This window comes from Pseudorhizobium endolithicum (assembly GCF_902153245.2).
Lineage (GTDB): Bacteria > Pseudomonadota > Alphaproteobacteria > Rhizobiales > Rhizobiaceae > Neorhizobium > Neorhizobium endolithicum.
Map to the genome: position 1 here is coordinate 523,833 of NZ_CABFWF030000012.1, position 112,245 is coordinate 636,077.

At 64.0% G+C, this 112,245-nt stretch carries 107 protein-coding genes, 1 tRNA gene and 3 pseudogenes (1 of these 111 cut by a window edge); 39 read left to right on the forward strand and 72 right to left on the reverse strand.

Features of this window, described 5'->3' with window-relative positions; translation table 11 throughout:
• Nucleotides 1-172: pseudogene (locus tag RTCK_RS12410) on the forward strand (diaminopimelate decarboxylase); the annotation flags it as partial.
• 161 nt (nucleotides 173-333) lie between these two features.
• The gene (locus RTCK_RS12415) at nucleotides 334-3,027 is read left to right on the forward strand and encodes a TIGR02302 family protein (protein WP_235988678.1); all 2,694 of its coding nucleotides are present in this window, start codon (nucleotides 334-336) and stop codon (nucleotides 3,025-3,027) included.
• Between the two features lie 6 nt (nucleotides 3,028-3,033).
• Here RTCK_RS12415 and RTCK_RS12420 read toward each other — a convergent pair whose 3' ends face one another.
• The 3 genes from RTCK_RS12420 to RTCK_RS12430 form a co-directional block, all read right to left on the reverse strand.
• The gene (locus tag RTCK_RS12420) at nucleotides 3,034-3,408 is read right to left on the reverse strand and encodes a response regulator (protein WP_142522739.1); all 375 of its coding nucleotides are present in this window, start codon (nucleotides 3,406-3,408) and stop codon (nucleotides 3,034-3,036) included.
• Nucleotides 3,409-3,530: 122 nt separating this feature from the next.
• Nucleotides 3,531-4,085: a hypoxanthine phosphoribosyltransferase gene (hpt, locus tag RTCK_RS12425; RefSeq protein WP_142522738.1), complete on the reverse strand. Its 555-nt coding sequence runs from the start codon at nucleotides 4,083-4,085 to the stop codon at nucleotides 3,531-3,533.
• Between the two features lie 42 nt (nucleotides 4,086-4,127).
• Nucleotides 4,128-4,769: a DUF3426 domain-containing protein gene (locus tag RTCK_RS12430; protein ID WP_142593013.1), complete on the reverse strand. Its 642-nt coding sequence runs from the start codon at nucleotides 4,767-4,769 to the stop codon at nucleotides 4,128-4,130.
• A 210-nt stretch (nucleotides 4,770-4,979) separates the two neighbouring features.
• On the opposite strand from RTCK_RS12430, the gene ftsE reads away from it, so the two are divergent.
• The 4 genes from ftsE (at nucleotide 4,980) to RTCK_RS12450 (ending at nucleotide 8,326) form a co-directional block, all read left to right on the forward strand.
• Nucleotides 4,980-5,639 (forward strand): cell division ATP-binding protein FtsE, encoded by a 660-nt coding sequence (ftsE, locus tag RTCK_RS12435; protein WP_142522736.1) that lies wholly within the window; start codon nucleotides 4,980-4,982, stop codon nucleotides 5,637-5,639.
• Nucleotides 5,632-6,639 (forward strand): cell division protein FtsX, encoded by a 1,008-nt coding sequence (locus tag RTCK_RS12440; protein WP_142593014.1) that lies wholly within the window; start codon nucleotides 5,632-5,634, stop codon nucleotides 6,637-6,639. The genes ftsE and RTCK_RS12440 overlap by 8 nt, the downstream gene beginning before the upstream one ends.
• A 123-nt stretch (nucleotides 6,640-6,762) precedes the next feature.
• On the forward strand, nucleotides 6,763-7,443 hold the full coding sequence (locus RTCK_RS12445; protein ID WP_142522734.1) for a YdcF family protein: 681 nt from the start codon (nucleotides 6,763-6,765) through the stop codon (nucleotides 7,441-7,443).
• A 79-nt stretch (nucleotides 7,444-7,522) separates the two neighbouring features.
• Nucleotides 7,523-8,326 (forward strand): lysophospholipid acyltransferase family protein, encoded by an 804-nt coding sequence (locus RTCK_RS12450; protein WP_142593015.1) that lies wholly within the window; start codon nucleotides 7,523-7,525, stop codon nucleotides 8,324-8,326.
• Nucleotides 8,327-8,333: 7 nt separating this feature from the next.
• Here RTCK_RS12450 and RTCK_RS12455 read toward each other — a convergent pair whose 3' ends face one another.
• On the reverse strand, nucleotides 8,334-8,867 hold the full coding sequence (locus tag RTCK_RS12455; protein WP_142522732.1) for a gamma-glutamylcyclotransferase: 534 nt from the start codon (nucleotides 8,865-8,867) through the stop codon (nucleotides 8,334-8,336).
• A gap of 57 nt (nucleotides 8,868-8,924) precedes the next feature.
• On the opposite strand from RTCK_RS12455, the gene RTCK_RS12460 reads away from it, so the two are divergent.
• The gene (locus RTCK_RS12460) at nucleotides 8,925-9,932 is read left to right on the forward strand and encodes a DUF2125 domain-containing protein (RefSeq protein WP_142593016.1); all 1,008 of its coding nucleotides are present in this window, start codon (nucleotides 8,925-8,927) and stop codon (nucleotides 9,930-9,932) included.
• A gap of 3 nt (nucleotides 9,933-9,935) precedes the next feature.
• On the opposite strand, the gene RTCK_RS12465 is transcribed toward RTCK_RS12460, so the two are convergent.
• From RTCK_RS12465 to RTCK_RS12475, 3 genes are all read right to left on the reverse strand, one after another.
• Complete coding sequence (locus RTCK_RS12465; RefSeq protein ID WP_142593017.1) at nucleotides 9,936-10,865, reverse strand: prephenate/arogenate dehydrogenase family protein; 930 nt, start codon at nucleotides 10,863-10,865, stop codon at nucleotides 9,936-9,938.
• The gene (gene hisC, locus RTCK_RS12470; RefSeq protein WP_142593018.1) at nucleotides 10,862-11,971 is read right to left on the reverse strand and encodes a histidinol-phosphate transaminase; all 1,110 of its coding nucleotides are present in this window, start codon (nucleotides 11,969-11,971) and stop codon (nucleotides 10,862-10,864) included. The genes RTCK_RS12465 and hisC overlap by 4 nt, the downstream gene beginning before the upstream one ends.
• An 81-nt stretch (nucleotides 11,972-12,052) precedes the next feature.
• The gene (locus RTCK_RS12475) at nucleotides 12,053-12,817 is read right to left on the reverse strand and encodes a class I SAM-dependent methyltransferase (RefSeq protein ID WP_142522728.1); all 765 of its coding nucleotides are present in this window, start codon (nucleotides 12,815-12,817) and stop codon (nucleotides 12,053-12,055) included.
• Between the two features lie 89 nt (nucleotides 12,818-12,906).
• Here RTCK_RS12475 and gloB point away from each other — a divergent pair, with 89 nt between their 5' ends.
• Nucleotides 12,907-13,677: a hydroxyacylglutathione hydrolase gene (gene gloB, locus RTCK_RS12480; RefSeq protein ID WP_142522727.1), complete on the forward strand. Its 771-nt coding sequence runs from the start codon at nucleotides 12,907-12,909 to the stop codon at nucleotides 13,675-13,677.
• 12 nt (nucleotides 13,678-13,689) lie between these two features.
• Nucleotides 13,690-14,124 (forward strand): annotated as a pseudogene (locus RTCK_RS12485) (cupin domain-containing protein).
• Here RTCK_RS12485 and RTCK_RS12490 read toward each other — a convergent pair.
• Genes RTCK_RS12490 through RTCK_RS12500 form a run of 3 tightly spaced genes read right to left on the reverse strand, consistent with a single transcriptional unit; the run spans nucleotide 14,116 to nucleotide 16,464 of the window.
• The gene (locus RTCK_RS12490; RefSeq protein WP_142593019.1) at nucleotides 14,116-14,763 is read right to left on the reverse strand and encodes a lysoplasmalogenase; all 648 of its coding nucleotides are present in this window, start codon (nucleotides 14,761-14,763) and stop codon (nucleotides 14,116-14,118) included. The pseudogene RTCK_RS12485 and the gene RTCK_RS12490 sit on opposite strands and share 9 nt — an antisense overlap.
• 9 nt (nucleotides 14,764-14,772) lie before the next feature.
• On the reverse strand, nucleotides 14,773-15,663 hold the full coding sequence (gene yddG, locus RTCK_RS12495) for an aromatic amino acid exporter YddG (RefSeq protein WP_142593020.1): 891 nt from the start codon (nucleotides 15,661-15,663) through the stop codon (nucleotides 14,773-14,775).
• 27 nt (nucleotides 15,664-15,690) lie between these two features.
• Complete coding sequence (locus RTCK_RS12500; RefSeq protein ID WP_142593021.1) at nucleotides 15,691-16,464, reverse strand: DUF3108 domain-containing protein; 774 nt, start codon at nucleotides 16,462-16,464, stop codon at nucleotides 15,691-15,693.
• Between the two features lie 256 nt (nucleotides 16,465-16,720).
• On the opposite strand from RTCK_RS12500, the gene rpmB reads away from it, so the two are divergent.
• Nucleotides 16,721-17,020, forward strand: coding sequence for a 50S ribosomal protein L28 (gene rpmB / locus RTCK_RS12505; RefSeq protein WP_142522722.1), 300 nt, complete (start codon nucleotides 16,721-16,723; stop codon nucleotides 17,018-17,020).
• A 106-nt stretch (nucleotides 17,021-17,126) separates the two neighbouring features.
• Entirely contained in the window at nucleotides 17,127-17,765 is a 639-nt protein-coding gene (locus RTCK_RS12510; protein ID WP_142593022.1) for a VUT family protein, read from the forward strand.
• Between the two features lie 15 nt (nucleotides 17,766-17,780).
• Here the strand turns inward: RTCK_RS12510 and RTCK_RS12515 are convergent, their stop codons facing one another.
• The 4 genes from RTCK_RS12515 to RTCK_RS12530 form a co-directional block, all read right to left on the reverse strand.
• Nucleotides 17,781-18,764: an esterase-like activity of phytase family protein gene (locus RTCK_RS12515; protein WP_142593023.1), complete on the reverse strand. Its 984-nt coding sequence runs from the start codon at nucleotides 18,762-18,764 to the stop codon at nucleotides 17,781-17,783.
• 14 nt (nucleotides 18,765-18,778) lie between these two features.
• The gene (gene cobT, locus RTCK_RS12520) at nucleotides 18,779-20,677 is read right to left on the reverse strand and encodes a cobaltochelatase subunit CobT (protein WP_142522719.1); all 1,899 of its coding nucleotides are present in this window, start codon (nucleotides 20,675-20,677) and stop codon (nucleotides 18,779-18,781) included.
• 13 nt (nucleotides 20,678-20,690) lie between these two features.
• Entirely contained in the window at nucleotides 20,691-21,683 is a 993-nt protein-coding gene (gene cobS / locus RTCK_RS12525; protein WP_142593024.1) for a cobaltochelatase subunit CobS, read from the reverse strand.
• Nucleotides 21,684-21,744: 61 nt separating this feature from the next.
• On the reverse strand, nucleotides 21,745-22,368 hold the full coding sequence (locus tag RTCK_RS12530; RefSeq protein ID WP_142593025.1) for a J domain-containing protein: 624 nt from the start codon (nucleotides 22,366-22,368) through the stop codon (nucleotides 21,745-21,747).
• A 99-nt stretch (nucleotides 22,369-22,467) separates the two neighbouring features.
• Here RTCK_RS12530 and RTCK_RS12535 point away from each other — a divergent pair, with 99 nt between their 5' ends.
• Nucleotides 22,468-22,749 carry a BolA family protein gene (locus tag RTCK_RS12535; protein ID WP_142593026.1) on the forward strand — a complete coding sequence of 94 codons (282 nt, stop codon included), beginning with the start codon at nucleotides 22,468-22,470 and terminating at the stop codon, nucleotides 22,747-22,749.
• A 3-nt stretch (nucleotides 22,750-22,752) separates the two neighbouring features.
• On the opposite strand, the pseudogene RTCK_RS12540 reads toward RTCK_RS12535, so the two are convergent.
• The 3 genes and pseudogenes from RTCK_RS12540 to RTCK_RS12550 all read right to left on the reverse strand — a co-directional run.
• Nucleotides 22,753-23,622: pseudogene (locus tag RTCK_RS12540) on the reverse strand (HlyC/CorC family transporter); the annotation flags it as partial.
• A 14-nt stretch (nucleotides 23,623-23,636) separates the two neighbouring features.
• Nucleotides 23,637-24,770: a 3-dehydroquinate synthase gene (aroB, locus tag RTCK_RS12545; protein ID WP_142593028.1), complete on the reverse strand. Its 1,134-nt coding sequence runs from the start codon at nucleotides 24,768-24,770 to the stop codon at nucleotides 23,637-23,639.
• Nucleotides 24,767-25,360 carry a shikimate kinase gene (locus tag RTCK_RS12550; RefSeq protein WP_142593029.1) on the reverse strand — a complete coding sequence of 198 codons (594 nt, stop codon included), beginning with the start codon at nucleotides 25,358-25,360 and terminating at the stop codon, nucleotides 24,767-24,769. The genes aroB and RTCK_RS12550 overlap by 4 nt, the downstream gene beginning before the upstream one ends.
• A gap of 160 nt (nucleotides 25,361-25,520) precedes the next feature.
• On the opposite strand from RTCK_RS12550, the gene RTCK_RS12555 reads away from it, so the two are divergent.
• The 5 genes from RTCK_RS12555 (at nucleotide 25,521) to RTCK_RS12575 (ending at nucleotide 29,310) form a co-directional block, all read left to right on the forward strand.
• Entirely contained in the window at nucleotides 25,521-25,676 is a 156-nt protein-coding gene (locus tag RTCK_RS12555; RefSeq protein ID WP_185928002.1) for a hypothetical protein, read from the forward strand.
• 6 nt (nucleotides 25,677-25,682) lie between these two features.
• Nucleotides 25,683-26,627, forward strand: coding sequence for a site-specific tyrosine recombinase XerD (xerD, locus tag RTCK_RS12560; protein ID WP_142593030.1), 945 nt, complete (start codon nucleotides 25,683-25,685; stop codon nucleotides 26,625-26,627).
• Nucleotides 26,628-26,668: 41 nt separating this feature from the next.
• Nucleotides 26,669-27,622 carry an acetyl-CoA carboxylase carboxyltransferase subunit alpha gene (locus RTCK_RS12565; protein WP_142522711.1) on the forward strand — a complete coding sequence of 318 codons (954 nt, stop codon included), beginning with the start codon at nucleotides 26,669-26,671 and terminating at the stop codon, nucleotides 27,620-27,622.
• Between the two features lie 171 nt (nucleotides 27,623-27,793).
• On the forward strand, nucleotides 27,794-29,077 hold the full coding sequence (locus tag RTCK_RS12570; protein WP_142593031.1) for a L,D-transpeptidase family protein: 1,284 nt from the start codon (nucleotides 27,794-27,796) through the stop codon (nucleotides 29,075-29,077).
• Entirely contained in the window at nucleotides 29,074-29,310 is a 237-nt protein-coding gene (locus RTCK_RS12575; protein WP_142593032.1) for a sulfurtransferase TusA family protein, read from the forward strand. Before RTCK_RS12570 ends, RTCK_RS12575 begins: the two co-directional genes overlap by 4 nt.
• A 17-nt stretch (nucleotides 29,311-29,327) precedes the next feature.
• On the opposite strand, the gene RTCK_RS12580 is transcribed toward RTCK_RS12575, so the two are convergent.
• Together RTCK_RS12580 and RTCK_RS12585 are read right to left on the reverse strand one after the other, a co-directional pair.
• On the reverse strand, nucleotides 29,328-30,446 hold the full coding sequence (locus RTCK_RS12580) for a CobW family GTP-binding protein (protein ID WP_142593033.1): 1,119 nt from the start codon (nucleotides 30,444-30,446) through the stop codon (nucleotides 29,328-29,330).
• Between the two features lie 8 nt (nucleotides 30,447-30,454).
• Nucleotides 30,455-31,552: a D-alanyl-D-alanine carboxypeptidase family protein gene (locus tag RTCK_RS12585; RefSeq protein WP_408004536.1), complete on the reverse strand. Its 1,098-nt coding sequence runs from the start codon at nucleotides 31,550-31,552 to the stop codon at nucleotides 30,455-30,457.
• 148 nt (nucleotides 31,553-31,700) lie between these two features.
• Here RTCK_RS12585 and RTCK_RS12590 point away from each other — a divergent pair, with 148 nt between their 5' ends.
• From RTCK_RS12590 to RTCK_RS12600, 3 genes are all read left to right on the forward strand, one after another.
• Nucleotides 31,701-32,864 carry a M20 aminoacylase family protein gene (locus RTCK_RS12590; RefSeq protein WP_142593034.1) on the forward strand — a complete coding sequence of 388 codons (1,164 nt, stop codon included), beginning with the start codon at nucleotides 31,701-31,703 and terminating at the stop codon, nucleotides 32,862-32,864.
• A gap of 82 nt (nucleotides 32,865-32,946) precedes the next feature.
• Nucleotides 32,947-33,023, forward strand: a tRNA-Arg gene (locus RTCK_RS12595).
• A 128-nt stretch (nucleotides 33,024-33,151) separates the two neighbouring features.
• On the forward strand, nucleotides 33,152-34,936 hold the full coding sequence (locus RTCK_RS12600; protein ID WP_142593035.1) for a gamma-glutamyltransferase family protein: 1,785 nt from the start codon (nucleotides 33,152-33,154) through the stop codon (nucleotides 34,934-34,936).
• Nucleotides 34,937-34,964: 28 nt separating this feature from the next.
• Here RTCK_RS12600 and RTCK_RS12605 read toward each other — a convergent pair whose 3' ends face one another.
• The 3 genes from RTCK_RS12605 to RTCK_RS12615 form a co-directional block, all read right to left on the reverse strand.
• Entirely contained in the window at nucleotides 34,965-35,672 is a 708-nt protein-coding gene (locus tag RTCK_RS12605; protein WP_142593036.1) for a fumarylacetoacetate hydrolase family protein, read from the reverse strand.
• Between the two features lie 135 nt (nucleotides 35,673-35,807).
• Nucleotides 35,808-36,908, reverse strand: coding sequence for a methyl-accepting chemotaxis protein (locus RTCK_RS21025; RefSeq protein WP_142593037.1), 1,101 nt, complete (start codon nucleotides 36,906-36,908; stop codon nucleotides 35,808-35,810).
• A 186-nt stretch (nucleotides 36,909-37,094) separates the two neighbouring features.
• Complete coding sequence (locus tag RTCK_RS12615) at nucleotides 37,095-38,312, reverse strand: FAD-dependent oxidoreductase (protein ID WP_142593038.1); 1,218 nt, start codon at nucleotides 38,310-38,312, stop codon at nucleotides 37,095-37,097.
• A gap of 133 nt (nucleotides 38,313-38,445) precedes the next feature.
• On the opposite strand from RTCK_RS12615, the gene dxr reads away from it, so the two are divergent.
• Entirely contained in the window at nucleotides 38,446-39,639 is a 1,194-nt protein-coding gene (gene dxr / locus RTCK_RS12620; RefSeq protein ID WP_142593039.1) for a 1-deoxy-D-xylulose-5-phosphate reductoisomerase, read from the forward strand.
• A 32-nt stretch (nucleotides 39,640-39,671) separates the two neighbouring features.
• Here dxr and hemA read toward each other — a convergent pair whose 3' ends face one another.
• The 4 genes from hemA to RTCK_RS12640 all read right to left on the reverse strand — a co-directional run bounded on the left by hemA (nucleotide 39,672) and on the right by RTCK_RS12640 (nucleotide 44,826).
• Entirely contained in the window at nucleotides 39,672-40,886 is a 1,215-nt protein-coding gene (gene hemA / locus RTCK_RS12625; RefSeq protein WP_142593040.1) for a 5-aminolevulinate synthase, read from the reverse strand.
• 191 nt (nucleotides 40,887-41,077) lie between these two features.
• A complete protein-coding gene (locus tag RTCK_RS12630; RefSeq protein ID WP_142593041.1) occupies nucleotides 41,078-41,875 on the reverse strand; it encodes an FAD binding domain-containing protein in 798 nt (265 codons plus the stop codon).
• A gap of 12 nt (nucleotides 41,876-41,887) precedes the next feature.
• Entirely contained in the window at nucleotides 41,888-44,236 is a 2,349-nt protein-coding gene (locus RTCK_RS12635; RefSeq protein WP_142593042.1) for a xanthine dehydrogenase family protein molybdopterin-binding subunit, read from the reverse strand.
• Between the two features lie 101 nt (nucleotides 44,237-44,337).
• The gene (locus RTCK_RS12640) at nucleotides 44,338-44,826 is read right to left on the reverse strand and encodes a (2Fe-2S)-binding protein (protein ID WP_142522697.1); all 489 of its coding nucleotides are present in this window, start codon (nucleotides 44,824-44,826) and stop codon (nucleotides 44,338-44,340) included.
• 285 nt (nucleotides 44,827-45,111) lie between these two features.
• On the opposite strand from RTCK_RS12640, the gene RTCK_RS12645 reads away from it, so the two are divergent.
• From RTCK_RS12645 to RTCK_RS12660, 4 genes are all read left to right on the forward strand, one after another.
• Complete coding sequence (locus RTCK_RS12645; RefSeq protein ID WP_142522696.1) at nucleotides 45,112-45,375, forward strand: YMGG-like glycine zipper-containing protein; 264 nt, start codon at nucleotides 45,112-45,114, stop codon at nucleotides 45,373-45,375.
• Between the two features lie 165 nt (nucleotides 45,376-45,540).
• Nucleotides 45,541-47,466: an autotransporter assembly complex protein TamA gene (locus tag RTCK_RS12650; protein ID WP_408004541.1), complete on the forward strand. Its 1,926-nt coding sequence runs from the start codon at nucleotides 45,541-45,543 to the stop codon at nucleotides 47,464-47,466.
• 37 nt (nucleotides 47,467-47,503) lie between these two features.
• Nucleotides 47,504-51,994 carry a translocation/assembly module TamB domain-containing protein gene (locus RTCK_RS12655; protein WP_185928004.1) on the forward strand — a complete coding sequence of 1,497 codons (4,491 nt, stop codon included), beginning with the start codon at nucleotides 47,504-47,506 and terminating at the stop codon, nucleotides 51,992-51,994.
• Between the two features lie 221 nt (nucleotides 51,995-52,215).
• The gene (locus tag RTCK_RS12660; protein ID WP_142522694.1) at nucleotides 52,216-52,695 is read left to right on the forward strand and encodes a chemotaxis protein CheW; all 480 of its coding nucleotides are present in this window, start codon (nucleotides 52,216-52,218) and stop codon (nucleotides 52,693-52,695) included.
• A gap of 349 nt (nucleotides 52,696-53,044) precedes the next feature.
• Here the strand turns inward: RTCK_RS12660 and RTCK_RS12665 are convergent, their stop codons facing one another.
• The 15 genes from RTCK_RS12665 to RTCK_RS12735 all read right to left on the reverse strand — a co-directional run bounded on the left by RTCK_RS12665 (nucleotide 53,045) and on the right by RTCK_RS12735 (nucleotide 70,856).
• Nucleotides 53,045-54,700 (reverse strand): OFA family MFS transporter, encoded by a 1,656-nt coding sequence (locus RTCK_RS12665; protein WP_142522693.1) that lies wholly within the window; start codon nucleotides 54,698-54,700, stop codon nucleotides 53,045-53,047.
• A gap of 82 nt (nucleotides 54,701-54,782) precedes the next feature.
• Entirely contained in the window at nucleotides 54,783-55,121 is a 339-nt protein-coding gene (locus RTCK_RS12670) for a formate dehydrogenase subunit delta (protein WP_142522692.1), read from the reverse strand.
• Nucleotides 55,111-55,938, reverse strand: coding sequence for a formate dehydrogenase accessory sulfurtransferase FdhD (gene fdhD, locus RTCK_RS12675; RefSeq protein ID WP_142593044.1), 828 nt, complete (start codon nucleotides 55,936-55,938; stop codon nucleotides 55,111-55,113). Before fdhD ends, RTCK_RS12670 begins: the two co-directional genes overlap by 11 nt.
• Before the next feature lie 9 nt (nucleotides 55,939-55,947).
• Complete coding sequence (fdhF, locus tag RTCK_RS12680) at nucleotides 55,948-58,827, reverse strand: formate dehydrogenase subunit alpha (RefSeq protein ID WP_142522690.1); 2,880 nt, start codon at nucleotides 58,825-58,827, stop codon at nucleotides 55,948-55,950.
• A gap of 4 nt (nucleotides 58,828-58,831) precedes the next feature.
• Nucleotides 58,832-60,400, reverse strand: a complete 1,569-nt coding sequence (locus RTCK_RS12685) for a formate dehydrogenase beta subunit (protein ID WP_142593045.1) — start codon at nucleotides 60,398-60,400, stop codon at nucleotides 58,832-58,834.
• Nucleotides 60,397-60,876 (reverse strand): formate dehydrogenase subunit gamma, encoded by a 480-nt coding sequence (locus RTCK_RS12690; RefSeq protein ID WP_142593046.1) that lies wholly within the window; start codon nucleotides 60,874-60,876, stop codon nucleotides 60,397-60,399. Before RTCK_RS12690 ends, RTCK_RS12685 begins: the two co-directional genes overlap by 4 nt.
• Before the next feature lie 145 nt (nucleotides 60,877-61,021).
• Nucleotides 61,022-61,915 (reverse strand): LysR family transcriptional regulator, encoded by an 894-nt coding sequence (locus tag RTCK_RS12695; RefSeq protein ID WP_142593047.1) that lies wholly within the window; start codon nucleotides 61,913-61,915, stop codon nucleotides 61,022-61,024.
• A gap of 121 nt (nucleotides 61,916-62,036) precedes the next feature.
• Complete coding sequence (locus RTCK_RS12700) at nucleotides 62,037-62,444, reverse strand: F0F1 ATP synthase subunit epsilon (RefSeq protein WP_142522686.1); 408 nt, start codon at nucleotides 62,442-62,444, stop codon at nucleotides 62,037-62,039.
• A gap of 69 nt (nucleotides 62,445-62,513) precedes the next feature.
• Nucleotides 62,514-63,956, reverse strand: a complete 1,443-nt coding sequence (atpD, locus tag RTCK_RS12705; protein WP_142593048.1) for a F0F1 ATP synthase subunit beta — start codon at nucleotides 63,954-63,956, stop codon at nucleotides 62,514-62,516.
• A gap of 23 nt (nucleotides 63,957-63,979) precedes the next feature.
• The gene (locus RTCK_RS12710) at nucleotides 63,980-64,858 is read right to left on the reverse strand and encodes a F0F1 ATP synthase subunit gamma (RefSeq protein WP_142522684.1); all 879 of its coding nucleotides are present in this window, start codon (nucleotides 64,856-64,858) and stop codon (nucleotides 63,980-63,982) included.
• A 29-nt stretch (nucleotides 64,859-64,887) separates the two neighbouring features.
• Nucleotides 64,888-66,417: a F0F1 ATP synthase subunit alpha gene (atpA, locus tag RTCK_RS12715; protein WP_142522683.1), complete on the reverse strand. Its 1,530-nt coding sequence runs from the start codon at nucleotides 66,415-66,417 to the stop codon at nucleotides 64,888-64,890.
• A complete protein-coding gene (locus RTCK_RS12720) occupies nucleotides 66,417-66,983 on the reverse strand; it encodes a F0F1 ATP synthase subunit delta (RefSeq protein WP_142593127.1) in 567 nt (188 codons plus the stop codon). Before RTCK_RS12720 ends, atpA begins: the two co-directional genes overlap by 1 nt.
• 249 nt (nucleotides 66,984-67,232) lie before the next feature.
• Nucleotides 67,233-67,616 (reverse strand): AGROH133_08824 family phage infection protein, encoded by a 384-nt coding sequence (locus tag RTCK_RS12725; protein WP_142593049.1) that lies wholly within the window; start codon nucleotides 67,614-67,616, stop codon nucleotides 67,233-67,235.
• Between the two features lie 54 nt (nucleotides 67,617-67,670).
• A complete protein-coding gene (locus tag RTCK_RS12730; protein ID WP_142593050.1) occupies nucleotides 67,671-69,887 on the reverse strand; it encodes a primosomal protein N' in 2,217 nt (738 codons plus the stop codon).
• Between the two features lie 51 nt (nucleotides 69,888-69,938).
• Nucleotides 69,939-70,856 (reverse strand): GNAT family N-acetyltransferase, encoded by a 918-nt coding sequence (locus tag RTCK_RS12735; RefSeq protein ID WP_142593051.1) that lies wholly within the window; start codon nucleotides 70,854-70,856, stop codon nucleotides 69,939-69,941.
• A 137-nt stretch (nucleotides 70,857-70,993) separates the two neighbouring features.
• Here RTCK_RS12735 and RTCK_RS12740 point away from each other — a divergent pair, with 137 nt between their 5' ends.
• Complete coding sequence (locus RTCK_RS12740; protein ID WP_142593052.1) at nucleotides 70,994-71,929, forward strand: tyrosine recombinase XerC; 936 nt, start codon at nucleotides 70,994-70,996, stop codon at nucleotides 71,927-71,929.
• 74 nt (nucleotides 71,930-72,003) lie between these two features.
• Nucleotides 72,004-73,092, forward strand: coding sequence for a TraB/GumN family protein (locus RTCK_RS12745; RefSeq protein WP_142593053.1), 1,089 nt, complete (start codon nucleotides 72,004-72,006; stop codon nucleotides 73,090-73,092).
• Here RTCK_RS12745 and RTCK_RS12750 read toward each other — a convergent pair.
• The 15 genes from RTCK_RS12750 to sdhC form a co-directional block, all read right to left on the reverse strand.
• Entirely contained in the window at nucleotides 73,089-73,652 is a 564-nt protein-coding gene (locus RTCK_RS12750; protein WP_142593054.1) for a cytochrome b, read from the reverse strand. The genes RTCK_RS12745 and RTCK_RS12750 overlap by 4 nt on opposite strands.
• A 114-nt stretch (nucleotides 73,653-73,766) precedes the next feature.
• A complete protein-coding gene (gene lpdA / locus RTCK_RS12755) occupies nucleotides 73,767-75,173 on the reverse strand; it encodes a dihydrolipoyl dehydrogenase (protein ID WP_142593055.1) in 1,407 nt (468 codons plus the stop codon).
• A gap of 56 nt (nucleotides 75,174-75,229) precedes the next feature.
• On the reverse strand, nucleotides 75,230-75,871 hold the full coding sequence (locus RTCK_RS12760; protein ID WP_142593056.1) for a LysE family translocator: 642 nt from the start codon (nucleotides 75,869-75,871) through the stop codon (nucleotides 75,230-75,232).
• Between the two features lie 11 nt (nucleotides 75,872-75,882).
• Nucleotides 75,883-76,296 (reverse strand): MAPEG family protein, encoded by a 414-nt coding sequence (locus tag RTCK_RS12765; RefSeq protein WP_142522674.1) that lies wholly within the window; start codon nucleotides 76,294-76,296, stop codon nucleotides 75,883-75,885.
• Between the two features lie 24 nt (nucleotides 76,297-76,320).
• On the reverse strand, nucleotides 76,321-77,547 hold the full coding sequence (gene odhB, locus RTCK_RS12770) for a 2-oxoglutarate dehydrogenase complex dihydrolipoyllysine-residue succinyltransferase (RefSeq protein WP_142523023.1): 1,227 nt from the start codon (nucleotides 77,545-77,547) through the stop codon (nucleotides 76,321-76,323).
• Between the two features lie 49 nt (nucleotides 77,548-77,596).
• Nucleotides 77,597-80,593, reverse strand: a complete 2,997-nt coding sequence (locus tag RTCK_RS12775; protein ID WP_142593057.1) for a 2-oxoglutarate dehydrogenase E1 component — start codon at nucleotides 80,591-80,593, stop codon at nucleotides 77,597-77,599.
• Nucleotides 80,594-80,791: 198 nt separating this feature from the next.
• On the reverse strand, nucleotides 80,792-81,697 hold the full coding sequence (sucD, locus tag RTCK_RS12780) for a succinate--CoA ligase subunit alpha (protein ID WP_142593058.1): 906 nt from the start codon (nucleotides 81,695-81,697) through the stop codon (nucleotides 80,792-80,794).
• Nucleotides 81,698-81,715: 18 nt separating this feature from the next.
• Entirely contained in the window at nucleotides 81,716-82,909 is a 1,194-nt protein-coding gene (gene sucC / locus RTCK_RS12785; RefSeq protein WP_142522671.1) for an ADP-forming succinate--CoA ligase subunit beta, read from the reverse strand.
• Nucleotides 82,910-82,940: 31 nt separating this feature from the next.
• On the reverse strand, nucleotides 82,941-83,903 hold the full coding sequence (gene mdh, locus RTCK_RS12790) for a malate dehydrogenase (RefSeq protein ID WP_142522670.1): 963 nt from the start codon (nucleotides 83,901-83,903) through the stop codon (nucleotides 82,941-82,943).
• Between the two features lie 160 nt (nucleotides 83,904-84,063).
• Nucleotides 84,064-85,242 (reverse strand): cell division protein ZapE, encoded by a 1,179-nt coding sequence (zapE, locus tag RTCK_RS12795; RefSeq protein ID WP_142593059.1) that lies wholly within the window; start codon nucleotides 85,240-85,242, stop codon nucleotides 84,064-84,066.
• A 28-nt stretch (nucleotides 85,243-85,270) separates the two neighbouring features.
• The gene (locus tag RTCK_RS12800; protein WP_142522668.1) at nucleotides 85,271-85,795 is read right to left on the reverse strand and encodes a protease inhibitor Inh/omp19 family protein; all 525 of its coding nucleotides are present in this window, start codon (nucleotides 85,793-85,795) and stop codon (nucleotides 85,271-85,273) included.
• Nucleotides 85,796-85,972: 177 nt separating this feature from the next.
• On the reverse strand, nucleotides 85,973-86,752 hold the full coding sequence (locus RTCK_RS12805; protein WP_142522667.1) for a succinate dehydrogenase iron-sulfur subunit: 780 nt from the start codon (nucleotides 86,750-86,752) through the stop codon (nucleotides 85,973-85,975).
• A gap of 18 nt (nucleotides 86,753-86,770) precedes the next feature.
• Nucleotides 86,771-88,624, reverse strand: coding sequence for a succinate dehydrogenase flavoprotein subunit (sdhA, locus tag RTCK_RS12810; protein WP_142522666.1), 1,854 nt, complete (start codon nucleotides 88,622-88,624; stop codon nucleotides 86,771-86,773).
• Between the two features lie 7 nt (nucleotides 88,625-88,631).
• On the reverse strand, nucleotides 88,632-89,012 hold the full coding sequence (sdhD, locus tag RTCK_RS12815; protein ID WP_142522665.1) for a succinate dehydrogenase, hydrophobic membrane anchor protein: 381 nt from the start codon (nucleotides 89,010-89,012) through the stop codon (nucleotides 88,632-88,634).
• Between the two features lie 11 nt (nucleotides 89,013-89,023).
• Nucleotides 89,024-89,416, reverse strand: a complete 393-nt coding sequence (sdhC, locus tag RTCK_RS12820; RefSeq protein WP_142593060.1) for a succinate dehydrogenase, cytochrome b556 subunit — start codon at nucleotides 89,414-89,416, stop codon at nucleotides 89,024-89,026.
• Nucleotides 89,417-89,698: 282 nt separating this feature from the next.
• Between sdhC and RTCK_RS12825 the strand changes: the two genes are divergently transcribed.
• Complete coding sequence (locus tag RTCK_RS12825) at nucleotides 89,699-90,052, forward strand: hypothetical protein (RefSeq protein ID WP_142522663.1); 354 nt, start codon at nucleotides 89,699-89,701, stop codon at nucleotides 90,050-90,052.
• Here RTCK_RS12825 and RTCK_RS12830 read toward each other — a convergent pair.
• The 5 genes from RTCK_RS12830 to tsaD are packed head-to-tail and all read right to left on the reverse strand — an operon-like array spanning nucleotide 90,049 to nucleotide 93,540.
• Nucleotides 90,049-90,693, reverse strand: a complete 645-nt coding sequence (locus RTCK_RS12830) for a class I SAM-dependent methyltransferase (RefSeq protein WP_142522662.1) — start codon at nucleotides 90,691-90,693, stop codon at nucleotides 90,049-90,051. The two genes, RTCK_RS12825 and RTCK_RS12830, sit on opposite strands and share 4 nt — an antisense overlap.
• Before the next feature lie 7 nt (nucleotides 90,694-90,700).
• Nucleotides 90,701-91,141: an EVE domain-containing protein gene (locus RTCK_RS12835; protein WP_142522661.1), complete on the reverse strand. Its 441-nt coding sequence runs from the start codon at nucleotides 91,139-91,141 to the stop codon at nucleotides 90,701-90,703.
• A gap of 4 nt (nucleotides 91,142-91,145) precedes the next feature.
• Nucleotides 91,146-91,439, reverse strand: coding sequence for a YciI-like protein (locus RTCK_RS12840; RefSeq protein ID WP_142522660.1), 294 nt, complete (start codon nucleotides 91,437-91,439; stop codon nucleotides 91,146-91,148).
• 20 nt (nucleotides 91,440-91,459) lie between these two features.
• Nucleotides 91,460-92,446, reverse strand: coding sequence for an NAD(P)H-dependent glycerol-3-phosphate dehydrogenase (locus RTCK_RS12845; protein ID WP_142593061.1), 987 nt, complete (start codon nucleotides 92,444-92,446; stop codon nucleotides 91,460-91,462).
• A complete protein-coding gene (tsaD, locus tag RTCK_RS12850) occupies nucleotides 92,443-93,540 on the reverse strand; it encodes a tRNA (adenosine(37)-N6)-threonylcarbamoyltransferase complex transferase subunit TsaD (protein ID WP_142593062.1) in 1,098 nt (365 codons plus the stop codon). Before tsaD ends, RTCK_RS12845 begins: the two co-directional genes overlap by 4 nt.
• Before the next feature lie 72 nt (nucleotides 93,541-93,612).
• Here tsaD and hemC point away from each other — a divergent pair, with 72 nt between their 5' ends.
• From hemC to RTCK_RS12880, 6 genes are all read left to right on the forward strand, one after another.
• Nucleotides 93,613-94,542: a hydroxymethylbilane synthase gene (gene hemC, locus RTCK_RS12855; protein ID WP_142522657.1), complete on the forward strand. Its 930-nt coding sequence runs from the start codon at nucleotides 93,613-93,615 to the stop codon at nucleotides 94,540-94,542.
• A 4-nt stretch (nucleotides 94,543-94,546) separates the two neighbouring features.
• Nucleotides 94,547-95,260: a uroporphyrinogen-III synthase gene (locus tag RTCK_RS12860; RefSeq protein WP_142593063.1), complete on the forward strand. Its 714-nt coding sequence runs from the start codon at nucleotides 94,547-94,549 to the stop codon at nucleotides 95,258-95,260.
• A gap of 89 nt (nucleotides 95,261-95,349) precedes the next feature.
• Complete coding sequence (locus RTCK_RS12865; RefSeq protein ID WP_142522655.1) at nucleotides 95,350-96,618, forward strand: mitofilin family membrane protein; 1,269 nt, start codon at nucleotides 95,350-95,352, stop codon at nucleotides 96,616-96,618.
• 11 nt (nucleotides 96,619-96,629) lie between these two features.
• On the forward strand, nucleotides 96,630-98,255 hold the full coding sequence (locus RTCK_RS12870; protein ID WP_142522654.1) for a heme biosynthesis protein HemY: 1,626 nt from the start codon (nucleotides 96,630-96,632) through the stop codon (nucleotides 98,253-98,255).
• Nucleotides 98,256-98,266: 11 nt separating this feature from the next.
• The gene (locus RTCK_RS12875; RefSeq protein ID WP_142593064.1) at nucleotides 98,267-98,731 is read left to right on the forward strand and encodes a tellurite resistance TerB family protein; all 465 of its coding nucleotides are present in this window, start codon (nucleotides 98,267-98,269) and stop codon (nucleotides 98,729-98,731) included.
• Between the two features lie 5 nt (nucleotides 98,732-98,736).
• A complete protein-coding gene (locus RTCK_RS12880; protein ID WP_142593065.1) occupies nucleotides 98,737-99,525 on the forward strand; it encodes a glutamine amidotransferase in 789 nt (262 codons plus the stop codon).
• 34 nt (nucleotides 99,526-99,559) lie between these two features.
• Here the strand turns inward: RTCK_RS12880 and RTCK_RS12885 are convergent, their stop codons facing one another.
• Nucleotides 99,560-100,795 carry an MFS transporter gene (locus tag RTCK_RS12885; protein WP_142593066.1) on the reverse strand — a complete coding sequence of 412 codons (1,236 nt, stop codon included), beginning with the start codon at nucleotides 100,793-100,795 and terminating at the stop codon, nucleotides 99,560-99,562.
• 133 nt (nucleotides 100,796-100,928) lie between these two features.
• Between RTCK_RS12885 and RTCK_RS12890 the strand changes: the two genes are divergently transcribed.
• Both RTCK_RS12890 and RTCK_RS12895 read left to right on the forward strand, forming a co-directional pair.
• Complete coding sequence (locus tag RTCK_RS12890) at nucleotides 100,929-101,219, forward strand: YggT family protein (RefSeq protein WP_142522650.1); 291 nt, start codon at nucleotides 100,929-100,931, stop codon at nucleotides 101,217-101,219.
• Nucleotides 101,216-101,530, forward strand: coding sequence for a DUF167 domain-containing protein (locus RTCK_RS12895; protein WP_142593067.1), 315 nt, complete (start codon nucleotides 101,216-101,218; stop codon nucleotides 101,528-101,530). The genes RTCK_RS12890 and RTCK_RS12895 overlap by 4 nt, the downstream gene beginning before the upstream one ends.
• Here the strand turns inward: RTCK_RS12895 and ppa are convergent, their stop codons facing one another.
• From ppa to rplS, 4 genes are all read right to left on the reverse strand, one after another.
• Complete coding sequence (gene ppa / locus RTCK_RS12900) at nucleotides 101,531-102,064, reverse strand: inorganic diphosphatase (protein WP_142522648.1); 534 nt, start codon at nucleotides 102,062-102,064, stop codon at nucleotides 101,531-101,533.
• Nucleotides 102,065-102,168: 104 nt separating this feature from the next.
• Complete coding sequence (locus RTCK_RS12905) at nucleotides 102,169-102,678, reverse strand: GNAT family N-acetyltransferase (protein ID WP_142522647.1); 510 nt, start codon at nucleotides 102,676-102,678, stop codon at nucleotides 102,169-102,171.
• A 228-nt stretch (nucleotides 102,679-102,906) separates the two neighbouring features.
• Complete coding sequence (gene leuC, locus RTCK_RS12910; protein ID WP_142593068.1) at nucleotides 102,907-104,316, reverse strand: 3-isopropylmalate dehydratase large subunit; 1,410 nt, start codon at nucleotides 104,314-104,316, stop codon at nucleotides 102,907-102,909.
• A gap of 310 nt (nucleotides 104,317-104,626) precedes the next feature.
• Nucleotides 104,627-105,160 carry a 50S ribosomal protein L19 gene (gene rplS, locus RTCK_RS12915; protein WP_142522644.1) on the reverse strand — a complete coding sequence of 178 codons (534 nt, stop codon included), beginning with the start codon at nucleotides 105,158-105,160 and terminating at the stop codon, nucleotides 104,627-104,629.
• A gap of 328 nt (nucleotides 105,161-105,488) precedes the next feature.
• On the opposite strand from rplS, the gene RTCK_RS12920 reads away from it, so the two are divergent.
• Together RTCK_RS12920 and RTCK_RS12925 are read left to right on the forward strand one after the other, a co-directional pair.
• Nucleotides 105,489-106,937, forward strand: coding sequence for an NCS1 family nucleobase:cation symporter-1 (locus RTCK_RS12920; RefSeq protein ID WP_142593069.1), 1,449 nt, complete (start codon nucleotides 105,489-105,491; stop codon nucleotides 106,935-106,937).
• Between the two features lie 115 nt (nucleotides 106,938-107,052).
• Complete coding sequence (locus tag RTCK_RS12925) at nucleotides 107,053-107,799, forward strand: sulfite exporter TauE/SafE family protein (protein WP_142593070.1); 747 nt, start codon at nucleotides 107,053-107,055, stop codon at nucleotides 107,797-107,799.
• On the opposite strand, the gene RTCK_RS12930 is transcribed toward RTCK_RS12925, so the two are convergent.
• The 6 genes from RTCK_RS12930 to ffh form a co-directional block, all read right to left on the reverse strand.
• Nucleotides 107,796-108,143: a DUF4260 domain-containing protein gene (locus tag RTCK_RS12930; protein WP_142593071.1), complete on the reverse strand. Its 348-nt coding sequence runs from the start codon at nucleotides 108,141-108,143 to the stop codon at nucleotides 107,796-107,798. The genes RTCK_RS12925 and RTCK_RS12930 overlap by 4 nt on opposite strands.
• 4 nt (nucleotides 108,144-108,147) lie before the next feature.
• Nucleotides 108,148-108,837 (reverse strand): tRNA (guanosine(37)-N1)-methyltransferase TrmD, encoded by a 690-nt coding sequence (gene trmD, locus RTCK_RS12935; RefSeq protein ID WP_142593072.1) that lies wholly within the window; start codon nucleotides 108,835-108,837, stop codon nucleotides 108,148-108,150.
• Nucleotides 108,834-109,403, reverse strand: a complete 570-nt coding sequence (gene rimM, locus RTCK_RS12940) for a ribosome maturation factor RimM (protein ID WP_142593073.1) — start codon at nucleotides 109,401-109,403, stop codon at nucleotides 108,834-108,836. Before rimM ends, trmD begins: the two co-directional genes overlap by 4 nt.
• Nucleotides 109,404-109,515: 112 nt before the next feature.
• Entirely contained in the window at nucleotides 109,516-109,890 is a 375-nt protein-coding gene (gene rpsP / locus RTCK_RS12945; RefSeq protein WP_142522639.1) for a 30S ribosomal protein S16, read from the reverse strand.
• A gap of 40 nt (nucleotides 109,891-109,930) precedes the next feature.
• On the reverse strand, nucleotides 109,931-110,248 hold the full coding sequence (locus RTCK_RS12950) for a chorismate mutase (protein WP_142522638.1): 318 nt from the start codon (nucleotides 110,246-110,248) through the stop codon (nucleotides 109,931-109,933).
• 9 nt (nucleotides 110,249-110,257) lie between these two features.
• Nucleotides 110,258-111,826, reverse strand: a complete 1,569-nt coding sequence (gene ffh / locus RTCK_RS12955; protein ID WP_142593074.1) for a signal recognition particle protein — start codon at nucleotides 111,824-111,826, stop codon at nucleotides 110,258-110,260.
• Between the two features lie 302 nt (nucleotides 111,827-112,128).
• Here ffh and RTCK_RS12960 point away from each other — a divergent pair, with 302 nt between their 5' ends.
• Nucleotides 112,129-112,245, forward strand: the 5' portion of a protein-coding gene (locus RTCK_RS12960; protein ID WP_142522636.1) for a type II toxin-antitoxin system VapB family antitoxin. The gene runs 129 nt beyond the window's last position; the window shows 117 of its 246 coding nt (coding positions 1-117); the start codon lies at nucleotides 112,129-112,131; its stop codon lies off the right edge, out of view.

Consider the following 112,245-nt stretch of genomic DNA (forward strand, 5'->3'; position numbering starts at 1 on the left):
AATCGCCGTCGGCTCGGCGGGCGCTTACGGAGCCGTCCAGGCAGGGACCTACAATTCGCGCCTTCTGGTGCCGGAAGTGCTCGTGAAGGGCGGCGATTTCCATGTCGTTCGCCCGCGCGGCAGCTATGAGGACCTGATCGGTCTGGATTCGGTTCCCGCCTGGCTGGCGTGACTGCTTTTCCCGCTGCCGTTCACTTTTGCTCGAAGCTCGCGAGAAATCTGCCTGCCGCCGGGCAGGCACCCTCGTCTTCGCCATAAAGATCGCTATCTTCGAAAGCAACGGTAGCGCCGGATCGGCGCGGCCGCATGGCGCCGCCACAGGAGACGGGTCGCATGAGCATCATCCGCAAAGGGGCGTTCGACACTCTTCCGACGCTCGCCCGCCGCGTTGCCTGGAAGCGCTCCCTGGCGCGCCTCGTCCTTTTCATCGAGCGGCTCGCCCCGCGTCTCCTGCCGCTTCTCGGCCTTGCGGCACTGTTTCTCTCCGTCGCTTGGTTCGGCGTTTTCCGTTTTGTTCCGGACCTTCTCCGTTGGGGCATCGTGGCGCTGTTCGGCATCGGTCTTCTTGCCGCCCTCCTCCCGATCGCCCGCACCCGCTGGCCCGCTTCCGCCGAAGCTGACCGCCTGCTGGAGGAGCGCAACGATCTTGAGCACCAGCCGGTCGCGGTGCAGGAGGACGACCTCTCCCACGACACGCCGGTTGCGCGCGCGCTGTGGAAAGAGCACCAGATCCGCATGGCTCGGCGGATCGCAGCCCTCGATGCCGGGCTCCCGCAGCCCGATATCGCCCGGCACGACCGCTTCGCCTTGCGCGCCATTCCGGCCCTCGTTGTCGTGGCAGCCTTCGGATTTTCGTTCTCCAACGGCGCCGGTACGATCGCCGACGCTTTCCGTCCCTCGGCACCTCCGGCGGGCACGAGCCCGGACCTGCGGATCGATGCCTGGCTGACGCCTCCCTCCTATACCGGCCGTGCTCCCGTCTTCCTGACCGGCCGGGAAGCCGACGCGACCACCGCTTTCTCGCTTCCCCAGCATTCCCAGTTGACGGTCAGGCTCACCGGCGGCGATGGCGGGGAAGCCGTGACCTTCAAGCCCGTTTCGCAAGAAAAGCCCGTCCCGCTCATCAGCGAAGAATGGGCCGCTGCGCAGAAGGAAGCCGCGAAAGCCGGCGAGCAACCGCCGAGCGGTCCCGTCACCACAGCAACCGAAGGCGCTTCGTCCCTGCAGCGGCGAACCTACACGATGAAACTGGACGGCAGCGGCACGCTTGCCGTCAACGACCACTCGTGGACATTTAACGTCATACCGGACCGTCCACCGGAGATCGCCTTCGACAAGCAGCCGCGCCGGGCGGTCAACGGCGCGCTGGAAATCGGCTTTCAGGGCAAGGACGACTACGGCATCCGCGAGGCCCACGCCCTGATCGAACCGGTGGAAAGCCCGGACGCCGGCGCCTCGCCACTCTATCCTCCGCCGACATACCAGCTGGAACTGCCGAGGCGCAGCGGCGCCGAGGTCAAGGGGCTGACCAGCCGGGATCTCACGGAGCATCCCCTTTCCGGCAAACGCGTACGCATCACCCTCGTCGCAACCGACGGAGCCGGCCAGACAGGGCGCAGCCCTCCCCATGAGATGGTCCTGCCGTCCCGACCCTTTTCCGAACCCTTGGCTGCGGCCGTCGCCGAACAGCGTCAGGTCTTCGCGCTGGACACTCGCCGGATGCCCCATGCGATCGAGCTGAACGAGGCGCTGGCGCTGCGGCCGGACGAGACCATTCCGAACCTCTCCCACTTCCTCCTGATCCGCTCCGCGCTTGGCCGTATGGAGCTCGCCCGCGGCGAGGAACAGCTGAAGGCGGCGGCCGACTATCTCTGGGAGATTGCGCTCGGCATCGATGATGGGGATCTGTCGACGGCTGAGCGACGGCTTCGTGATGCGCAGAATGCCTTGAACGAAGCCCTGAAGAACGGCGCGAGCGACGAAGAGATCGCCAGACTGATGGACGAGCTTCGCCAGGCCATGCAGGAGTTCATGTCGGAGCTGGCACAGCGGATGCAGAACAGCCCGCGCGCGCCGCAGGACATGCAGGCCCAGAACGTCATCCGCCAGCGCGACCTGCAGAACATGCTCGACCAGATCGAGAATCTGGCCCGGTCCGGCAATCGCGACGCGGCCCAGCAGATGCTGTCGGAACTGCAGCGGATGATGAACAACCTGCAGGCCGGGCGGATGCCGCAGGGTCAGCAGGGCCAGCAGCAGAACAGCCAGATGCGCCAGCAGATCGACAAGCTGGGCGAGATCTTGCAGGAGCAGCAGCGCCTGATGGACGAGACGTTCAAGCTGGACCAGGCTCTGCGCGACCGCATGCAGCGGGGCGATCCCGGCCAGCAGGGCGAGCAGCCCTATGAACAGGGGCAGCAACAGCCAGGACAACAGGGGCAGCAAGGCCAACAGAGGCAGCAGGGTTCACCCACCGATCAGATGACCGCCGAACAGCTGCGGGAGGCCTTGAAGAACCTGCAGGCGCAACAGGAGGGGCTCGGCAAGAAGCTCCAGGAGTTGCAGCAGGGGCTCAAGGAGCTCGGAATGCCGCCGGGACAGGGTTTCGGAGAGGCCGAGCGCGAAATGGGCAACGCCGGAAAGGCGCTGGGTGAAGGCGAGGGCGAGCGGGCGGTTCAGGGTCAGGGCAATGCGCTCAACGCGCTGCGCCAGGGAGCCCAAAACATGATGCAACAGATGATGCAGGCCATGCAGCAGGGCCAGGGACAGGGTCAGGGCGAGGGTCCCGGCGAAGTTTCACAGGGTAACCAGAACGGCCGCGATCCCCTCGGCCGTCCCCGGGCGACCACAGGACCGGATTTCGGCGATCAGGTGAAGGTACCGAACGAGATCGACGTCCAGCAGGCACGTCGTATCCTGGAAGCCATCCGTGAAAAGCTCGGCACGGCGATACAGGAAAATCTGTTGGGACCGTCGGCCGGAGAAACCGAGCGCCGTTACCTTGAACGGCTGCTCGAAATCCGCTGACCGGCCTCAAGCCGCCTGCGGAGCGTTCGCCAGGGCTTGCGCAACTGCACGCCGGATGTCCGGAAGCGCGAACGGCTTCTGGACGACGTCGATGATCTTGGTCGCCAAGTCGTCCGCACGTTCCCGCTGCTCCGCATAGCCCGTCATCAGCAGGATCTTCAGGCTGGGATGGCGGGCGGCCGCCTGGTGCGCCAGTTCGATGCCGTCCATCACGGGCATCCGGATGTCGGAAAGCAGGAGGTCGAAATCGGCCTCGCCAAGCTTCTCCAGCCCCTCCGCGCCATCGCCGGCCTCATGGGTCTCATGACCGTCGAGGCGAAGGGCCCGCGCCACGAACATGCGCAGCGAATCCTCGTCTTCCGTGATCAGGATCTTGGCCATGGCGCTCGCTGTCTCCCGTTATGTCTCATTTCGGGAGCAAATCACCAGACTTTCCTTGTCGAGGAGTAAACGAACGACCTCGCGTCGGGCAGCATGGTTAAGGAGTTGCAGACGAAGAACTGCTAACTCTCGCCCGGCGCGTCTCCGGTCACGACCCCAACGAAGGGCAGTTCGCGGAAGGCATAGGCGACGTCCATTCCATAGCCCACCACGAAATAGTCGGGGCATTCGAAGCCGACGTAATCCGCCTCCAGCGCTTCCTTCCGCTTCACGCTCTTGTCCAGAAGCACGGCAATGGAGACATGTCTCGCACCGCGCTCGTAGAGCATGTTCTTGGCGAACAGCAGAGTTCGGCCGGACTCCAGGATATCGTCGATCAGCAGGACGTCCCGATCCTTCACGTCGCTGTCGATGTCCTTCACGATGCGCACGCCTTGGGAGACGGTCCCGGCGCCATAACTGGACAGCGTGATGAACTCCACTTCCGGCGCAAGGCCGACATCATGCAGCGCGCGGATGAGGTCGGCCGCGAAGATGAACGAGCCCTTCAGGATCGCGATGACGAGCAGGTCCTTCGTCGGTCCCTTGGCGATTTCAGCCGCAATGGCCCGGTTGCGTTCCGCGATGGCCTCTGCGTTGTAAAGCGGCTCAATGATCTTGCCGCGAACGACGGGCATGGGGCTCTCCTGGCTGGTTCCGGAAGGCCGCCGATAGCACAGTCAGGGCGCGGAAGCATCCGGCGATGCGAAGGAAAGCCGGAGTTCGGGCATTTTTCCACCGGGATGCCGTATGCGGGCGGAGAAACCATGGCTATGCCCGCCCTCCATCGTGGCAACAGGAGGCTGGATCACCGCGCCGGCGACCGTGGCGCCTTCCGTCACCAGATCGGCGTGGACCGCCGGCACCTCAAGACGCTGATCGCCATTGTTCTTGATGATCCCGGTGATCAGGAGAGCTCCCATGCCGTCTGCATCCTGGGAAGTGAGGTTGACATGGGTAAGGTCCAGCCCAGGCGCCTGCGCCGGCGCGGCATCTTCCAGGAAAAGAGAAAATCCGCCGGCCAGACCAAAGACCGCAATGAAAATGACGGCGACGACGGCCGCAAAGAAATCGGCCGACAGGCGCATGAGCCTCCGCTCCGCGGCCGCCATCCCCGCTCCGATCAGATCGATCCAGTCGCGGAGCGATCGAAAGTCCGTCAGTCGCAGGGGACGACGCTGCTGATTGCGGGTGCTCGCCGACCGGCGAACGGTTCGCGGGATGGTGACGAAACTGGCGTCCGCAACGTTCCCGGCAGCAGGGTGCGCAACGCGAACACGGACTGATCTCTGTTCGGGCGGCAGGATGTCGATGACGGTCATCCATTCCCTTTCCGGACCCTTGTTCGTCAGGCCCTGAAGTGCCGCGCTTCCGGATGTCGGAAAACTTGGCATTGAATCGAATCCTACGCAGTCGTAAATTCAAATGGTTAATGCTTCGAAAATGCGGCCCTAAAACGAGCTAATCCGGTGGCGATAGACATCGCCTGGCCCTGGTTGGCGGGGCGGTGCAACAGGGGACTCGGGTTCCATTTGATTCACTTCGAGAACGTCGGCCTCCGTTACGGGATGGGTCCGGAAATCCTTCGGGACATGACCTTCGACATCCCGAAGCGGTCGTTCCAGTTCCTCACCGGTCCCTCCGGGGCCGGCAAGACCACTCTGCTGCGCCTGCTGTTCATGTCGTTGCAGCCGACCCGCGGGCTGATCCGCATGTTCGGACGGGACCTGTCGCAGATTCCGCGCGGCGAGCTGCCGATGCTGCGCCGGCGCGTCGGCATCGTCTTCCAGGATTTCCGGCTGCTCGACCACCTGACCACCTACGAAAACGTAGCCTTGCCCCTGCGGGTCCGCGGCAAGGAGGAGAATACCTATCGCAACGATGTCATCGAGCTTCTGAAATGGGTGGGCCTCGGCGAACGCGTTAACGTCCTGCCGCCGGTTCTTTCGGGCGGCGAGAAGCAGCGGGCGGCGATCGCCCGCGCCCTGATCGACCGTCCCGAAATCCTCCTCGCCGACGAGCCCACGGGCAATGTCGATCCGCCGATGGCGCAGCGACTTCTGTCGCTTTTCCTGGAGCTCAACCGGCTGGGAACGGCCGTCGTCATCGCCACCCACGATCTCGCGCTGATGGACCAGGTTCACGCGCGCCGGATGATCCTCACCGAAGGGCGGCTCGACATCTATGAATGAGATGAGTCACCCGCAAGCCCCGCAGGCCGCCGCCGCTCGACGCACGCAGATGCGCGTACGGCCGACGGCGCCGATCCTGCCGCCTTCCAATATCCAGGGCAACGCGCTGATCGTGGTCATCGCGATCATGGCGTTTCTGGCCTGCCTGACGCTCGGCGCCGTCACCATGGTGCGCGCCACGGCCGCGAGCTGGCAAAGCCAGATTTCGCGCGAGATCACCATCCAGATCAAGCCGGCCGACGGACTGAACATGGACGAGGCGCTGCAGAAGGCGAAGGACCTTGCGCTCGGCTTCGTCGGCACGAAGGAGGGCACGATCCTCGACGACGCGGCGACCGCGCGCCTGCTGGAGCCATGGCTGGGCGCCGGGCTCGACCTTGACGAACTGCCGGTTCCCCGGCTGGTGGTCGTGACCATCGACGAGCAGAACCCGCCGGACTTCGCGGAAATGCGGGAACTCCTGGCGCTGGAACTGCCACAGGCATTCCTGGACGATCACCGGACATGGGTGGACCGGCTGGTGTCCATGGCACGGACGACGGTCCTGATCGGAACCGGTGTCCTGGTCCTCGTCTTCACCGCCATGGTCCTGACGGTCGTCTTTGCCACCCGCGGCGTGATCTCGGGTAACCGGCACATCGTGGAGGTGCTGCATTTCGTGGGGGCGGAAAGCGCCTTCGTCGCTAGGGAATTCCAGAAGCACTTCCTGAAGATCAGCCTGAAGGGATCGGCTGCCGGCAGCGCAGTCGCCGCGCTGCTGTTCGCTGTCCTCGGCCTATGGCAATCCAATGCGCGGGCAACCCCGGAGAGCGATCAGGCGACAGCTCTTTTCGGCACGTTCTCGCTCGGCTTCGAAGGCTATCTCGGCATCATGGTGACGATGATCATGATCGCCCTCCTGACCACCCTGACCGCCCGTTTCACCGTCATGCGCACGATCGACGAGATCGACCTCATCCGTTCCGATCCGGCAAGATCCGATGGCCTTCCGGCGTCGTGACATAAGGTCCGTGTCGATACAAAAACCTGTTCTCGGCGGAGGACTCGGTCTATTCACAGAATCATGAGCACGCCCCGTTCATCCAAGGACAATCGCTCGCTGGGCCCGTCCAGGCGCGCGCGCATGTCCCGCCAGCTCTTCTCCCGCCACAGCCGACTGAGGCGGATGGGGCGATGGGCGATAACCGGAGTCCTGGCGGTCGTCGCCGCCTTCGCCGGAGGCTTCCTCTGGTTTGCCGATTCCGTGGCATCGCTGCAGCCGCCGGAGGGGGTAAAGGCCGACGCCATCGTGGTGCTGACAGGGGGATACCAGCGCATAGACCAGGCCGCCGGCCTGCTTCGCGACGGCGCCGGCAAGCGTCTCCTGATCTCCGGCGCCCATCCTTCGACGAGTCCGGCGCAGATCCAGAAGATGACGCAGACGCCGCCCGACCTGTTTTCGTGCTGCGTCGACATAGGCTATGACGCGATCGACACGATCGGCAATGCCAACGAGATCTCCCGCTGGATCCACGACAACGGCTTCCGCGTCGTGCTGGTGGTGACCCAGAACTACCACATGCCCCGCAGCCTCCATGAACTGCGCAGGGTCGATCCCGTGACGGTCTATATTCCCTATCCCGTGGTCAATTCCGATCTCACCCGCAAGGCCTGGTTCGCCGAGCCCGACGTCGTTCGCATCTTGATCCAAGAATATGGAAAGGTGGTTGCGGCAACCATCCGCGACTGGACCGGGCTCGGATCGGCAAAGGGCCTTAGAACCGACGAGAAGAGCGAGGCTACCGGCTTCCGGACAATTCTCTGATCCCGCGCATCCCGTGGCTGCCGTCTTTTGTTCTCTCACGTTCTCGTGTAGGAGCCGTTGACCCACGAGGAAGTCCTGCATGCTGATGGTTCGGTCCATCCTGTTCAATATCGCGTTCTACGCGAACCTCATCATCCAGATGATCGTGCTGACGCCGGCCTATTTCATCCTGCCGCGCAAGCAGGCCTATCGCATTCCCAAGAACTGGGCTCGCTCCAATCATTGGCTGATGGAGAAGATCGTGGGAACGACCTTCGAGATCGAAGGACTGGAGAACATCCCCGAAGGCGGCTGCATCTTCGCGCCGAAGCACCAGTCCTTCTGGGATACCTTCGCGCTCCTGCCCTGGCAGAAGGATCCGGTCTACATCCTCAAGCGCGAGTTGCTGTGGATCCCGCTCTTCGGCTGGTACGTGATGAAGCAGCGGATGATCCCGGTCAACCGCGGCGCCCGCGGTAAGGTGATGGTGGCCGTCATGGAGCGGACGAAGCAGGAGATGGAGAACGGCCGCCAGCTCATCATCTATCCGGAGGGGACGCGCCGTTCCCCCGGTGCTGGGCCGGAATACCGCTACGGCATCGCGCGCATCTATCGCGACATCCAGGTGCCGGTCGTGCCGATCGCGATGCATCCCGGCCTGTTCTGGCCGCGCCGGCGCGCAGTTCGATTCCCAGGACATTTCAAGGTGCGCATCCTGCCGCCGATCGAGCCGGGCCTCGATCCCGACACCTTCTTCCAGACGCTGATCGACAGGCTCGAGAAGGCGAGCGACGAACTGCTCGTTGAGACGGTCGAGGCCAATCCGCATCTTCAACTGCCGCCAACGGCCGTGAAGCGGCTTGCCGAACTAAGGGCGGACGAATCCGAAGACCATCCCTCCTGAGGATGGTCTATGCCTCGCCGACCAGCCGGCCCACGCCCTCGAGCCAGTGGTCACGGATGCCCATTTCCCTTAGATGGGCGACAGTATTGATGACATAGGCGTAATTCGGCCCGGACTTGCCGGCAGCAAGGCGGACGATATCCGCGGCCTCCGCCACATCGAGGGCGCCAGCATATTGCAGATGTCCGCGGTCGACCACATAGCCGACCGCCTCCACACGACGGCCGTCGCCGAGCAGCACGGGCAGCAGCCGCTCCTTGTAGACATGGGTCACGAGTTCCCGCTCCCGCAGATAGTCCAGCACGTCCGGCCGATCCTCGCCGCTCACGCGGAAGGCCACGCCGCGGCAGGAGCCGCCCCGGTCGAGCCCCAGAACCAGACCAGGCCTCTCCGGCGTACCGCGATGAACGTGGGAGCGCACGCAGAGGGAACGACGGTATCCGAAAACATGGGCCTCCGATTTCTCGACATACGGAAAGCCCGGATTCCACATGAGTGAACCGTAGCCAAACACCCAAAATTCGTCCATATCCGGCGCCATGCGTTCCCGACGGCGCGTCGCATCGCACCGCATTGAAGGCCACCATTGGAGAACAACATGGCAGCGTCAAGCCGAACCCGCGTCACCCGCAAGATTTGGCTTCTCGCATTGGCCATCGTGCTGGCGATCGCGCTTTACACAGGCTGCTGGTTCTATGCGGCGTCCGAACTCAAGGAAAGGACGCTGGCCCTGCTCGGCAGCCAGGAGGCAAACGGGATTACCGTCGAATGCCCGGACGCCGAGTATCGCGGCTATCCCTTCCGCATTGGACTATTCTGCTCCAAGGTTACCGTCGACGACCGCAACAACGGCATATCCGCCACCCTGGGGGCGCTGCGATCGGCCGCACAGGTATACGATCCCGGTCATATCGTCTGGGAAGTGGATGGCCCGGCGGAGGTTCGCACCAGCCACGGGCTGACCGTCTCAACCACCTGGGACAGCCTGCAATCGAGCCTCGTCACCAACGGGCGGGGCGTCGAGCGGAGTTCCACGGTGATCCAGGGCGGCAGCACCGGCATCGTTTCGTCGGCACAGGGCCAGGCCTTCAACCTCGACAGCGAACGCAGCGAAATCCACCTGCGCCAGAACGGCGACGATCTCGACGTCGCATTGTCCCTGCTGAATGCCAGAGGAAGGGCCGAGGGACTTCCGGAACTGCTGCCCGCAATGACCGCGGTGGTCGATGCCACCCTGGTCGGACGCGCCGGCATGATCGACGGCAGCGATCCGAACGGACTTGCGCTCTACGGGACAGAAGGCGAGATGCGCCGGCTCTCCGCCGACCTCGGTGAAGGTCGCGTTGTAACCGTCACAGGCCCGTTCTCGGTCGACGAGGAAGGTTATCTTTCGGGGCGGCTGAAACTGCAGGTCGAACAGATCGACGCCTGGCGCCGCAGCCTCGCCCAGGCCTTTCCGGAAGCCGCTCCGGTGCTGCAGACGGTCGCGGGCATGCTCTCGGCTCTCAATGGCGGCGGGCAGAGTGCTTCGATCGACCTGACGATCCAGCGCGGCAAGGTCCTCGCCGGCGGTTTCATCCCCATCGGCGAGATACCGCGGCTGTGATCCTCACGTCTTCGGATCGAGCGCATGGCGCCCGAAGTCGGGCGCATCGACGTCCTGGCCTGCCTCGATGATGGAGCGGCGGATGGCGCGGGTGCGGGTGAAGAGGTCGAACAGCTTGTCGCCCTCGCCCCAGCGGATCGCCCTCTGCAGATAGGCGAGATCCTCTGAAAACCGCGCCAGCATTTCGAGGATGGCGTCGCGGTTATGCAGGCAGACGTCGCGCCACATGGTCGGATCGGACGCCGCCAGACGCGTGAAGTCGCGGAAGCCGGAGGCGGAATACTTGATGACTTCCGATTCCGTTACCGTTTCGAGATCGTCGGCGGTGCCGACGATGTTGTAGGCGATGATGTGCGGCAGGTGCGAGACTATGGCGAGCACCTTGTCGTGGTGCTGCGGGTCCATCTCGTCGATCCGCGAGCCGAGCGCCGTCCAGAAGGCCTTCAGCCGGTCGAGCGCCTGCGGATCCGTATCCGGCAGCGGCGTAAAGATGCACCAGCGGCCACGGAACAGGCCGGCAAAGCCGGCATCGGGACCGGACTTTTCCGTGCCCGCCAAGGGGTGGCCCGGAATGAAATGGACGCCTTGCGGCATGTGCGGCGTCATCTGCGCGATGACGGAGGCCTTGGTGGAACCGACATCGGTGACGATCACCCCGGGCTTGAGATTCGGGGAGATCTGCCTCGCCACCTCTTCCGAGGCGCCGACCGGCACCGATACGATCACCAGGTCCGCATCCTTCACCGCCGCGGCTGCCGAAGCCACGTAGTGGGTTCCGAGCTGGAGTTCCTCCGCGCGCCGCAGCGTCTCGGCGCTGCGCGTGGAGATTACCACCTCCTTCGCCAGACCGAGTTCCTTGACGTCGCGGGCGATGGACGAGCCTATGAGGCCTATGCCGATCAGCGCTATCCGGTCGAAACATCCCTCCGTCATGAGCTCCTGCCCATGAATTCGCCCAGGGTCTCGATGACCCCGCGGTTGGCCTCCTCGGAGCCGACTGTCATGCGCAGCGAGTTGGCAAAGCCGTAGCCCTTTACCGCCCGGAGAATATAGCCGCGGCTGGTCAGGAAGGCGTCGGCATCGTCGGCGCGCCTGCCGTCGATATCCGGAAAATGGATGAGCAGGAAATTGGTGACCGAGGGCGTGACTTTCAGGCCGATCGACTGGAAGGCATGCGTCAGCTTGTCGAGCCAGAGCATGTTATGCTCGACTGCCTTTCCGATGAAGGCCTGGTCGCGGACCGCGGCAGCGCCGGCGGCAATAGCCGGGGCATTCATGTTGAACGGGCCGCGGACCCGGTTCAGCGCGTCGATGATGGCGGCCGGCGCATACATCCAGCCGATGCGCAGCGCCGCCAGACCGTAGGCCTTGGAGAAGGTGCGCGTCATCACGACGTTGCGGCTGGTCGACACCAGTTCCAGCCCCGCCTCGTAATCGTTGCGCCGGACATATTCGGCATAGGCGGCGTCGAGCACGAGGATGACGTTCTTGGGCAGCGCCGCCTGCAGACGGCGGATCTCCGAGACCGACACATAGGTGCCCGTCGGGTTGCCGGGATTGGCGATGAAGACAATCTTCGTCTTCTCGGTCACGGCGGCCAGGATCGCGTCGACATCGACGCAGCAATCCTTCTCCTTGACGACGACCGGCTTGGCGCCGGCAGCCATGATCTGGATCTTGTAGACGAGGAAACCGTGCTCGGTGATGATGCCTTCGTCGCCGGCGCCGAGATAGACGTGGCAGAGGAGGCCCAGCAGCTCGTCCGAGCCGTTGCCGCAGAGGATGTTGGCCGGGTTCAGGCCATGCACGGCTGCGATTGCGTTTCGCAGCTCCGTCGCTTGCCCGTCCGGATAGATCTCCAGATGGTCGGCAGCTGCCTTGAATGCCTCGATCGCCTTCGGGCTGGCCCCCAGTGGCGTCTCATTGGACGAGAGCTTGAACACGCGCGCAACGCCGGGGGCATGTTCCTTGCCGGGCACATAGGCGGCTATGTCCAGTATGCCCGGACGCGGAACAGGCTCATTGACGACGATGCTCATGGAATCGACCTTCTGGAAAGACAAACCGGCGGCGGTAGTTGATCCTGTGGCATTAAAGCCGAAACCGGGCTTTGTCGAGGGTCAGGTCCTGCTCCCGCAAGCATCCGCCGCATCCCGCGTCGTCGGCACGCCCCGCGGTGCAAGAACCGGCACGAAGACCCGCCGCGAAGCCCGCGTGGCGACCGGCAGACCCTGGTAGAGGCGCTTCTGTGCCTCCACGATGATGACTCCTGAAAAGACGGGCCAGAACCGCCGTCCCATCCGCTCGATCACGTTGCGGAAACGCAGGACGGTGCGGATCTTCGACGGGGGAAAGAACAGTGCCTCGGCGCTGGCGGCCGGCGTGAAGTTCGTTTCCCGCAGCAGCGAGGTCAGCTGGCCGCGTGAATAGGGCCGGCCGGAGCCGAAGGGGGTATGTTCCATGCGCGCCCACACGCCGCGGCGGTTCGGGACCACGATCACCAGCCGCCCGCCCGGCGCCAGCACGCGCCACAACTCCTTGAGCGTCTCGCGCGGGTTCTCCGCGAACTCCAGCGAATGGACCATGAGGACGCGGTCGACCGACGAATCCGGCAACGGCAGCTCCTCGTCGAAGACGAGCGCCGTGGCCGACAGCTCGCCGGAAGGCCAGTTGACCGCCCCCTGCCCCGCCGGCATGAAGGCGAAGGTCCGCTCGGTATCGGATCGGAACCGGTCGAGATAGGGCACGGCATAGCCGAGGCCGACCAGCCGCTCCTCCGGGAGCCTCGCCCATAGCGAGGAGAGGGCGAGCGTAATGGCCTGCTCCGCCAGGCGGCCCAGCTGTGATTGATAGAACTCGCGGAGATCGACGATATCGGTGTGCATCACAAAAAAGCTAGCAGAGAGCCGTTGGACATCATAGCGGGACCATCTACATTGAACCGCGACGCCATTATTGCAACGGGGGCAGCACCATGAAGCCACTGGAAATCGAGATCTTTCAGTGCCGTAGCGACAACTATGGCGTGCTAGTGCACGATCCGGAAACGGGGCTGACAGCCTCCATCGATGCTCCGGAAGAACAGCCCGTCCTGGACGCCGCCGCCCGGCGCGGCTGGACGCTCAGCCACATCTTCACGACACATCACCACACCGATCACGTGGAGGCGAACCTCGCCCTGAAGGATCGTTTCGATCTGCAGGTCATCGGCCCGATCAACGAGGCAGTGGCCATTCCCGGCCTCGACAAGACGGTGGCGGATGGCGACGAGTTTGAGTTCGGCGCCCGCAGGGTCTGCGTCATCGAGACGCCGGGCCATACCGCAGGCCATGTCTGCTACCATTTCCCGGACGACAAGATCCTCTTTGCGGCCGATACGCTGTTTGCGCTCGGCTGCGGACGATTGTTCGAGCGCCCGGCTGCGGATATGTGGCACTCGCTGCAGAAGCTTGCGGCCCTTCCCGATGAAACCGCCGTCTATTTCGGCCACGAATACACGCTCTCCAACGCCCGCTTTGCGCTCACCATCGATCCGGACAATGCGCGTCTTCAGGAAAGGGCTCGCGACATCGATGCCGCACGGGCGGCAAACCGCTTCACCATTCCGACCACGATCGGGCTCGAGAAGGAGACGAACCCCTTCCTGCGGGCCACCGATCCTGCGATCCGCCGTCACCTGCTGATGGAAAGCCGCACCGATGAAGAGGTGTTTGCGGAGATCCGCAAGCGCAAGGACAACTTCTGACGTTCCCGCCCCATGACGATCAAGGATCCCCAGGAGATCATCCGCGCGCTCGGCATGCAGCGCCACCCGGAGGGCGGCTGGTACGCCGAAACATTTCGCGACGCCACGGGCGGTGGCCGCGGCCATTCCACCGCCATCTACTATCTGCTGCAAGCGGGTGAGCGGTCGCATTGGCACCGTGTGCGCGACGCCGCCGAAGTCTGACATTTCTATGCCGGCGATCCGTTGAGGCTCAGAATCTCGCCCGACGGCATCGCGGTGGAGACGATCACGCTGGGGCTGAACATTCCCCACGGAGAACGCCCGCAGGGCATAGTGCCGGCGGGGGCGTGGCAGGCGGCAGAACCGCTCGGCGCCTACACCCTCGTCGGCTGCACGGTTGCTCCGGGCTTCGACTTCTCCGCCTTCGAGCTTGCTCCGCCGGACTGGGAGCCCGGTTCAGCCTGAGGGCAGTCCCGCGACCGCGAGCGTGAAGACGAGTTGAGCTCCATAGTAGCTCGCCCAGACGAAGAGGCGCAGCGGACGGCCCCGCGGGCGATCGGGCGCCACCAGAAACTTCTCCGTCGCCAGCGCCGTATCGGAGAAGAGGAACAGCGCGGCACCCAGGAATATGAGAGGATCCGCCACGGCAAGAGCGGTAAGCTCCATGCTGCCGATGACGATCCCATAGACCGCGACGGGTGTCGCCAATGGCCCCGCGGGTCGCCACAGGACGAGGATGAGGGCGGGCACCAGTACTGCAAGGGCACCGGCGCAGGCCAGGCGCCACGTCTCTGACGTCACCAGTTCCGGGTCCGCCCTGGGCAGGAACAGCACGACATAGGCGATGTGCGACAGGAGGAAGGCAACGAGCCCGGCCATGAAGGCGCGCTCGCCGTCATAGGCAAGACAGAGGTCCCCGAGGGCACCGAGAAGAAGGGCTGCGACCAGCCATCCCGGCCCGTCGGCGGCGACCGCATAGATGGCGAGGAGAAGGACCGGCGCCGTCTTCATGGCCGCACGGGCATGGCCGGCGGGCTTCTCCAGGCAGCGGAAATAGGAAAGCCCCAGCAGAACCGACGCTAGCAGGAGGAGAAGCGGGATCATATGCACGACCTATTCCGCCGGTGCTGCATCCCGTCTTCGGCGCGAAACGAGCATGTCGCGCGCTGCCAGAACTGCCCCGCCGGTGATCAGCAGGCAGGCGAGCAGGATGCGCCAATCAGGCTCGGCGAACCCGCTCGCCACCAGGATCAGCGTCGAAAGAAGCGGCGCGGCATAGCTCGCAGCCCCGATGATCTGGATGTCGCCGTTCTTGACTCCGTAGTCCCAGGCATAGAAGGCGGTGCCCACCGGCAGCAGGCCAAGCCCCACCACGGCCAGCCACTGCCCGGCGTCGGCCGGCCAGACGGTCGTTTCGAGCGCGAGGTGGCAGACGAATGACAGAAGCGAGGTGGCAAGGCAGAATCCGGTGACGACATCGGTGGAGACGCGGTCGAAACTGCGCGTGAGCAGCGAATAGCCGGACCAGGTGAAGGCGCAGAGGAAGGCAGCGCCATAGCCCAGCGCATACTGGTCGTCGAAGGAGATACCGTTGCGCGACACTATCGCGACGGTGCCGGCAAGCCCGGCAAGCGCGCCCGCGACGTGATGCCACCGAAGCCTTTCCCCCGGCAGCAGCGCCGAACCCACGACGATGAACAGCGGCCAGAGATAGGCGATCAGTCCCGCCTCGACGGCCGGTGCGTTGCGTAGCGCGGTGAAGTACAGGAAATGATAGCCGAACAGGCCGGCGATCCCGGTGACCCACACCTTGGGCGGCTGCCGGAGAAGCTTCAGCCGCTGCGGCCTCGCAGCAAACAGGAGAAGCCCCGGCAGACTGCCGATGGCGAAGGTGATGGCCGAAAGCTGGAAGGGCGGCATTTTCCCCGAGGCCGCCGTCATCAAGGCCAGCAGCGACCACATCAGGATGGCCGTGAAGCCGATCAGTGTCCCGCGTACTTTCACCCTGCCCCCTCCGGGGCAAACGCCCCGTCAGCCGCCGTATCTGGCGGCTTTCACATAGACATGCCCCATGCTCGTCGGAATGCGGGCATAGACGGGAGCATATACATTCACCGATTGCGCCTTGGCAAACCAGATCTCCATCGGCGTCTTCCGGAGATGCTCGATGTCGGAGCGGCCGCGGCGGAAGCCGGACTTCGGGACGTAGCGTATCTCGCAGACGATGACTTCCCCTTCAAAGCCTTCGGTCGAGAAGCTTTCCGTCCCCTTCCGCTTGAGGATGAGGTCCATTCGCGACTCGCCGTCATAGATCGGCACGCGGCTGGGGCAGACCTTGGCATCTCCGGAGAACACCAGCCCGGTCAGCGGGTCGAGGACCGACCGCAGGTCCTCCGGTGCGACCGGCACCCAGTTCGCAGGCCGCCGCTTCGGCTCCGGCTTCATCACCGATCGGGTCACGTCCCCGTTGCGATAGGTCACCTCGTAGATGCGGGTCCGCTTGCCGGTCTTGTAGACGAGGTTGTAGCGCTCCGCTTCCAGCTTGTCTCCGCGCTTGCGGCCGGTGACACTGGTTTCCGCCGAGATCTTGCTGATGATCTCCGCCAGCCCCCACGACCGGAAGCTGCCGGTGATGCGATAGTCGCCGCTGCCGAATTCGCTGGCAAAGGACGCCTTGGCGACCGGCAGGATACCAAGCGAGATGTCATACTCGCTGACATGGCGGGTGCCGGCCGTTCCGGCTGGTCCGGCGATAAGCGAAAGCGCGAATGCAGCAGCTGGGATGGACCTACGGCGCCCGGTCATGGCTGTTTCCCGAAATGGTGAGCGCGGAGACCTCGCGTCTCCCGCAAGGAACATATAATGCCCGCACTGTGGCAAGAAAATAGCCCGCGATTGTCCTTACAGGTCGATGGGAGCGCAAAGAACCGAGGTTTTGGCTTGACGGGAGAGGCCTCACTGACTATAGAACCGCAACTTTCCAATCAGACCAGTTGGATCGGCGCGCCGGGCATTGCCCGGAAGTACCATTCGATTGCAGAAGAACAACAAAGGTGTACCCATGTCTCGTATGTGCGAACTGACCGGCAAGGGCGTTCAGACCGGCAACAACGTCAGCCACGCAAACAACAAGACGCGCCGCCGGTTCCTGCCGAACCTGTGCCACGTCACGCTGATCTCCGACGCGCTCGGCCAGCGTTTCCGCCTGCGCGTTTCGGCCCATGCCCTGCGCTCGGTCGAGCATCGTGGCGGCCTCGACGCCTTCCTGCTGAAGGCCGACGAAAACGAGCTGTCGATGCGCGCCCGTCTCCTGCGCCGCCAGATCGCCAAGAAGACCTCCGAAGCTGCAGCTGCCGCCTAAGCTTCGAACAATAATCGGTTCCGGGAGGGCTTGACGGGAAACCGCTCAGGCCCTTTGTCTTGAAGACAATCGCACTCCAACTGGTGGCATCACCCAGGATAAAAAAATGCAAGTCACACGCTATACCCTCGTCTACGCGCTGCTTATGACGGCAGTCGTCGTCTCTTCCAACTTCCTGGTGCAGTATCCGCTCAGCGGAACCCTCTGGGGGATTGCCCTCGGAGACCTGCTGACCTGGGGCGCCTTCACCTATCCCGTAGCCTTCCTCGTCACCGATCTCACCAATCGGCAGTTCGGCCCGTCGATCGCCCGCCGCGTCGTCTTCGCGGGCTTCTTTGCGGGCGTTGCCCTTTCCTTCTGGACCTCGGTTCCGCGCATCGCCATCGCCTCGGGCTCTGCCTTCCTGATTGGCCAGCTTCTCGACATCTCGGTGTTCAACCGCCTTCGCCGACAGACCTGGTGGCGGGCGCCGCTTGCAGGCTCGCTCGCCGGCTCGGCTCTCGACACGCTGCTGTTCTTCTCGCTCGCCTTCGCGCCGGCGTTCTTCGTCTTCGGCGCAAACGATCCCTTCGCGATTGAATGGGCCCCGCTCCTCGGCGTCCTGTCGCTGGAGGTTCCGCGCTGGGTTTCCTGGGCGCTGGGGGACCTGAGCGTGAAAGTGCTGGTCGGCATCGTGATGCTCCTGCCCTATGGAGCGCTGATGAGTGTGCTGAAGCCGATGCCGCCGGCCCGGGCCCCGAACTGACAGTCCTCCGCGCCCTCAGTCGACCAGCCGGAACTCCAGCATCAGATTGCGCTGGAGGAAGGAACCGTTGTCGTCGGACACGACGATGATGCGAACCTCGCCGTTCTCACCGCAGAGGACGTCGATACCTTCCATATTGTCGATCTCGGCGCCCATGTCGGCCTCGATCAGCACATCCCCGTCTACCACCGCTCCCGGCCGGATCGAGCTTGCCGCTATGCGTCGCATGCGCATGCCGACACCGGCCACGTAGCTGAACCTGCGCTCCAGCAGGACGAGGTCCCCACCGGGCAGGAACGCTCCGTCGGTCACCGCCCACGGCTCCTGCCTTGCCACCGTGAAGATACCCTTGTGCGGACCGTCCAGGATCGCCGCGAACAGGTTTCCGTCGCCGTCTATGCTCTGCTCGGCCACCGCCACCAGCGCTCCGGCCAGAGGTCCGTCCACCGGCGATGCCGCGATGGTTTCGATACCGCCATTGGCGCGCAACTCCCGCCGGGGGATCACCATGTCGATCGGCTCCGGCTTCCCGTTCTGAAATACGGGATCGGGATAGGCATCGATCCGGTGCCGCCGCTCGTAGCTGACCACCAACCGGCCCGGCTGCAGCGCGAGCCCTTCTGAATCCATGTCGAACTTGGAGGAGCTACGGCCTCTCTGGTCGAGCATAGGCGCGATGGAAACGGAGGAGAGACCTGACAGCCGGCCTTCCGCGTCGCGCTCGATGGCGCCCGTCATCCAGTCACCGGTGTCGAGCACGGCGACGAAATCGCGGCCGTTCGGCCGGAAACGGATGGCGGACACGCCGCCGATCCTGCCACCCGCGGAGTTATACTGCAGACCTCCGACGAATTCCAACGCGCCGAAGCGTGCCTCTTCCGAGCCCGCCTTGAACTGTCGGATGACCTTGGCTTCGACGGCCGCATGGCCGGTGGCGCGCGCGATGGGAAAGACGAGCAGCGACGCAAATACCGGTGCAAGAAGCAGGCTCCGGCGCATTGTACGGAAGTCCGTCACCCGGCGCGCCGCATCCTGGCTCCGCCCTGGCTGCCGTTCTCCTCGAACAAAGCCGCAAGTTGCTCCGTCATGGCGCCTGCAAGCTCGTCCGCATCGACGATGGTGACCGCCTTGCGATAATAGCGGGTCACGTCGTGGCCGATGCCGATCGCCAGAAGCTCGACCGGCGAGCGCATCTCGATCTGCTCGATGACGGCGCGCAGGTGCCGCTCCAGGTAATTGCCTGGATTGACCGAAAGGGTGGAGTCATCGACCGGTGCGCCGTCCGAAATCATCATCAGGATCTTGCGCTGCTCCGGCCGGCCGATCAGGCGGTTGTGCGCCCACATCAGCGCTTCGCCGTCGATGTTCTCCTTGAGCAGGCCTTCGCGCATCATCAGCCCGAGATTGCGGCGCGAGCGGCGCCAGGGTGCATCGGCCGACTTGTAGACGATATGGCGCAGATCGTTGAGGCGGCCGGGATTGGCCGGCTTGCCGTTCGCCAGCCAGGTCTCGCGCGATTGCCCGCCCTTCCAGGCCTTGGTGGTGAAGCCGAGGATCTCGACCTTCACGCCGCAACGCTCCAGCGTGCGTGCGAGAATATCGGCGCAGGTTGCCGCCACGGTGATCGGCCGCCCGCGCATGGAGCCGGAATTGTCGAGGACCAGTGAGACCACCGTGTCCCGGAACTGCGTATCCCGCTCCTTCTTGAAGGAAAGCGGCTGCATGGGGTCGATGATAAGACGGACGAGCCTTGCGGGGTCGAGGTAGCCCTCTTCGAGATCGAAGTCCCAGGAGCGGTTCTGCTGCGCCATCAGCCGCCGCTGCAGGCGGTTCGCCAGCCGGCCGACAGCGCCCTGCAAATGCGCCAGCTGCTTGTCCAGGAACGCGCGGAGGCGGTCGAGCTCCGCCTCGTCGCAGAGCTCCTCCGCAAGGACCTCCTCGTCGAACTCCTGCGTGAAAATGCGGTAATCGACCTTTTCGTTGAAGTCGTCGAACGGCGTATGCGGCCGGCGCGTTTCGCCGGGCGTCTCGGAATGGTCGTCCGCCTCGTCCGACATGTCGTCGTCGGACATCTCGGCGCCGTCCATTTCGCCTTCGTCCATCTCGTCGTCGGCGGCGTCGCTCTGCTCGGCAGGAGCGGCGTCGGAGCCCGCCTCTTCCTCGACCTCCTCGTTTTCGCTCTCGTTGCTGCGGGGTTGCTCGTCGTCGTTCGGGTTTTCCATTTCCTCGGGATCGGTATCCTCGTCCCCGAGGTCTTCCGCCATCTGCATGGACGAAAGCATGTGCCGCACGAGTTTCGCGAAGGCCTGCTGATCCTCGATCGCGCCTTTCAGGCTGTCCAGATCCGCCCCGGCCTTCTCCTCGATGAACGGACGCCAGAGATCGAGCACCTTGCCGGCACTTTCCGGAACCTTGGTGCCGGCGAGCTTTTCGCGCACCAGCATCGCCATGGCTTCCGCGAGCGGCGCATCCTCCTTGCGTTCGACGCCGGTGAAGTTCGCCTTGGCGTATTTTTCCGAATTCATCGAGTTGAGGTTTGCGGCGACGCCGCTCATGCGCAACGCGCCGAGGGATTCGACGCGAGCCTGCTCGACGGCATCGAAAACGGTTCGGGCGTCGGCGCCCTGGGGTGAAAGGGTGGCGTGGACACCGGTGTCGTGGCAGGCCACCCGCAGCGCCATGGAATCGCCGAGGCCGCGGGTGACCGCCAGTTCATGGGCCGTTGGCCGCTTTGAAATATCCGGCAACCGTATGCGCTCGCCCGCCATTCCGGGCCGCTCATTGGCAAAAGTCACCTCGACTTCGCTGTCGCCGGCGATCGAGCGGACACAACCGGTGATCGCCCGGCGCAACGGCTCGGTATCCACCGGTCCGCCCGACCTGCCCTTCTGGTTGTCTCCCGGTCCCGCCATCTCAGCTCTCGCCTCAGGCGCCGAGGACGATGTTTGCCGCGCTTTCCTTCAGTTCGACGCCGAAGGCGCGCTGGTACTGCTCGGCCACCAGCGTCCGCTCCAGCTCGTCGCACTTGTTGAGGAAGGTGATGCGGAAGGCGAAGGCGACATCACCGAAGATCTCGGCGTTCTCCGCCCAGGTGATGACGGTACGCGGGCTCATGACCGTGGAAAGGTCGCCGTTCATGAAGGCGGAGCGCGTCAGGTCGGCAACGCGGACCATCTTGGAAACCGTGTCGCGGCCCTCGGCCGTCTTGCCGAAGCTCTTCACCTTGGCGGCGACGATATCGACTTCCTTGTCGTGGGGCAGGTAGTTGAGCGTCGTGACGATCGACCAGCGGTCCATCTGCGCCTGGTTGATCTGTTGCGTGCCGTGATAGAGGCCGGTCGTGTCGCCGAGGCCGACCGTATTGGCGGTCGCGAACAGGCGGAAGGCGGGGTGCGGACGGATCACGCGGCTCTGGTCGAGCAGCGTCAGGCGGCCGGACGATTCCAGCACGCGCTGGATGACGAACATGACGTCCGGGCGGCCGGCATCGTATTCGTCGAAGACGAGCGCGACATTGTGCTGATAGGCCCAGGGCAGGATGCCGTCCTTGAATTCGGTGACCTGCTTGCCGTCCTTCAGGACGATCGCGTCCTTCCCGACGAGGTCGATGCGGCTGACATGGCTGTCGAGGTTGACGCGCACACAGGGCCAGTTCAGGCGGGCCGCGACCTGTTCGATATGGGTGGACTTGCCGGTCCCATGGAAGCCGGAGACCATGACGCGGCGGTTATGGGCGAAGCCGGCGAGGATGGCGAGCGTGGTGTCGCGATCGAAGAGATAGTCGGGGTCGAGATCGGGGACATAAGGGTCGCCGTTGCTATAGGCCGGCACCGTGATGTCGGTATCGATGCCGAAGACTTCCCGAACCGAAATCGTGGTGTCGGGAAGGTTAGAAATATCAAGATCGATCTTGCTCATTATCTCTCCAAGGCGCGAGCCACCGCCCGGCCGCCATATCCTCTGCCGTTCGTCGTATCGCTTAGCAGAAACCGGCTTGCTTCAACAACTGATATGCTTGGATTACGGCGCGAAAACGTTCCTCGGATCCGCGGTCGCCGCCATTGGCATCGGGATGATGCTTCTTCACCAACTGCTTGTATCGGCTCTTGATCTCGTCCGACGTGGCGCTCGCCGTCAGGTCCAGGGTATCGAAGGCCTTTGCTTCAAGGGTCTTGAGCTTGCGTGCCTGCGGCCGCGGCCGCGATCCATGACCCTGGGCGACGAAGCCGAACGGATCCCTGATCCTGCTGTTGTTCATGCTGCCCGCGCCAGAGCGCAGGGTGGAGTGCAGCGGCGCGTGCTTCGAAGCCTTGTTCACTCCCATCGTCCAGGTCGGGCGATGTCCGGTAATCGCTTCCTTCTGATAGCGCGCGATCTCCCCGTCGGACAGGCCGGAAAAATAGTTGTAGCCCTTGTTGTATTCCTTGACGTGTTCGAAGCAGAAAAGGAAGAACTGCCCTTCTGCGTTACGTCCGACAGGAGCGCGATGGACGCCCGGCCTGTCGCATCCGTCCCACTGGCATGCCGGAGCCTCGACCGCAGTTTCCTGCTGGCTCTTCCGGCGCGTCCGAATTCGATCGAAGTATTTGGAATCCAGTTTCATAAGCCCCCATTATGGGGCTCCGGAAGGGGTGCTACAAGAATTGACAAACCGGATTCTTGCTGATTTCTGGGTAACCCCTTGGCGCGAACCGGAGGCGACATGTCCGTCAAAGCCCGCATTGAAACGCTCCTGACGGAGGGCCTCCGCCCGGAGCGGCTCGAGGTCATCAACGAGAGCCATCAGCACGCCGGCCACCAACCGGGTTTCGACGGCGAAGGCGAAACCCATATGCGCGTGCGCATCGTGGCGCAGCAATTCAGCGGCATGAGCCGGCTGCAACGGCACAGAGCGGTCAACGACCTTCTGAAGCCGGTGCTGGATGCAGGTCTTCATGCACTGGCCGTCGAAGCCTCGGCGCCGGACGAGCCGGCCCGCTGGTAGCCGCTATTCGGCCGGAAGGTCCGCCGCGCCGGCCGGCCTTATCCGCAGGCGGGTGATGCGGTTCTTCTCGCGTTTCATGATGATGAAGCGTTTGCCGTAGAAGGTGAAGGCCTGCCGCTCCTGCGGGATCAGCTTCGACTCGTGGATCACCAGACCGGCAATGGTTGTCGCCTCGTCGTCGGGCAGGTTCCAGTCGAGCGCGCGGTTGAGGTCCCGGATCGGTACCGATCCGTCGACGATGATGGAGCCGTCGGCCTCCTGGCGCACGCCCTGGATCTCCAGATCGTGCTCGTCGGCGATATCCCCGACGATCTCCTCCAGGATGTCTTCGAGCGTCACCAGCCCCTGCACCTCGCCGTATTCATCCACCACGACGGCGAAATGGACCTTGCGGCGCAGGAAGGCGTTGAGCTGGTCCTTGAGGCTGGTGCTGTCCGGCACGAACCAGGGTTTCTGGGCGATCCTGACGATGTCGATGCTGCCGGCATCCGCATCCGGCTCGGCGAGCGCCCGGAGCACGTCCTTCGCATGCGCGACGCCGATGATGTTCTCCGTCGAGTTCCGCCACACCGGCATTCGTGTATAGGGGCTTTCGAGGATGGTGCGCACCACGGCTTCCGGAGGGTCGCTGGCGTTGATGCCGCGCATGGCGGTGCGGTGCCGCATGACGTCGGACACCTCGAGTTCCTCCAGCTCGAAAAGGCCGGTCAGCCTGTCGCGATCCGCCTTTTCCGCCCCCGGCTGCTGATGCAGGAGATCGAGCGCGGCACGAAGCTCCTCATGGGTTGCCAGCACCAGCGTCTGCGGCGAAAGACGCGCGCCCGTCCAATTCACGAGCTGCCGGATCAGTCCGTTCACGAGGCGCGACAGCGGGCTCTCCGGCTTGGTCATTGGTTTCGCATGCCCTCCAGGAAGGCCATCACTTCCGAGGCGGGAACCTCGTCGGCGACGAACGACTGGCCGATACCGCGCGTGAGGATGAAGGTGAGCTTGCCCCCCTTGACCTTCTTGTCCTGCGCAATGGCCTCCATGAGGATCTCGGTCGGTGGCAGTTCGCCGGGGATATCCCACATCTCCGTGGGAAGACCGACCTCCGAAAGATGGGCGGCAACGCGTGCCGCATCGTCCGGGCTGGCGAGGTTCAGGCGCGCCGAGAACCGATGGGCGAGCACCATTCCGATGGCAACGCCTTCGCCATGCACGAGCCGGCTGCTGTCGTAGGCGGTCGCGGCTTCCAGCGCGTGGCCGAACGTATGGCCGAGGTTCAGAAGTGCCCGCCGCCCCGTCTCCCGCTCATCCTCGACGACGACATCCGCCTTGGCCTGGCAACTCACGGCAATGGCCTCGATCCGCTCCGGCCCGCCCTCGAATACCTGCTTCCAGTGCCTCTCCAGCCAATGGAAGAAATAGGGCTTGTCGATCAGTCCGTATTTGACGATCTCCGCATAGCCCGCACGGAATTCGCGCGGCGACAGGCTGTCGAGCACCGCCGTATCGGCAAGCACCAGATCCGGCTGGTGGAAGACCCCGAGCAGGTTCTTGCCATGGCGCGTGTTGATGCCGGTCTTGCCTCCGACGGAGGAATCCACCTGGGCGAGCAGCGAGGTCGGGATCTGCACGAAACGGACACCGCGGCGCACGATTCCGGCGGCAAACCCCGCAAGATCGCCGATCACGCCGCCGCCGAGCGCAATGACGGCGTCGTTGCGTTCGATGCGGGCCGACAGCACCATGTCGGTCACCGCCGCGAGATTGTCGAAGCTCTTCGTCTTCTCCCCCACCGGCAGGGTAAGCGACACCGCCTCCACACCATCGGTCTGCAGGCTGTCCATCAGCGGCGACAGGTAACGGGCGCCGACATTCTCGTCGGTGATGATGGCCGCCCGCCTTCCTTTGAGACGCGAGATGAATTCGCCCCCTGCACGGGCAATGAGTCCGGGACCGATCAGGATGTCGTAGGCACGATCACCGAGCGCAAGGTGAACAAGGCGCTCGTTCGGCCGGGGGCTCGGGGCATTCATTCTCTCTGGCCTTTCTTGGCAAGTCCGATCACGGCCGAAAGGACGTTCGTCACCATGGTTTCCTTGCGGACATTGCCGGAGGGCACCGTAAGGTCGGCCTCCGAATAGATCGGATACCGCTGGTTCATCAGGTTCTGGAGCGTCGCCTTCGGGTTTTCCGTCTTGAGCAACGGCCGGTGGTCACGCTTGTTGACCCGTTCCCACAGCACATCCAGATCGGCCTTCAGCCAGACGGAGACGCCGCCTTCCTTGATCAGCCGGCGCGTGTTCTCGTTGATGAAGGCACCGCCGCCGGTGGAGATCACCTTGGGTCCACCGCGCAGAAGCCGACCGATGACACGCGTTTCGAGTGCCCGGAACTCGGCCTCGCCATAGGCCGAGAAAAGCTCGGCGATCGACATCCGCGAGACTTTCTCGATTTCCGCATCCGTATCGATGAACGGAACCGACAGGGCCTGCGCCACCATGCGGCCGATAACGGACTTTCCGGCTCCCATCAGGCCGACGAAGATGAGATTGCGCTGGCCGAGGGCGTCGCGGGCCTCTTCGGCGAGCGAAGAAGCAGCGACGGGCGTGAGAAGGTCTGTCATAGTCCCAATTCCATTTGGGCAAGGGTATCGACAAATGGACCGCCAGCGTCAAGCCACCGCCCTGCAAAACCGCCGGTTTCCGAGGCCTGCTTGCTTGCCGGCCACTGCGCATATAGTGGAAGGGGATCGCTCCTCGGGCTCTCCATAGGAAAGTCGCTTCATGCCCACCCTCTTTCGCTTCCTCTTCATCCTGGCGGTCATCGGCGGTGTGATCTACGGAAGCCTGCTTGCGCTCGTTCTCCTGGTCGAGCCGCGCGAGCGCGAGGTGACGGTCCGGGTGCCTTCCGAGCGTCTCAATCCCGCGCCCGAACAGTAAGCGTCCATGGCCGACCTGTCGCGGGCCCATATCGAAGCCTTCCTGGAGATGATGAGCGCAGAACGCGGCGCCGCCGGCAATACGCTCGCCTCCTACCAGCGCGACCTCGACGATCTCCGCTCCTTTCTCACCGCCAGAAGGGTCTCGGTTCTGCAGGCGGCCAGCACCGATCTCAGCGCCTACCTTGCCGAACTCGGACGAAAGGGCTTCGCCCCGACCTCCCAGGCGCGTCGGCTTTCGGCGATGCGCCAATTCTACAAGTTCCTCTATGCCGAAGGTTTGCGCGGTGACGACCCGACGGCGATTCTGGACAGCCCGAAGAAAAGCCGGCCTCTGCCGAAGACGATGAGCGAGGACGACGTGACGCGGCTTCTGGAGCGGGCGGCGGCGGAGGCGGGCGACACGGCGCCAGGACAACCGTCACGGTTGCGGATGCTTGCATTGCTTGAAATGCTCTACGCCACGGGCATGCGCGTCAGTGAACTCGTCTCCCTGCCTGCCAAGGTCCTGGACCAGGAGGGCCGCTTCCTCGTCATCCGCGGCAAGGGGAACAAGGAGCGACTGGTGCCGCTCTCCCGCTCCGCAATGGAGGCACTGCGGCTGTACGGCGCAGCACGGCGGACGGCACTCAAGGGGGACGACGACAATCCCTGGCTTTTTCCCTCGCCGGGCAAGGAGGGTTACCTTCCGCGTCAGGTATTCGCCCGCGAACTGAAGGCGCTGGCCGCCCGCGCCGGCCTTAGAGCTGCCGCGATTTCACCCCACGTCATGCGGCACGCGTTTGCCAGCCATCTTCTGCAGAACGGGGCCGACCTGCGCGTCGTTCAGGAACTGCTCGGACATTCCGACATTTCCACCACACAGATATACACTCACGTGCTTGAGGAGAGACTGCGGCAACTGGTGCAGGAGCACCACCCTCTTGCAAAAGCCGGCAAAAACCGGGATTAGAGGGCCGCCGCCGCGGCCAGAACGATCGGAACACGGATCTCATGCAGACTTATCTCGACTTCGAAAAGCCAATCTCCGACCTCGAGGGCAAGATCCACGAGTTGAAGAAGCTCGCCGCCGAAGACGAGAGCATCGACACGTCCGAAGAGATCGCGCGGCTGGAAGTCCGGGTTCGCGAGGCGACAGAGGAAATCTATTCAAGGCTGAATGCCTGGCAGAAGACGCAGGTCGCGCGTCACCCGCAGCGCCCGCACTTCGTCGATTACGCGGCACGGCTGTTCACCGACTTCACGCCCCTGGCAGGAGACCGCAGCTTCGGCGAGGATGCGGCGATCCAGGCTGGCCTCGCACGTTTCCAGGGGCAGCCGGTGGCGGTGATGGGCCAGGAAAAGGGCCACGACACCAAGAGCCGGCTGAAGCACAACTTCGGCAGCCCCCGGCCGGAGGGCTATCGCAAGGCCATCCGCATCATGGAAATGGCCGATCGATTCGGGCTGCCGATCATCTCCCTGATCGATACGGCAGGCGCCTATCCCGGCGTCGGCGCAGAGGAACGCGGCCAGGCCGAGGCGATCGCCCGTTCGACCGAGACGTGTCTTGCCGTTCGTGTCCCGATGGTCTCCGTGGTCATCGGCGAGGGGGGATCCGGCGGTGCGATCGCCATCGCCACGGGCAATCGGGTCTACATGCTGCAGCACGCCATCTATTCGGTGATCTCGCCGGAGGGCGCAGCATCCATTCTCTGGCGCGACTCCACGCGGGCGAAGGAAGCCGCCACCAACATGCGCATTACCGCCGAGGATCTGAAGGAGCTCGGCGTCATCGACGACATCATTCCGGAGCCCGTCGGCGGCGCCCATCGCGATCCGCAGACGGTAATCGACGCCGCCGGCAATGTCATCGCCGCAGCTCTCGCCGATCTCGGCAAGCTGTCGGGTGACGAAGTCCGTGCGGCGCGGCGACAGAAATTCCTCCAGATCGGCCGGAATCTGTAACAGCCGCCAGAAGCGCCAAATTTGGCCACATTGCTGTTCACAGTGCCTTTGCGGCAGTTTCGCTTTGCAGACGGGGGACAAGCGGTTAAGAAGATGTAAAGATTACTGCTTTACTATCGCGACCGTTATGCCGCCCCTCTCCGACATGAACACTCTGCGTGGTCTATGCCGATGCGCCTGAAAAACATAGTTCTCGCCCTGATGCTTGCGACTGCCCTGGCAGGCTGTAACGACACGCTGGACTCGGTCGACCTGTCCCACGTCAAGAACAAGGTGGAGCATCCCCTGCCCTCGCGCATCGTCGCCGAGATGCAGAAGAAGAACATGCCGCGCAATTCGCCCATCATGATGCGCATCTTCAAGGAAGAGGGCGTTCTCGAGGTCTGGAAGGCGAAGGCGGACAACCGGTTCGACGTGATCGCGAGCTACCAGATCTGCGCCTGGTCCGGGAAACTCGGCCCGAAAAAGAAGGAAGGCGACCGGCAGGCGCCCGAGGGCTTCTACAACCTCACTCCGGCGCACCTCAATCCCAACTCGAAGTATTTCCTGGCGATCAATACCGGCTTTCCGAACCGCTACGACCAGGCCAATGGGCGCACCGGTTCCAACCTGATGATCCACGGCGCCTGCTCGTCCTCCGGTTGCTATTCGATGACCGACGAACAGGTCCTCGAAATCTACGCCTTCGCTCGTGACGCCTTCAAGGGCGGCCAGACCGCGGTGCAGTTGCAAGCCTTCCCCTTCCGCATGACGGCTGAAAACATGGCCCGCCACCGCAACAGCGAACACTATGATTTCTGGCGGATGCTGAAGACCGGCTACGACAATTTCGAGGTGACCAAGCGCCCTCCTGAGGTCAATGTCTGCGAGAAGAAATACGTCTTCAACCAGCAGGTCGAGGGCAAAGCGAGCTTCAACGCCACCGCCGCTTGCCCGCCCATGTCAACGCCGCCGGCGCTCAACGTCGCGCTGGCATCCCACCAGAAGGCCTACGAAGTCGCCTTCCAGAAGGCCGTCAAGAAACTCGACGGCATGGTCTGGTACGAGCCGACGGAAGCCGAACGCAAGGCGGTGGTTGCCGAAAAGCGCAAGGGGCGCGATCTCGCTTATGCGCCGACCGGCACATCGCTCGAGGCCGGAAAGCTGATGAAGCGGGACGAATTCGAAGCACTGATGGCGAAACGGTCGGCGCCTGAGAGCAAGCCTGCCGGAACCATGCTGGCCTCCACGTCGTCCCGCCCGGCAACGGCCGCGGAGCGGATGAAGCAGGACCGACTGCCCCAACAGCAGCAGACGGAGACGGCAGCGGCCGCCCAGCCAAACCAGCCGACGGACACGGTTGAGGCGTCCGCCACGACCGTCCCGATTCCGGCGCAGAATCCGCTAGCATATGCGGCACCGCCGGTAAGCGAGAGCAAGAAGAGGCCGTTCTGGAAGTTCTGGTCGCAGGAATGACGACCGGTACGGCCGCCGCCTCGTATGATCTGCGAGGGCTGAAATGCCCGCTTCCCGTTCTCAAGACGCGCCGCCGGCTGAAGGCGATGCGCACCGGGGACGAACTCCTGATCGAGACGAGCGACCCCCTTGCCGGCATCGATATCCCCCACTTCTGCAACGAAGAAGGGCATGAATTGCTGCGCTCGGAAAGAACCGAGGACGGCCACCGCTTCTGCATCCGCAAGGGATGACCCGAGCCTTACGGCGGCTACATCCGCAAGCCCGGCACCGATAGCGGATTGTGTTCGAGAGCGGTGCGATCCGGCTGGTCGATGCGCGGCTGACCGCTGAAGGCGGCAAACAGATCCGCGACGAAGTCTTCCGACAGGCCTTGCGTGATCAGCACCATCCTGGTGCGTCGGTCGGAACCGTCCGGCCATGCCTTCAGTCGCTGTGGCGGATGGAATATGTTCTGCACCCCGTGCAACACGAGCGGACGCTCTGGATTGTCCGATAGCGCCACCACGGCCTTCATCCGCAAGAGCTTCTCACCATGAGCCGAGCGGAGGAGGTCCACGAACATCTCGATTGCCGCCGGATCGAGCGGCGTGTCGTGGATGAGCGAGAAAGACCGAATGTCGTCGCCGTGGCGGTTGACGTCATGATTATGGTGGTGATGGTGGTCATGGTGATGCGAATGCGCATCCTTCGCCATCTCGTCCCGCAGCCAACGGTCGACATCCGGTATCTTGGTCGCCGGGTCGTACAGGCCGTTGGCCAGAACTGCAGCTGTCGCGGCCTCCGCTGCGTCACCATCCATGACGGGAGCACGCGGATTGAGATCCCGGAGCCGGTCACGCAGCAGGACCGTCTCAGGGGCGCCTGCCATTCCACCCTTGGAGATGACGAGGCGATCGGCGACGGCGACCTGTTTGACGGCTTCCGGATGCCGCTCCAGCGTCTGGAGACCGTTTACCGCATCCACCACGGTCACGACACTGTCGAGCGCAAAGTTCTGCGCTACCACCGGATGCCCCATCACGGACTGCATCACCGGCGCCGGGTCCGCCAGCCCAGTCGTTTCGATGACGACACGCCGCACCGGCTTCAGACGGCCTGTCTGCATGCCGTCCATCATCGTCGCGAGCGTATCGACAAGTTCTCCACGCACCGTGCAGCACAGGCAGCCATTGGCGAGTTCCACCAGCCTATCGCCGGAGGATTCCACCAGCAGGTTGTCTATACCAACCTCGCCAAACTCGTTGATGACGACAGCCGTATCGGCCATCTGCGGATCCTTGAGGATCCGGTTCAGCAGCGTCGACTTTCCTGCTCCGAGAAAGCCGGTGAGGATCGAGACTGGAAGCCGGTCGGAGGCAAGGAACATGGCCAGGCTCAGAACGTGGGACGCGGCAGCGGGATCGGCACGTTGGCGATCTCGTTCCGGCCCTTGGTACTCGCAGCAGCATCCGAGCCGGGAATGAGACCGGCAAAGCTGTAGTGGGGCGGCCGCGACATTTCCCTGATATAGGGCGAGCGGACGATCATGCGCCCGGCATCGTCACGTCCTTCGCTCCGCACCTTGGCGGCCTTCGGGTTGCAGATCTCGGCACTGATGTCGTTGACGGTCGACGTATCGCCGTAAGGCGCCAGCGCCGACAGCGGCACCCCCTGCCCGAGCGGCGTGGACAGGCCCTTCTGCAGCAGATCCGCGGACTCGTCGGCGCGATCTGCAAGGCTGTCGGAACCGAGAACCACCGATACGATAGTCCGGCCGTTGCGGGTGGCGGACGATACCTGGTTGAATCCGGAAGCGCAGATGAAGCCGGTCTTCATGCCGTCGGCGCCGTCGAACCGTCCGACGAGCATATTGAAGTTGGCATAGTTCTTCTTGCCGGTGCTGACGCCCTCGAGCGAGAAATAGCCGGCATATTCGGGGAATTCACGCTTCAGCTGCAGCGCGAGCACCGCCATGTCGCGAGCGGTGGTATACTGCCCCTTGCCCGGCAGCCCGTGGGGATTGATGAACCGCGTCGAGGTCATGCCGAGGCGCCCGGCCTCGGCATTCATCATGAGGACAAACTCGTCGAGCGTCCCCCCGACGGTTTCGGCGACCGCCACCGCGATATCGTTGGCGGATTTGACCAGCAGCAGCTTGAGGGCGCTGTCGAGCGTCAGCTTGGAGCCCGGCTTGAAATACATCTTGCTGGCAGGCTGGTCCGCGGCCTTCTTGCTCATGGTCACCGGCGTGTCCAGCGCGAGCCTGCCGGATTTCAGCGCCTTGAACGTGACGTAGGCGGTCATCAGCTTCGTCAGCGATGCCGGATACCATTTGCGGAAGGCATCCTCATGCTCGATCACCCGCCCGGTCCGCACGTCGACGATCATCCTCGGATTCGCAAGGGTATTGCCCGCCGAGATGAGCACCGACGCGGCGACGATCGACGCGATCAGCCGGGAAGGGCGCGGCAGGCATGGGGTAACGTTCTGCAAGGCAGCATCCTCGTTGTATCGGAAACGAGCGGCCATAGTCGGCCTATGTGGCCAAGCAATGGCAAAGAAGATTGATCGCGTCAATCGCGCGGGGCACTATGGCCGGGAGGGCCAGTCACGATCTTGTAAAGCAAGCCCGGGAGAACGCATGCCGATCATCAATCGAGCCGCCGAGCTTCAGACGGAAGCGACCGAGTGGCGTCGCCACCTGCACCAGAATCCCGAGCTTCTTTACGACGTCCACGACACCGCAGCCTTCGTCGAGGCGCGGCTGAAGGAGTTCGGCGCAGACGAGATCGCAACTGGCATCGGCGGCACCGGCGTCGTCGGCATCATCCGCGGGCGCGGACCCGGCGGGCGCGTCATCGGTTTGCGCGCCGACATGGATGCCTTGCCGCTCGAGGAAATGACCGGTCGGGCCTGGAGCTCCCGCGTCGCGGGCCGGATGCATGCATGCGGGCATGACGGGCATACCGCAATGCTCCTCGGCGCGGCAAAGCATCTCGCCGAGACCCGCAACTTCAATGGCACAGTGGCCGTCGTCTTTCAGCCCGCCGAGGAGGGCGGAGCCGGCGCGCTTGCCATGATCCAGGACGGGCTCATGGAACGCTTCGGAATCGAGGAGGTCTACGGCATGCACAACATGCCCGGAATTCCGATCGGCCGGTTCGCGATCCGCCCCGGCGCCATCATGGCGGCACCGGACAAGTTCACCATCACGGTCAGGGGGCGCGGCGGCCATGCGGCGCAGCCCCACCGTACGATCGACCCCATCCTGATCGGCTCCCAGATCGTCGGAGCGCTCCAGACGATCGCGGCGCGGAACGCAGATCCGCTCGCATCCGTGGTGGTCTCGGTCACCCGTTTCGAGGCGGGCACGACGCACAATATCATTCCCGACGCAGCGGAACTCGGGGGGACGGTCCGCAGTCTCGACGAAGTGGTTCGCGATCTCGCCGAGCAGCGTATTCGCCAGATCGTCAACGGTATCGCGCTTGCGCACGACACGACCGCCGAGATCGCCTATGAGCGCAGCTGCCCGGTCACCGTCAACCACGACCGGGAGACCGGACACGCCGTCGCGGCGGCCGCCGAGGTGGCCGGCCCCGGCAATCTCATGACGGATGTCGAGCCCTCCATGGCGGGCGAAGATTTCGCCTATATGCTGAAAAGCCGCCCAGGCGCCTTCATCTTCATCGGCAACGGAGACAGCGCTCCCCTGCACAATCCAGCCTATGACTTCAGCGACGAGGCGCTCGCCTACGGGATTTCCTATTGGGTGCGTCTCGCCGAGCAGCGGCTCGGCGACTAGAAGGCCCGTCGCCGGCCTCGGGCGGCTCTCGAAGGAAAGGGCTTGGCTTCGAAGGGCTCCTTTTGTATGGATGCATTCCAATGGTCCCGTAGCTCAGCAGGATAGAGCACCAGATTCCTAATCTGGGGGTCACGCGTTCGAATCGCGTCGGGATCACCAACCTTCCTATTTTTAGCCCTTGTCGCGACAACTCGCTTCATTCGCCATTTCCACCGAACTAGCCACAGTCCTCCACGACGTCTATTCAATGGGAGAGATCAAGGCATGGGTCGCGAGGGAGTGCGAATATGAGTGACTTTACCACCCGCCCGGAAATCCTCGGCACGTTCGGCGTGTTCACCTCGACGCACTGGATCGCTTCCGCGGTCGGCATGAGCATCCTCGAAAAGGGTGGCAACGCGTTCGATGCGGCGGTGGCGGCCGGCTTCGTGCTGCAGGTGGTGGAACCCCATCTCTGCGGTCCCGGCGGCGATATGCCCGCAGTGATCTACTCCAGGCAGAAGGACAAGGTCGAAGTCATCTGCGCGCAGGGGCCGGCCCCGGCCGGGGCGACCATCGAACATTATACCGCCGAGGGGTTGAAGCTGATACCGGGTAATGGCCTGCTCGCCACCGTCATTCCGGGAGCCTTCGACGGATGGATGCTGATGCTGCGCGACTACGGCACCATGGGCGTGCGCGACGTCCTGGAGCCGGCGATCTTCTATGCGGAGAACGGCCACCCCGTGCTGGAACGCGTCTGCAATACCATCAAGGGGCTGGCGCGCTTCTTTGAGGAAGAGTGGCCCACGTCCTATTCTACTTGGATGCCAGGCGGAGCCCCGCCGGAGCCGCTGTCCAACTTCAGGAACCCGGTTCTGGCGCAGACGTGGCGGCGGGTGATCGCCGAGGCCGAGGCGAAGGAGGGCCGCGAGAACCAGGTGGAAGCCGCCCGCGATGCCTTCTACCGGGGTTTCGTGGCCGAGGCGATCGACTCCTACCTGCGGCAGGCGGAGGTCATGGACGCGAGCGGGACCCGCCACAAGGGCGTGTTGACGGGCGAGGACATGGCGGGCTGGCGCGCATCCGTCGAAACCCCGCAGACCTACGACTATCATGACTGGACGATCGCCAAGACCCAGGCTTGGGGGCAGGGCCCCGTGCTCCTGCAATCTCTGGCCCTCCTGAAGGGCTTTGACATCGCCGCCATGGATCCTGCCGGCCCGGATTTCGTCCACACCGTGGTGGAAGCGATGAAACTCGCCTTCGCCGACCGGGAGGTCTATTACGGCGATCCGGATTTTTCCCAGGTTCCGACGGAGCACCTGCTGTCTGACGGGTATAATGATGAGCGGCGCAGGCTGATCGGAAGGGAGGCATCCCACGACCTGCGTCCCGGCCAGGTTGCAGGCTATGAACAGCAGCACGACCTGACGCTCGCCATGCTCCGTGAAATGAGCGGCAAGGGGGCCGTCTACGAGCCCACCATGGCGCATCTATCCGAGAAGCGCGGAGATACGGTGCATATCGACGTGATCGACCGTTGGGGCAACATGGTCTCGACGACACCGTCCGGCGGCTGGCTGCAGTCTTCGCCGGTCGTGCCGGGCCTCGGCTTTGCCCTCAACTCGCGCGCCCAGATGTTCTGGCTGAAGCCGGGGCTGCCGACATCGCTGGCGCCCGGCAAGCGCCCGCGCACGACGCTGACGCCGTCGATTGCGCTTCACGAGGGGAGGCCCACGCTGGCCTTCGGCACGCCCGGCGGCGATCAGCAGGACCAGTGGCAGTTGCCTTTCTTCCTCCGCTACGTCCATCACCGGAAGAACCTGCAGGCGGCGATCGACCTGCCGCTCTTCCATACGTCGCACTTTCCGGGCTCCTTCTACCCGCGCACGAGTTCGCCGGGCGAGATCATGGTGGAGAGCAATATCGGCGCGGACGTCCTGGAGGAACTCAGGCGCCGCGGCCACAAGGTGACGGCGGCGGATCCGTGGACCGTGGGGCGCCTCACCGCCGCGCGGCGCGACGCCGATGGCCTGCTGCGTGCGGCAGCGACACCACGCCTGATGCAGGCTTACGCCGCGGGAAGATGACGTCCTACGCCCACCGCGGCCACCGCGCCTATGCCACCTTGAACCGCACCTCGCCGAGGCTTTCCACCCGTGCGACCATCTCGTCACCGCGCACGACCTCGCCGACGCCGGCCGGCGTGCCGGCAAAGATCAGGTCCCCGGCCTTCAACTCGAACAGGCGCGACAGGTAGGAAATCATCTCCGGCACCTTCCAGATCATCTGGTTCAGGTCGCCGCTCTGGCGGGTCTCGCCGTTGACCTTCAGCCAGATCGCGCCATGGTCCGGATGCCCCACAGCCGATACCGGATGCAGGGGGCCGCACGGTGCCGATGCTTCGAACGCCTTGGCCGTTTCCCAAGGCCGGCCGGCTTTCTTGGCCTCTGCCTGCAGGTCGCGCCGCGTCATGTCGAGGCCGACGGCATAGCCGAAGACGCAATCCAACGCATGTTCGGGAGGGATGTTCGTGCCGCCTCGGTGAAGCGCCACGACCAGCTCCACCTCATGATGCACGTCCCGGGATTCGCCCGGATAGGGGAAATCCTCTCCGGCCGGAACGATGGTATCGGGGTTTTTCTGGAAGAAGAACGGCGGCTCCCTGTTCGGGTCGTGGCCCATCTCGATGGCGTGGTCGGCGAAGTTGCGCCCGACGCAATAGATGCGGTGGATCGGGAACAGCGCTTCGCTTCCGGCAACGGCCAATGTCGGCACCGCCGCCGGCTCGAAGACATAGGTTTTCAGATGGGACGTGTCGTTCATGGGGGCGCTCCCGCGGATCATCAGGGAAAGGAGCTTCAGCCCTTGCCACATCTCCCCGGTGGCGTCGAGGCAGCGTGGCGCTTCAGGGGCGCCCCATGCGGCGAATGCCGCCACGGTATCGGCAGCCACAGCGGGCTATCGCAAGTGGAGCGCGGCGCGGATCGTCTCGTCGCTTTCTGTCTCCTGCACGACCACGCCATGCCAGCCGAGGCCGTCGTAATCCTCATATCCAAGCGTTTTGGCGAAGGCGACGATGGCGCCGTTGCGGTCGTAGTAGCTGCCCTTGTCCTGCCCGACCTTCTTCTGCAAGGCGAAATGCGTAAAGAGAAGCGAGGGATTGGTCGCGGCGATCACCTTGCTGCTTCCGTCGAGAAGCATGATGGTGGTCTTCTCCGCCACCTGCGGGGGCAGGTTGGCTTCCTTTTCGACGATCGCCTGACCCTGGGCCTGCCAGTCGAAGTATACACCGAGGGTTCCCAATAGCTCCCCATCGAGCTTTCCGCCATCGCGGACGCCGGTGGCATAGACCAGGGCGTTGCGGCCTTCGTGCAGGCGGCTGGGCTTGACGTCATCGACGATGTAGTCGTCGCCCGACCGACAACGTCTGGCCTCCACGAACCACGGCTCCGTTGCGAGCGAGGATCCGACGATCTTCTTTTGAAAGGCAGGATTGGCGGAAGCAATGATGCGTCCCTCCAGATCGGTCAGCACCAGATCGAGATAGACGGTATAGAAGCGATTGATGACGCCGAGCCTTTCCGATGCGAACGCCCTCGCCGCGGCATCATCACAGGACAGCGCCTGCCACAGAGCCGAATCGGTTGCCCACCAGCGCACATCGGCCGTACGTTCGAAGAGATTGCGGACGATCAACTGGACCAGCGTCTGTGCAAGATCGGTAAGGCGGACGCCCTCCATTTCGGTAACCAACGACTCCGCCATGCTGCGGCCGAGGCCGAGCCGGCCGAGGACCCTGCTTTCGAATTTTTCCGCGATCTCGGTCGCGGTCTGCGCCAGGCGCTGCACCTCGTTGGCCACGACGGCGAACCCCTTGCCCATCTCTCCAGCCCTGGCCGCCTCGATCAGGGCGTTGATCGCCAGAAGCCGGATCTGCTTCACGACACTGGCATTGTCACTGCTGAAACGTTCAAGTTCGCTGCCGATTCCCTCGGTCACGATCTTCATCGTCCTGGGCGTTGCAGCAGTCTGATGATCTTCTCTTCTCTGTGCCAGCATCAGCGCCTTGCCAATAATAAAAAGTCGAAATGGAACCGCCCTCAGGCGTCAGAAGTATTTGGCGATACTTGCGGTATTAGGCTTAATTTTACGTTATGCATCGATTCCTGCACCGGCAGGCAAAAGCCATAGGGACAGCGGATCATCTGAGGCAAGATCCCATAGCTGCCGATAGTCACTGCCTCGTCAGCGGGGCCGCACATGCTCCATGCGGAAACCCATGCCGATCAGCCGACCGGCCAGATGTGCCAGCACCGGCCAGCGGGCGATGCCGCGGATGAAGGCCGGCGGACCTCTCCGTCTCTCCGCATCCTCCTGGTCCTTGCGGCGGCTGCTGCGCATCATCACCTGCAGCTTCTGCGTCGCCTTGGTGGGGAAGGTGCGGCGCTTCTCGACGGCGGCTAGATCGGCACCGGTCAACTGTCCCTCCCGCAGCGGGCGCGAGAGGATATTGGCTGCAGCCACCGCGTCCTGGATCGCCAGGTTGACGCCGACGCCGCCGATCGGAGACATGGCATGGGCAGCATCCCCGATGCACAGAAGCCCCGGCTTCCACCAACGCTTCAAGCGGTCGATACGCACCGTGAGAAGGCTGACGTCATCGAAGCTCTTCACCTCGTTCATGCGACCAGCCGGCAGCGGCGAGATATCGCTCACAGCCCTTCGGAAGGCCTCCAGCCCGGCGGCCCTGATGTCGGCGAACGTACCCCTGCGCACGACATAGCCGCATTGCCAGTAATCGCCCCCGTCGATCAGCACCAGCCCCTGGCGCGGGCCGGCATGCCCCATCACTTCGCTCGGGTCTTCGGCCTGCCGGCTGAGCTTCATCCAGAGCACCTCGCTCGGAACGCCGAGGCTCTCCACCTCAAGCCTTCCCTTTTCCCGCACAATCGAGTTCCGGCCGTCTGCGCCGATGACGAGTTGCGAGAGGATCGTGTGCATACCTTCCGAAGTCTCGACCCGGATTCCCCCGACCCGCCCGCCATCCTCCACGAGGTCCACGACCTTTGCCGGCATGATCAGCCGGAAATTCGGGTACTCCCTCGCCTTCCGCGACAGGAAGTTCAGGAAATCCCACTGGGGCATGAAGGCGATGAAGCGGTTGCGGACGGGAAGCCGCGAGAAGTTCGCGATCGTGACATTGCGCCCGCCCATTTCCGCGGTCAGTTTCATGGCCTTCGTATGCGGCAAATCCAGGAACTCCTCGATCAGCCCCAGTTCGTGCATCACCTCCATCGTCGAGGGATGGATGGTATCGCCGCGAAAGTCCCGGAGGAAGTCCTGGTGCTTTTCGACGACCACCACATCGACCCCTGCGCGCGCAAGCAGGAAGCCGAGCATCAGTCCCGCCGGCCCGGCGCCCGCGATGACGCAGCCGGTTGTCAGCTCCGCTGGATGATCCATGACAGCAGTTCCTCGATATGGGTGGCCGATCGGAGATAGGCTTGGCCGGAAGATCCTTCAATGTAAGTGAAAGCTTGTGAGCCGCAACATTCGCCTGTAGACGGTCTGCGACTGCAGAAACGGATGAGAATTCATGGCAGGCGGCTCCGGCGCGCGACGCAGCATATCCATTCTCGGCTCCACGGGCTCCATTGGAGTGAACACGCTGGACGTAATCGCTCAGTTGGGAGGCAGGGATACCTTCGATCTGATGGCGATCACCGGCAACAGCAATATCGGACTTCTGGCCAGGCAGGCACGGGAGTTCGGCGCACGGATCGCTGTCACCGCGGACGAAGCGAACTACGCGGCCCTGAAGGAAGCATTGGCCGGAACGGGAATAGAAGCGGCGGCCGGCCGCCAAGCCCTCGTCGAAGCCGCGTCCGCGGAGGCCGGCTGGGTGATGGCGGCGATCGTCGGCACCGCCGGCCTCGCTCCGACGCTTGCGGCCGCAGCGCGTGGTGCCGACATCGCTCTGGCCAACAAGGAATGCCTCGTCTCCGCCGGCAACCTCTTCGTTCACGCCGTGAAGGAAGGCGGCGGCCGACTGATCCCCGTCGACAGCGAGCACAGCGCGATCTTCCAGTCGCTGGAGGACGACCAGCATCATGCGGTGGAGCGTATCGTGCTCACCGCATCCGGAGGCCCCTTCCGCACATGGTCGCAGGAGCAGATGGCCGATGTCACGGTGGAGGTCGCAAAGGCGCATCCCAACTGGTCCATGGGCCTCAAGATCTCCATCGGCAGCGCCTCCATGTTCAACAAGGCGCTGGAAATGATCGAGGCGAAGCACCTCTTCGATCTGAAGCCCGAGCAGATCGAGGTTATCGTCCACCCGCAGTCGATCATCCATTCCATGGTCGGCTATGCGGATGGCTCGGTTCTGGCGCAGCTCGGCTCGCCGGACATGCGCACGGCCATTGGCTATGCGCTCACCTATCCGGACCGCCCGAGGCTGAACGTCGAGCGGCTCGACTTCGCGAAACTGGCCCGGCTGGATTTCGAGGCGCCGGACGAGGTGCGTTTTCCCGCGCTCCGGCTGGCGCGCACGGCGCTTGCGCGCGGCGGCGTCCAGGGTGCGGTAATGAATGCCGCCGAGGAAATCGCCTTCGATGCCTTCTGCGCCGGGCGTATCGGCTTCCTCGCCATGGCCGACGTCGCAGAGGAAGTCATGGAGGCCATGGCCTCGCACCCAGCTGCCACCGCCATCGAAGATGTCTTCGAAGCCGATGCCGAGGCCCGGCGAAGGGCCGCAGGCATCATCGCGCGAAAAGAAATGGCCGCATAAGCGGCCATTTCTTTGGAAGTCTTTTCTCTGGCTCAGGCCACCGCGCGGGCGAGCGCGCAGCGCGACCACAGCTGGTGCACCCCATCCACGAGACGCTCCAGGTCTCCATCGGAATGAAGCGGCGTCGGGGTGATGCGCAGGCGCTCGGTCTTGCGCGGCACCGTCGGGTAGTTGATCGGCTGCACGTAGATGTCGAACGAGTCGAGCAGGATGTCCGAAATCCATTTGCACTTGGCCGCATCGCCTACCATGATCGGCACGATATGGCTCGGGTTGTGCATGTGCGGGATGCCGCGTGCATCGAGCAGCGAGCGCAGCTTCTTCACCCGGTCCTGGTGACGGATGCGCTCGAACGGGCTTGCCTTGAGGTGGCGGATCGAAGCGATGGCACCGGCGGCCAGAGTCGGCGGCAGGGCCGTCGTGAAGATGAAGCCCGAAGCGAAGGAGCGGATGAAATCACAGAGCGCGGCGGACGCCGCGATATAGCCGCCCATCACGCCGAAGGCCTTGCCGAGCGTGCCCTCGATGATCGTCAGTCGGTCCATCAGGCCTTCGCGTTCGGCAATGCCGCCGCCGCGCGGACCATACATGCCGACCGCGTGGACCTCGTCCAGATAGGTCATGGCGCCGTACTTGTCGGCAAGATCGCAGATCTCCTTGATCGGCGCGATATCGCCATCCATGGAGTAGACCGATTCGAAGGCGATCAGTTTGGGCGCGTTGGGATCGGCAGCCGCCAGCTTCGCCTCGAGGTCGTTCAGGTCGTTGTGCTTCCAGATCACCCGCTCGCACTTGCCGTAGCGGATGCCTTCGATCATCGACGCATGGTTCAGCGCATCCGAGAAGATGATGAGGCCGGGGATCTTTTGGCCAAGGGTGCCGAGCGTCGCCCAGTTCGAGATATAGCCGGAGGTGAAGACGAGCGCCGCTTCCTTGCCGTGCAGATCGGCAAGTTCCTGCTCGAGAAGAACATGGTAGTGGGTGGTGCCAGAGATATTCCGGGTGCCTCCCGCACCCGCGCCACAGTGATCGATCGCTTCATGCATGGCGGCGATCACCGCCGGATGCTGGCCCATCCCGAGATAGTCGTTGGAGCACCAGACGGTAACTTCCTTCGGGCCTTCCGGCGTGTGACGCGTGGCGCGCGGGAAGCTGCCGCGATGCCGTTCGAGATCGGCGAACACCCGGTAACGGCCTTCCTGATGAAGACTGTCCAGTTCGCTCTTGAAAAATGCCTCGAAATCCATGTCACACTCCAGAACCTGACTGGTTTTGGTTTCTCGTCCGCATTTCGTCAACCCCGCAGATTGGAATTAATCCAGACTGCGGCAAATTGGACTTCGTTTCGAACGATTCCAAGGTGAGAGGTAACCCGCCCGGCGCCAACAGAACTTGATTCATATCAAGCAGGAACGGGAAACCTTCCACCTTTTTCCAGTCATCCCGCAGCCACGACCGCCCGCTTCGCCATCACCCTTACGAGATTCGCCCGGTAGTCGCTGCTAGCATGCATGTCGGAAAGCATGTCGCCGGGATCCACCACAGCGCCGGCAACCGCTTCCGGAGACCAGTTCGAAGCGAGAGCCGCCTCCATGCCGGCATGGCGGAAGACGCCGTTGGCGCCTGCTCCCGTCACAGCCACACGCACCCCGTCCGCCCGTTTCGCCACGAACACCCCTGTAAGGGCGTAGCGCGAGGCGGGATTGGCGAACTTGGCATAGCCTGCCTTCTCCGGTGCCTCGAAGCTTACAGCGGTGACCATTTCTCCGTCCTCCAGTGCCGTCTCGAACAGGCCCAGGAAGAAATCATCGGCCGCCATCCAGCGGCGGTCGGTGATGATGGTGGCACCGAGAGCGAGCATGGCCGCCGGATAATCGGCGGCGGGATCGTTGTTCGCGATCGAGCCGCCGATCGTCCCCATGTGCCGGACATGAGGATCGCCGATCATGCCGGCGAGGTCGCAGATGGCGGGGCAGAGGGCGCGGAGCATGGAGGACGACGCCACGTCCGCATGCGGCGTCCCGGCACCGATCCGCACATTGCGCCCTTCCAGCGAGATACCCTTGAGGTCGGGAATGTGCCTCAGGTCGATCAGGTCGCTCGGGGCCGCGAGGCGCTGCTTCATCGTCGCGATCAGGGTCATGCCGCCCGACAGGTAGCGCCCCTCCCCATGCTCGCCCTTGAGCCTGACGGCATCCTCGACCGAGGAGGCACGGTGATAGCTCGTTTCGTACATGGCCGGTCCTCCTCAGTGAGCTGCCTGCAATGCCTGCCACACCTTCATGGGCGTGGCGGGCATGGCAAGGCGGTTGTTGCCGATGGCATCGGTGATGGCGTTGATGAGTGCGGGCGGCGAGCCGATCGCGCCGGCCTCGCCGCACCCCTTGATGCCGAGCGGGTTGCTCGGGCACGGCGTATTCTGGTGCGACAGCTTGAACGACGGCAGGTCGTCGGCGCGCGGCATGGCATAGTCCATGTAGCTCGCCGTCAGGAGCTGACCGGATTCGCGGTCGTAGCGGACCTCCTCCAGCAGCGCCTGGCCGATCCCCTGCGCCAGCCCTCCATGCACCTGCCCTTCGACGATCAGCGGATTGATGATGTTGCCGAAGTCGTCGGCCGCGACGAACTGGACGATCTCGGTCTTGCCGGTCTCCGGATCCACCTCGACCTCTGCGATGTAGCAGCCGGCCGGGAAGGTGAAGTTGGCAGGGTCGTAGAAGGCGCTCTCCTTCAGCCCCGGCTCCAGGCCGGGCGGCAGGTTATGGGCGGTATAGGCTGCGAGCGCCACCTGGAACCAGGGCACGGTCTTGTCCGTACCGGCTACCTTCAGCTCGCCGTTCTCAACGACGATATCGCTCTCATCGGCTTCCATCAGGTGGGCTGCGATCTTCTTCGCCTTGGCCTCGACCTTGTCGAGCGCCTTGACGACGGCCGACATGCCTACGGCACCCGAACGGGAACCGTAGGTGCCCATGCCCATCTGCACCTTGTCGGTATCTCCGTGGACGATGTTGACACTGTCGATCGGGACGCCGAGGCGATCCGCCACCAGTTGCGCGAAGGTCGTCTCATGCCCTTGGCCGTGGCTGTGCGAGCCGGTCAGCACCTCGATCGTGCCGACCGCATTGACCCGCACCTCCGCCGATTCCCACAGGCCGACGCCCGCGCCCAGCGAGCCGACAGCGGCCGACGGAGCAATGCCGCAGGCTTCGATATAGCAGCTCATGCCGATGCCGCGCCGCTTCCCCCGCGCTTCCGCTTCCGCGCGCCGCGCCGAAAAGCCGTCCCAGTCGGCCGCCTGCATGGCGGCGTTGAGCGAGGCTTCGTAATCACCCGCGTCATAGTTCATGATCACCGGCGTCTGGTAGGGGAAACTCCTGATGAAGTTCCTGCGCCGCAGTTCTGCCGGCGAGATGCCGAGTTCCCGGGCCGCCGTCTCCATCGTCCGCTCCAGGAGATAGGTCGCCTCGGGACGCCCGGCGCCGCGATAGGCATCCACCGGCACCGTGTTGGTATAGACGGTACGCACATTGGCGTGGATTGCGGGGATGGCGTACTGCCCGGAGAGCAGGGTCGCGTAGAGATAGGTCGGCACTGCGGAGGAAAAGAGCGACATGTAGGCGCCGAGATTGGCGATCGTGTCGACCTTCAGCCCGATAATGCGGTGCTCCGCGTCGAACGCCATCTTGACCTTTGAGACATGGTCGCGGCCATGCGCGTCGGTGAGGAAGGCTTCCGTCCGGTCCGACGTCCACTTCACCGGCACTCCGGTCCTCTTCGACGCCCAGAGGCAGACAATCTCCTCGGGGTAGATGTAGATCTTCGAGCCGAAGCCGCCGCCGACATCCGGTGCGATCACCCGTAGCTTGTTTTCCGGCGCGACATTGTAGAAGGCGCTCATCACCAGGCGCGCCACATGCGGATTCTGGCTCGTCGTGTAGCAGGTGTAGTGGTCTTCGGCGGAATCATAGATGCCGAGCGTCGCGCGTGGCTCCATCGGGTTCGGCGACAGCCGGTTGTTGTGAATCTCGATCTCGGTGACATGCGCTGCCGAAGCAATCGCCCGGTCCGTCGCCTGTCCGTCGCCGATCTCCCAGTCGAAGATCAGGTTGCCCGGCGCTTCCGGATGAATCTGCGGCGCGCCTTCCTCCAGTGCCGCGACCGCCTCCGTCACCGCCGGCAGTTCCTCGTAATCGACCACGACAGCTTCGGCTGCATCACGAGCTTCGGCCGAGGAATCGGCGACGACGATTGCGACGGCATCGCCGACATAGCGGACGGTCTCGTGCGCCAGCGGCCGCCAGGCGCCCATCTTCATCGGAGAGCCATCCTTGGAATGGATCATCCAACCGCAGATCAGGTTGCCGATACCATCGGCCTGCAACTGCTTGCCGTCGAGCACATCGATAACCCCGGGCATCGCCTTCGCAGCAGCGACGTCAATGCCGCGGATCCTGGCATGCGCATAGGGGCTTCTGACGAAATAGGCATACTTCATGCCCGGCACCGACATATCGTCGGTGTAGCGCCCCTTGCCGGTCAGAAAGCGCTTGTCTTCCTTGCGGGTGACGCGTGCACCGATTCCTTCAACACCCATTTTCATCTCCTCCAGAAATGAGCGAACAGCGGAATTGGCGAATGGTAGAAGATCGAGGACCGGCCGCGGAGCGGCTGGCTGTCGCTCCTTGCATTCGCCTCTTATTCGGCGGCCTGTCGGCCGGTATGCATCTCGGCATTCGCCGACAGCACCGCCTTGACGATGTTGTGATAGCCGGTGCACCGACAGATGTTGCCTTCGAGCTCGTGGCGTACGGTATTCTCATCGAGCTTGCCGCCATGGCGGTTGATCATATCCACCGCCGTCATCACCATGCCGGGTGTGCAGAAGCCACACTGCAGGCCGTGATGCTCCTTGAAGGCGGCCTGGACGGGATGAAGCTCTCCCTGGGACGAAAGACCTTCGATGGTCGTGACGGTGGAGCCCGCCGCCTGCACGGCGAGGATGGAACAGCTCTTTACCGACCTGCCATCCATATGGACCACGCAGGCGCCGCACTGCGTCGTGTCGCATCCGACATGCGTCCCGGTCAGTCCCAGTTTCTCGCGTATGAAATGAACCAGCAGCATGCGGTCGTCACAGTCACCGCTCACCGTACGGCCGTTCACCGTCAGTGTCACTTTTGCCATAGTGCTCCTCCTCGTGTCTCCTCCAGACACGTCACGCATCATTTTCCTTTTTACCCGCCCGATCAACCTCTAGAGCGACCCCCCGAAAGCTTTTTTCTGATCACTGCCGGGCCGGGCGCTCCTGGCCTGATGCTTGTCAATTCCCAAGCCCGATGATTTCGGTCATATTATCTGGACATCGGCGCCGGCCGATCTATTGTTTCGTCTGATGCGCTGTCCGGAAAGCCATGGGCGAAGGCGTGGCCGCCAGCCATTCAACATGTTCGAGAGTGTGGAGAGAAACCCATGAAGAAAGCGCTTGTACTTCTGCTGGCCGGCCTGACGCTGGCAAGCTGCACGCAGACCGAACAGGGGACGGCAATCGGCGCCGGCACCGGGGCCGTCATCGGCGGACTGGCGACCGGAAACGTTAGAGGGGCTGCAGTGGGTGCCGCCATCGGCGGTGTCTCGGGCGCCCTGATCGGCTCGGTCGCCGAACAGCCCGGCCAGTGCTACTACCGCGACCGCTATGGCCGTCGCTATATCGACGATTGCCCGCGCCGCTACTGAAAAAAGGCGCCTGCCTGATGTGGCCCTGGAGCACGCTCCAGGGCTTTTCTTTTATGACTGATCTCTGAAGTATCAAAAAAGGTATTCGTCTCCGCCATTTGCCGCTAAATAGGCAAGGCCGGGCGGGCGAAGGGTGGACGTGAGACAGGCGACGAACCGACAGTGATCAGGCGTGGACGAGTAGAAGAGTCAGCAGGTATCCGCTCAGGCCCGCATGCGACGAGGATCGCGGTCTTTGCCCTTGCGCTCAGCCTTGCCTGGGTCCCGCAGGCCCATGCCTTGAAGCTCTTCGGCCTCAACCTTTTCGGGTCGGAAGAGGAGACCGTCGAGGTCATCAACCCCGTACGATACGACGCAACGCTCGATACGGGAGCGGCGGACAAGGATCTCGCCAAGCGCCTGGAGAACGCCGCGTCACTCGTCAACGACGAGGAGCAGCCGGTATCGGGCGACCTCGGGATCGTCATCAAGGCGCGCGAGGACCGGGACCGGCTCGTTGCCGTTCTCTACGAGGAAGCCCGGTACGGCGGCACCGTCCATATCACGATACAAGGGACCGATCTCGACGCCCTTCCGCCCAATCCGACCTTCGATCACTCGCAGCCGGTACCGGTGACGGTCACCGTCGTGCCCGGCCCGGTCTTCGCACTGGGTTCGGTTCGCTTCGACGGCGATGCCGCCGGCCGCGATCCCGCCGACTATGACCTCATCCCGGGCGGCGCAGCCGGCTCCCGGCTCATCCTGAAGGCGAGCGAGCAACTCCTTCGCGATGTCAAGGCGGAAGGCCGCCCGCTCGCCCGACTGACGGAACGCCAGGTGACCGCAGATCACCGGACCCGAACCGTCGACGTGGTGATGGGTGCGATCAGCGGTCCGGAAGCCGATTTCGGGGCGGTGACGGTGAAGGGCTCGCGAACCGTGGAGGCGGATTTCATCCGCCGCTATTCGCGGCTCGACAAGGGCGGCCGCTATTCCCCCGAGCAACTGCAGAAGGCTTCCGAACGCCTGCGGGAACTCGGAGTGTTTTCAAGCATCACCATCCGCGAAGCAGAGGCGCTGGCGCCGAACGGTACGCTGCCGCTGACGATAGAAGTGTCCGAAGGCAAACACCGCTATTTCGGCTTCGGCGCCGAATACTCGTCCCTCGATGGCGCCGGGGTGCAGGGCTATTGGGGCCACCGCAATCTCTTCGGGGAGGCGGAATCGCTGCGCATAGAAGGCAAGGTATCCGGCATCGGCGCGACGACCGACGTGACCACCTTCGACTATTCGGCCGGCATCGTCTTTACGAAGCCCGGCTTTCCGGTGCCGGAGGCGACCTTCGAGTCACGCCTCGAAGCCAAGAGCGAAACGCCGGACGACATATACGAGGCGCAGACCGTCATCGGCTCCGCCGGCTTCTCCTATGAACTCAACGAGACCGACACACTCAAGGCAGGCGGCGAAATCGCCTATATCCGCGCCGACGACGCTTTTGGAGAGAACGACTATCTGACCTTCGCGGTCCCGGTCTCCTTCGAGAGGGATGCTCGCGACAACAAGCTCGATCCGACGGAAGGCTATTGGGCGACGCTCGGCGCCAAGCCTTCCTACGAATTCTTCCACGGAAGCGTCTTCTCCTCCTTCGAGGGCTCCCTGTCGGGTTATCTCGGCCTCGGAGCGGAGGACAATATCGTCCTGGCCGGCCGGCTGTCCGCCGGTACACTGATAGGCGCGGACGAGCTTGAGAACATTCCCGTCACCCGACGTTTCTTCGCCGGTGGCGGCGGTTCCGTTCGCGGCTATTCCTTCCGGGAAATCTCGCCCTACAATGAAGCCGACGAGGCGCTCGGCGGCCGGTCTTACGTCGTCGCCTCCTTCGAGGTGAGAACGAAGCTGACGGACAATATCGGGATCGTCCCCTTTATCGACGTCGGGACCGTCTCAACCGAAATCGTGCCTGATTTCTCCGATATACGGGCAGGCGCGGGGATTGGAATTCGTTACGCAACGCCATTCGGACCACTGCGCCTGGATGTTGCGGTACCACTGCAGAAGTATGATGGCGGCAGCGACTACGGCATCTATGCGGGTATCGGGCAATCGTTCTAGGTGAGCCGCAGGGTGATCAATTAGGGGCTTGATGGGAATGGTTCGCCTTCTGAAATGGATCGCAAAGATCGCGCTTGCCGCGGTGGCGATCCTTCTCGTCATGGCCTTGGGCGTCCTGCTTTTCGTAGGGCTGACGCCCGTCGGCGGGCAGATCGCCGCCCAGCGGGTTTCCTCCATCATCTCCACGCCCGAACGACAGATAAACCTCTCTCCTCCGCAGGGTCTGCTGAGCGGCGACCTTCACATCGACGCGCTGACGCTTTCGGACGAGAGGGGAACATATGCCGAAATTCAAGGCCTGCGGATCGATTGGTCCCCTTCCGCCCTCCTGCGCGGCGTGTTCCGGGCGGAAAGCATCACCGTCGACGATGTCAACGTGCTGCGCGCGCCGCTTCCTTCCGCGCTGCCCGAGCAGCAGGAAAACACCGGGCGGTCATCCGGTTTCTCGCTTCCGGTGGGCATCCGTGTAGCCCAGATCGACATGCCGGACATCGCGCTTGCTCCCGCCCTTACCGGCCGTCCATTTTCGCTGGCGCTGAAAGGCTCGGTCGATGCGACGGGTCCGAATATCCGGCTCGATCTCCACGCATCGCGCAAGGATGAGCCGGATGCCCGCGCCGTCGCGGACATCCTTTATGCACCGGCCGAAAACCGCCTTTCGGTGAAGGCATCCGTGACCGAGCCCCAGGGCGGACTGCTTGCACGGCTGCTTCGCTTGCCGGGAGCGCCGGCCGTCGACATCGCACTCGACGGCGCGGGTCCGCTGTCGGACTGGAGCGGGAAGCTGGCGGGAAGCGTGGCGGGGACACCCGTCGTTGCGGTGGACGGACGCCATCAGATGCTGCCCGACGGCAGCCGTAGCATCACGGCCAAGGGCGGCGGCCAGGTCGCGGCGCTGATGCCGCCGTCGTTCCGGCCGCTCTTCGAGGGCTCGACCGAGATCGACATCGCCGCCAACATCAGCCCGAACGGACGCATCTCGATCGACAACAGCAGGATCGTCTCCGACGCCGTCAATCTTGTCGCATCCGGCGTCTGGGATCCTGTTGGTGACAACAGCCTCACGGCAAGCCTGAACGGCACCAATGGCCCGGTGGCGGTCGTGTGGCCTATTTCCGGCCACGATAGCCGGTTCACCATCGATACCGTCAACTTCACGCTCACCGGCGCCGCCCGGTCTGCGCGTTTCAACGCGACGGCAGCTCTTTCATCCGCCGAACTTGCGCAAGGCCGCTTCGGCCAGATCAGGATCCAAGCCGAGAGCGAGGATCTGAATCTTGTACAGAGGTCGGGCAGCATTGGTTCGCGCCTCACCATCGGCCAGACCGACTTCGCCAACGAGGATCTGGACCGCGCCCTGCAGGCGCCGATTACCCTGGACGCCCCTCTTCGCCTCGACATGCCGGCGATAGGCCTGGATGCGGCAACGCTCGACAGCGCCCGCATCAGCGGAACCGTGAGCGGCGCCTACGATACCTCCACCCAGGACCTCAGCGGAAACTTCCGGGTGACGGCAACGCCGGAGGCGCTGCCGCCGGCCTATGCCTCCCGCTTCGACAAGACGATTCTGGCAGAAGGCTATGTGGAACGGTCGGGAGAGGGACGCCTCAAGGCAGAGAACCTCGTGCTCAAGTCCAGCACGGTCGAAGCGCACGGCAGCGCGACGCTGGCTGAAGGACAGGCAACGGGACGCCTTGCGGGCCGGATCCTCGATCTTCGTCGCTGGATGGCCAATGCCGAAGGGGCAGCCGGTTTCGACGTCTCTGCCGACGGTCCGCTTGAAGCGCTGGCCGTCAAGGCCATCGTCAATGCCGCGGAACTCAAGCTTGCAGGCAAGGCCGTGCAGGATCTGCGCCTCGACGCCGAAGGCGTGGCCAATCCCCGCTCGCCGTCGGGTAGGGTGAATGCGGTTGGATCGATCGAGGGGCAGCCGCTTCGGATCAATGCTAGCCTCGTCTCCGAAGGAGGGCGCACGTCTGTCCCGGAAATCGAGGGCGAAGTCGGCCCCAACCGCCTGCGCGGAGCACTCAGCTTCTCGCCGGAGTTCATGCCTGCGGGAAATATCGAGTTCGAGTTTCCCGATGTCTCCCTGCTTGCTGCCCTCGCCGCACAGCAAGCCTCAGGAGACCTGAAAGGCTCCCTCGTGTTCAGCAACGATGGCGGCCGCACCTCGGCCGTCGTCAAGGCATCGGGCAGTCAGGTCGCCAGCGGCTCCGTCGTCGTCGCCGAGCCGCTGATCGACGTTACCGTGCCGGACCTCAAGGCGCTCGCCGCAAATGGCAGCATTCGCGCCAGCCGCCTGGGAACCGAGGCCAATGCGGTCGAAGCACTGAACCTCCGGTTCTCCCATCAACAGGATGGGACCCGGCTCGATCTCGACGCCCGTTACGACGACGCGCCGCTGGCGGGAGTGGCGACGGTTCGGACAGGCGAGAACGTCGCTGTCGAGCTTGAGAGCTTCACGGCCGAACCGCGCGGCATCCCTGTTCGGCTCGCAGCGCCCACGACCATCACCGTGGAGAATGGCAATGTGCGCCTGTCGGATCTGACCGTCAGCACCGGTAACGGACGTATTCGGGTCACGGGCACGGCCGGCAATGCGCTCGACCTGCGGGCCGAAATAGAATCCCTGCCCGCCAACCTCATCAACGCCTTCGTGCCGGCCTTGAACGCCGCCGGCTCCATCTCGGGAACCATAGAGGCGGAGGGGTCTCTCTCAGCCCCCTCCGTACGCTATGACCTCGAATGGTCGGAGGCACAGCTCCAGCAGACCCGGCAAGCCGGGCTCGGGCCAATGCGGCTGCAGGCGGCGGGCTCCTTTTCCGACCGGGTCCTCGCGCTGGAGAGCACCCGGCTGTCGGGGTCGGACGGCCTGGATGTCAGCGCCACTGGACGGGTGATCCTGAACGAGAGCGGGCCTCCCGCGCTCGATCTCGATGCAAGCGCCAATTCAGTTCCCGCCAGCCTCGCCAATGCCTTCGTTCCCGGCCTCGGAGCCCGCGGCACCATCACGGGCACGGTGACTGCCGCCGGCACCCCTCAGGACCCTGCCGTCCGCTACGACCTGACATGGGCCGACGCCGCCCTTTCGCAGACGACATCCGCCGGCCTCTCCAGCCTGCAGGTACGGGCAAGCGGGGAATATCGCGACAATGCGGTCACCATCGAAACGAGCCTTTCGGGACAGAGCAGCCTGTCCCTGTCCGGCGGCGGCACCGTCTCGCTCGAGGGGGACAGGGCCCTGGATCTGAGCTTCGACGGGCAGATCCCCTTCGCCATTTTGGCGGGGCAGCTCGCCGACCAGGGTTTCGTGCTGGAAGGAACGGGCACCGTCGACCTCGCCATCGGCGGCACTGCGGCTGCACCCTTGATTACCGGATCGGCCTCCACCGCCGGCGCCCGCCTGATCGACGTTCAGCGGAACCTGGCGATCCAGGAACTGGCGGCGAGCATCAGTTTCACCGGCACCGAAGCGAACATCTCCAGCCTTTCGGGCAACCTCTCGACCGGTGGCCGCATCTCGGCAACCGGCACGGTCGGGATCGTTCCGGGCTCCGGCTTTCCGGCAAACCTCTCCATCACTCTAGCCGACGCCACCTATGTCGACGGCACGCTTTTCACCGCCACGGCAAGCGGAGAGCTGACCGTCACCGGACCTTTGACGGCCGGACCTGTGCTCGGCGGGCGCCTGACGCTGTCCGAGGCAGCCATCACCGTACCCGCAAGGCTGCCAGCCTCCCTGACCGAGATCGAAATCCGGCACCGAAACCCTCCGCCGGAAGTGGTCCGCCAGATGAGGAAACTGGCGCCGGAACAGGCGTCCGGCGCATCGAGGCCGCTGGCGCTGGACATCCAGGTCAGCGCACCCACCGGGATCTTCGTCCGCGGACGCGGCATCGACGCCGAACTGGGTGGAGAGCTCGCAATCGCCGGCACAGCGGTCGCACCACAGGTCTCCGGCGGTTTCGAGATGCGCCGCGGCCGCATCGTCATCCTGACCAAGCGGCTGGACTTCACGTCGGGCGAGATAACCTTCGGCGGCGGCCTGATACCGGTCCTCGATCTCGAGGCAACCACCACCTCGGCGCAGACCACCATTACCGTGAACGTCACCGGCGTCGCCAACGACCCGGACATCTCCTTCTCGTCCTCGCCCGCGCTGCCGCAGGACGAGGTCCTGGCTCGGCTGATCTTCGGCCAGTCGATGTCGCGCCTTTCGCCGCTGCAGATCGCGCAGCTTGCCGATGCCGTCGGACAGCTGGCGGGCGGCGGCTCGACGTCGCTTCTGGAGACGCTGCGCAGCAATCTCGGCGTGGACGACCTCGACATCAACACGGACGACACCGGCCAGACCACGGTCTCCGTCGGCCGCTATCTGAACAACCGCACCTATCTGCAACTCGAGCAGGGCGGCGCAGAAGGGGCGCGGGCGACCATCAACCTCGATGTCGGGCGCGGGGTTAAGCTCAAGGCGGGTGCCGGTACCGAAGGCGGAACCGCAGGCATTTTCTACGAGCGTGAATACTGAGTGAGCCGATGCAGCGCCGTTTCTCCCGAAGCGTCCGCCTCGGGAGAGGCGAAGCATTTGTCCTGAGCGATTCAGATTTATTCAACATTCTCGAAATAAGGTGACGACACCGCACCACGACACGAAGCGCGTAGCCACCGCCGCGTCAGCTTCCGGCCCGGCTCACGGTGCTGCGTCGAGCGTCGCCTTGCTCCAGGCACCGGAGAGTTGGGAAGACATTGATGGCTACGATGAATACATCTGCAAACTACGGCGGCGAGACGCTGGAAATTATCGCATTTCGCCTTCACGATCAGGAATTCTGCGTCAAGACCACGACGATCCGCGAGATCCGCGGCTGGGCGCCATCGACGCCGATTCCGCATGCCCCGTCGGACGTGATCGGCGTCATGAACCTTCGCGGCTCGGTCATCCCGATCATCGACCTCGCCCAGAAGCTCGGCATGAAGAGCGCCGTCGCGACCGAGCGCAGCGCGATCGTCGTTGCAGAAGTTCATAACATGGTCATCGGCATGCTGGTCGATCAGGTCTCCGACATCCTGACGATCCCGTCGAACCAGGTCCAGCCCGTTCCGGAAATCTCGGCGTCGTTCGACAAGTCCTTCTCCGAAGGCATCATCGCCAACGAGAACGGCATGATCTGCTTCCTGAACCTCTCGAAGATGTTCAAGGGAACCGAGGTCGAAGACCTCGCCGCGTAATGCAGCGCCCACAATAGGATTCGGAAACGCCCCGCTCGACGGGGCTTTTTCATATCCGGACCCATGCATTAAATGTCGCTAACTCTCGTCATGCGATAATTAGCCATGATCCGGCGATCTTGAGGTGTATGCGCTCAGCGAGGCGGATCAGGACCTGACTATGGAGGATGGGAATGGCGAGCCACGGGCTGGCCCAGCAGGCGGAGGCACTCCACGGGCTGCTCCGCGAATTCCGGATCGAGGAAAAGGCCATATCTGCGGCGCCTCCCCGCGCCGCCTAGCGACAGCCCGGCATGAAAGAAGGCCCGGAGGCAGATCCTCCGGGCCTTTTGCTATCGATATTCCGGTCTCAGCCGAAGATCGCGAGACTGCTCTTCAGCGTCACCCATACACCCCACAGCAGCGGGATGCCGACGACGGCCCAGGCGGCAACGGCCTTTCCGTCCAGCCCGCCCTTGCCGATCCCGAAGGATCCGGTCGGCCCGGCACTCGCGGCTGCGGACTTTGCCTGTAGCGACGCCACTTCCTCCTCCGACATGAACCACTTGTCGGAAAGTGGCCTGACAAAGGCGTTCGCTACGATCCCGAGCACCAGCATCCCCGCAAGGATGTACATGGTGCCGCTGTAGAGTTCGGGTCCCGGTGCGACGCCGGCGGCGATCTGTGCCTCGCGGATGTAGTTGACGACCACCGGTCCGACGATACCGGCGGTGGCCCAGGCCGTCAGAAGCCGACCGTGGATCGCACCCACAAACTGCGTCCCGAAGATATCCGCCAGATAGGCCGGGATCGTCGCGAAACCTCCCCCATACATGGACAGGATGATGCCGAAGGCGAGCACGAACAATGCCTTGCTGCCCATGTCGGCCAGCGTCGGTGCGGCCGCATACAGAACGATGCCGATGACGAAGAACGCATAGTAGGTGTTCTTTCGCCCGATTTTGTCGGAAAGCGACGCCCAGAAGAACCGGCCGCCGATGTTGAACAGCGACAGAAGCCCCGCGAACCCTGCGGCGATCGCGGCAATCTGTGCCTTCTGCCCCGCATCCAGCTGCGAGAAAGTAAGGTCCGGCAATCCGATCAGCGAGCCGGCGAAGATCTCCTGCAGCATCGGCGAGGCCATGCCGATCACGCCGATCCCTGCCGAAACGTTGAGGCAAAGCACGGCCCAGATCAGCCAGAACTGCGGCGTCTTGTGCGCGTCGCGCAGATGCACGTGACGCGTGGTGATCATCGTGTTCTTGGCCACCGGCGGCGTCCAGCCCTCCGGGCGCCAGCCTGCGGGCGGTATCCGGTAGCCGAATGCGCCGCCGAGCATGAAGGCGAAGTAGATGATGGCCATGGTGACAAAGGTCTGCCAAACGCCGACGGAAGTATCCGTCTTGAAGTAGTTCATGAGGATGTTGGCAAGAGGGGCCCCGATCATCGCGCCGCCGCCGAAGCCCATGATGGCCATGCCGGTTGCCATGCCGCGGCGGTCCGGAAACCACTTGATGAGCGTCGAAACCGGCGAAATATAGCCGAGACCGAGACCGATGCCGCCGATGACGCCGGCGCCGAGCCACATCAGCCACAACTGGTGCGTCATGACGCCGAGTGCAGCGATCAGCATGCCGCCGCACCAGCAGCAGGCGGAGACGAAGCCCGCCTTGCGGGGTCCCACCCGCTCCAGCCAGCCACCCCAGATCGCTGCGGAACAACCGAGGAGAACGAAGAACAGCGTGTAGATCCAGCCGAGATCGGCAACCCGCCAGTTGCAGGTGGTGGTGAAGAGCGCGCCGATGAGGTTCATGTCGGCGCAACCAGCCGGCGTTTCAGCGCCCAATGCCCGCGACAGCGGCAACCAGAACACGCTGAACCCATAGGCCATGCCGATGCACAGATGGATCGCCAGCGCCGCTGGCGGAACGAGCCATCGATTGAAGCCAGGCTTGGCGATGATGCGTTCTCGATCGAGTATTCCGGGATCGGCGAGCCCTCCCGTTGTTGTTCCTGCGACTGCCATTCCAATCCCTCCTCTGGAAAATGGACTTCACAAAAATCATGGCGGCGCCTCCTCCTGCGAGGAAGCCTGATCGGACCTTAGGTCATGCCTCCGGTATGCTGGGTTCGGAAAGAGATTCACCCGCGGCCACGCCCTTGCCGCCCGGCGCCCCTTCCGCCGCGTCCTGGCCAATGCCTACCCCCGAACTCACCCTTGCCTCAGGGCGGCGGATCATCGTCGAAGCCTGGATCACCAGCGGAAGCAGTCCCTCCCCGCCTGCATCGAGATGCTCGAACAAGTGCCGCCGCATGCGCGGCTCCCAGAACTTGTTGATATGGGTGGCGACACCCTCCGCCCGCACATCCTCAGACTGTGAAAGGAAAAAGGTGGCAATCTGGTTGGCCATGCGGACGAGTTTCTCGTTGGTCTGGTCATGCGACATGAACGCTGGTCCCCGTCTTGATGCGGTCGTTTCGTGTGAAGACTTCGAAATCCTCGCCGCGCACCAGCGCGACGATCGTCATGCCTGCCGCTTCTGCCGTGCGAAGCGCAAGCGCCGTGGGTGCGGAGATGGCGATGAGGACGGGAGCGCCGAGTATGGCAGTCTTCTGCACCATCTCGACGGAAACGCGGCTGGTCACCACCACTGCGCCGGAGGCACCGTCTATTCTCCCGCGCACGACGGCGCCTATCAGCTTGTCCAGGGCGTTGTGCCGCCCTACGTCCTCGCGGACCGCCGCCAGTCCCTTGCCCGGCACGAAGAACCCTGCGCCATGCACCGCATGCGTCTCCGCATGCAGCGGCTGGCCCTGATTGAGAGCGGACACGGCAGCGCGAACGTGCCCGGCCTCGAAGTCGCAGCGAACCTCGGAAAGCACGGGCACCGGTCTCATCGCCTGATCCAGCGATTCCAGGCCGCAGAGGCCGCAGCCCACCGGGCCGGCCATGCTGCGACGGCGTCGGCGAAGCGCCTCCTCCTTGTCCCCCTGCAGACTGATCTGGACATCGAGTCCCTTCTCCCCTGCGACGACTTCCACGCCCTCGATCTCTTCCGGCGTCTCGATGATCCCCTCCGTCAGGCTGAACCCGACCGCAAAGTCCACCAGATCGCCGGGAGTGCCCATCATCACCGCATGTGTCGAGCCTCCGTAGGAGAATGCGATCGGCACCTCCTCCGGTACGGCCCTGATACCAGGACGCACATTTCCGTTACGGCAGACGATTTCCCGCGCCGCCGTTTTCGTCTCGAAAACCTGCACCCGCCTGCCCTACTCCGCTGCTTCCATCTTCCCGGCGATCCGCCGCGACCGCCGCGCCAGTTCCTCGTAATCCTGCTGCCACTCCGTCGGACCGTTGGAAGGCGAGACCTGCACCGCCGTCACCTTGTACTCGGGACAGTTGGTCGCCCAGTCGGAGAAGTCGGTGGTTATGACGTTCGCCTGTGTATCTGGGTGGTGGAAGGTCGTGTAGACGACGCCCGGCGCAACCCTGTCGGTGATCAGCGCGCGCAACGTCGTATCTCCGGAACGGCTGGCGAGCTTTACCCAGTCCCCGTCCTTGATGCCACGCTGCTCGGCATCGTGCGGATGGATTTCCAGCCGGTCCTCGTCATGCCAGACGACATTGTCGGTCCGGCGCGTCTGTGCGCCCACATTGTATTGGCTGAGGATGCGGCCGGTGGTGAGCAGCAGCGGGAAGCGAGGCCCCGTCCGCTCGTCCGTCGCCACATATTCCGTGCGGATGAACTTGCCCTTGCCACGCACGAAGCCGCCCACATGCATGATCGGCGAGCCGTCCGGGAACTTCTCGTTGCACGGCCACTGCACCGAACCCTTCTCCTCCAGATAGGCATAGGAGACGCCGGCGAAGCTCGGCGTCGTTGCCGCGATCTCGTCCATGATCTGCGACGGATGGGTGTAGGTCCAGTTCAGTCCCATGGCCTGCGCCAGTTTCTGGGTCACCTCCCAGTCCGCATAGCCGTTCTTCGGGCTCATGACTTTGCGGACGCGGTTGATGCGCCGCTCCGCATTGGTAAAGGTGCCGTCCTTCTCCAGGAAGGTCGATCCCGGCAGGAAGACGTGCGCGTAGTTGGCCGTCTCGTTGAGGAAGAGGTCGTGGACGACGACGCATTCCATCGCCGCGAGCCCGGCGGAGACGTGCTTCGTATCCGGGTCGGACTGAAGAATGTCCTCGCCCTGGATGTAGATGCCCTTGAACGTCCCCTCGACGGCGGCGTCCAGCATGTTCGGGATGCGCAGCCCCGGCTCGTTGTTGAGCGTCACGCCCCACATCTTCTCGAAGGTGTCGCGCGTGGCGTCGTCGGAAATGTGCCGGTAGCCTGGCAGTTCGTGCGGAAACGAGCCCATGTCGCAGGAGCCCTGAACATTGTTCTGGCCGCGCAACGGGTTCACGCCAACGCCTGGGCGCCCGATATTGCCGGTCGCCATGGCGAGGTTGGCAATCGCCATGACCGTGGTCGATCCCTGGCTGTGCTCCGTGACGCCGAGGCCGTAGTAGATCGCGCCATTGCCGCCCTTTGCGTAAAGCCGCGCGGCACCGCGAACGAGGTCGGCCGGGACGCCGGTGAACGTCTCCGTTTCTTCCGGGCTGTGCTGCGGCTCGGCAACGAAGGCCGCCCAATCCTGGAACTCCGACCAGTCGCAGCGTTCGCGGATAAATGCTTCGTCGAAGATCCCTTCCGTCACGATCACATGGGCGAGCGCCGTCAGCACCGCGACGTTGGTGCCGGGCTTGAGCGGCAGGTGGTAGGCCGCCTCCACATGCGGCGTTCGGACGAGATCGATCCGGCGCGGGTCGATGACGATGAGCTTTGCGCCTTGCCGCAGCCGCTTCTTCAGCCGCGATCCGAAGACCGGATGTCCGTCCGTTGGATTTGCCCCGATCACCACCACGACGTCCGAATGCTCGACGCTATCGAAGTTCTGCGTCCCGGCGGACGTGCCGAAGGCCTGGCCGAGGCCGTAGCCGGTCGGCGAATGGCAGACGCGGGCGCAGGTATCGACGTTGTTGTTGCCGAAGCCGGCGCGGATCAGCTTCTGAACGAGGAAGGTTTCCTCGTTCGTGCAGCGCGACGAGGTGATGCCGCCGATGGAATCGCGGCCGTACTGGTACTGCAGCCGCTTGAACTCCGATGCCACATGGGCGAACGCCTCCTCCCACGTCACCTCCCGCCAGGGGTCCGTGATCTTCTCCCGGATCATCGGGTTGAGGATGCGGTCCTTGTGGTTGGCATAGCCATAGGCGAAGCGGCCCTTGACGCAGGAATGGCCCCGGTTTGCCTGCCCGTCCTTGTAGGGCACCATACGCACCAGCTCCTCGCCGCGCATCTCCGCCTTGAAGGAGCAGCCGACGCCGCAATAGGCGCAGGTGGTAACGGCCGAATGCTCCGGCTGGCCGATGGCGATCACCGATTTTTCGGTCAGCGTCGCCGTCGGGCACGCCTGCACGCAGGCGCCGCAGGAGACGCATTCCGACTCCAGGAAATGCTCGTGCATGCCGGGCGAGACGCGGCTGTCGAAGCCGCGCCCTTCGATGGTGAGCGCGAACGTGCCTTGCACCTCCTCGCAGGCCCGCACGCAGCGCGAGCAGACGATGCACTTCGACGGATCATAAGCGAAGTAGGGGTTCGACTCGTCCTTCGGCATCCACTTGGCGTTGATCTCACCGTCATTTCGAGCGCGCACGTGATTGTCGCCATCATAGCCGTAGCGGACGTCGCGCAAGCCGACGGCCCCCGCCATGTCCTGCAGCTCGCAGTCGCCGTTGGCGGCGCAGGTGAGGCAGTCGAGCGGATGGTCGGAGATATAGAGTTCCATCACGCCGCGACGGATCTGCTTCAGCCGCTCCGTCTGGGTGTGGACGACGAGCCCGGGCGCCACTGGCGTCGTGCAGGAGGCGGGGGTACCGTTTCGTCCCTCCACCTCCACCAGACAGAGCCGGCAGGAACCGAAGGCGTCGACCATGTCAGTGGCGCAGAGCTTCGGCACCTGAACTCCGGCCTCCATGGAGGCCCGCATGATCGACGTGCCTTCCGGCACCGTCACCTGCCGCCCGTCGATGGTCAGCGTCACCTGCGCCTCCGAGGCGGAGGCGGGCGTACCAAAGTCTTTTTCCTGGATCAGGGTCATGATGCTACTCCGCCGCTTCGATCAGGGGGGTGCCAAGGGGGGTAGGCCCGAAATCTTCCGGGAAATGTATCATCGCGCTCATCACCGGATAGGGCGTGAAGCCGCCGAGCGCACAGAGCGATCCGAACTTCATGGTGTTGCAGAGGTCGGCGAGCAGCGCCCTGTTCTTCTCCGGCTCGATACCCCGCGCGATCCTGTCGGCCGTCTCGACGCCGCGCGTCGAGCCGATCCGGCAGGGCGTGCACTTGCCGCAGCTTTCGATGGCGCAGAACTCCATGGCGAACCGCGCCTGCTTCAGCATGTCGGCTGTGTCGTCGAACACCACGACGCCCGCATGGCCGATCAAGCCGTCCTTCGCCGCGAAGGCCTCGTAGTCGAACGGGGTGTCGAAGAGGGTGCGGGGGAAATAGGCCCCAAGCGGCCCGCCCACCTGCACCGCCTTTACCGGCCGCCCGGTCGCCGTGCCGCCGCCGATCTCGTCGACGATCTGCCCGAGGGTAGGGCCGAAGGCGGTCTCGAACAGCCCGCCATGCCTGACGTTGCCGGCGATCTGGATCGGGATCGTGCCGCGCGAGCGGCCCATGCCGAAGTCACGATAGAATTCCGGACCGCGGTCGAGGATGACCGGCACGGAGGCGAGCGACATCACGTTGTTGACCACCGTCGGGCAACTAAGAAAGCCCTTCAAGGCCGGGCGCGGCGGCTTCGCACGCACGATGCCGCGCTTGCCCTCCAGCGAATTCAGAAGCGAGGTCTCCTCGCCACACACATAGGCACCGGCGCCGGCCCGCACCTCCAGGTCGAAGGCATGCGCCGAGCCCATCACCGACGGGCCGAGAATGCCGGCGCGGCGGGCGACGTCGATCGCCTCGTTCATCCTCTGGATGGCATGGGGATATTCGGAGCGGGTATAGATGTAACCCTTCGTCGCTCCCGTCGCGAGGCCCGCAATGATCATGCCCTCGATAAGCACGAAGGGATCGCCTTCCATGATCATCCGGTCGGCGAAGGTGCCGCTGTCGCCCTCGTCCGCATTGCAGACGATGTATTTCTGCGCGCCTGGCGCATCGGCCACCGTCTTCCACTTGATGCCTGTGGGGAAACCCGCACCGCCGCGGCCGCGCAGCCCGCTATCGGTCACCGCCTGTACGATCTCCGGTGCGGACATCGTCAGAGCCCGCGCAAGACCCTTGAGGCCCTGGTAGTGGCGGTAGTCTTCCAGAGAAAGGGGGTCCGTTACGCCGCAGCGCGAGAAGGTCAGGCGGGTCTGCTGACGGAGGAAGGGAATTTCCTTCGTCAGCCCCAGACAGAGCGGGTGCGCTCCGCCAGTCATCAAACCGCTATCGAACAAGCTTGCGACATCGGACGGCTTGACGGGTCCGTAGGCGATGCGCCCCCGCTCCGTCCGCACCTCCACCAGCGGCTCCAGCCAGAACATGCCGCGGGAACCGTTGCGGACGATGCGCGCATCCAGGCCACGGGCCGCCACCTCGGCTGCGATGGCTTCCGCCACTTTCTCCGCGCCGAGTGCAAGGGCGGCGGCATCGCGGGGAACGAATATCGTAACGGTCATCGGCGCGCCTCCGCAACCAGTTCGCCAAGACAGTGCTCGTCTACGCGCCCATGGACATCCTCGTCCAGCATGGCTGCCGGCGCGCAGGCACAGAGGCCGAGACAGTAGACCGGCTCCAGCGTCACCGCGCCGTCCAGCGTCGTCTGGTGGAAGTCGATGCCGAGCAGCCTGCGGGCGGCATCGGCGAGATCGTCTCCACCCATGGCCTGGCAGGCCTCCGCGCGACACAGCTTGAGCACGTGCCGCCCCGCGGGTGCCTGGCGGAAGTCATGGTAGAAGGTGACCACCCCGTGCACTTCCGCGCGCGAGAGGTTGAGTTCATGGGCGATGACCGGCTTGACCTCGTCGGGGATGAAGCCGAACTCCTCCTGCAGCGCATGCAGAATGGGCAACATCGGCCCTTCGAGGTGCTTCAGTTCGCGGATGATCGATCGCGATCGCTCGGCATAGACGCCGCTCGTCACATGTAGGTTCATTGTCTTCCAGACCTCCCGGAAGGATTACCGCCCGCGGCAACCCTCGGGCGCGCATGCCTGTTTGCGCGCCGTTGTGTACAGAGTTTGGTCCGCAGCAGGCGGAAGGGTCAATATCGATGTTCCGTTACGCGATAGAAAAAAACTATCAAAGCAGCGCCTCGGGCGTCAGGCTCCGCGCCTGGTGCAACAGGGCCGAGACGAGCGGCGTAAACGGCTCCCGATGGGTGGCGACGAGGCCGACAAGGTGGCTCGCTTCCGGCTCCACAATGGGTATCATCCGGATCTGCTTGGCGAATCCGAACGAGCGCGCGACGTTTCGCGGCATGATGCTTGCCCATTGGCCTGTGGCAACATGGGACAGCAACACCACCATCGAGTTCGATTCGAGCGTCGGCTTGACGCTCACCTCGGCCGCGGCCAGGTGCTGGTTGATGATGCGCCGGTTCTGCATGTCGGGCGTCAATAGGCAAAGCCTAATGCCGTCGAGCTCCTTCCAGGTGACCTTTTCGCGGTCCGCATAGGGCGTGCCTTCCGCGGCGACCAGAATGTAGCGCTCAGCATAGAGGGGCACGCTCGTCACCCGGCCGAGCGGTTCGTTGTCGAGATAGGTAATGCCGGCGTCGATCTCGAAATTGTCGAGCTGGCCGAGCACTTGCAGGGAGTTTCGCGATACGACGGAAAAAGTGACATCCGGATGCTTGGCCTGAAACGGCTCCGTCAGCCGCGGGATCATCGCAAGCGCCGTGGGAATGGCGGCGAGGCGGATATGTCCGGAAAGGCCGCTCTTGGCGGCGCGCATTTCCTCCCGCATCGTGCGCGCGTCCGCCACGATCCGCTTTGCCCATTCCAGGACCCGCTGGCCTTCGGGGGTAAGGCCCTGGTAGCGCGATCCCCGCACCACGAGGCCCACGCCCAGTTGGTCCTCCAGTTGCCGGATGGCAGCCGACAATGACGGCTGCGAAATCCCGCATTCCACGGCGGCCCGGCCGAAATGGCCCTCCCGCGCCAGCGCGATAAAGAATTCCAGCTTGTCGATCATCTGATGTCCATCCCATCTTCATCTTGCAGCAAGATGCAGGCGACAAGCAACGGCTTGAGCGACGGACATGAAAAAGGCGGCCGTGAAGCCGCCTTACCGGATGCTACTGTGCGCCCGCCGGTCAGGCCGGCAGGATGGCGCCATTGAGTTCCGTCAGTTGCGCCAGATACTCCTCGAGCTTCGTCCTGTGCTCGTGATCGGCTGCAGCACCAGCATCCGCCCGAGCCGCTTCGATCCGCGCCTGCAGCGTCTCCCGCGTGATATCCGAGAGCGCCACTGCCGATTCGGCGAGAAGCGTGCAGCCCGTCGGCAGGATATCGGCAAAGCCGCCGAAGACGACGTACTTGTCCATCTGTCCGGACGCCAGCTTCACCGTCACCACGCCCGGCTTGATGGTCGTCATCGTCGGAGCGTGGTTGGCAAGAACCGTCATCTCGCCCAGCGTCGCAGGGATCACGACTTCCGTGGCCTTTTCGGAAACGAGAAGGCGCTCCGGAGAGACAAGCTCGAAATTGAAGGCGTCAGCCATGGCGGGTCACTTCTTCACGTGTTGCATGCAAAGGCGCGCCGTCCGAACAGCGCGCCCGCTTATGTCTGCTTAGGCAGCGGCAGCCAGCTTCTTAGCCTTCTCGATGGCTTCCTCGATGGAGCCGACCATGTAGAAGGCAGCTTCCGGCAGGTGGTCGTACTCGCCGTTGACGAGGCCCTTGAAGCCCTTGATCGTGTCTTCGAGGGCGACCAGCTTGCCCGGCGAACCGGTGAAGACTTCGGCCACGAAGAACGGCTGCGACAGGAAGCGCTCGATCTTGCGGGCGCGGGCAACCGTCATCTTGTCCTCTTCGGACAGTTCGTCCATGCCGAGGATGGCGATGATGTCCTGCAGCGACTTGTAGCGCTGCAGCGTCGTCTGCACCTTGCGGGCCACTTCGTAGTGCTCTTCTCCGACGATCATCGGGTCGAGCATGCGCGAGGTGGAGTCGAGCGGGTCGACGGCCGGATAGATGCCCTTTTCTGCGATCGAACGCGACAGAACCGTCGTTGCGTCCAAGTGGGCGAACGAGGTGGCCGGTGCCGGGTCGGTCAGGTCGTCGGCCGGAACGTAGATGGCCTGAACCGAGGTGATCGAACCCTTGGTCGTGGTGGTGATGCGCTCCTGCATCGCGCCCATGTCGGTGGCGAGCGTCGGCTGATAACCCACGGCCGAAGGAATACGGCCGAGCAGAGCCGACACTTCGGAGCCCGCCTGGGTGAAGCGGAAGATGTTGTCGACGAAGAACAGAACGTCCTGGCCCTTGTCGCGGAAGTCTTCGGCGATCGTCAGGCCGGTCAGGGCGACGCGGGCGCGGGCACCCGGCGGTTCGTTCATCTGGCCGTAGACGAGCGCGGCCTTGGAGCCTTCGCCGCCGCCGTGCTTGTTGACGCCCGATTCGATCATTTCGTGGTAAAGGTCGTTGCCTTCACGGGTACGCTCACCCACGCCGGCGAAAACGGAGTAACCGCCGTGCGCCTTGGCGACGTTGTTGATCAGTTCCATGATGAGAACCGTCTTGCCGACGCCGGCGCCGCCGAACAGGCCGATCTTGCCGCCCTTGGCGTAAGGCGCCAGAAGGTCGACGACCTTGATGCCGGTGACGAGGATCTGCGCTTCCGTGGACTGCTCGACATAGGCCGGAGCTTCCTGGTGGATGGCGCGCTTCGTCGTCGTGTCGAGCGGGCCGGCTTCGTCGACCGGCTCACCGATGACGTTCATGATGCGGCCGAGCGTCTGGTCGCCGACCGGAACGGAGATCGGAGCGCCCGTGTTCGTCACGCGCTGGCCGCGGACGAGACCTTCCGTGGAGTCCATGGCGATGGTGCGGACCTGGTTTTCACCGAGGTGCTGCGCGACTTCCAAAACAAGGCGGTTGCCGTTGTTGTCGGTTTCCAGCGCGTTCAGGATCGGCGGCAGTTCGCCATCGAATGCAACGTCCACGACGGCGCCGATCACCTGCGTTACTTTACCGACGGAGGTGCCGGCATCCAGGGTAGCTGCGATAGCCATAATTCTTACCCTCTTTCCTTATCTCAGAGCGCTTCCGCGCCCGAAATGATTTCAATCAGTTCCTTGGTGATCTGCGCCTGGCGCTGGCGGTTGTAGGACAGCGTCAGCTTGTTGATCATCTCACCGGCATTGCGCGTCGCGTTGTCCATTGCGGACATCTGCGCGCCGTAGAAGGATGCGTTGTTCTCGAGCAGCGCGCGGAAGATCTGCACCGCGACATTGCGCGGCAAGAGGTCCTCCAGGATCTCCTCTTCGCTCGGCTCGTATTCGTAGAGCGCGGCCGAGCCGGTCGAAGCCTCCGCATCGTCGAACTTTGCCGGGATGATCTGCTGCGCCGTGGCGACCTGCGAGATGACCGACTGGAACCGTGCGTAGAACAGCGTCGCGACGTCGAACTCGCCCTTGTTGAAGAGGTCGAGCACGCGGCGGGCCACGTCGTCGGCATTCGCGAAGCTCAACTGCTTGACCTCGCGGAAGGTCACGTAGTCGACGATGTTGTCCTTGAAGGTCCGCCGCAGGATGTCGTTGCCCTTGCGGCCGACGGTGAGGATCTTCACCGTCTTGCCTTCGGCGAGCAGCTTCAGCGCATGATCGCGGGCAAGGCGGATGATCGACGAATTGAACCCGCCGGCAAGGCCGCGCTCGCCCGTCGCCACGACGAGAAGATGAACCTGATCGCGGCCCGTGCCGGACAGCAGCAGCGGGGCTTCCGCGTTCCCGGCATTGGCGGCCGAAAGGCTGGCCAGTACCTTGTTCATGCGTTCCGCGTAGGGACGAGCAGCCTCGGCCGCCTCCTGCGCACGGCGCAGCTTCGCCGCGGCGACCATCTTCATCGCCTTGGTGATCTTCTGCGTCGCCTTGACGGAGGCGATCCGGTTCTTCAGATCCTTGAGTGAAGGCATGCCTTATCGGTCCTTGGCTAGATCCGCATTCAGGCGAAAGACTTGGCGTAGGCGTCGAGCGCGGCCTTGAGCTTTGCCTTGATGTCGTCCGTCAGGGCCTTCTCGGTGCGGATGGCATCGAGAACGTCCTTGCCTTCGGAACGCATGTAGGACAGCAGGCCCTGCTCGAACTTGCCCACGTCACCGACCGGGATCTTGTCCAGGTAGCCGTTGACGCCGGCGAAGATCACCGCAACCTGCTCTTCCGTCTTCAGCGGCGAGAACTGCGGCTGCTTCAGGAGTTCGGTCAAGCGCGCACCACGATTCAGCAGGCGCTGGGTTGCGGCGTCGAGGTCGGAGCCGAACTGGGCGAAGGCTGCCATTTCACGATACTGGGCAAGCTCGCCCTTGATCGAGCCAGCAACCTGCTTCATCGCCTTGACCTGTGCGGCCGACCCGACGCGGGAAACCGACAGACCGACGTTAACGGCCGGACGGATACCCTGGTAGAACAGGTCCGTCTCAAGGAAGATCTGGCCGTCGGTGATCGAGATCACGTTGGTCGGAATGAAGGCGGAAACGTCGTTGCCCTGGGTTTCGATGACAGGCAGAGCCGTCAGCGAACCGGCGCCGCGCTCGTCGGAGAGCTTGGCGGCGCGCTCGAGGAGACGCGAGTGCAGGTAGAAGACGTCGCCCGGATAGGCTTCGCGGCCCGGCGGGCGGCGCAGCAGCAGGGACATCTGGCGGTAGGCGACAGCCTGCTTCGACAGGTCGTCGTAAGCGATCAAGGCGTGCTGGCCGTTGTCGCGGAAGTATTCGCCCATGGCGCAGCCGGCGAAGGGCGCAAGATACTGCATCGGAGCCGGATCGGAAGCGGTCGCGGCAACGATGATCGAGTACTGCAGAGCGCCGCGCTCTTCCAGGACCTTCACGAACTGCGCGACAGTCGAACGCTTCTGGCCGATAGCGACATAGACGCAGTAGAGCTTGTCGTTGTCCGGGCCGTTGTCGTGGATCGGCTTCTGGTTCAGGAAGGTGTCCAGAATGATCGCGGTCTTGCCGGTCTGGCGGTCGCCGATGACGAGCTCGCGCTGGCCGCGGCCGACCGGGATCAGGGCGTCGATGGCCTTGAGGCCGGTGGACATCGGCTCGTGAACCGACTTGCGCGGAATGATGCCGGGAGCCTTCACGTCGACGCGTGCGCGGCGGGTCGTGTTGATCGGGCCCTTGCCGTCGATCGGATTGCCGAGGGCGTCAACCACGCGGCCGAGGAGTTCCGGACCAACCGGAACGTCGACGATGGCACCGGTCCGCTTGACCGTGTCGCCTTCCTTGATCTCGCGGTCGGAGCCGAAGATGACGACGCCGACATTGTCGGCTTCGAGGTTGAGCGCCATGCCGCGGATGCCGCCGGGGAACTCGACCATCTCACCGGCCTGGATATTGTCCAGACCATAGACGCGGGCGATACCATCGCCGACGGAAAGCACCTGGCCGACTTCGGATACCTCGGCTTCCTGGCCGAAGTTCTTGATTTGATCTTTCAGAATTGCGGAAATTTCCGCGGCGCGGATATCCATCAGCCAACCTCTTTCAGTGCAAGCTTAAGGGTGGAAAGTTTGGTGCGAAGGGAGGTGTCGATCTGGCGGGAGCCGACCTTGACGATCAGACCTCCGAGGAGCGAGGGATCGACCTTGACGGCGACGACCACGTCCTTGCCAGTGACGCCCTTCAGCGCCGACTTGAGTTCTTGTTCCTGCGCCGGCGTCAACGCATGAGCGGACGTCACCTCGGCGGTCACTTCGCCGCGGTGGGCGGCGGCAATCTGGCGGAAGGCCCGGATCATGCCGGGCAGCGCGAAGAGGCGGCGGTTTGCCGCGACAACCTTCAGGAAATTGCCGACCATGCCGGCGATACCGGCCTTGGCCGCAACGGCGGATACCGCCCGCTGCTGCTCATCCGCCGAAAAGACCGGGCTCTCGATCAGCCGCTTCAGATCGGCGCTCTCGTCGATCAGCCCCTGGAAACGATCCAGATCCGCACCGACCGCCTCGACCGACCCGGCCTCGAGGGCGAGTTCGAAAAGCGACGATGCATAGCGCTCTGCCACACCGGAAATCAGCTGGGACGTGTCGGCCACGGGCACAGTTTCCCTGAATTGCCCCAAGCGCCCGAGCTCTGCAAGCAGAACGATAAGACACTGGGATTATTGGATATTTTTTGAAAACAACCGGCTTGATTGCCGGCCTCTTCAGACTTTCGCGGTTCGTCTAGCATAGGATCTATGGACTCGCAACACGCCAGATAGGCTAAAAAGCCGGGGCTCCAAGGGCTTGAACCGATTTTATGACGGACCGCAAGGGAATCGGCGGCGGCGGCAGGCGGCGGCGACGAGCTAGAAATACCCGAAGACATAACCGAGCGGCAGAGCCGCCAGCACCAGTTGAAGGACCAGCACCGCGAGGTTGCGGCCGGTCGTGCCGCGATCGAGGAACACCGACAGGAGGCGTCCGAAAGCGCCGCACGCAAGCCCGATGCCCAGCATGAGATAGGTGAAGTCCTGCGCGAGCGCGAGCGCCGCAAGTCCGAGGCCGAGATAGAGGCCGCCGGTGGACCGGGTCGCCCCGAAACCCTCCGCACCGACCTCGCCCGTGGTAAAACCGCCCGCCCGCAGCAGCGGCGCGGGGAAGAGCATGGTGAACAGGCCGATCAGCGCAACGATGCCGGCGGAAACGAAGGCAAGCTGCTCAGGCAGTTCGGTCGGGAAATAAAGTTCCAATGGGCTCTCCTGACACTCTCCGAAGCTGCTGCAATATCAGCCGGCCGGTGATTCTCAAAGGAAGCTCTGCGGGTCGATGTCGACCTGCACATGCACCGACCCGCGTACCTTCGGGCCTTGGGCCATCATCGTCTTCAAGAACGCCTGCATGTCGCAATTCCTGCGGCCGTGGACGAGCAGCCGGAAACGGTGGCGCCCCCTCACCAGCGCCAGAGGTGCCTCCGCGGGCCCGAGGACCGATACGCCGGAGACATGCGGAGCGGCAGCGCGCAGGCCCCGCGCATGGGCCTCCGCGTCGGCCCTCGTCTCGGCCGATACGATGACGGAGGCCAGGCGTCCAAAGGGCGGCAACACGGCCCGCTCCCGCTCGCCGATCTCCCGTTCGTAGAAGGCGCCGGGGTCACCGGAAACGATCGCCTGCATCACGGGATGCTGCGGCTGGTAGGTCTGCAGCAGGCCGTGGCTCTTCAAGCCGGTTCGTCCCGCACGCCCCGTCACCTGGCTGAGAAGCTGGAAGGTCCGCTCGGCCGCACGCGGATCGCCGTTTGCAAGGCCGAGATCCGCATCGACAATGCCGACCAGCGTCATGAGCGGGAAGTTGTGCCCCTTCGCCACCAGTTGGGTTCCGATGACGATATCCGCATCGCCCCGCGTGATCGCCTCCAGTTCGAGCCGGAGTCGCTTCACGCCGCCGAGCAGGTCCGAGGACATGACGATCGTGCGTGCCTCAGGGAAATGCCGCTCCACCTCTTCGGCGATGCGCTCCACGCCCGGGCCGCAGGCAACCAGATGATCGAGGGTGCCGCATTCCGGGCACGCCTCCGGCGTAGGCTCGCTGTAGCCGCATTGGTGGCACTGGATCTGGTTGCGGAAGCGATGCTCCACCAGCCAGCTCGAGCATTGAGGGCACTGGAACCGGTGGCCGCAGACCCGGCACAGGGTCAACGGCGCGTAGCCGCGCCGGTTGAGAAAGAGCAGCGCCTGTTCTTTTCGCTCGATGGTCTTGCCGATCGCCCTCAGCAGCAACGGAGACAGGAAACCGCCCCGCTCGGGAGGGTGTCGCCGCATGTCGATGAGGTGCAGGTCCGGCAGCGCCGCCTCTCCGAATCGCGTCGACAGATGCACGAGGTGATACCGCCCCGCCTGGGCGTTGACCTGGCTTTCGACCGAGGGCGTCGCGGATACGAGGACCACGGGAAAGTCGCCGATGCGGGAACGCACCACGGCCATGTCCCGGGCATTGTAGAAAACCCTGTCCTCCTGCTTGTAGGCGGGGTCGTGCTCCTCGTCGACGACAATCAGGCCGAGGTTCTCGAACGGCAGGAAGAGCGCCGAGCGTGCGCCAGCCACCACCTGTACCTCGCCGGTGACGATGCCGCGCCAGACCTTTTCCCGCATCCGCGGCGACAGGTCGGAATGCCACTCCCCCGGCTTGGCGCCGAACCGGTCCTGGAACCGCTCCAGGAAACTTGAGGTCAGGGCGATTTCCGGCAGCAGGATCAGCACCTGCCTCCCCTGCCGCAGCGTCTCGGCGATCGCTTCGAAATAGACCTCCGTCTTGCCCGATCCCGTAACCCCGTCGATCAGCGACGAGGAGAAGCCGCCCTTCCTGACGAGATCGACGATATCGCGCGCGGCATCCTTCTGCGCCCCCTCGATCCGCGGCGCGGTATAGTCCGGGTCCGGTTTTGCCACCACAGGCGGAGGCGGCAGGAAGACCGTCTCGAACAATCCCTGCTGCGTCAGCCCGTCGATAACGCTGGTGGAAACGCCGGCCGCATGCGCAAGGCCGGCGCGTGTCCAGGGCACATCCTCCTCGATAAGATCGAGGACGCGCGACCGCGCCGGCGTGATCCGTTCGGGCCGGCCGCCGAGGTAGCGGATACCCTCCACCATGGGTTCGGGTTCAAGCGCGGCGGGAGCACGGATCGCCATGCGGGCGACCAGTCCCGGCGGAGACAGCGTGTAGCTGGCCACCCAGTCGATGAAACGGCGCATCTCGCTCGAAAGCGGCGGGCAGTCGAAGGCGAGCGTGATCGGCCGCAGCTTCTTCGGGTCGAGCGCGTCGTCGTTGCCGCCGTCCCAGACGACGCCGATCACCTGGCGCGGGCCGAGCGGCACCTGCACGACCGAGCCCGCCTCGACATGCATGCCGTCCGGCACGGCATAGCTGTAGGGACCCGGCGCCGGCAGCGGCACCAGGACCGGAACAACCCGCGTGACCGGCGCATCGAACATCGCGCCGAAGAGACTGGTAGAATCTGCGCCCATGCGGCGGGACCTTGCCCCGAAGCGGAACAAATGTGAACCGGAGATTTGAGATCAGGCGTTGGCGGATGGGGACTCGCGGAAAGCGGCTTGGGGGTCGGCAGCAAGTTCGACCACCGTATGGCTCTCGATGGCCTTTGTGACATCGACGATATCCCCATCCAACTGGTCCGGCTGGATCAACTGTCCCACCGTCACGTCGAAACGGTTACCCTTCTTGTTGAGGAGCTCGTAGAAGACGGTCATGTCCCGCAACTCCGTCGACCATTTCGCGAACCAGTAGAAGAGCCCGGAATTACGCGCCTTCATGTGGATCGGCAGGATCGGCAGGTTGTACTTCTTCGCAAGCCCTACGGCAGAGGTCTTCCAGGGCCGCTCGTTGAGCTTGCCGTCCCCCCAGTAGGCGATGCGGCCGGACGGGAAGAGAACCATGACCTTGCCGTCCTCTACCGTCTTGTTGGTCAGGACCAGCGTTTCGCGTGTCTTGAGCTTGCTCTTGTGCTCTTCCCGCCATTCGACCGGAATGATCATCTCCGCAAAACGAGGGTTGACGCGTATCGCATCGCGATTGGCAAAGACCATCATGTCCGGGCGACGCGCCTTCAGAAGATCGAACACGGCGACCCCGTCGGCAATCCCGGTGGGATGGTTGCTGACAAGGATAAAGCCGCCGGCGGCCGGAACACGTTCGGCATTCGTCACGCGCACGTCGAGCTTGAGGATGTCGCTGAGATATTCGAAGGACTGGAAGCCGGGCATGGCCGCGATGTCGTTCGCGAATTCGATGGCTCGGTCGTAGCGCAGCAGCGTGTAGAGAAACGGCCGCATCACGGGCCATAGAGGGTGCTTGACGATCCGCTGGCCCCGCTCCGCGATGAGGGTATCGACGATGTGGCCAGGCTTTCCTTGGGAAACCAGAGAAAGTGCTTCGGCAAAATGCCCCAGGGGGGACATTGAATCGCGGCGCGCCATACAAACTCCTGCAGACAGGATAGGGGGTATATCGCAGTCCGGTATGATCGGACAATGACAACCTTGGCGTCTTTAGGAAATCGTAAAGTCGTCCAAGGCAATCTGGCGCCCGACGCAACCGATTCAATAGGCCAGCCTTGGGCGACTTGCTGACGATCGCCGCTCCGGATCTCCTCGACAAGCGACGGGCATGGCTGGAAAGCCTGGCGCGAGAAAGGCGGCTTTCTGCCAACACCCTTGAGGCTTACGAGCGGGACACGCGACAGTTCCTGAGCTTTCTGACCGGCCATCTCGGCGGACCGCCCAGCATTGCCGACATCCATACCCTGCGTCCGGCAGATTTGCGGGCATTTCTCGCAGCCCGCCGGCGGGACGGCTCAGGCGCACGATCTCTCGGAAGACACCTTGCCGGTCTCCGCTCCTTTCTGCGCCATCTCGAGCGGCAGGGGCTCGTCAACGGCGCCGCAGCCGGCGCCATCCGGGCTCCGAAACAGCCGAAATCGCTTCCGAAGCCCCTCACCGACCGGCAAGCCCTGACGGTCACGACGGAGGAGGCGCAGCTCCATGAAGAGCCGTGGATCACGGCCCGTGATGCCGCCGTCCTCAGCCTCCTCTATGGCTGCGGCCTGCGCATATCGGAGGCCCTGGCGCTGCGCCCCCACGACATCACGTCGAAGTCGACGAGCCTTCGGGTTACCGGAAAGGGCGGCAAGATGCGCATCGTTCCGCTGCTGCCGGTGGTCGTGGAAGCCACCGAGCGCTACAGGAAGCTCTGCCCCTACGCCCTGACGGCGGACCAGCCCTTGTTCCGCGGCGCGCGTGGCGGGCCGTTGCAGCCCGCTATCATCCAGCGCGGCATGCAGAGGCTGCGCGGCGCGCTGGGATTGCCGGATTCGGCGACGCCGCATGCGCTTCGCCATTCCTTCGCCACGCACCTGCTCGCCGGGGGCGGAGACCTGAGGACGATCCAGGAGCTCCTCGGCCATGCCAGCCTTTCGACGACGCAGGTCTATACCGGGGTGGATACGGCGCGCCTTCTGGAAGTTTACGATCGGGCACATCCGCGCGCATAGCATGCCTTAACCATCACCCTTAAGCTCTTGGTGAAGGGCTGCCGATAAGGCTTCGGAGACATGGAACCGTTGACATGACGACATTCGCTTTCTCCGATCACCTCCGCGCACTCGCAAGCAAACTGCCCTCGCTCTGCCTGTGGCTGATGGCCGCCCTGCATCTCCTTGTGCTCCTCACCTTCCTTCTCGTGCTGTTCTCGCTTTCCCCGGCGATGGCGCAGGAGTGCCGGGGAGCCGATCTGCTCGAAAAACTGCGGGAGGATGATCCGCAACGCTACGCATCGGTCCTTGAAGAGGGACGCCAGGCGATCAACGGCCGCGGCCTGTTCTGGAAGATCGAGAAAAACGGGCTGCCGCCCTCCTACCTGCTGGGCACCATGCATGTGACGGACCCGCGCGTCCTGAAGATGCCGCCGGGTGCCGCCGAGGCACATGCTGCCGCCCGGACGATCGTGATCGAATCCGACGAGATCCTCGACGAGAGGAAGGGGATGGCCGCCATCCTGTCGAAGCCTGACCTGACCATGTTCACCGACGGCCGGTCGATCGAGACGCTTCTTCCCGCCGCGGACCTGGCCGATCTGGAAGAGGGTTTGAAGAAGCGCGGGCTCATTCTTTCCGCCGTTTCACGGATGAAGCCGTGGATGCTTGCCGGCTTCGTGGCGAGCTCCGCCTGTGAGACCGCACGCAAGTCGGACGGTGCGGTCTTTCTCGACAAGAAGCTTGCACTCGACGCCATAGCGGCCGGCAAGCCGGTAAAAGGGTTGGAAACACTCGAAGAGCAGCTGGCGGCTATGGCCGAAATGCCGATCGACTTTCACCTCCAGGCGCTGGTGGAAACCGTCCGGCTCGGCGACCGCATGGACGATGTCGTGGAGACGGTGACGAAACTCTATCTGTCGGAGGAGACGGGGCAGACAATCCCCGCGCTGAAGGCCCTCACCCCCACATCGACGGACGAGGACGAAAGCGCCTACGCCGCCTTCGAGAGCGCCGTCATCTCGAACCGCAACCACCGCATGGCGGAACGTGCCGCCCCTCTCCTTGCCGATGGTCCGGTCTTCCTAGCCGTCGGCGCCCTGCACCTGCCGGGCGAGGATGGCCTGGTGGAGCTCCTGCGCCAACAGGGTTTCACCGTCACCCGCGCCGGCCAAGCGGATTAGCCCACGGTCATCCGGCGCAGGACATTGGTCTTCCAGAGGAACTGATGCACGAGCGCTCCGGCGACGTGAAGCACGATCAGCAGGATCGTCAGGCCCTTCAACGGCCCCACATGCGGATCATGGGCGAAGCCGAGACCGAGATACTTGAAGGCGATGCCCGAGAGCGGCATGGCCAGCAGCACCGCATAGAGCCCGGCATGGGTGACCTTTGCAAGCAGCCTGAAGACCAGCGGCTCGCCTTCCGGCTCGGCCGGCGCTCCCCGCGTCACCCTCAGCCACAGGCGTGAGAAGGTCAGCGCGAGGATCAGGATACCGACGAGGAAGTGGGATTGCAGCAGGATGCCGGTCACGGCGTCGAGCCGTGGCACGTCGATTGGAGCGCCGCCCTCGGCAGCAGTCTCGGCCGCCTTCTGCGCGGCGGCGCGAACGGCCTTCATCTTGTCGAAGGCCCCGATGGAGGGGACGATGAACTGCCATGCGATCAGCAGCACGGTCACCCAGTGGATGGCCCGTTGCGCCCGTGAAAAGCTCACGGGATAAGCCTGGAATGAGGAGGCCATGGTCTTGATCCTTGTCAAAAGAGCAACAAAAACAATGACAAGGTAAAAGGCCGCGCCCTGCTGGACAAGGCGCGGCCCGGAAGATGGATAAGAATTAATCCCCGATTTGCGTTTTCACATGTGGAGGGGCTTGAAGAACGTGGCGAGGGCCGATTCCTTCACCGCTTCCGACATGGTCGGGTGCGCATGGCAGGTTCGGCCGAGGTCTTCAGACGAGCCGCCGAACTCCATCAGAACGGCAATCTCGTGGATCATCTCGCCCGCTCCGAAGCCGACGATATGGCCGCCGAGAACGCGGTCGGTCTCCTTGTCGGCGAGGATCTTCACGAAACCGTCGGTTACCTGCATCGCACGGGCGCGGCCGTTCGCGGTGAACGGGAACTTGCCGACCTTGTAGGCAACGCCCGACGCCTTCAGCTCTTCCTCGGTCTTGCCGACCGAGGCAACTTCCGGCTGCGTGTAAACCACGCCCGGAATGACGTCGTAGTTGACGTGCCCGTGCTGGCCGGCGAGGATTTCCGCGAGCGCAACACCCTCGTCTTCAGCCTTATGGGCGAGCATCGGTCCCTTCACCACGTCGCCGATCGCATAGATGCCGTCAACATTCGTCTTGTAGTGCCCGTCGATCTCGACGCGGCCGCGATTGTCGAGCGCCACACCCGCCTCTTCCAGACCGAGCCCGGTTGTGTAGGGCTTGCGGCCGGTGGAGATCAGCACGACGTCGGCCTCGACGCTGACGGCGTCGCCGCCCTTCACCGGCTCATAGGTGACCTTGGCGCCGGCGCCGGACTTCTCGACGCCCGTCACCTTGGCACCCAGGTTGAAGGTCATTCCCTGCTTGGCCAGCATGCGCTGGAACTGCTTGGATACCTCGCCATCCATGCCGCCGAGGATCGTGTCCAGGTATTCGACGACCGTCACCTTTGCGCCGAGACGCATCCAGACGGAACCGAGTTCCAGACCAATCACGCCGCCGCCGACGACTACGAGGTTCTGCGGCACCTTGTCCAGCGCGATCGCGCCGGTGGAGGAGACGATCACCTTCTCGTCGATCTCGACGTTGACGCCCGGAATGCCGGCAACGTCGGAGCCCGTCGCGATGACGATGTTCTTGGTCTCCAGCTCCTGCACCTTGCCGTCATCGCCGGTGACGGAGACCTTGCCGGCCGCGACGATCTTGCCGGTGCCGGTGAAGGCTTCGATCTTGTTCTTCTTGAACAGGAAGGCCACGCCGTCGACGTTGGACTTCACCGTCGCGTCCTTGTGCGCCATCATCTTCTCGAGATTGAGCCGTGGGGCTGCAACCTCGATGCCAAGCGAATCCAGGCCGTGCGCCGCGTGATGGAACATTTCCGACGCGTGCAGCAGTGCCTTCGACGGAATGCAGCCGACATTGAGGCAGGTGCCGCCATAGGTGGCGCGCTTCTCCACGACCGCGACCTTCAGGCCGAGCTGGGCCGCCTTGATGGCGCAGACGTAACCGCCAGGGCCGCTTCCGATTACGACAACATCATAAGCCATGTTCTAGATCCTAGTCCTGTTTCCGGCGTCACCCGCCGATACTTCGAGAATGGCCCTCAGGCCGCTTTTTCAGTCGCAAGCTTGATTCCGAGCGCAATGAACACCACGCCGCTGGTCCGGTCGATCCACTTGCTGGCGCGTGAGAACGCCGAACGCATGCGCGGCGTCGTCATGAACGCGCTCACGCCCACGAACCACAGAATGAGGCAGGTTGCCATCACCATGCCGTAGCCGAACTTGATCGCCATCGGCGTATGGGCGCTGACGACGGTCGAAAAGATCGACAGGAAGAAGAAGACCGCCTTCGGATTGAGTGCGTTGGCGGCGAAGCCGAGCATGAATGCCTTCGAAGCCGTCTGGCTTCGAACAGCGCCGGATTCGATCTCCGCCGAGATGGTGATCTCGGTCCTGCCGGCCCTCAGTGCCTTCACGCCGATGTAGATGAGATAGGCGACGCCCAGCCATTTTACGATGTTGAAGAGGTAGACCGACTGGGAAATGATCAGCCCGAGGCCGAGGATCGTGTAGGTGACATGGAACATCAGCGACGTGCCGATGCCGAAGCTCGTGATGATCGCCTGCCGCCGGCCATGCACCAGCGCCTGCCGCATCACCATGGCCAGGTCTGCGCCGGGCGACACGATGGCGAAGAAGAAGATGGCCATCAGCGAGATCAATTCGATGAAATAGGAGTGCATGACGTGATCTCTCAGAACAAAAGCGTGGCCATCATGACGACGAGGCCGACGATGCTCACCAGCCATGCAAGGGAGCGGATATAGGGAATGCCCGCCAGGTAGAGCGGGATATAGACGATGCGCGCGATGAGCCAGGTCCAGGCGCCTGCGACGCCGACACCTGACGGATCCCCAAAGAAAGCAAGCCCGAGGAGAAGGCCGATGAAGGCCGGGTAGGTCTCCTGGTAGTTGCTGGAGGCACGGCGCGCGCGCCCGGCAGCTGCATTCTTCGGCTGCCGTTCCTCGTCACGCGGCCCGGCATTCCAGGCAGATCCAAGCTCCCGCGTCGCGAGAAATCCCTGCAGCAGGATATGGAAGAGCAGCAGGATGACGCTTAAGACCAACAGGACCACGAGTTGGGCCGCGTTCGCCGATGCAGGTTCCATGCCGCTCTTCCCTGTTGTGACACCTTAGAGGTCGAGAACCAGGCGTTCCGGATCCTCCAGGCTTTCCTTGACGCGCACCAGGAAGGTGACGGCTTCCTTGCCGTCGACGATCCGGTGGTCGTAGGACAGCGCCAGATACATCATCGGACGAATGACGACCTGGCCGCCGATGGCGACCGGACGCTCCTGGATCTTGTGCATCCCGAGGATGCCGGACTGCGGCGCGTTCAGGATCGGCGAGGACATCAGCGAACCGTAGACGCCGCCATTGGAGATGGTGAAAGTACCGCCCTGCATGTCGGCCATGCCGAGCTGCCCGTCGCGGGCGGCCTTGCCGAGGCGGCCGATTTCCTTCTCGATCTCGGCGATCGACATCTGGTCGGCGTCACGTACGACCGGCACGACCAGCCCCTTGTCCGTCCCGACGGCGACGCCGATATGGCAGTAGTTCTTGTAGATGATGTCAGTGCCGTCGATCTCGGCGTTGACGGCCGGCAGTTCCTTCAGCGCATGGGTCACGGCCTTGGTGAAGAAGCCCATGAAGCCGAGCTTCACGCCGTGCTTCTTCTCGAACACGTCCTTGTAGCGGTTGCGCAGGTCCATGACCGCCTTCATGTCCACCTCGTTGTAGGTGGTCAGCATGGCGGCGGTGTTCTGGGCGTCCTTGAGGCGGCGCGCGATCGTTTGGCGCAGACGCGTCATCTTCACACGCTCTTCGCGAACCGCATCCTCGGTGGTGGAGGGAGCGCGGGCGGCTTTCGGAGCCTCGGCGGCGGCCGCCGGAGCGGAGACGCCCTTGGCGACGGCGGCAATCACATCGCCCTTCAGGACCTGACCGCGCTTGCCGGACCCTTCCACCTGATCGGCAGACAGATTGTTCTCGGACAGCATCTTGGCGGCAGCAGGTGCTGCGGGCATGTCGGAGGCGCCCTTGGTGACCGGTGCCGGCTCGGCGGTCTTCGCCGGAGCCGCTTCCGCGGCCTTGGCGGGAGCAGCCGGTGCAGCACCGGCAGCACCTTCGGCGATCTGGCCGAGAAGCGCGTCGAGCCCGACAGTCTCGCCGTTCTGGGCGACTATTTCCGTCAGAACGCCGGAAGCGGGCGCCGGGACCTCGACTGTGACCTTGTCGGTCTCCAGCTCAACCAGCGGCTCGTCCGCCTTCACGGTATCGCCGACTTTCTTGAACCAGGTGCCGACGGTTGCCTCACTGACGGACTCGCCGAGGGTAGGGACGCGGATTTCGGTGGCCATGGACTGTTTCCGTTTCTCTAGAATGTCGATCTTGTCGCTGGCGGCCAGATCAGCCGCCGAGCGCGTCTTCGAGGAATGCTTCAAGCTGGGCGAGGTGCTTCGACATCAGGCCCGTGGCTGGCGACGCCGCTGCCGGGCGGCCGGTGTAGCGGACGCGCTGGTACTTGGCATCGATATGCGCCAGCACCCACTCCAGATAGGGGTCGATGAACGCCCAGGAACCCATATTCTTCGGCTCTTCCTGGCACCAGACCATTTCCGCATTGCGGAAGCGGGACAGTTCGTTGATCAGCGCCTTTGCCGGGAACGGATAGAGCTGCTCGATGCGAAGCAGGTAGACATCGTCGATGCCGCGCTTCTCGCGCTCTTCCAGGAGGTCGTAATAGACCTTGCCGGTGCACATCACGACGCGGCGGATCTTGGCGTCCTTCTGCAGCTTGATCGGGCCGTCCTTGATGACTTCCGCATCGTCCCACAGCAGGCGATGGAAGGCAGATTCGCCGGCCATCTCCGCAAGTGTGGAGGTCGCCCGCTTGTGGCGCAGCAGCGATTTCGGCGTCATTAGGATCAGCGGCTTGCGGAAGTCACGCTTCACCTGGCGGCGCAGAATATGGAAGTAGTTTGCCGGCGTCGTGCAGTTCGCAACCTGCATGTTGTCCTCGGCACACATCTGCAGCCAGCGCTCCAGGCGGGCCGACGAATGCTCGGGTCCCTGACCTTCGTAGCCGTGCGGCAGCAGGCAGACGAGGCCGGACATGCGCAGCCACTTGCGCTCGCCCGACGAGATGAACTGGTCGAACACCACCTGCGCACCGTTGGCGAAGTCGCCGAACTGCGCTTCCCAGAGTGTCAGTGCATTCGGGCGCGCCAGCGAATAGCCATACTCGAATCCCAGCACCGCTTCCTCGGAGAGCATCGAGTTGATGACCTCGTAGCGCGCCTGGGTCGGCGACAGGTTGGCAAGCGGAATGTAGCGGTCTTCCGTCTCCTGATCGTAGAGCACGGAGTGACGCTGCGAGAAGGTACCGCGCTCGCAGTCCTGGCCCGAAAGCCGGATCTTCGTGCCTTCGACGGCAAGCGAACCGAATGCGAGCGCTTCCGCCATCGCCCAGTCAATCCCCTCGCCGGTCTCGATCATCTGCGCACGGTTTTCCATGAAGCGCTTGATCGTGCGGTGGGCATTGAAGCCGTCCGGGATGGTCGACAGCTTGCGGCCGATCTCCTTCAACTGCTTCATCGGCACGGAGGTCTTGCCGCGGCGTTGCTCGTCGGCGTTGTCGGCCGAGCGCAATCCGGACCAGACGCCGTCCAGCCAGTCGGCCTTGTTGGGCTTGTAGGTCTGGCCGGCCTCGAATTCCTGTTCCAGATGCGCGCGCCAATCGGCCTTCATCTTCTCGAATTCGCCGTCGGTGATCAGCCCCTCGGCGACCAGGCGATCCGCATAAAGCTGTGCCACCGTCTTGTGGGAGCGGATGACCTTGTACATCTTCGGCTGCGTGAACGCCGGCTCGTCGCCTTCGTTGTGGCCGAAGCGGCGATAGCAGAACATGTCCACGACCACCGGCTTGTGGAACTTCATCCGGTACTCGGTGGCGATCTTGGCGGCGTAGACGACCGACTCCGGATCGTCCCCGTTGACGTGGAAGATGGGCGCCTCGATCATCTTGGCGACGTCGGACGGGTAGGGCGACGAACGCGAATACGCCGGATTGGTGGTGAAGCCGATCTGGTTGTTGATGATGAAATGCATGGTACCGGCGACGCGGTGGCCGCGCAGGCCGGAAAGGCCTAGGATTTCAGCCACCACGCCCTGGCCCGCGAAAGCGGCGTCGCCGTGGAGAAGAAGCGGCAGCACCTTGGCCCGCTCCTTGAGCGGAATGATGTCGCCTTCCCAGACCTTGGCCAGCATGTCCTGCTTGGCGCGCGCCTTGCCCATGACGACCGGGTTGACGATCTCGAGGTGAGACGGGTTCGCAGTCAGCGACAGGTGCACCTTGTTGCCGTCAAATTCGCGGTCGGACGAGGCGCCGAGGTGGTACTTCACGTCGCCCGAACCTTCGACGTCGTCCGGCTTGAAGGAACCGCCCTTGAACTCATGGAAGACCGCGCGGTGGGGCTTGCCCATCACGTTGGTGAGCACGTTGAGGCGGCCGCGGTGAGCCATGCCGAGAACGATCTCTTCCAGACCGTCCTGGCCGCCCCGCTTGATGATCTGCTCCAGCGCCGGGATAAGCGATTCGCCGCCATCGAGGCCGAAGCGCTTCGTGCCCTTGAACCGGACGTCCAGGAACTGCTCGTAGCCTTCGGCTTCGACCAGCTTCTGGAGGATCGCCTTCTTGCCGTTCGGGGTGAACTCCACGCCCTTGTCCGGCCCCTCGATCCGCTCCTGGATCCACTGCTTCTCCTCGGGGTTGGAGATATGCATGAACTCCACACCCATCGTGGAGCAGTAGGTCCGCTTCAGGATGTCGAGCATTTCAGGGACCGTCGCGTATTCCAGCCCCAGCACGTTGTCGATGAAGATCTTGCGGTCGTAGTCCGCCTCGGTGAAGCCATAAGCCGTCGGCGAAAGCTCGTTATAGTCTTCGACCGGCACGGCAAGCCCGAGCGGATCGAGATTGGCATGCAGGTGGCCACGCATTCGGTAGGCGCGGATCATCATGATGGCGCGAACGGAATCGCGCGTGGCCTGCAGCACGTCGGCTTCGTTGACGGGCGTTCCCGTGGCTGCGGCAGCCGCCGCGGCCTTCGCCTTGACCTTGCCTTCGATAGCCTTCTCGACCACCGGCCAGTTGCCGTCGAGTGCGGCGACCAGATCGCCACCGGGCGTGACCGGCCAGTTCTTGCGCTGCCAGGAGGCGCCGGCGGCGGCCTTCTTCACATCCTCCGGATTGTCGGCCAAGGCCTTGAAGAAGGACTGCCATTCCGGACCCACCGAATTCGGGTCATCCTCATACCGGGCATAGAGTTGCTCGATATAGGAGGCATTGGCGCCGTCCAGGAAGGAGGTGATGAGAAACTGCTCGTTGGCTTCTTGCCGTGCCATGGTTTTTCGCGGACGCCGCGTCCGCCTCCTGACGTAATTGAAAGCCGGTGACTGGGCGCCGGCCACCGCCATCAAACTGCAATCGCCGGCGCAAGGCCGGCACACCGCGCCTACCGACGCTGAACCCGGGCAGGCGACGCATGTTCCTCGCCGCCTGCCCCAAGCGTATTCGATGCGTCAACGCATCGCTATGTGGCCTCAGCCCTTGAGGACTTCAACCAGAGTCTTGCCGAGGCGCGCTGGCGACGGCGAAACCTTGATGCCGGCCGCTTCCATTGCCGCGATCTTGGATTCCGCGTCACCCTTGCCGCCGGAGACGACGGCGCCGGCGTGGCCCATGGTGCGGCCCTTCGGGGCCGTGCGGCCCGCGATGAAGCCGGCCATCGGCTTCTTGCGGCCCTTCTTGGCTTCGTCGATCAGGAACTGCGCGGCATCCTCTTCGGCCGAACCACCGATTTCGCCGATCATGATGATCGACTGCGTCGCGTCGTCCGCGAGGAACATCTCCAGCACGTCGATGAACTCGGTGCCCTTGACCGGATCGCCGCCGATGCCGACGGCCGTGGTCTGGCCGAGGCCTTCGTTGGACGTCTGGAACACGGCCTCATAGGTGAGCGTGCCCGAGCGCGACACGATGCCGACCGAACCCTTGCGGAAGATCGAGCCCGGCATGATGCCGATCTTGCATTCTTCCGGCGTCAGGATGCCCGGGCAGTTCGGGCCGAGCAGGCGCGACTTGGACTTGTCGAGCTTGGCCTTGACCCGCACCATGTCCATGACCGGGATACCCTCGGTAATGCAGGTGATGAACGGAATCTCGGCTTCGATCGCCTCGATGATCGCGTCTGCGGCCCCTGCCGGCGGAACATAGATCACGGTCGCGTCTGCGCCCGTCTTTTCCCTGGCCTCAGCGACGGAGGTGAAGATCGGCAGCGAGGTGCCATCGACGCCGGACGACCACGATTCGCCACCCTTTTTGGGATGAACGCCGCCGACCATCTTGGTGCCGTAATAGGCAAGCGCCTGTTCGGTGTGGAAGGTACCGGTCTTGCCGGTCAGGCCCTGGACGATGACCTTGGTGTCTTTGTTGACGAGAATAGACATTCTTGCGGTCCTTCCGGGTTAGGCTTCGATCGCCGCGACGATCTTCTTCGCCGCGTCGTCAAGGTCGTCAGCCGCGGTGATCGCGAGGCCGGACTCGTTCAGGATCTTCTTGCCGAGTTCGACATTGGTGCCTTCCAGCCGCACGACGAGCGGAACCTTGAGGCCGACTTCCTGCACGGCCGCGACAACGCCCTCTGCGATAACGTCGCAGCGCATGATGCCACCGAAGATATTGACGAGGATGCCTTCCACCTTGGGATCGGCAGTGATGATCTTGAAGGCTGCCGCCACCTTCTCCTTGCCAGCGCCCCCGCCGACGTCGCAGAAGTTCGCCGGCTCCTTGCCGTAGAGCTTGATGATGTCCATCGTCGCCATGGCGAGACCGGCGCCGTTCACCATGCAGCCGATATTGCCGTCGAGCGCCACGTAGGCGAGGTCCCACTTGGAGGCCTCGATTTCCTTGGCGTCTTCCTCGGTCTCGTCGCGCAGCGCCTTGACGTCGTCGTGGCGGAACAGCGCATTACCGTCGAAGGAAACCTTGGCATCGAGCACGCGCAGGTGACCGTTCTGCATGACGATCAGCGGGTTGATCTCGAGCAGCGACATGTCCTTCTCGGAGAAGGCCTTGTAGAGGATCGGGAAGAGCGACTTCGCATCTTCGGCGGCCGCACCTTCGAGTTCCAGCGCCTTGGAGATCTTCGCCACGTCGTCGGCGGTGACGCCGGCTTCCGGATCGATGGCGATCGTATGGATCTTCTCCGGGGTATCGTGGGCGACGGCCTCGATGTCCATGCCGCCCTCGGTGGAGACGACGAAGGCAACGCGGCCGACCGAGCGGTCGACCAGCAGCGAGCAATAGAGTTCGCGGGCAATGTCGGCGCCGTCTTCGATATAGAGACGGTTGACCTGCTTGCCGGCCTCGCCGGTCTGGGCGGTCACCAGAGTGTTGCCCAGCATGTCCTTGACGTTGGCCACGACCTCGTCGACCGACTTGGCGAGGCGCACGCCCCCCTTGGCATCGGGACCGAGTTCCTTGAACTTGCCCTTGCCGCGGCCGCCGGCATGGATCTGGCTCTTGACCACATAGAGCGGGCCAGGAAGCGACTTGGCCGCAGCCTCGGCCTCTTCGGCCTTCATGATGGCCACGCCTTCCGCGACCGGCGCGCCGTAGCTCTTGAGCAGAGCCTTGGCCTGGTATTCATGGATGTTCATCAGCTTGTCCTTGGATGGTTGGCTGGTGCGATTACTTGAGCGCAGGAGCGATGTTGATGCAGGCTTCGCAGAGGCCTGCGACCGCGCCGACCGACTTCTGGAAGGCGGCTTCCTCGTCCTTGTTGAACTCGACCTCGATGACGCGTTCGACACCGCCTGCGCCGATGACGGTCGGCACGCCGACATACATGTCCTTCACGCCGTACTGGCCGGTCAGGTGAGCGGCGACGGGCAGGACGCGCTTCTTGTCCTTGAGATAGGACTCGGCCATCTCGATCGCAGAAGCGGCCGGAGCATAGTAAGCGGAGCCGGTCTTGAGCAGGCCGACGATCTCGGCGCCGCCGTCACGGGTGCGCTGGATGATCTGCTCCAGGCGCTCCTGGGTGGTCCAGCCCATCTTGACGAGGTCGGTGAGCGGAATGCCGGCGACCGTCGAGTAGCGGGCAAGCGGCACCATGGTATCGCCGTGGCCGCCGAGAACGAACGCCGTGACGTCCTGGACGGAGACGTTGAATTCCTCGGCGATGAACAGGCGGAAGCGCGCGGAGTCGAGAACGCCGGCCATGCCGACCACCATGTTCTTCGGCAGGCCGGAGAACTTCTGCAGCGCCCAGACCATGGCGTCGAGCGGATTGGTGATGCAGATGACGAAAGCGTTCGGGGCGTATTTCTTGATGCCCGCGCCAACCTGTTCCATGACCTTCAGATTGATGCCGAGCAGGTCGTCGCGGCTCATGCCCGGCTTTCGGGCGACGCCGGCGGTGACGATGCAGACATCAGCGCCCTCGATCGCGGCATAATCGCTGGCACCGGTCAGCTTGGCGTTGAAGCCTTCGACCGGAGACGACTGGGCGATGTCGAGGCCTTTGCCCTGCGGGATGCCGTCGGCGATGTCGAACAGGACGATGTCGCCGAGTTCCTTCAGGCCGGCCAGGTGGGCCAGCGTGCCGCCGATCATTCCGGAACCGATGAGTGCGATCTTTTTGCGCGCCATAAAAGCTTCCTCTCGCGATCAAAACCTTGGCCGACACGGCTTGCCGCCCGCCAATGTGCCCCACGCCATACCCACAACTGCCGAAATTGGCAACTGCTTCTTTCGACCACAGATTTTTCAATCGGTTAGATCATAAAATTCTTACGTAAACGTAAGAATTTTATGGCAATGTCACGGAAGCCTCCCCGTGTCGGCTATGATGCAGTGCCGCATAGTCCGCGCTCCGCATCTCGAAAAGCCGCGACACGGTCCGGTCGAATTCGAAGCCTTCGGTGCCCCGTTTCGCCGTCAGCAGATGCTCCGGCGGGGATGCGGCGGAGATGTAGAGGCGGATCGCATTGTCGTAGAGCGTGTCGACAAGATTGATGAACCGCTTAGTTTCGTTGCGTTTTTCCGGCCCGAGTTGCGGCACGCGCTCTAGGAAGATAGAATCGAAACGCTCCGCGATGGCGAGGTAGTCGGCCGCACCGAGCGGCCGCTCGCACAGGTCGGCGAAGGAAAAACGGGCGATACGTCCGGCAGCCGAGGGCACATGGATGGAGCGGCCCTTCCTGGGCACCTCGGCAGGCCCCGCCCGTGCGCCATCCGTCACCTGATGCCAGGCCGCCTCCATGGTGGCATCCGCCTGGGGGCCGAGCGGGGTGACATAGACCGGCAGGTTCGCAAGCTTCTGCATGCGGTAATCGGTATCGGAATCCAGCGTCGTGACCTCGACATGCCGGCGCAGGAGGTCGATGAACGGCAGGAAGAGGCCTCTGTTCAGCCCGTCCTTGTAAAGATTTTCAGGCGCGACGTTGGAGGTGGCGATCAGGACGCAGCCGAGCGAGAACAGTTCCGTGAACAGCCGTGCGAGGATCATCGCGTCGGTGATGTCGGTGACGGAGAACTCGTCGAAGCAGAGAAGCTCCGCCTCGGCATAGATCGAGGCCGCCACCGCGGGGATCGGATCCGGGTCCCGTACCTCACCGTTCTTCACCTTCATACGATGCTCATGGACGCGCCCGTGCACGTCAGCCATGAACTCGTGGAAATGGGCGCGCCGCTTCCGGTCAGCCGGCGCCTTCCTGAAAAACATCTCCATGAGCATGGTCTTGCCGCGCCCGACACTGCCATGGACATAAAGTCCCTGGATCGGCTTCGGCTTGCCGCTACCTTTGGCGAACAGCCAGCCGAGCGCGCTCTTCTTCTTGGCGGGGCGGGCATCGCGGAGATCGGCCAGAACCCGATCGAGCTTCGCGCCGACCGCAAACTGTGCCCTGTCCGCCTGCAACGTTCCGGCTGCGGCAAGCGCTTTCAGCTCTTCTACGACGCTGTGCGTGTAGTCGGGTATGGCTTCCATGGCCGGGGACGGCGCTCCGGTCTGCCGATCAGCGGCTCAGGCTGACGGATTGTCCGGAATTGGTGGTACCGTCAAACCGGTTCTCGGCGGTCTTGTAGACCCGGCCGATCGTATTGCCCGACCGGTCCTTGAACTGGACCATCTTGCCAGAGACTTCCCACGACCCCATGGTGGTCAGTTCGCCGGCGCAACCACGGGTACCGCCGCGCGAGCCGCTGCCCAGATTGGTGAGCGTCAGGAACATGTCGCAGGATGAACCCGCATACGAGACCCGCCAGTTGCCGACCATCTGCTCCTTCGTGACGTCGAGCGCAGTGGCCGGCGCTGCCGATGCATTCGGATCGAGCGCGGCGGTCTGCTGTTGAGGAGCGGAGGGGAACTGGCCAGCGCCTCCGGGAGGCGGAAGCTGGTTCGACTGAACGGAAGGAACGGGCTGGGCCTGAAGCGGCGCCGGCTGCGACGGAAGATTGTCGTAGGGGCTGTAGGAGGTGCGCTGGCAACCGGCTAGGGACATGGCGACCATCAAGCCCGTTGCGACATACCTGAACTGCATCACTTCACTCCGATCTCTGCCTGTTTGCCCGTAACTATCGATGAAAGACGGCCGAATTATCGCGAACAACCGTGCCAAATCAAGACGGCGCGGGATTGCCCCATCATCCCGTGCCCATGTAGGTCAACATGGAACAGCGGGGGCGAACATCAAGCGCTATCCGCCCTCCGCCCGCCGTTAGACGCGGCGTTCGACCATCATCTTCTTGATTTCGGCGATGGCCTTGGCGGGGTTCAATCCCTTCGGACAGGTCTGCGCACAGTTCATGATCGTGTGGCAGCGATAGAGACGGAACGGGTCCTCGAGGTTGTCGAGACGCTCGCCCTTGGCCTCGTCGCGCGAATCGATGAGCCAGCGATAGGCCTGGAGCAGGACAGCCGGGCCGAGGTAACGGTCGCCGTTCCACCAGTAGCTGGGACAGGAGGTCGAGCAGCAGGCGCAGAGGATGCACTCGTAGAGGCCGTCGAGCTTCAGCCGGTCCTCATGGCTCTGCTTCCACTCCTTCGCAGGCGGAGGCGAAACCGTCTTCAGCCACGGTTCGATCGAACGGTGCTGGGCATAGAAGTTCGTCAGGTCCGGCACGAGGTCCTTCACGACCGGCATGTGCGGCAGCGGGTAGACCTTCACGGTGCCGCTGATGTCGTCCATGCCCTTGGTGCAGGCCAGCGTGTTCGAGCCGTCGATGTTCATCGCGCAGGAACCGCAGATGCCCTCGCGGCAGGAGCGGCGCAGCGTCAGCGTCGGGTCGATGTTGTTCTTGATGTAGAGAAGACCATCGAGAACCATCGGGCCGCAGTCGTCGATATCGACGTAGTAGGTATCGATGCGCGGGTTCTGGCCGTCGTCCGGATTCCACCGGTAGATCCGGTATTCGCGGACGTTCGCTGCCCCTTCGGGCTTCGGCCAGACCTTGCCTTCGGTGATCTGGGAATTCTTCGGGAGGGCGAGTTCAACCATGTCCGGTTCCTCTCGGGATCAGTAGACGCGGGCCTTGGGCTCGATCTTGGCGGGATCGATGCCGTCGGCGATGAGTTCCGTATGAACCGGGCGGTAGTCGAGCTTCACGTCGCCGGCTTCGTTGACCCAGGCAAGCGTGTGCTTGCGCCAGTTCACGTCGTCGCGGCCGCCGAACGGGCCTTCCGTATAATCCTCGCGGGCGTGGGACCCGCGGCTTTCCTTGCGTGCTTCCGCGCCGTAGACCGTTGTGATGGCGTTCGCCATCAGGTTCTCCAGTTCCAGCGTCTCGACGAGATCCGAGTTCCAGATCATCGAGCGGTCGGTGACCTTGATGTCCTTCAGTTCGCCCCAGATCGCCGACATGCGGCGGCAGCCCGATTCGAGCGACTCCTGCGTCCGGAAGACGGCCGCGTCTTCCTGCATCGTGCGCTGCATCTTGTCGCGCAGCACCGCCGTCGGCGTGCCGCCGTTCGCGTTCCGCATGCGGTCGAAGCGATCCATGATCTTGTCGCAGGCTGCCGTATTGAGCGCCGGAACAGGCTCGGCCTTGTCGATGACCTGACCCGCGCGGATGGCCGCGGCGCGGCCAAAGACGACGAGGTCGATCAACGAGTTGGAGCCAAGGCGGTTAGCGCCGTGCACCGAAGCACAGCCGGCCTCCCCGACCGCCATCAGGCCGGGCGCGATCCGTTCCGGATTGTTTCCGTCGGCGTTTAGCACCTCGCCCCAGAAGTTCGTCGGGATACCGCCCATATTGTAGTGCACGGTCGGCAGGACCGGGATCGGCTCGCGCGTCACATCGACGCCCGCGAAAATCTTGGCGCTCTCGGAAATCCCCGGCAGACGTTCGTGAAGAACGGCCGGATCGAGATGGTCGAGATGCAGGAAGATATGGTCCTTGTTCTTGCCGACGCCGCGGCCTTCGCGGATTTCCATCGTCATGCAGCGGGAAACCACGTCGCGCGACGCCAGGTCCTTGGCGGACGGCGCATAGCGCTCCATGAAGCGCTCGCCTTCCGAGTTGACGAGATAGCCGCCTTCGCCGCGCGCTCCCTCGGTGATCAGACAGCCTGAGCCGTAGATGCCGGTGGGGTGGAACTGGACGAACTCCATGTCCTGCAGCGGCAGGCCGGCGCGAGCGATCATGCCGCCGCCGTCACCCGTGCAGGTGTGCGCCGAGGTGGCCGAGAAATAGGCGCGGCCGTAGCCGCCGGTCGCCAGCACCACCATCTTGGCGGCGAAGCGATGGATCGTCCCATCATCCAGATTCCAGGCCACGACGCCGGTGCAGCGGCCATCGTCCGACATGATCAGGTCGAGCGCGAAGTATTCGATGAAGAATTCCGCATTGTTGCGCAGCGACTGGCCATAGAGCGTATGCAGGATCGCATGGCCGGTACGGTCTGCGGCGGCGCAGGTGCGCTGCACCGGGGGACCGGCGCCGAAGTTCTGCATGTGGCCGCCGAACGGCCGCTGGTAGATCTTGCCTTCCTCGTTGCGCGAGAAGGGGACACCGTAATGCTCGAGTTCGTAGACCGCCTTCGGCGCTTCCATGGCGAGGTATTGCATCGCATCGACGTCGCCCAGCCAGTCGGAGCCCTTGACGGTGTCGTAGAGGTGCCACTGCCAGCAGTCCGGCGTCATGTTCTGGAGCGACGCGGCAATACCGCCCTGGGCGGCGACCGTATGCGAGCGGGTCGGGAACACCTTGGTGATGCAGGCCGTCTTGAAACCCTGCTCTGCCATACCGAGCGTCGCCCGCAGGCCCGCGCCGCCCGCACCGACGACGATCACGTCATAGGAATGGTCGACATAGGTATAGGCCTTGCCGGCCTGAGATGTTCCTTGAGCGATGGGAGTGATCGATGCCATGGCGGGATTATCCTGCAAATGCGATTTTCAGGACGGCGATAAGACAGAGACCGCCGATCAGAAGGGAGAAGGAGGCATTGAGGATGAGGAGCACGACCTTCACCCCCTCATTGTGAATATAGTCCTGGATGACCTCCTCCATGCCGAGGCGCATGTGGACGACCGTCGCCAGGACCGTCAGCGCATTGATGGCCGCCACGAAGGGATTGGCCAGCGCGCCGACGACCTCTGCATAGGGGCGGCCCACATACATGATCAGGAAGACGACATAGAAGAGAACGAGCGGCACGAGCGCGACGGAGGTCGTGCGGACTTTCCAGAAGTGATCGGTGCCGCTCTTGGCGGAGCCAAGACCACGAACCTTGCCGAGGGGGGTACGCATATCCATGAACTTCCTCCTCAGCGAACCAGGATCACGACGAGCCAGACCAGGACCGTCAGGGCGATGGAGCCGGCCAGGTTGGCCTTGGCGAGCCTCGTGGCGAATTCCTTCTCGAAGCCGTATCCGAGGTCCCACATGATGTGGCGAAGGCCGCCCAGCAGGTGATGCAGCAGCGCCCAGGTAAAACCGAACAGTATGATCTGGCCGACCAGCGATCCGAACAGCGCATTGGCCTGGTTGAAGGCCTCCTCACCGGAGGCCGCGGCGATCAGCCAGGCGGCAACCAGGATCATGCCGAAATAGAGCGCGCCGCCCGTTATGCGGTGCATGATCGACATGGCCATGGTGGGGATGAATCTGTAGACCTGCAGATGCGGCGACAGGGGCCGGTTTTTTGTCACATTCGCCATCAGGACCTCGCGGCGTTGAAGCGTCTCCGGGCCTTGCACCCGCCAATGCACCATGCCGAAGAAATGTGCATTGCATCAATCAGCGTGGTTTAATGCCCGATATACCCTACGACAAGCGATTTCAAACGGATTTCAAATTTAAATCGATTGGGGCCGAAACCCTTCAATCTCCGCTTCTTGCGCCCTGCGGATTAACCAAATCCTGCATCAGCCCCACAGCCTTGGCGACTCCCTAGGGCAAGTGTGTTAACCTTCCGTTAATGCTTGAAGTGGAGGGTCATGATGACCGGGAAACGCTTGGCCTTGCGTGCCTTTTTGTGCTCCGTCGCCGCGGCTGCGGCCTGGCCTGCCGCGGCAGGGGACGGCTGGAACAGTTCCGCGCGGGGCTCCGGCTATCACCATTATTACAGGGCAGCCCCCTCCATCGGCTACACTAGCCCGGTCACGCGAATACCGCGGGTAGGCACCTTCAGCCGGTCGGTCTGGGTCGTCGACCCCAATCGCCTGAAGTCTCGGGCGCCGATGCTGCGGCCCAAAGCCACCATCATCCATGTCGGCGACGGGTTGAGGCTGAACGGTTTCAAGAACCCCTGCTCCTACGAGGCCGGCGTCTGCGTTATCCGCGCCAATAACTAGACGAACCGCCAGACCGTGGTCTTCTTGACCTCGCTGTCTTCCAGCGCCCGTGTCACCGGCACCTCGTAGACGGCAAGCGCCTCGAGGCAATCCTTCGGAAGATAGCTCCGTCCCGGATCACCCGCCAGGATAACAATGCCGTGTCCGGTGAGTGTCTTGAACCAGGGCAGCAGCGCCTGGGCGAAGTCCCTGTCGTAGAACACGTCGCCGGCGAGAACCGTGTCAGCGTCCACGACCGAACCGGTCAGGTCGCGGCCGGTGAAAGCGACCTCCACTCCGTTTGCAGCCGCATTGAGGGCAACGGCCTCGGCGGCCCAGCGGTCGATGTCGGCAGCCAGAACGTCCCTTGCGCCCGCCATACGCGCGGCGATCGCCACCAGCCCCGAGCCCGTGGCGAAATCCAGGACCCTTCTTCCCCGCACCGTTTCCGGATGATCCAGGATGTGGCGCGCCAGTCCCTGTCCGCCTGCCCAGGCGAAGGCCCAGAAGGGCGGCGGCAGCCCGATCTCCTCCAGTTCCTCCTCCGTCTTCTGCCAGAGATCATGCGCCTCGTCGGCAAGATGCAGCCGGATCTCCGGCACGTGCGGCGGTACCTGCAGCGTCGTGTTGTCGAGGATGAAGCGACGAGGCTCTGTCTTCACTGTGGTCTCAGCCGGGCGAACGGGGCGGGTTGTCCAGGCCGCCGAGGCGGCAGATCTCGGCATATTCCTCGTCCGTCACCGGCTGCACGGACAGGCGCATCGACGTCACCAGCGACATTTTCTCGAACGCCGGGTTGGCCTTGATGTCCTTGAGCGTCACAGGCTTCGGTATGTCGCACACGGCGCGGATGTCGACGCAGTCCCAGCGCGCGTCATCTCCCGCCGTCGAATCCGGATGGCTGAGTGCGCACACCTCGACGATCCCGACGATCTCCAGCCCCTCGTTGGAATGGTAGAAGAAGCCCTTGTCGCCGAGCTTCATGGCCCGCATGTTGTTGCGGGCCTGGTAGTTGCGGACGCCCGTCCACTCTTCGCCGGCCTCGCCCTTGGCCTTCTGCATTTCCCAGGACCAGACATTCGGCTCGGACTTGAAAAGCCAGTATGCCATCGCCTCAGGCCTCCGGCTTGTTGAAGACCCAGTTATAGGGCTTCACCTCGACCTTTTCGAAAAGACCCGCCTGATAATACGGATCGGCCTCGGCAAGCGCTCTCGCGGCAGCCATGTCTTCCGCCTCGACGATCACCAGGCTGCCGTTCGGCTTGCCTTCGTCGTCCAGGAACGGCCCCGCCATCTTCAGCGTGCCTTCGGCATTGAGCTTGTTGAGGTGATCGAGATGCGCCGGGCGCGTATCCATCCGCACGTTGAGGTGGCCGGGCTTGTCGGTGCAAAGAAATGCGAACAGCATCGAAATGTCTCTTCCTTCAGTTATTCCGTGGTGATCGGGCGCGTCATCAGTTGTTCGACCGCAGCCGGGATCGCGAGCCTTCCCGCGATGATATCGGCAACGGCATTGGTGATCGGCAGGTCCACGCCCTGCTTCTTCCCCAGCTCGGCGGCGACGGCGGCGGCATGGGCGCCCTCGACCAGATCGCCACTACCGCCGTTATGGGCCTGGCTGCCGAGGGCAATGCCGTAGCGAAGGTTGCGGGACTGGTGGCTGGTGCCCGTGAGGACGAGATCGCCCAGCCCCGACAGCCCGCGCACGGTCTCCGCACGTCCGCCCATCCGGTCCACGAGGCGGGACATCTCGGCCAGCCCGCGGGAGATGAGCGCTGCCCTGGCGGATTCGCCCAGCCCCGCACCTTCAACGATCCCGCAGGCTATAGCCAGCACGTTCTTCAGCGCTCCGCCCAGCTGGACTCCCGTACGGTCGGTGGATGCGTAGAGCCTGAACGTCCGGGTCGAAAGGGTTTGCGCAAGCGTTTCCGCGAGATCCGTGTCGCTCGCGGCGATCGTCATCGCCGTCGGCAGCCCGCGGGCGATATCCGCGGCGAAGCCGGGTCCGCTGAGGGCGGCAGCGGGCCGCCCGTGCAGTTCCCGTTCCAGGACCTCGGTCAGCAATGCTCCGGAGGTGCGCTCCAGCCCCTTGGCACAGGTGACGACCGCGGCCTGGCGCGCGAGATAGGGAGCATAATGCCGGGCGGCATCGGCTTGTGCCTGTGAGGGCATGGCAAAAAGAACGAACACAGCCTCCGATACGGCGTCGGGCTCTGCCGAAAACTCCAGCACATCCGGCAACGGGACGCCCGGCAGCGAGCCGTCATGGGATCGCAGATCCCGCAGGTCGCTCATCAGGATCGGATTGCGGCCGACCAGCGTCACCCTCAGGCTCTCCTGCAGGGCCATGACGGCCGCAAGCGCGGTGCCGAAGGCGCCCGCTCCGATGACGACGACATTCTGACGGACGCTCATGCCTTTGCCCCCCGCTTGCCCGAACCCAGCATAGTCTGCGCGCTCATGTCGAGCGGCCAGCGCGACCGCGGCTGCACGTCGAGCGGATCGGACGGAAGCTCTGCCGCCATACGCTCCAGTCCCGCCCAGGCGATCATCGCCGCGTTGTCGGTGCAGAGCCGCATCGGCGGCGCGATGAAGCGGAAGCCGTGTTCGATGCAGAGAGCCTGCAGCGTCCGGCGGATCTCGTCATTGGCCGCCACCCCGCCGGCGACCACCAGCGCGGGCTGCACATCCACATCCGCATACTCGCCCCGGAAGCGGGCCAGTCCACGGCCGATGCGGTCCTGCAGCGTCCGCGAGACCGCCTTCTGGAACGAGGCGCAGATGTCGGCGACATCCTGGTCACTCAGAGGCGCGATTTCGGTCGCCGCCTGCCGGACGGCGGTCTTGAGCCCGGAGAAGGAAAAGTCCAGCCGGGCCTCGCCCACCAGCGGACGCGGCAGCTTGAAGCGGTCCGGATCGCCCTTGAGGGCCGCCCGTTCCACCGCCGGACCGCCCGGATAGGGAAGCCCCAGCAGCTTCGCTGTCTTGTCGAACGCCTCGCCGAGCGCATCGTCGATCGTGGTGCCCCAGCGCTCGTATTCGCCCACCCCGCGCACCAGGATGAGCTGCGTGTGGCCACCGGAAACGAGCAGCATCAGATAGGGAAAGGGCAGGCCGTCCGTCAGGCGCGCCGTCAGCGCGTGTCCCTCGAGATGGTTGATCGCAAAGAGGGGCTTGTTCGTCACCCTGGCGATCGCCTTGCCGGTCATCAGTCCTACGATCAGCCCGCCGATCAGCCCGGGGCCGGAGGTGGCCGCCACGGCATCGATCTCCGGCAGCGAGACCTTTGCCTGCTCAAGTGCCTCCTGGATCAGCCCGTCCAGCGCCTCCACATGGGCGCGGGCGGCGATCTCGGGTACGACGCCGCCGAAGGCGCTGTGCTCCTCGAGCTGCGACAAAACGACGTCCGACAGGATTTCGCCACGCCCGTCGGGATGCCGCACGACCACGGAAGCCGCGGTTTCGTCGCAGCTTGTTTCGATGCCGAGGATGCGGAGAAAGGGCGCCATGAGCCTATCGTTGATTGCGGGCTGGGAGAAAGCCGGTTACCAAGGCCTTCGGTTAACAATGGACGAAAGCGGATGCAAACAAAACCTTTCCGGATCGGCACGCGCGGCAGCCCGCTCGCGCTGGCGCAGGCGGCGGAAACGCGGGCGAGGCTGATGGCCGCCCACAACCTGCCCGAGGAGATGTTCGAGATCGTCGTGCTGTCCACCACCGGCGACCGCATCACCGACCGGCCGCTCAGCGAGATCGGCGGAAAGGGCCTGTTCACCCTGGAGCTGGAAGAGCAGCTGACCTCCGGCGAACTCGACTTCGCCGTGCATTCCTCCAAGGACATGCCGACGGTCCTGCCGGAAGGGCTCCACATCTCGGCCTATCTTCCGCGCGAGGACGTCCGTGACGCCCTGATCGGCCGGACGGCCTCGAGCCTGACCGCCCTTCCCGATGGCGCGATCGTCGGCACCGCGTCGCTGCGCCGCCAGGCGCTGGTGCGCCGCATCCGGCCGGACCTTCAGGTCACTGTCTTCCGCGGCTCGGTGGGGACACGGCTTCGCAAGCTCGACGAGGGGCATGTCGATGCCACGCTTCTCGCCTTCGCCGGGCTGAAGCGGCTGGCGCAGGAAGACGTGGTCACCGAGCTTCTCGATCCCGCCGAATTTCCGCCGGCACCGGCCCAGGGCGCCATCTGCATCGAGAGCCGCATCGGCGATGCGCGGGTCGACGCCCTGCTGGAAGCGGTCAACGACCGGCAGACCTATGATGCCGTCAGTTGCGAACGCGCTTTCCTCATGGCGCTCGACGGTTCCTGCCGCACGCCGATCGCCGGCTACGCCCTTTGCGAAGGCGAACACCTCCGCTTCTCCGGCCTGATCCTGACGCCGGACGGGCAGAAGGAATACTCCGTCGAGACGGAAGGGGTACGCGGGCAAGCCGAAGCGCTCGGCCGGCAGGCCGGCGAGCGTGTCCGTACCGCCGCGGGACCGGGCTTCTTCGAGACCTGGAGCTAGGCCGGTGCGCATCCTGGTCACCCGCCCCCAAGGGGCTTCGCGGCGGACGTCGCAGCGGCTGAAGGCGCTGGGCCACGATCCCGTCACCCTGCCCGTGACGGAGGCCCGGCATCATCCGGACGAGGTGCGCGACGCCCTCGACAAGCCCTACAGCGCCCTGCTGGTCACCAGCGCGGAGGCCATCCGGGTGGCGCAATCCCCCGGCACCGGCTTGGCAGGCCATCTCGGTGCGACAGTGTTCACCGTGGGCGAAGCGACGGCGAGAGCGGCACGCGAAGCCGGCTTCTCCGACGTCGAAGCGGCCGAGGGAACGGGTGCGAGCATGGTGCGGCTCTTCGCCGGGCGATGGTCGCGCCTGGCCTCGGCGGTACCCCTGCTCTATCTGGCCGGATGGCCCCGTTCACCGTCGCTTGAAGCGGGACTTGCGGAGCTTCGGATTCCCCATACTGTCGCCAGGGCCTACACCATGCGGCCGCTTGAAGTCGCACCGGAAGCGATGACGGCGGCGCTCCGGCGTCCTCCTGTCGATGCCGTCCTGTTCTATTCCCGCGAAACCGCGCGTCGCTTCTTTGAACTTGCTGCGGTTGACGACGTCCCCGGCCATGCCCGGCTTCTCTGCCTGAGCGGGAACATCATGGAGGCCGTGCCCGAGGCGCTGCGGCCCAATGTCCGCATTTCCGCCCGCCCGGATGAAGATAGCCTGCTTGCCCTCCTTTAAGCGCCGGCAAGGCTCAAAATCCGTCTCGCCCCTTCCCTTCAATCGCCCCTGTTACTAGTTTCAGGAGGAACTTGCAGAACGAGGTCTCGATGGAACCGGAAAAACCGCCCCGCCGCCCGAAGCCGAAGAAGGAACCCGCGACGATCGACCTGACGGCGGAAGAAGCGGCGGTTGCAGAACCGGTCCGCAGCAATGACACGGACGCAGCGGCCGACGGAACGCCGGATGCGTCCGTCGAAGAGAACCAGCCGCCCGAGGTCGCGCCGAACTCCGATCCGTCGCCGGCAAAGGCAGCCGAGGAGGAGCCGGTCGGCGAGCCGCCCGTGGCCGCAGAGCAGCCCGCTACCGAGCCGGTCGCCGCGGCGGAGGTCGAACGACCCGCCAGCCGACCCGGCGCGGCTGAGGAGGAGTTCTCGGCCTCCTCCGACAGGAAGCCGGCCGCCACCTCCACCCTGATTGCAGCCGGCATCTTCGGCGGCATCGTGGCGCTCGCGCTCGCCGGCAGCATGCAGTATGCCGGTTACCTTCCCGCGGTCGCCCGTTCGGCCGATGTCGGCGGCGAGATCCAGTCGCTTCGCCAGGAGATAGAAGCTCTCCGCCAGACGCCTGCCGCCCCCCCCACCGATCCTGCGCTCACGGCACGGATCGACGGCCTGGAAGCTGCTTTGGCAGAGCGCGCTCAGGATAGCGGCGCCGAAGACCGGTTCGCAGCGATCGAGCAGCAACTGACGGAAATTCGAACCGCCACACAAAGCACGGTCTCCGAAAACGCTGTGCTTCTGGAGCAGCTACAGGCACGGCTCGACGCAGCCGAGGCAAAACTGAACGAGCCGGGAGCGGAGGAAGCCGCCGCCCGCGCCATCGCCGCTGCAGCGTTGAAGGCCGCCGTCGATCGCGGCAGTTCGTTCGGCACCGAACTGGAAACCTTCGCGGCGGTCGCCCCCGACGGGCAGATTGCCGAACGGCTTCGGCCGTACAGCGATGAAGGCGTGCCGACCCGTGCGCAGCTGGTGGAACGGTTCTCCGCGGCGAGAGACCGTATTGTCGATGCGGCCGCCGCGCCGGAGCAGGATCAAGGCATCGCCGGCCGGCTGATGTCGAGCGCCCTCTCCGTCGTGAAGGTCCGACGCACCGGTGACGTCGAAGGTGATAGCCCTGACGCGATCGTCTCGCGAATGGAAGCCGCATTGGATGCAGGAGACCTTCCCGCTGCGGCCGCCGAATGGGACACCCTGCCGCAGGAGGCCAAGGATGCCTCGGCGGATTTCCGGCGGGCCCTCGATGCGCGGATCGCGGTCGACGGGCTTATCGGCGACGCGGTCACGCGGGCCGTCAGCGAAACCGGCCAGCAGAACTGAGGAATGGCGGCATGATCAGAATATTTGTGTTCATCCTCGTCGTCCTTGCTCTCGGATGGAGCTTCTCCTGGCTTGCAGACAGGCCCGGCCTGATCTCGATCACCTGGCAGGACTATCTGATCGAGACCAGCCTGATGGTGGCGGCCACCGCGCTTGCAGCCGTGATCGCGGCGATCATGATCCTCTGGTGGCTGGTGCAGTTGATCTGGACTTCGCCCCATTCCGTCCGCCGCTATTTCCGTGCCCGCAAGCGCGACCGCGGCTACCAGGCGCTCTCCACCGGGCTGATCGCCGCCGGTGCCGGCAACGCCATCCTCGCCCGCAAGATGAGCTTGCGCGCCCAGGGCCTGCTGCGTGCCGACCAGGAGCCGCTGCTCCAGTTGCTCGACGCCCAGGCCGCCCTGATCGAGGGTCGCCACGACGATGCCCGGCGACGCTTCGAGCGCATGGCCGAAGACCCGGAAACGCGCGAGCTCGGTCTGCGCGGGCTCTATGTGGAGGCACGCCGTGCCGGAGCGGACGAAGCGGCCAGACAATATGCCGAGCGCGCCGCCGAACATGCGCCCTATCTTCCCTGGGCGGCTGAGGCGACGCTGGAAGCGCGCTGTCGCGACGGCCGCTGGGACGAAGCGATCCGCCTGCTGGAACAGCAACGCATCGCCAGTGTCATCGACAGGAAGCAGGCCGACCGGTGGAAGGCGGTGCTTCTGACGGCCAAGGCCGGCGAGCGGCTGGAATCCGAGCCGAAGGCCGCGCGCGATGATGCGCTCGCGGCGCTGAAGCTCGCGAAGGATCTCGTTCCCGCCGCCGTCATTGCCGCGAAAGGCTACCTGCGCGAGGACAATATCCGCCGTGCGGCATCCGTTCTGGAAGGCGTTTGGAAAGCAGCACCTCATCCGGAGATCGCCAGAACCTATGTCCGGGCAAGAAGCGGCGACAGCGCGGTCGACCGGTTGAAGAGAGCTGAAAAGCTGGAAGCGATCCGCCCCAACAACGTCGAGTCGCTTGTCGCCGTCGCGGAAGCCGCTCTCGATGCGAGGGAACTCGAACGCGCCCGCGCCAAGGCGGAGGCCGCGGCCCGCATGGGCCCGCGGGAGAGCATATACCTCCTGCTCGCCGATATCGAGGAAGCCGATACCGGGGACCAGGGCCGCATCCGCCACTGGATGGCTCAGGCGCTTCGCGCCCCGCGCGATCCGGCATGGGTGGCGGACGGCCTCGTCTCCGAACAATGGCTGCCCATGTCGCCGGTTTCCGGCCGCATCGACGCCTTCGAATGGAAGGTCCCCTTCGGGCAGCTCGAAGGCCCCATAGAAGAAGGTGACCCCACCGGCGGGGCGATTGCGGAACTGCCCCCCGTCGCTTCCGAACCGGAGCCTGAGCAGCAACGAACGGCGGCCGTCGTGGACGTCACGCCTGCAGCGCAGCCGGAGCCGGAGCCGAGTACCGGCATGGCTGGCGACGACCGCAGGCCCGAGCAGAAGCGCGTGGTGCCGATTGCTGCAGCCATGGAAAACACGACGCAGCCGCCGAAGCCGGAAGAAGAACCCGATCCGTTCTTCGGCCGACCGCCCGATGATCCGGGCGTGAAGGATCCCGCCTCCTCGGAGCCGGCCAACCGCCTCCGGCTGTTCTGACGAGGTCCTGTATGTTCGAGCGTCTTCAGGCCTTCATCCAGAGTCTCGCCGCGAGCAGAACGGAAAGCGCTTTCGCGCCAGGCGATCCGCGTGTGGCCTTCGCGGCCCTTTGCTTCCAGGTCATGGAGGCCGACGGCACTGTATCGCAGGAGGAACAGCGGCATCTGCACGATCTTTTGCGGGAGCGCTACGACCTCGATGATGACAAGCTCGCCGAACTCGTCGATGCGGGACGCGAGGCAGGTCACGAGGCAGTCGACTATTATCGCTTCACGTCCGATCTGAACCGCCATCTGGACCCCGACCAGCGCGTCGAACTCCTTGGCGTCCTTTGGGATCTCGTCCATGCGGACGGGAGACGAAGCGAGATGGAGGATCATGTGATCTGGCGGATCGCAGATCTTCTCGGCGTTTCATCCCGCGACCGTGTCCTGCAGCGGCAGGAGGCGCAGGCACGCTCCGAGCCGGAGGCGTAACGCATTTGAACAGGCCGTTCACGCAGGCAGGAACACTCCGCAAACCGGGGAAGCTTCCCATACTGGTGGTGCTTCACCAGGAGAACTCCTCGCCAGGCCGTGTAGGCCAGATGCTGGTCGACAAGGGATATCCTCTCGACATCCGCCGCCCGGTCCTCGGCGATCCGCTTCCTGAAACGCTCCTTGGCCATTCCGGCGCCGTCATCTTCGGCGGGCCGATGAGCGCCAACGATCCTGAGCCCTATATCCGGAAGGAGACGGACTGGATCGGTGTGCCCCTGAAGGAGGACAAGCCCTTCCTCGGCATCTGTCTCGGGGCACAGATGATGGTTCGCCACCTTGGCGGCACGGTCGCGGCCCACAAGGACGGCCTGGCGGAGATCGGCTGGTATCCCCTTCGGACCACCGAGCATGGACGGCTGCTGATGCCGCATTGGCCGCAGATGGTCTATCACTTCCACCGGGAGGGATTCAGCTTGCCCCATGGCGCGCAGCGCCTTGCGGAAGGCGATGCCTATCCGAACCAGGCGATACGCTACGGACGGAATGCCTGGGGTGTCCAGTTCCACGCGGAGCTGACGCGTGCCATGATGCAGCGCTGGGTGGTGCGCGGCGAACACCGCTTCATCATGCCGAACACCCAGAAGGGCAGCGAGCATCTGGAAGGCCGGATGATCTTCGACGCACCGCTCCGGCAATGGCTCTGGAGCTTCCTCGATCTGGTCTTCGATCGGCAGGAGTGCAGGGTCGCGGCCGAGAAACGGGACGACCCGCAGGAAACCGCTCCGGCCTGAGCGAGACAGCCGGCTACCCCCGCTTCAAGGGGCGTCAGCGGTCCGGAGCATCCAGGCTGTCGATCCGGCGCAGTTGGGGAAAGCGCAGCGCCCAGAGCGCGGCGACCGCCAGCGTTCCGGCGCCGCCGATGACGACGGCGGGCACCGCACCTAAGACGGACGCCATAGTGCCGGCCCGGAACTCGCCGAGCTCGTTGGAAGCGCCGACGAACACCATGTTCACCGCATTCACCCGGCCGCGAACCTCGTCCGGCGTCCAGAGCACGATCAGCGTTTCCCGTACATAGACCGAGATCATGTCGGACGCGCCCATCAGCATGAGGGCCGCGATCGACAGCCACGCGGTATGCGAAATGCCGAAGACGATCGTCCCGGCACCGAACAGGGAGACGCCCGCGAACATCGCAACACCGGCATTGCTCCGAATGGGATAGAAGGCAAGCCATAGAGCGACGGCGACCGCCCCGATGCCGGGAGCCGCCCGCAAAAGCCCCAGGCCCCACGGGCCGAGAACCAGGATGTCGCGGGCGAAGATGGGCATCAGCGCCACGGCTCCCCCCAGGAGCACGGCGAACAGGTCGAGCGAGATGGCGCCGAGCACCACTTTTTCCTGGCCGATGAACCGGAAGCCCGCCAGGATTTCGGTCCAGCTCACGGTTTTCGATCCCGTCCGCTGGGCCGGCTTCGGGACCAGCAAGACGAGAACCACCGCCAGCGCGAGCATTCCTAGCGCCACGGAATAGGCGATGGTTGCACCCATGCCGTAAAGCAGGCCTCCAGCCACCGGTCCGACGATCGAGGCGGTCTGCCATGAGGATGAGTTCCAGGCGATGGCGTTGGCGAGATCCCGCTCCGGCACGAGGTTTGGCGCGAGCGACTGCACGGCCGGCCCCATGAAGGCCCGCTCGATGCCGAAGACCGTCAGGATCACGAAGACCACCCACGGGATGAAAAGTCCGGCACTCGTTAGCACGAGAAGAGCGAGCGCACAGGCGAACCCGACCGCAAGGCAGATCGCGACGATGGCCCGGCGGTTGTAACGGTCGGCGACGGAGCCGGTGACCAGGATGAGCAGCAGCGAGGGCAGGAACTGGAAGAGGCCGATCAGGCCCAGATAAAGAGCGCTTCCCGTCTCGTCGTACATCTGCCAGCCGACGGATACGCTGATGATCTGGATGGCGAATGCTGCAAGGAACCGGGCCGTGAAGAACCGCGCATAGGAGGCGTGTCTGAACGCTGCAAAGCGATCGCCGGTGGTGGGGGTGGGCATCGGAAGAGAACTTTCCGCAAGCGGGCGACACCGGCGCGGAGCCGTTAAACACGTTGGTCCGCTGCCCGGGCCCGGCCCTTGCCCGTTAGTTCGCCAATGTCTACATGTCTGTCAACAAGAAATGGAGACCTTGATGCTCGCGCTGTTTCAGACGATCGATCTGGCTTTGAACCTCTATACCTGGGTGCTGATCGCCAGCGCCATCTTCTCCTGGCTCTACGCCTTCAACGTCATCAATTCCCGCAACCAGTTCGTCAATGCGATCGGCACCTTCCTCTACAATGTGACGGAACCGGTGCTGAGGCCGATCCGGCGCGTCATGCCGGATCTCGGCGGCATCGACATCTCGCCGATCATCGTCCTGCTGATCATCTTCTTCCTTCGCTCGCTCCTGTGGACAAGCCTCTACCCGCTGGTTGCGTGAGCCTCCCCTACAGCCTTCACCCCGACCATGTCCGGCTGGCCGTTCGGCTGATCCCCGGCGCCGGACGGGACCGTGTGGACGGTGTAGAGAGGGCGGACGACGGATCGGTCTTCCTGAAGGCGCGCGTGACCGCCGTTCCCGAAGGAGGAAAGGCGAGCAAGGCGCTGGTGGAACTGCTGGCCAAGGCGCTCCACCTGCCGAAGAGCTCCCTGTCCATTCTCAGCGGCGAAACCGCGCGCAAAAAAATCCTCCGGATCGAAGGCGATCCGGAGGATTTGGCATCTCGGATGAAGACCCTTACCGGGTCCTGATCATTTCTTGTCGTTGAAGCGCTCGATCGCCTCGACGATCAGCCGCTTTGCGACCGAAACGTCCTGCCACCCACCGATCTTGACCCACTTCCCGGGCTCCAGGTCCTTGTAGTGCTCGAAGAAGTGCTCGATCTGCTTGAGCGTGATCTCGGGCAGGTCGCTGTAGTTTTCGATCTTGTCGTAGCGGCGCGTCAGCTTCGGCACCGGCACGGCGATGATCTTCTCGTCCTTGCCGCCGTCGTCTTCCATCACCATCACGCCGATCGGACGGACGTTGATGACGCAGCCGGGAACCAGCGGCCGAGTGTTGCAGATCAGGACGTCGATGGGGTCACCGTCTTCCGACAGGGTGTGCGGCACGAAGCCATAGTTTCCCGGATAGGTCATCGGGGTATAAAGGAAGCGGTCGACGATCAGGGCGCCGGCATCCTTGTCCATTTCATACTTGATGGGATGGCCGCCGACCGGCACTTCGACGATGACGTTGACGTCATCAGGAGGGTTTTTCCCTACGGAAATCGCATCGATACGCATTCTTCTCCCCGGGTGAGGTGTGACGATGCGCCTCGATACTGGGTATTATGCTGCAAGGCAACAAGGCTTTGGTCTGGCGCGGGATGTGCGACTGCCGGAGACTGTCAGCGGGGCCAGACGAAACCGATCTTGCGCAGCGAGGTCCCGCCGAAGTCCTCCATCCCCTCCACCATGTCGAGCCCGCCATGGCGGCGGAAGAAGCGGGCGGCATGCTCGCTGTCTTCGAGGCACCAGACTACCAGACCGTCGCAACCCAGCGATTTCAGAAGCCTGCGGCTCTCCCCGAACAGGCGGCGCCCAAGCCCGATCCCCTGGAACTCCGGCCGAAGGTAGATTTCATAGACCTCGCCATCGTAAGGCAAGGCCTTGGCGCGGTTCAGCCCGATCGTCGCATATCCGGCTATGGTGCCTGCCACGTCCAGGACGAGCAGCGTCGCCGGACCCCGTGTCGCCTTGCGCCACCATGTCTCCCCGCGCCGCTCGAGCATTTGCGTGAGCGGCTTGTGCGGGATAAGGCCTGCATAGGTCTGGCTCCACGACACGCGGTGCGTATCCGCGATCGCGGCCGCATCTTGCGGCTCGGCACGCCGCACATCTATGGATAACGTCTTCATAACGTCACTCTGAACCCAATCATCGGGCTTCGCGATAACACGATACAGTCTCGAAACGCCTTTCCCCAGCAATGGTTCTGGCGTTCCGGGATCAATGTTAACGCTTTTTTTACCCCTCCTTCAAGGCTGTGCAGGAAGGAGACACAACAATCCGGCGCAGGACCCCCGCCGGCCTACGAAAAATGCCGCCCAAGGGGCGGCATCACGTCGGAGAGGTTTCGGGTATCGTTATTTCCACTCGCGGATATCGACGAAGTGGCCGGCCACCGCCGCCGCCGCCGCCATGGCCGGCGAGACGAGATGGGTGCGGCCCTTATAGCCCTGCCGGCCCTCGAAGTTGCGGTTCGAGGTGGAGGCGCAACGCTCTTCCGGCTTCAGCCTGTCGTCGTTCATGGCCAGGCACATGGAACAGCCGGGCTCCCGCCATTCGAAGCCGGCCTCCTTGAAGATCCTGTCCAGACCCTCCGCTTCCGCCTGCTCCTTGACGAGGCCCGATCCGGGAACCACCATGGCCGAGACTGTCGGCGCGACATGCCGGCCTTCCAGCACCTTGGCGGCGGCGCGCAGGTCCTCGATGCGGCCGTTGGTGCAGGAGCCGATGAACACGCGGTCGATGGCGATGTCGGTGATCTTCGTGCCCGGCTTCAGGCCCATGTAGTCCAGCGCCCGCCACTTGGAGGCGCGCTTCGTCTCGTCCTCGATGTCGTCGGGGTTGGGCACGACGCCCTGCACCGAGATGACGTCTTCGGGGGAAGAGCCCCAGGAGACGATCGGCGGCAGGTTGGCAGCGTCCAGCACGACCACCTTGTCGAAATGGGCGCCTTCATCCGTGTGCAGCGTCTTCCAATATTCCAGTGCCATGTCCCAAGCGGTACCCTTCGGGGCCCGCGGCTTGTCCTTGATATAGGCGAAGGTCGTCTCGTCCGGGGCGATGAAGCCGGCGCGGGCGCCGCCTTCGATCGTCATGTTGCAGATCGTCATGCGGCCTTCCATCGACAGCGAGCGTATCGCTTCGCCCGCAAACTCGATGACGTGGCCGGTGCCGCCGGCGGTGCCGATCTCGCCGATGATGGCGAGGATGATGTCCTTGGCGGTCACGCCTTCGGGCAGCTTCCCGTCGACGCGCACCAGCATGTTCTTCGCCTTCTTCTGCACCAGCGTCTGGGTCGCGAGAACATGCTCGACCTCCGACGTGCCGATGCCATGCGCCAGCGCCCCGAAGGCGCCGTGGGTCGAGGTATGGCTGTCTCCGCAGACGATGGTCATGCCCGGCAACGTGAAGCCCTGCTCGGGCCCGACGATATGGACGATGCCTTGCCGCTTGTCCTTTTCCGAATAGTACTCGACGCCGAAGTCGTGGGCATTCTGCGCCAGCGCCTCGACCTGGATCCGGCTTTCCTCGTTCTTGATGCCGATATGGCGGTCCGGCGTGGTCGGCACGTTATGGTCGACGACGGCAAGCGTCTTTTCCGGCGCGCGGACCCTGCGGCCGGCCATGCGCAGGCCCTCGAAGGCCTGCGGGCTCGTCACCTCGTGAACGAGGTGACGGTCGATGTAGAGGAGACAGGTTCCGGTCTCGTCCTGGCTGACGACGTGGTCGTCCCAGATCTTGTCGTACAGGGTGCGGGGTGCGCTCATGGCTGCCATCCATTGGAATGCGAAAACGGGGGAAGTCCGGCATTGCCGCTGCCGGTGCGGCATGGATCGCTCAGCTAAGTCGGCCGGTCAGAGCGCCGTGGATGCGCGCGAAGAAGCGTGCCGGCAGACGCTTGTGGTCCTGCAGCACGATGAACTGGTTCGCGAGGCATCCGAATTTCGATCCCATGGGGCCGTTATTAGCAGTTTTGCGACAGGCGTTCAACATGAACCCACTCTGTCCGCGAAACCCAGAGAAAAACAGAAAAGGCGGCCCGAGAGCCGCCTTCCGGATGTCCGATGGGACGGAAGCTTATTCTGCGGAAGCCTCTGCAGCCTTTGCTTCCTCTGCAGCCTTCGCTTCAGCGGCCTCGGCTGCTGCCTTCTCGGCAGCGAGCGCCTGGGCGGCTGCGACCTTCTCGGCCTCGATGCGTGCCTTTTCCTCGGCAACGGCAGCGCGCTCGGCTTCGTTCAGCTTACGGGCGCGGGTACCGGTGTTCTCGACGATACGGGCAGACTTGCCGCGGCGGTCGCGCAGGTAGTAGAGCTTGGCGCGACGGACCTTGCCGCGACGGATGACTTCGACGCCCTCGACGAGCGGCGAGTAAACCGGGAATACGCGCTCGACGCCTTCGCCGTAGGAAATCTTGCGGACGGTGAAGCTCTCGTTGATGCCGCCGCCGGAGCGGGCGATGCAAACGCCTTCATAGGCCTGGATACGGGTCCGGGTACCTTCACGGACGCGCACGTTAACACGGACGGTGTCACCGGCTTCGAACTCGGGGAGCTTGCGCTGGGCTTCGATCTTGGCGGCCTGTTCGGCTTCCAGTTCCTGGATGATGTTCATTGTCAAACCTTTCCGTTCTTCTGAAACAGCCAGAGCGCTCGATCATCCTTTGGCCATGCCTCCGGAGTTCGCCCCTTTTTCGGGCAAGAGCGGGTTCGCCATTCTTTGCTTGCTGGTCGACGGGGAAACCCCATTTCCGCGTGGGCCAATACAGGAAAGAATCCGGTTTGTCATCCCTCGGCCCGAAGAATCCTCGGTCGCGGCGGGGGGCCAAAGTATTTCTTCGCCCGATCAGGTTGTGAGCGCCCCATAAAGATTTGTCGAATCACAGGATTGGTCGCAGGATTGCAACTGGACCTCCTGGTCCGCAATAACGGGGAACAAAATCATGACCATCAGCAATCCATCGCCTTCCTTATACAATGAGGATCTTGCGCCCGCCGAAGAGCGCAAGTGGGGCGCCTTCAGCATCTTCAACGTCTGGACCTCCGACGTTCACAGCCTCTGGGGCTATTACCTCGCGGCGAGCCTCTTCCTGCTTTGCGGCAGCTTCGTCAATTTCGTCCTCGCCATCGGCATCGGCTCGCTGGTGATCTTCTTCCTCATGACCCTGGTGGGGAATGCCGGAGTAAGGACAGGTGTGCCCTTCCCGGTTCTAGCGCGTGCCTCCTTCGGGACCTTCGGGGCAAATGTTCCGGCCATCGTCCGGGCCATCGTCGCCTGCTTCTGGTACGGAGCGCAGACGGCTGCCGCCTCCGGCGCCATCGTGGCGCTTCTCATCCGCGACGAAGGCATGCTGGCGTTTCACCAGAACAGCCACATGCTGGGACACTCGACGCTCGAGGTCATCTGCTATGTCGTCGTCTGGGGACTGCAACTGCTGATCATCCAGCGCGGCATGGAAACAGTCCGCAAGTTCCAGGATTGGGCAGGCCCGGCAGTCTGGGTCATGATGCTGATCCTCGCCGTCTATCTCGTCATCAAATCCGGCACGTTCTCCTTCGGGTCGGAAATCCCCCGCGACGTCCTGATCGAGAAGACGAAGGATGCCGGCATTCCCTACGAGCCGGGAACACTTGCAGCACTCGCAGCCGTCGCCGCGACGTGGATCACATACTTCGCGGCCCTCTACCTGAACTTTTGCGATTTCTCCCGCTATGCGAAGGACGAGAAGACGCTGCGCAAGGGTAATCTGTGGGGCCTGCCCATCAACCTTCTTGCCTTCTGCCTCGTGGCCGGCGTCACCACGACCGCGGCCTATACGGTCTATGGCGAGGTACTCCTGCACCCGGACCAGATATCCGCCAAGTTCGAAAGCTGGTTCCTTGCGCTGCTCGCGGCACTCACCTTCGCGGTGGCCACCCTTGGCATCAACGTGGTGGCGAACTTCGTCTCGCCCGCCTTCGACTTCGCAAACGTCTTTCCGCGCAGGATCAACTTCAAGCGCGGCGGCTATATCGCCGCCCTGATCGCCCTGGTGCTCTATCCCTTCGCGCCGTGGGAGACCGGAGCGGCGAACTTCGTCAACTTCATCGGATCGACGATGGGGCCGATCTTCGGGGTGATGATGGTGGACTACTACCTGATCCGGAAGAGCCGGCTCGATGTGGCTGCACTCTACGATGAGAATGGCGAATTCCGCTTCCGGAACGGCTGGCACGGCAATGCATTCATCGCCTTTGCCGTGGGTGCCCTTTTCTCCTCCATCCTGCCCACCTTCACCTCTGTGCTTCCCGATTGGTGGGGAACCTATGGATGGTTCTTCGGCGTCGCCGTCGGCGGTGGCGTCTACTTTGGCCTGGGGATGCGCAGTCGCCGCAATCCCGCCTTTGCCTGAGGCGGATTTATCTGTACACGCGAACCAAGGATGCCGGGCAGCAGTGCCCGGCATTTTGACGAGACGACACCGCCCCCCGGACGGTGCTGAGGCCGGAAATCAGGGAACTGCCTTTATGACCATTGCCACCATGCTGCTGCTGTTCACTTCGGCATTTCTTGCAGGCGCGGTCAATGCGATTGCCGGCGGCGGCACGTTCCTGACCTTCGGTGCGCTGACCCTCGTCGGCATGCCCCCGATCACCGCCAATGCGACCTCCTCGATCACGCAGTTCCCCGGCTATATCACGTCGACGTTCGCCTATCGCGATGAGATCGCCAAGAGCTGGCGAAGCGCGATCGCGCTTTCGATCGTCTCCGTCATCGGGGCACTCGGCGGATCGCTGCTCCTCCTGTCGCTCGACAACCCGTCCTTCCGCCGGATCGTGCCGTGGCTGCTCGCGGCGGCGACCGCCATCTTCGCGGCCGGCCCGTGGCTGAAGCCGAAGTCTTCCGCCGAAAAGCCTGTCAACGCGCCGACGAGCATCGTGGCGCAGTTCTTTACCTCCATCTATGGCGGCTTCTTCGGCGCCGGCATGGGGATCATGATGCTCGCCGTCCTCGGCATCACCTCCGGCGGCAGCTATCACCACCTGAACGCGCTGAAGAACCTCCTGTCGATCCTGATCGCGGCGGTCGCCATCGTCATCTTCGTCGGCGGCGGCGTGGTCGCCTGGCCGCAGGCGCTGGTGATGATCCCGGGCGTGGCCCTCGGCGGCTATGCCGGGGTGTGGATGGCCCGGCGCGTACCGCAGACGGTGATGCGGGTGATCGTCGTCGCCGTCGGCGTGATGCTGACTACCTACTACTTCGTCACCGGCTAGCCGATCCGTCCGAGATGGGTGTCCTTGAAGCCGCTCTGGTGCTTCAGGCCATAGCCGAGCGCTCTGTCGAACCCGATGTGGAAGATCCAGATCAAGGCGAGCGGAGCAGCCGGATCCCAGCCGAGAAGGTAGCCTGAGACCAGGAGCAGACCGACGCCGAGGAAGCTGTGCAGCGCATTGTAGCAGATAGCGCCGAACCGTGAGCCGAACAGGTAACCCAACATGGCAAGGTCCGGCACCAGCACGAGCAGCAGGAACAGCCACCATCCCGCGTCCACATGCCAATAGGTGGCCAGCGCCACGAACGCTATGGCCGCGTTTTCAAGCCGCACTAACGCGGTCACGGGATCAATCCTGCTCTGACTGGAGAAGGTCCGGCCGGCGCTCGCGCGTCAGCGCCAGCGCCTGCTCGTGCCGCCATTTCTCGATTGCCGCATGGTTGCCGGAGGTCAGCACCGCCGGAATCTCCCTACCCTCGAAGACCTGCGGACGGGTGTAGTGCGGATATTCGAGCAGCCCGCCCTCGAAGCTTTCATGGGTGCCGGAAAGGGCATTGCCCATGACGCCGGGCAGGATGCGAACCACCGCGTCGAGCAGCGTCAGCGCTGCGGACTCGCCGCCGGAGAGAATATAATCGCCGATCGAGATTTCCTCAAGCTCGCGCGCCTCGATCACCCGCTGGTCCACCCCCTCGAACCGGCCGCAGACGATCACCACGCCGTCGCCGGCTGCCAGTTCCCGCACCCGCGTCTGGGTAAGCGGTTTCCCGCGCGGGCTCATCAGCAGCCGCGGCCGGTCGTCGCCGGCCGAGACATGATCGATGGCCTTCGCCAGTATGTCCGGCTTCAGCACCATCCCCGCGCCGCCGCCCGCTGGCGTGTCGTCCACCGTGCGGTGACGATCACTGGCAAAATCGCGGATCTGCACCGGCTCGATTGACCACTGGCCGCGCTCCAGCGCCTTGCCGGCGAGCGAAGAGCCGAGATGACCGGGAAACATCTCCGGGTGGAGCGTCAGGACCGTGGCGCGGAAGGTCATGGCGCCCCGCCGTCCGGCTTGCTCTTGGGGGGGTTGCGATCCTCGGGATCCTCGAGGAGGCCCGCCGCACGGGGATCGATCAGGATTCGTCCTGCTTCCAGATCGATCTCCAGCACGGCCGCCTCGGAAAACGGGATGAGCGCCGGCCGGCGGCCCGGCCCCTTCAGTTCGAGCAGGTCGCCCGCACCGAAATCGAACACGCCGCTGACGGTGCCGTAACTCTTGCCGGTCTCGTCGACCGCCTCCAGCCCTTCGAGATCCGCGTAGTAGAACTCGTCGTCGTCCAGTTCGTCGTCCGGCAGGTTCTCCCGCTCGATATAGAGTTCGAGGCCGTTCAACGCCTCGGCGGCATCGCGGTCGTTGACGCCGCGAAAGCGGACGATGACGACATTCTTCGCCTCACGGATCTCCAGGATCTCGAAGACGCGGCCGTCCCTGCTGTGCAGGTGGCCGTAATCGCCGAGCGCCATGGGATCCTCGGTGTAGGCGCGCACTCGCACCTCGCCACGCAGGCCCTGTGCCGCACCGATTGTCGCCATGAGGATCGGGTTCTGGAGCTTCGTCATGCGCATCATCCGGATGGTTCAGGCGCTTGTACCGGTAGTGCCGGCAAATGAAAACAGAAAACGGGCGGCACGTTTCCGTACCGCCCGTTCATCCGCAAAATACGGATCGATATTACTCGGCAGCAGCTTCCGCAGCAGCGGCCTTGGCGTCTTCCGCCTTCTGGGCCTTCTCGGCGGCGCGCTCCTCGGCCTTCTTGCCAGGCTTGCCCTTGTCCGGGTTGTTGCGGGCTTCGCGCTGGGCGATGCCGGCTTCGGCAAGGAAGCGCAGGACGCGGTCGGTCGGCTGGGCGCCCTTGGCGATCCATTCCTGGATGCGCTCGACGTTCAGTTCGACGCGCCTCTCGTCGCCCTTTGCAAGCATCGGGTTCCAGGAGCCGAGCTTCTCGAGGAAGCGGCCGTCGCGGGGCGCGCGGGCGTCGGCAACGACGACATGGTAGTACGGACGCTTCTTGGAACCGCCGCGGGCGAGACGAATCTTCAGGGACATTTTCTTACTCCTTCAAGTCTTTCTGTCGGTCCGCCTGATGTCAGGCGGGTTGTTTCGTACCGCCGTGCTCGGCGGCGATGGCTTCATGGTGCCGGATCACTTCCCTGATCACGAAGTTCAGGAATTTTTCCGCGAAATCCGGGTCCAGATGAGCGTCCTTCGCCAGCCGGCGGAGGCGTTCGATCTGGTATTCCTCGCGCGCCGGGTCTGCCGGCGGCAAATCGTACTGCGCCTTCAGGAGGCCGACTTCCTTGGTGCAGCGGAAGCGCTCGGCGAGCATGTGCACCAGTGCGGCGTCGATGTTGTCGATCGACTGGCGGTAGCTGTGGAGCTTTTCTCTGACGTCCTGCTCGACCATTGCTTGCCCTCACTTCTTCTTCGGCAGACCGGGAAGACCCGGAAAACCGCCGCCAAGGCCGGGCAGACCACCCATGCCCGGCATCCCGCCGCCCGGAAGACCCGGCATGGAGCCCGGCTTGAACCCTGCGGCTTCCGCCTGCTTCTGCAGCGCTTCGAGCTGCTTGGGGTCGAGCTTGGACAGATCCGGCATGCCGCCGAGGCCGCCCATTCCGCCCCCGAGCCCCATCTTGGAGGCAAGGCCGCCCATCATCTGCTTCATCATGCCGCCGCCCTTGCCCTTGCCACCCATGGCCTTCATCATGTCGGCCATCTGGCGGTGCATCTTGAGCAGCTTGTTGATTTCCGCGGCATCGGTGCCGGAGCCGGCGGCGATTCGCTTCTTGCGGGAATGCTTGAGGATATCCGGATTGGCGCGCTCGGCCTTGGTCATCGAGGAGATGATGGCGAGTTGGCGGTCGAACATCTTGTCGTTCATGCCGGAGGCGGCGAGCTTGTCCTTCATGCCGGCCATGCCCGGCATCATGCCCATGATGCCGCCCATGCCGCCGAGCGATTTCATCTGCTTTAGCTGTTCGGCCAGATCGTTCAGGTCGAACTTGCCCTTGGCCATCTTCTCGGCCATGGCGCGCGCCTTTTCGGCGTCGATGTTCTCTGCAGCCTTTTCGACCAGGGAGACGATGTCGCCCATGCCGAGGATACGGTCGGCGATGCGGCGGGGATGGAATTCCTCCATCTCCGTCATCTTCTCGCCCGTGCCGATCAGCTTGATCGGCTTGCCGGTGACGGCGCGCATGGAAAGTGCCGCACCACCGCGGCCGTCGCCGTCCATGCGGGTGAGAACAAGGCCGGTGATGCCAACGCGTTCGTCAAAGTTGCGGGCGAGGTTGACGGCGTCCTGGCCGGTCAGGCTGTCGGCGACGAGCAGGATTTCATGCGGATTGGACTTCCGCTTGATCTCCGCCATCTCCTGCATCAGCGGCTCGTCGATATGGGTACGGCCGGCGGTGTCGAGGATGACGACGTCGTGGCCGCCGAGCTTGGCGGCCTGCACGGTGCGCGCGGCGATGTCCGTCGGCGACTGGCCTGCGATGATCGGCAGCGTGTCGACTTGCGTCTGGACGCCGAGCTGGCGCAACTGTTCCTGGGCTGCCGGACGTCGCGTGTCGAGCGACGCCATCAGCACCTTCTTCTTCTCGCGGTCCGTCAGCCGCTTGGCGATCTTGCCGGTGGTCGTCGTCTTGCCCGACCCCTGCAGGCCGACCATCATGATGACGACCGGAGCCGGCGCATGCAGGTCGATCCCGACGCCTTCCGAACCCAGCATCTCGATCAGTTCGTCATGGACGATCTTGACGACCATCTGGCCGGGCTTGATCGATTTCAGCACTTCCGCGCCGACGGCCTTCTCGCGGACCTTGTCGGTGAAAGCGCGGACGACCTCGAGCGACACGTCCGCTTCCAGCAGCGCACGGCGAACCTCGCGCAGCGCTGCGGAGACATCCGCCTCGCTCAATGCGCCACGGCCGGTCAGTCCATTCAGGATGGAGCCAAGACGGTCCTGGAGGTTTTCGAACATCCGTGTCTTCCTTCTTCGTTTCCGGTGCCCGGAAACGTCGGGTCTTTCCGAGACGAAAACAAGACGCCCAGAAGCGGGCAAAGCCAAAAAGCACCCGAGGGCGCAACGCGCTGTCGGGTGTTGACCTCCGGGCTCGGTAAAATCGGCCCCGGTCGGCGGCTCCAAGTCTTGTCACTTGTCAGCAGATGCGGGCGATAAACAGGAAAAGGCAGCGGAAGTCAAGCTGCGCAGCTGCCAAGGCAACACTTGCGGGAATATTCACCGCGGCTATAGTGAATATTCTTGGGTGGAAGGCAAGACCAATGTCCCTGTATATACGCGATGCCAAGGTCAACGAACTTGCCGACGAGCTCATGCGCCGGCTCGGCACACGGACGAAAACGGAAGCTGTGCGCGTGGCGCTCGAGAACGAGCTCGAA

Coding starts and splice junctions, on each gene's coding strand:
- RTCK_RS12805 (WP_142522667.1), bottom strand. CDS start 86,752: ATGGTTGAACTCGCCCTCCCGAAGAATTCCCAGATCACCGAAGGCAAG.
- zapE (WP_142593059.1), bottom strand. CDS start 85,242: ATGGAAGCCATACCCGACTACACGCACAGCGTCGTAGAAGAGCTGAAA.
- sdhA (WP_142522666.1), bottom strand. CDS start 88,624: ATGGCATCGATCACTCCCATCGCTCAAGGAACATCTCAGGCCGGCAAG.
- RTCK_RS12510 (WP_142593022.1), top strand. CDS start 17,127: ATGCAAGTCACACGCTATACCCTCGTCTACGCGCTGCTTATGACGGCA.
- mdh (WP_142522670.1), bottom strand. CDS start 83,903: ATGGCGCGCAAAAAGATCGCACTCATCGGTTCCGGAATGATCGGCGGC.
- RTCK_RS12645 (WP_142522696.1), top strand. CDS start 45,112: ATGAAGAAAGCGCTTGTACTTCTGCTGGCCGGCCTGACGCTGGCAAGC.
- RTCK_RS12835 (WP_142522661.1), bottom strand. CDS start 91,141: ATGGCATACTGGCTTTTCAAGTCCGAGCCGAATGTCTGGTCCTGGGAA.
- RTCK_RS12685 (WP_142593045.1), bottom strand. CDS start 60,400: ATGACCGTTACGATATTCGTTCCCCGCGATGCCGCCGCCCTTGCACTC.
- cobS (WP_142593024.1), bottom strand. CDS start 21,683: ATGAGCAAGATCGATCTTGATATTTCTAACCTTCCCGACACCACGATT.
- RTCK_RS12455 (WP_142522732.1), bottom strand. CDS start 8,867: ATGGCGCCGGATATGGACGAATTTTGGGTGTTTGGCTACGGTTCACTC.
- RTCK_RS12465 (WP_142593017.1), bottom strand. CDS start 10,865: ATGACGGAGGGATGTTTCGACCGGATAGCGCTGATCGGCATAGGCCTC.
- ffh (WP_142593074.1), bottom strand. CDS start 111,826: ATGTTCGAAAACCTCCAGGACCGTCTTGGCTCCATCCTGAATGGACTG.
- RTCK_RS12825 (WP_142522663.1), top strand. CDS start 89,699: ATGACCGGGAAACGCTTGGCCTTGCGTGCCTTTTTGTGCTCCGTCGCC.
- RTCK_RS12615 (WP_142593038.1), bottom strand. CDS start 38,312: ATGGATCATCCAGCGGAGCTGACAACCGGCTGCGTCATCGCGGGCGCC.
- RTCK_RS12630 (WP_142593041.1), bottom strand. CDS start 41,875: ATGTACGAAACGAGCTATCACCGTGCCTCCTCGGTCGAGGATGCCGTC.
- sucD (WP_142593058.1), bottom strand. CDS start 81,697: ATGTCTATTCTCGTCAACAAAGACACCAAGGTCATCGTCCAGGGCCTG.
- RTCK_RS12570 (WP_142593031.1), top strand. CDS start 27,794: ATGCGCCTGAAAAACATAGTTCTCGCCCTGATGCTTGCGACTGCCCTG.
- RTCK_RS12450 (WP_142593015.1), top strand. CDS start 7,523: ATGCTGATGGTTCGGTCCATCCTGTTCAATATCGCGTTCTACGCGAAC.
- leuC (WP_142593068.1), bottom strand. CDS start 104,316: ATGAGCGCACCCCGCACCCTGTACGACAAGATCTGGGACGACCACGTC.
- hpt (WP_142522738.1), bottom strand. CDS start 4,085: ATGCCCGTCGTTCGCGGCAAGATCATTGAGCCGCTTTACAACGCAGAG.
- RTCK_RS12890 (WP_142522650.1), top strand. CDS start 100,929: ATGCTCGCGCTGTTTCAGACGATCGATCTGGCTTTGAACCTCTATACC.
- RTCK_RS12745 (WP_142593053.1), top strand. CDS start 72,004: ATGACGACATTCGCTTTCTCCGATCACCTCCGCGCACTCGCAAGCAAA.
- RTCK_RS12590 (WP_142593034.1), top strand. CDS start 31,701: ATGCCGATCATCAATCGAGCCGCCGAGCTTCAGACGGAAGCGACCGAG.
- atpD (WP_142593048.1), bottom strand. CDS start 63,956: ATGGCTATCGCAGCTACCCTGGATGCCGGCACCTCCGTCGGTAAAGTA.
- RTCK_RS12735 (WP_142593051.1), bottom strand. CDS start 70,856: ATGGCGCGCCGCGATTCAATGTCCCCCCTGGGGCATTTTGCCGAAGCA.
- RTCK_RS12925 (WP_142593070.1), top strand. CDS start 107,053: ATGACCATTGCCACCATGCTGCTGCTGTTCACTTCGGCATTTCTTGCA.
- RTCK_RS12870 (WP_142522654.1), top strand. CDS start 96,630: ATGATCAGAATATTTGTGTTCATCCTCGTCGTCCTTGCTCTCGGATGG.
- trmD (WP_142593072.1), bottom strand. CDS start 108,837: ATGACCTTCCGCGCCACGGTCCTGACGCTCCACCCGGAGATGTTTCCC.
- aroB (WP_142593028.1), bottom strand. CDS start 24,770: ATGAATGCCCCGAGCCCCCGGCCGAACGAGCGCCTTGTTCACCTTGCG.
- RTCK_RS12845 (WP_142593061.1), bottom strand. CDS start 92,446: ATGAGCGTCCGTCAGAATGTCGTCGTCATCGGAGCGGGCGCCTTCGGC.
- RTCK_RS12500 (WP_142593021.1), bottom strand. CDS start 16,464: ATGACCGGGCGCCGTAGGTCCATCCCAGCTGCTGCATTCGCGCTTTCG.
- RTCK_RS12575 (WP_142593032.1), top strand. CDS start 29,074: ATGACGACCGGTACGGCCGCCGCCTCGTATGATCTGCGAGGGCTGAAA.
- RTCK_RS12445 (WP_142522734.1), top strand. CDS start 6,763: ATGTCCCGCCAGCTCTTCTCCCGCCACAGCCGACTGAGGCGGATGGGG.
- RTCK_RS12905 (WP_142522647.1), bottom strand. CDS start 102,678: ATGAAGACGTTATCCATAGATGTGCGGCGTGCCGAGCCGCAAGATGCG.
- RTCK_RS12555 (WP_185928002.1), top strand. CDS start 25,521: ATGCCCACCCTCTTTCGCTTCCTCTTCATCCTGGCGGTCATCGGCGGT.
- cobT (WP_142522719.1), bottom strand. CDS start 20,677: ATGGCGGGACCGGGAGACAACCAGAAGGGCAGGTCGGGCGGACCGGTG.
- RTCK_RS12920 (WP_142593069.1), top strand. CDS start 105,489: ATGACCATCAGCAATCCATCGCCTTCCTTATACAATGAGGATCTTGCG.
- sdhD (WP_142522665.1), bottom strand. CDS start 89,012: ATGGATATGCGTACCCCCCTCGGCAAGGTTCGTGGTCTTGGCTCCGCC.
- RTCK_RS12600 (WP_142593035.1), top strand. CDS start 33,152: ATGAGTGACTTTACCACCCGCCCGGAAATCCTCGGCACGTTCGGCGTG.
- RTCK_RS12760 (WP_142593056.1), bottom strand. CDS start 75,871: ATGCACTCCTATTTCATCGAATTGATCTCGCTGATGGCCATCTTCTTC.
- sucC (WP_142522671.1), bottom strand. CDS start 82,909: ATGAACATCCATGAATACCAGGCCAAGGCTCTGCTCAAGAGCTACGGC.
- rpmB (WP_142522722.1), top strand. CDS start 16,721: ATGTCTCGTATGTGCGAACTGACCGGCAAGGGCGTTCAGACCGGCAAC.
- RTCK_RS12440 (WP_142593014.1), top strand. CDS start 5,632: ATGAATGAGATGAGTCACCCGCAAGCCCCGCAGGCCGCCGCCGCTCGA.
- hemC (WP_142522657.1), top strand. CDS start 93,613: ATGCAAACAAAACCTTTCCGGATCGGCACGCGCGGCAGCCCGCTCGCG.
- RTCK_RS12460 (WP_142593016.1), top strand. CDS start 8,925: ATGGCAGCGTCAAGCCGAACCCGCGTCACCCGCAAGATTTGGCTTCTC.
- RTCK_RS12415 (WP_235988678.1), top strand. CDS start 334: ATGAGCATCATCCGCAAAGGGGCGTTCGACACTCTTCCGACGCTCGCC.
- RTCK_RS12730 (WP_142593050.1), bottom strand. CDS start 69,887: ATGGGCGCAGATTCTACCAGTCTCTTCGGCGCGATGTTCGATGCGCCG.
- RTCK_RS12550 (WP_142593029.1), bottom strand. CDS start 25,360: ATGACAGACCTTCTCACGCCCGTCGCTGCTTCTTCGCTCGCCGAAGAG.
- gloB (WP_142522727.1), top strand. CDS start 12,907: ATGAAGCCACTGGAAATCGAGATCTTTCAGTGCCGTAGCGACAACTAT.
- RTCK_RS12515 (WP_142593023.1), bottom strand. CDS start 18,764: ATGCGCCGGAGCCTGCTTCTTGCACCGGTATTTGCGTCGCTGCTCGTC.
- odhB (WP_142523023.1), bottom strand. CDS start 77,547: ATGGCCACCGAAATCCGCGTCCCTACCCTCGGCGAGTCCGTCAGTGAG.
- RTCK_RS12700 (WP_142522686.1), bottom strand. CDS start 62,444: ATGGCTGACGCCTTCAATTTCGAGCTTGTCTCTCCGGAGCGCCTTCTC.
- dxr (WP_142593039.1), top strand. CDS start 38,446: ATGGCAGGCGGCTCCGGCGCGCGACGCAGCATATCCATTCTCGGCTCC.
- RTCK_RS12800 (WP_142522668.1), bottom strand. CDS start 85,795: ATGCAGTTCAGGTATGTCGCAACGGGCTTGATGGTCGCCATGTCCCTA.
- RTCK_RS12635 (WP_142593042.1), bottom strand. CDS start 44,236: ATGGGTGTTGAAGGAATCGGTGCACGCGTCACCCGCAAGGAAGACAAG.
- RTCK_RS12420 (WP_142522739.1), bottom strand. CDS start 3,408: ATGGCCAAGATCCTGATCACGGAAGACGAGGATTCGCTGCGCATGTTC.
- ppa (WP_142522648.1), bottom strand. CDS start 102,064: ATGCGTATCGATGCGATTTCCGTAGGGAAAAACCCTCCTGATGACGTC.
- RTCK_RS12765 (WP_142522674.1), bottom strand. CDS start 76,296: ATGGAACCTGCATCGGCGAACGCGGCCCAACTCGTGGTCCTGTTGGTC.
- RTCK_RS12840 (WP_142522660.1), bottom strand. CDS start 91,439: ATGCTGTTCGCATTTCTTTGCACCGACAAGCCCGGCCACCTCAACGTG.
- RTCK_RS12775 (WP_142593057.1), bottom strand. CDS start 80,593: ATGGCACGGCAAGAAGCCAACGAGCAGTTTCTCATCACCTCCTTCCTG.
- hisC (WP_142593018.1), bottom strand. CDS start 11,971: ATGAGCATCGTCGTCAATGAGCCTGTTCCGCGTCCGGGCATACTGGAC.
- RTCK_RS12490 (WP_142593019.1), bottom strand. CDS start 14,763: ATGATCCCGCTTCTCCTCCTGCTAGCGTCGGTTCTGCTGGGGCTTTCC.
- RTCK_RS12530 (WP_142593025.1), bottom strand. CDS start 22,368: ATGAAACTGGATTCCAAATACTTCGATCGAATTCGGACGCGCCGGAAG.
- rimM (WP_142593073.1), bottom strand. CDS start 109,403: ATGACGAAGCTCCAGAACCCGATCCTCATGGCGACAATCGGTGCGGCA.
- RTCK_RS12885 (WP_142593066.1), bottom strand. CDS start 100,795: ATGCCCACCCCCACCACCGGCGATCGCTTTGCAGCGTTCAGACACGCC.
- rplS (WP_142522644.1), bottom strand. CDS start 105,160: ATGAACATCATCCAGGAACTGGAAGCCGAACAGGCCGCCAAGATCGAA.
- fdhF (WP_142522690.1), bottom strand. CDS start 58,827: ATGACCCTGATCCAGGAAAAAGACTTTGGTACGCCCGCCTCCGCCTCG.
- lpdA (WP_142593055.1), bottom strand. CDS start 75,173: ATGGCTTATGATGTTGTCGTAATCGGAAGCGGCCCTGGCGGTTACGTC.
- RTCK_RS12430 (WP_142593013.1), bottom strand. CDS start 4,769: ATGACCGTCATCGACATCCTGCCGCCCGAACAGAGATCAGTCCGTGTT.
- RTCK_RS12640 (WP_142522697.1), bottom strand. CDS start 44,826: ATGGCAAAAGTGACACTGACGGTGAACGGCCGTACGGTGAGCGGTGAC.
- RTCK_RS12475 (WP_142522728.1), bottom strand. CDS start 12,817: ATGCACACCGATATCGTCGATCTCCGCGAGTTCTATCAATCACAGCTG.
- RTCK_RS21025 (WP_142593037.1), bottom strand. CDS start 36,908: ATGCTGGCACAGAGAAGAGAAGATCATCAGACTGCTGCAACGCCCAGG.
- RTCK_RS12535 (WP_142593026.1), top strand. CDS start 22,468: ATGTCCGTCAAAGCCCGCATTGAAACGCTCCTGACGGAGGGCCTCCGC.
- RTCK_RS12950 (WP_142522638.1), bottom strand. CDS start 110,248: ATGGTCGAGCAGGACGTCAGAGAAAAGCTCCACAGCTACCGCCAGTCG.
- RTCK_RS12565 (WP_142522711.1), top strand. CDS start 26,669: ATGCAGACTTATCTCGACTTCGAAAAGCCAATCTCCGACCTCGAGGGC.
- rpsP (WP_142522639.1), bottom strand. CDS start 109,890: ATGTCCCTGAAGATTCGTCTCGCCCGCGGCGGTTCCAAGAAGCGTCCG.
- xerD (WP_142593030.1), top strand. CDS start 25,683: ATGGCCGACCTGTCGCGGGCCCATATCGAAGCCTTCCTGGAGATGATG.
- RTCK_RS12695 (WP_142593047.1), bottom strand. CDS start 61,915: ATGATCGACAAGCTGGAATTCTTTATCGCGCTGGCGCGGGAGGGCCAT.
- sdhC (WP_142593060.1), bottom strand. CDS start 89,416: ATGGCGAATGTGACAAAAAACCGGCCCCTGTCGCCGCATCTGCAGGTC.
- RTCK_RS12605 (WP_142593036.1), bottom strand. CDS start 35,672: ATGAACGACACGTCCCATCTGAAAACCTATGTCTTCGAGCCGGCGGCG.
- hemA (WP_142593040.1), bottom strand. CDS start 40,886: ATGGATTTCGAGGCATTTTTCAAGAGCGAACTGGACAGTCTTCATCAG.
- RTCK_RS12690 (WP_142593046.1), bottom strand. CDS start 60,876: ATGAACCTACATGTGACGAGCGGCGTCTATGCCGAGCGATCGCGATCG.
- RTCK_RS12670 (WP_142522692.1), bottom strand. CDS start 55,121: ATGTCGCATGACCAGACCAACGAGAAACTCGTCCGCATGGCCAACCAG.
- RTCK_RS12580 (WP_142593033.1), bottom strand. CDS start 30,446: ATGTTCCTTGCCTCCGACCGGCTTCCAGTCTCGATCCTCACCGGCTTT.
- RTCK_RS12865 (WP_142522655.1), top strand. CDS start 95,350: ATGGAACCGGAAAAACCGCCCCGCCGCCCGAAGCCGAAGAAGGAACCC.
- tsaD (WP_142593062.1), bottom strand. CDS start 93,540: ATGGCGCCCTTTCTCCGCATCCTCGGCATCGAAACAAGCTGCGACGAA.
- atpA (WP_142522683.1), bottom strand. CDS start 66,417: ATGGATATCCGCGCCGCGGAAATTTCCGCAATTCTGAAAGATCAAATC.
- RTCK_RS12665 (WP_142522693.1), bottom strand. CDS start 54,700: ATGGCAGTCGCAGGAACAACAACGGGAGGGCTCGCCGATCCCGGAATA.
- RTCK_RS12655 (WP_185928004.1), top strand. CDS start 47,504: ATGGTTCGCCTTCTGAAATGGATCGCAAAGATCGCGCTTGCCGCGGTG.
- RTCK_RS12710 (WP_142522684.1), bottom strand. CDS start 64,858: ATGCCTTCACTCAAGGATCTGAAGAACCGGATCGCCTCCGTCAAGGCG.
- RTCK_RS12875 (WP_142593064.1), top strand. CDS start 98,267: ATGTTCGAGCGTCTTCAGGCCTTCATCCAGAGTCTCGCCGCGAGCAGA.
- RTCK_RS12750 (WP_142593054.1), bottom strand. CDS start 73,652: ATGGCCTCCTCATTCCAGGCTTATCCCGTGAGCTTTTCACGGGCGCAA.
- RTCK_RS12660 (WP_142522694.1), top strand. CDS start 52,216: ATGGCTACGATGAATACATCTGCAAACTACGGCGGCGAGACGCTGGAA.